Consider the following 115,343-nt stretch of genomic DNA (forward strand, 5'->3'; position numbering starts at 1 on the left):
ACCATGCTGATTTCACTGTTTCGAAAATGCATGATGGCAAAAAGCCAAATTAAGAGCATAAGTGTGGCGAAGCCATAAAAGACCCAAGTCAACAGAGCGGGTTGATCACTGGGTAGGAGTAAAAGTGAAGCCACAGTCCCGAGTGATGGCGGCGCTAAAAAAATAAACAGCGTGGGACGCATTTTAAAGGTGATCGGCTGAATAAAAATCAATCGATAAAAAAGGCTAAACACTAAGGTCAACCAGATAAAAATCGAGGCAGAAAAATAGAACCAGAGCCCCTCTTGCCAAGATTCCGGTAACAGCGTTAAACCAGAAATAACAGCAACAAAGTTGCCCGATAATAAAATAAACCAAGTGGGTTTTAAATGACTTAACTCAATGCGTGCATCGAAAAGCCAACGAGAAACCATCCTTAAAAAAAGGACAGTATGAGCCAATAATACACCCAGATACCCCCATAAATAAGCTTCTTTCCAGCAGTGAAGCTGCCATAAACTTAAAAAAAACAGCATAAAGGTTAAAGTGACTGCGGGGAATAGAGTGATTTGAAAAGGATCTTGCCACTCTTTTAGTAAGCGTGTCTGTTCAGTTGACCCAATCTTCTCCTTAATTAAATGATAAAAATAGGGAAGACTGACAATGGTCAATGCAAGATAGCCATAGAATAAAATGATCTCAGCCAGCAACGCATTGAATCCCAAAGCGCGAGCAAAATGTAAATCATTTAGCCCAAGCCCAATTAAGCCCATCGGCATGCCAAACAGAGAGACAGAAGGTTTAAATGTTAAGATTGATGATTTCATGCGCTAATTATAGCCTGTATTTAACAACATTCGTTATAATGAACGCATTCAATTTTTGTTAAAAGGAGTATCTATTATGAGCGAGACAACGGCAAGCGTTGAGCAGTCCTCTCCAGGTCGTCTGGCCTTTTTCCCAGTCAATCTTTTTGGTGCCACCATGGGATTATCGGGACTCACCATGGTCTTAATTACCATGCATCAAATTTTTGATATGGATGCACGAATTCCACTTTCATTGGTGGTCTTTACCACACTCGTCTTTTCACTGATTTCTTTAGCCTATCTCCTTAAAATCTTAAAGTATCCGCAAGCAGTGCTTAAAGAGTTTGGCCACCCTGTCGCCATGAACTTTTTTCCCGCCTTTAGCATCAGCTTAGTGCTATTAGGCGTGATTTATAGTTTTTATCAAATCCAACTAGGTCAAATACTCTGGACTCTAGGTGCTGGGGTTCAATTAATACTCACCATTATTATTATGAGCAACTGGATTCAGCATGAGAAATGGCAAGTCCACCATATGAATCCGGCTTGGTTTATCCCTGTCGTCGGGAATATGATCATTCCCTTGGGGACACCCCTTTATGCGCCGCTTGAGTTGGGGTGGTTCTTTTTCAGCATTGGCTTAGTGTTCTGGATTATTCTGCAAGCGATTGTCTTTTATCGTCTCTTTTTCCATCCCCCTATGATTAAAACTTTAGAGCCGCTTTTATTTATTCTCATTGCGCCGCCTGCGATTGGCTTCTTAGCCTATCTTCATCTAAACGGTAATCATCTGGATGCCTTTGCGCGTATTCTCTATTACACCGCCCTATTCTTTGCGATTTTATTGTTTGTTCAAACTCCTCGTTTCTTGAGCATTCCTTTCTCAGTCTCATGGTGGGCTTATACTTTCCCAGTGGCAGCCATTGCCCTTGCCTCTTTAAAAATGTTTGTTTTGATTCCATCTGCTATTTACAGCATTTTAATGGCACTCTTTACTGCGATCGTTTCCGCATTGATTTTACACCTAACCATTAAAACACTCAGTGCCATTCGACATAAAAAACTCTGTGTTCCACCCCCTGCTGCTTTACAAAATGTAGCAGTTCAACCTGAAAAACAAGGGGGAGAAGGTTAATGACGCAAATTCATTACACCTTAACCCCGGCAGATCCAAAAGGTCATCTCTATCACGTAACGTTAGTGATGCAGCGCCCCGATCCAGAAGGGCAAGTTTTGCGACTCCCTAACTGGATTCCTGGCAGCTACTTAATTCGAGATTTTGCTAAACATATTGTGGAAATCTCGGCGCAGACGCTAGAGGGAGAACCTTTAATGATTGCACCGATTGCAACCGACCAGTGGCAGTTAGAGCCGACCTCGCAAGCGGTGAAAATCTGTTATCAAGTCTATGCTTGGGATTTATCGGTTAGGGGCGCGCACTTTGATGAAACGCACGCCTTTTTTAATGGCACTTCGGTCTTTTTAGCCGTTGAAGGACAAACCGAAGCTGCAGTGAAAGTGACATTACAATCGGCACAATGGATGCCTGATCAGTGGCAAGTGGCGACTACCCTACCCACAGTTGCTGTCAATTCGCAAGGGTTTGGAGACTATCAAGCGGAAAACTATTGGGCCTTAATTGATGAACCCGTCGAAATCAGTGATTTCACGGTGATCACTTTTGAGGCCAAAGGAATCCCGCACAAAATGGTTCTCTCAGGTCAACATGATGCCGATACAGAGCGACTGGCGAAAGACTTAAAAACCATTTGTGAATTTGAATTGGATTTGTGGGGGCAGCCCTACCCAATTGATCAATATCTCTTTATTGTTCTGGTGACTGATCACCTCTATGGGGGACTAGAGCACAAAAATAATACCGTATTGATGTGCGCGCGTGAAGATCTGCCCTATAGCGGTATGGAGACGCTGTCAGAAGAGTATCAAAAGTTTTTAGAGCTGTGCAGCCATGAATACTTTCATCTTTGGAATGTGAAACGCATTCAACCTAAAGCTTATCAAGAAACCAATTTACAATCAAAAGCTTACACTGAACAACTCTGGTGGTTTGAAGGGGTGACCTCTTATTACGATAGTTACATACTCTATCGTTGTGGGTTAATCACTGCTGAACAGTACCTCAACCATCTGGCCAAAGAGATGACACGCGTCTATCGTATGCCGGGACGCTTTAAACAGTCGGTTGCCGATTCGAGTTTTTTGACTTGGACGAAATTTTACCAACAAGATGAAAATGCGCCCAATGCCATTATCAGCTATTACACCAAAGGCAGCTTAATTGCCTTGGCTTTAGACTTGATGATTCGTCAAGCGACAGGGGGAAAACAGAGCTTAGATGATGTGTTGCGTTATCTGTGGCAACATTATGGTCAAACCGGAAAAGGGTTAGAAGAGCGAGAGCTGGAACATCGCATTGCAGAAATTACTCAACTGCCTTTAGACGACTTTTTTGAGCGCCATCTATATGGCGTTGAGGACCTTCCATTACCACGCCTGCTATTAAATGAAGGCGTAGAGATGATTTTGCGTGCACCAGCTCATCATAAAGATTTAGGCGGTAATGAACTTAAGCAAAATCTATTGAATGCTGAAGACGCTCCGATCAATTTAGGGGTTAATTTAGCCAATACTGAACACCAAACCGTCAAAGTGACCCATGTTTTTCAGGGCAGCATCGCTTATCAAGCGGGACTTGCTGCCGAAGATGAAATCATCGCACTGGAAGGATTAAAAATGGCCAGTATTCAGCAACTAGAATCTTGGTTAAATCGAAAATCCATTGGCGCATCCATTCGTTGCCATTACTTCCGACAAGGGGTTTTAAAAGAGACCCTGCTCAAACTGACGCCCTCTGCATTTGACCGAGTCACTTTGCAACGGTCGCCTGAGCATCCAAGTGTGGGTAAATGGCTAGCCTATGACTAAATCGATTGAAACTATTGAAGATCGCGTCATGGAATTAGAAATGACCGTCGCTTATCAACAAGAAACTCTAGAAGCGCTGCAAACTAATCTGGCTAAGCAGTTCCAAGAGAATCAGCAGTTGCATTACAAATTACAACTGCTTTCTGACTATTTGAAATCACTCAATTTAGAAGCGCTAAAGAAGCCCAGCGAAGAAGTGCCTCCGCCGCATTATTAACGGCGGCGGTTACTGGGTCGATTGCGTTTCTTTTTCTTAGGCAGTTGTTTGGCCACCGGTTTTGAAGGTTCTGCGGTTTTCTTAAAAAAGAGGTCAGGTCTGGGCTCTTCGGGTAATCCCACACTTTTAAGCAGTTGATTAACCTGGCGCCAAGTTAAGGGTTCGCTCTTTCCTTGGCGTAAATTTCTAGGCAGTTGAAACGCGCCATAACGGGTGCGAATCAAGCGGCTCACCTGCACACCAACCGCTTCCCACATGCGTCTAACTTCTCGATTCCGGCCTTCCTTCAAGGTCACTTTATACCACTGATTGATAGATTCATCATCTTGTTGTGGGAGCTTAATAATGCGATCAAATTTCGCCCAGCCATCTTCAAGCTTCACCCCTTTTTTTAACTGCTTCAACGTCTCTTTACTCACTTCACCAAAAACGCGCACAGAGTATTCTCTTTCAACTTCATAGCTCGGATGCATTAGACGATTGGCCAACTCTCCATTATTGGTAAACATCAGGAGACCACTGGTATTGATATCCAATCGACCAATGGCCACCCAACGACTATTGATGATGCGTGGTAGATGTTGAAAAACAGTCTCACGCCCTTTTTCGTCTTTGCGAGAAGTGACCTGCCCTTCTGGTTTATTGTAAAGGATCACTTGCGTTGGCTGCTTAGCCAAACGTGTCTCTTTCACCAATTGGTCGCGAACTTTGATTTTATCTTCCGGTTGCGCACGATCACCCAATTTAGCGACCTGGTCATTCACCTTGACCAACCCTTCACTAATGAGTTTTTCCACTTCACGACGAGAACCAAATCCTGCTCTCGCAAGAATTTTTTGTAATTTTTCGCCGGCAACGGTTTTATGCTGTTGATGTTCCATTTAAATGCCCACCAATCCAAAAATAAGATGTTGTAATGCTTGATAAGGACCGGACAAAAGAGGGCCTAAAAGCCCTAAAAAGAGCATCCCTAATAAAATAAAAAAGCCATAAGGTTCAATCCGGTTATATTCATAGGCCCATTTGGGCGGTAAAAATGCCGACACCACTCGACTGCCATCTAAAGGCGGAATGGGGAGAAGGTTTAACACAAATAAAATGAGATTAATGCTGACCCCCGCTAAGCCACTGTATACTAAAAAATTGCCAATTTCAGGCAGGGAGCTTGTTAGGCCATACCCCACCTTAATTAAAATCGCCCAACCGGTTGCCATCAATAAGTTAGACATCGGTCCTGCAATGGCCACCCATGCCATATCTTTTGTCGGGTGTTTAAAATTTCTTGGATTAATGGGGACGGGTTTGGCCCAACCGAAAATCACGCCGCCTAATACCAGTAAAATTAAGGGCACGACAATGGTCCCAATGGGATCAATATGTTTGATCGGATTCAAGGTTAGGCGCCCTAGCATGCGGGCTGTATGGTCTCCCAGTTTATCAGCCACCCAGCCATGTGCCACCTCATGCACAGTGATTGCAAAAATGACCGGTAAGGTCCAGATCGCAATCTGTTGCAAGGTCGTCAGTTCATTCATTAAAGGCTCCTTGTCCCTGACGAACCAAAACCGGTACCTCTTCGGTGAAATCAATCACTGTCGTCGGTTCATAGCCACAAAAACCTCCATCCACAATGGCATCTAAAGCATGACCTAAGGTCTCTTTAATCTCCCAAGCATCCGTCATCGGCATCTCTTCACCTGACAGTAACAAGGTACTGGAGATCAAAGGTTGATCAAATCGACTTAATAATTCATTGGCAATTTTATTGGGTGAAACGCGGATACCAATGGTTTTCTTTTTCGGGTTCTGTAAACGGCGAGGCACTTCACGACTGGCCGGTAAAATAAAGGTATAGGGACCAGGCAGATGCGACTTTAAATAGCGAAACTGCATATTCCCCACTTTGGCATATTCTGAGATATTACTTAAATCTTTACACATTAACGTTAATTGGTGGCTTTCGGGCAGCTGACGAATGGCACGAATACGGTCAGCGCCGGCTTTATTATCCAACAAACAGCCTAATGCATACCCTGACTCTGTTGGGTACGCAATTAATCCGCCCTTCTCAATGACTTGGGCCACTTGATCAATCAAGCGAGACTGTGGATTTTCTGGGTGAATGGATAAAAATAGGCTCATCATCGGCTCCTTACACACAGCTTGTTGAGGATTTAATAGGTGCGTATTTGTTTAATTCAAGCCTGCTATTATACCGCTAACATACTTCTATAGAGACCTTTTAAAATGTCTCCAAACGGGATCACATTTTTCCGGCATAGGGGCTAACCAACCTAGGTTGCGATAACTCTGTTCCGGTTTGTGAAAATCGGATCCCATAGACGCCCACAAGCCATAACGTTCAGCACGGTCGGCCATACCGATCTGTTCAGAACAGACTCGAGGTTGATTGACCACTTCAATGGCCTGTCCGCCATAACTAATAAAATCTGCAATCATACGGTTCAGTTTACCACTGGTCATTTTGTAGATGTGTGGGTGGGCAATCACCGCAATACCGCCAGCGGCCAATATCCACTCAACCACCGTTTTCATCTCCGGCCAGACCTGTTTTGTATAAGCGGGACGGCCCTGCTTTAAATAGCGATCAAATGCTTGTTGAGTATCTTGAACAATCCCAGCCTGCTGCAAAAAATCTGCAAAATGTACTCGACCGACAATCTCCCCTGAAATGGCCTCTTTAACCGCCTCCAGTGCTCCTGAAATGCGTTTTTTTTCTAACTTTTCACTGATTCTTTGCGCCCGCTCCCAACGCATATCGCGAATGGTTTTTAAACCTTGCTGCAGAACCGCATTGTCGGGATCAAAATCTAAAGCCACCACATGAATGGTCATATTTTGCCACTCACAAGAGACTTCCACACCAGGTATCAAGCGAATACCTGCTGCTTCGGCATAAGGCTTTGCCTGCTCATATCCGCTTGTTGTATCATGATCTGTAATGGCCAACGCCTCTATCTGTTGGGATTTGGCTAACTCGATGAGCGCTTGTGGTGAAAGCGAGCCATCAGAGGCGGTGGTATGACAGTGAAAATCGACTTTCATTTGGGGTTTATTCTCGTTACAATCGTTGTTTTAACAAACATAAGCATACCATACTCTATGAAATTATTATTCGACCTCTTTCCAATCATCCTATTCTTTATTGCTTACAAAGCCTATGATATTTATGTTGCCACGGCAGTCATTATTGTGGCTTCAGCCTTACAAGTGGCCTTTGTCTATTTAAAGCATCGTCGCATTGAAAAAATGCATCTAATCACCTTAGGGTTGGTGGTGCTTTTAGGGGGGTTAACCCTGATTTTACATGATGAAGCTTTTATTAAGTGGAAACCGACTATTGTCAACTGGGGGTTTGCCTTGGTTTTCTTAGGCAGTCATTTTATCGGTCAAAAACCGATTATCCAGCGCATGATGGGGCAAGCGATTCAATTACCTTCAGCGATCTGGTTAAAACTGAGTGGGCTATGGATTGGTTTCTTTATCTTTTCCGGCCTTTTAAACCTTTATGTCGCCTATACTTTTGACACTGATACCTGGGTGAATTTCAAACTGTTTGGTTTAATGGGCTTAACCCTGGTCTTTATCATTTTACAAGGTCTCTATATCAGCCGCTATATGCAAGATGACTCTGCTATTAAAGAAACCTTAGAGGAAAGCACTGAACTGCTCGCGGAAGTGGAAATGGATGCCAATAGTCCTCAAGATCCCATGAAAAAGGTGATGGATAACCCAACCCAAAAGGAGAAATGACAGTGTATTATTCAATTTTTGCTTACGATGTTGAAAATAGCCTACCCTTGCGTGCCAAAGCGCGGACAGAACATATTGCGCGCTTAAATAAACTGAATGAAGAAGGCCGTTTGCTTTTAGCGGGTCCGAACCCCGCCATCGACAGCAATGACCCAGGTGAAGCTGGCTTTACTGGCAGCTTAATTGTCGCTGAATTTGACTCTTTAGACGCCGCCAAAGCGTGGGCTGAAGCAGATCCTTATTTAGCGGCAGGCGTGTATGAAAAAGTTGAAGTTAAACCCTTTAAAAAGGTGCTACCTTAGGAGCCCATCATGTCTCATGTGACTTATCTCATTCCCAAACGCAATCAAAAAACGCAGCTTCACCCTTCTGATCCTCTAGAACTCATGGATGTTAACTTTGTAGAAATTCCGCTTTTAGGCTGGACTTCCGCAGGGGATCCCATTCAAATGCAGCTGGACTATGATACTGTTAAGGTGCCTGAAAGCATGGTCAAAAAAGAAACCTTTGCTTTAAGAGTTAAAGGTAACTCAATGATTGATGAGAATATTGAGGATGGAGATATCGTCATTATTGAGCGTCGCAGCAGTGCTGAAAATGGAGAGTCCGTTGTCGTCCGCATCAACAATGAAGAGGTGACCATGAAAAAGCTCTATATCGAAAAAACGGGCATTCGCCTACAGCCTGCAAATCCAGAAATGGATCCCATTATGATCACCAATGAGCAAATTGAAATACTCGGCATTGTGACCGGCGTCTTACGTCAACCCAAATAGACAGCTATTTTGATGAACGTTCTACAGATTTTGGTCACGGGTGGCACACTCGATAAAGCCTATCATGAGTTAACGGGTGAGCTCTATTTTCCAGAAACGCACTTGCCTCAGATGCTTAAAGAAGCACGATTGACACCTGCGTTTGACCTAAAAGTGCTTATGCAAAAAGACAGCTTGGAAATGACCCTTGCCGATCGAGAAATGATTTTACAGGCTTGTATAAATTCCCCTTCAGAACAGATCCTAATCACCCATGGGACCGATACGATGGGGGAAACGGCAGATTTCTTATCTCAACATCGAGCCGCACTCACTGACAAAACGATCGTGTTGACCGGTGCCATGCGTCCTTATAGCTTTGGTCACTCAGATGCCCTATTTAACCTAGGCACCGCTTGTGGTTTTTTAGCGCAAGATAACCATACAAAAGGCATTTTTATTGCCATGAATGGTCAAATATTTGAGGCAGGTCAGGTGCAAAAGAATCGCCAAAAAGGTGTTTTTGAGCGCCCCTTACCATCCAGGACTGGGAATTCTGAACATTTTTCGCGGTGATCGTTAATCCGTGCAATGATCTTTCAAATATTTAAAGAGCATTTGCGTCGATTTAGCCGGCTTTTCTGCTTTGGCTTCATTTTGTGCATTGCGAATCCACTGGCGCAATTCACTCCGATCAGATTGGAGTTGTGGGTAAGCAGAAATGAGGTCATTTAGGGCGTCATCGCCTTCAGCAATTAAACGATCTCGCCATTTTTCCATCTGCTGCATTTGTATATTGCGTCGTTTAATTTTGAGCTCCTCAGCTTCAAAAAATTGTTTAATTTCGACAATTAAAGCTTCATTCTCCCGCAGATAACGTCCAATAAACTGTTTTTGTCGTTTCAGTGCGCTGCCTTTTATCTGTTTGCTCAACAAAATGGCTTCCAAAAGTTCTTTAGGCAGAGGCATACGATTAAGCGTTTGTTCAGGCAGTTCCGTGAGCTGCTCTCCTAAATCCGTCACCGCTTGCGCGGCACGTTTAATTTCGGAACGACTGGTAAACGTCTCTTGCTCCCAATCGGATTGAGGGGCGGTTCGTTTGGTTTTATTCACATTTCTAGCTCTAACCATTTTTGACTCATTTTTTAGGAAGCATGGATAAAAATTCTGTTTCATTTAAAACAGGGATACCCAATGCTTCAGCTTTCGTTAATTTAGATCCCGCTTTCTCACCTGCAATCACAAAATCCGTTTTCTTCGAGACACTGTTGGTGACTTTAGCCCCTAATTCCTCAAGAAAAGCTTTCGCTTCTTCTCGAGTACATTGATGCAATGTGCCGGTCAACACCACGACTTTACCGGTAAATGGGGAGGTTTTCTGTGGCGTCGGCGGTTCAATCTTAGGCCAATGCACGCCCGCTTCTAATAGGCCTTGAATCACTTCTTGATTATGGGGCTGTTTAAAGAAGGTCACGATATTTTGCGCAACCACATCCCCAATATCTGGAACCGCTTCAAGTTCCGATGCATCTGCCTGCATCAGCGCTTCTAGGGTTTGAAAATGATAGGCTAAGTTTTTCGCGGTTACCTCTCCTACTTCTGGAATGCCCAATGCATACAAAAAGCGCGGTAAAGTGGTATTTTTCGAAGCCTCAATGGCCTCAATAATTTTTTGTGCAGATTTTTGCCCCATCCGCGGTAAACTGGTCAACTGTTCAACCGTTAAATGATAAAGATCGTCCGGATGTTTGACCCAATTTTTTTCCACCAGCTGATCAATTAATTTATCCCCCAATCCTTTAATATCCATCGCCTTACGAGAAACAAAATGCTCAAGGGCGCGTTTACGTTGCGCAGGGCAAAATAATCCCCCACTGCAACGATAGATGGATTTATCCGGCTCTTTAATCACATCAGAACCACAGACTGGACATTTACTGGGCATCACAAACTTCTTAGCATCCGCAGGGCGTCGATCGATGACAGGGCCGACCACTTCAGGAATCACATCTCCGGCTCGGCGGACGATGACAATATCTCCGATTCGAATATCCTTGCGATCGATTTCATCTTGATTATGCAAGGTGGCTCGAGAGACCGTCACTCCTCCGACTTCCACTGGCTGTAAAATGGCAACAGGGGTTAAAGCGCCTGTGCGCCCGACTTGGACTTCAATATCTAACAGCTTGGTCCACACCTCTTGAGCCGGAAATTTGCGCGCGATCGCCCAGCGGGGCGCACGACTGGTAAAGCCTAATTTTTCTTGCAGGGCAATATCATTCACTTTGTAAACAATGCCATCAATTTCATAAGGCAAATCATTACGCTTTTTTTCCATCAGCTGATAGTAGCGAATCATCCCCGTATCATTCAGCGCTGTTTGACTTTCAGGGTTTTTAGGCAACCCCCATTGTGCAAACTGTTCAATAACCTCTGTGTACTTATTTGGCCACGTAAAATCCTGACTCACTTCCCCCCAGCCGTACATGAAAAAACTGAGTTTTCGCTGCGCCGTCACCCGTGGATCTAATTGACGCAGAGAGCCTGCTGCGGCATTACGTGGATTGGCAAAGGGCTTCTCTCCTTTTTCGATCTGTTGCTGGTTGAGGGCTTCAAAGGCGCGCTTAGGCATAAACACTTCGCCACGCACCTCTAAAATTTGTGGCCAACCTTCGCCGAAGAGTTTAAGTGGAATCACTTGAATGGTGCGAACATTCTGAGTCACATCCTCCCCTTCATAGCCATTGCCTCGAGTACTGGCGAGTACCAAACGACCGGCTTCATAGCGTAAATTGACAGCGAGCCCATCCATTTTCGGTTCGCAGGCATATTCGATATCCGTCAGACCTGGTAAACGTTCAAGAACACGTTGATGAAAGGCAGAGACTTCTTCGTCAGAAAAGACATCGTCTAATGAGAGCATGGGGACCGTATGACGGACGGTTTTAAAACTTTTAAGCGGTTCTCCACCAACTCTTTGCGTCGGCGAATCGGGGGTAATCAGCTCCGGATATTGTGCTTCAAGGTGCTGCAATTCTCGAAATAGTTGATCATACTCGGCATCGCTGACTAAGGGGTTATCCAGCACATAATAGGCATAATTATACTTTTCAATCAGTTGTCGCAGGGTTTCAACGCGTTTGATAACCGATTCGGGAATGAAACGACTCATTATTTTTCAATCCACATAAACAGATTAAGCAGGCGTGGATTCATAGGCAATGGCTGCATCACGCATGGCTTGTAAATCAGACTCTTTTAACAGTTGACGCTCTGCATTGTATAAACGCCCATTCAGTCTCTGAGAAATTTTTCGCGCCATCATAATCAGATCATGCATCGCTGCCGGTGCTTTAATGGTGGTCGGCAGTTGAAGAATTAACACAACCCCTGGAGTAGCAGAGTGCTCAAGATTTTCAGCTGGGAAAGTCCCTGGTTCAAGTAAGTTGGCAACTCTGATAATGGTATTGCCCATCGAGTCTTTTTTTAGATAAATCTGTTGCTCTTGCGAAAATTCGAGTCCGACGCCTAATAAAGCATGTTGTACAGATTTCATAGGAAACTCATTGCCTGTCCCCATGACGACGATCACAAACGCTTCAGGTTCTGTTTTTTCTACGGATCGCTCGATCTTTTCGGCTTGCTGAGTGGACGCATTTTCAGGACGGCCAAAACGGATAGGCGTGTCTTCAATCGGCACACCGACCTCCTCAATAGTGGCCATGTCTGGATCTTCAATCACAATATGCTTGGGCTTCTCTTCTTGGATAAGCTGATCATCCAAAGGCAATTTTTGCTGATTATCCGTATGCACTGCTTCATCGACAGGTGCTGAATGGGGGCTAGAGGATGGGGTCTCATTTTGGCGTGTTTTGACTTGGGTTTGATTGCGCTGTTTTTTACGCCGACTGATCAGGTACAGTGCGCCGACCACAATAATTGCGATTACCAGCAAAACTTGCTGTAATTCATTCATGCCTTAAGCCCTTCGTCGTTGGTAAGATGAGTAGATAAATTTTACTTGGTAAATGGTTTTTTTTCCACTTAAAATGGTGGTTTACTGACTTTGACTTGGGGTTCAAATGATTTTAGGGATAGATTTTGGCACATCAGGGGTTCGAGGCTGCATTCGCCAAGGAATGCACACTGATTTTTTTACCGTCGCCTATCCCCAGCTTGGATTAAATGCCCCTACCCATACCGTACAAGATCCTAACGCTTGGGTGTTGGCTTTAGAAGCCTTATTCGCGCAAATTCCCCTTAACTTACGCCAACAGATCCAGCAAATTATCCTAGATGCCACCTCTTCTACAGTGCTATTGGCAGAATCTAAAAATGGACAGGTTCGAGCTTGCACACAAGCGTTGATGTACAACCATCAAAGTGCAAAGAGAGAAGCCGCGGCAATCTCGGAGCATGTCCATCAGCGAATGTCTGACCCCATCCATGCGCCTGAAAGCACTTTATTAGGCCCTGCAAGCACCTTAGCCAAAGTTTTGTGGTTACAAAAACAGACAATGACAAACCGTCAGCGCCTAATGATTTGCCATCAAATTGACTGGATGAATGGCTATTTGACGGGACAGTACCAAATCACTGATGAAAACAGTGCCTTGAAACTGGGCTTCAACCCCATTACTCGAAGCTGGCCAGCTTGGATTTCTGAATGGATTGCCCCGCTTAAGCTTCCAAAGGTGCGTCCGGCTGGAACCTTTTTAGCCCCGATTAGATCTGAAGTGGCACAACAATTTTCTCTTCCCAAAACCTGCAAAATTTATTGTGGAACCACTGACAGTATCGCCGCTTTTTTAGCGACCGGCGCCCATCAGTTGGGAGACGGTGTCACCTCTTTGGGGTCAACATTAGCGATCAAACTGCTCACCAATGACCCAGTTTATCAGCCTGATGCAGGCGTTTATAGTCATCGATTAAAAGAGATGTGGTTAGTGGGAGGCGCCTCAAATACTGGGGGGGCAGTCTTGTTAAAACATTTTAAATTAGAGGAACTGGTCTCTAGACTCTCAAGACTCGAACAAAAACTTGCAGATGGCACCTATTCAATCCCAACAGGCTTGGATTATTACCCTTTAATCGAAAAAGGAGAACGATTTCCGATTTTTGATCCTAATTTAGCCCCCAAACTCACGCCTAAACCAAAGGATGATGATCTGTTTTTATTGGGATTAATTGAAGGACTCGTCAATATAGAAAAACTAGCCTACCAAAAACTGAATCTTGCAATGCAGGCTGATAATGTGGGGGTTAAACGCATTTACAGTGTCGGCGGTGGAATAAAAAACCAACTGTGGCAAAAGGTTAGAGAGGAAATTTTAACTCATGCGTTAAGTGTAATAAACCAAAAGCCACTGCAGACAGACGCGGCTTTTGGCGTGACCCAATTATTAGAGCCTCTTTAAATAATTAAGCTTTTTGGTGAAGCGCTTTGACCCAATCTAAATCGACAAACTTCTGATCTTTAGGTGCAACCCCATCCAAGACCTGATGCGGCTGATCTGCCTCTCCTAAATGGTCTAAAACAATGGCGGCATTCGCAAAATCATCTTCTTGGGTATAGTCATTTACCGTGACCAAAGTCTTCACCCCTGCAGCACTTGAGGATTGAATGCCATTATAAGAATCTTCAAACGCTATCGCCTCTTCAGGCGTGATATTCATCTGTTGCATGGCCCAGTGATAAATATCGGGGGCAGGTTTTTTGGCGGGTACGATGTCTCCAGCAGCAATCACCTCAAACCAAGATTCAGCCTCCGGTCCTAAAGTACTTTCAAGCAAGGCGGTGACATTCGCAGGGGTGGTCGTAGTGACAATGGCCATTCGCATCCCTGCGTCCTTGGCTTCATTAATTAAACGCTCAACGCCAGGACGCAGTGGAATCGCTCCCTTTGCCAGCAGCTGGGTATAAAATTCAGTTTTAGAGGCGTGAAGGGTTTTGATAAAATCCTCTAAGGAATCTGGTTTTTCAAATTCAGTGTTAAAGTGTTCTAAATAATAGCGAATGCGCTCTTTACCGCCGGTGACCGCTAATAACTCACCATAGAGCGCTTCATCCCAATACCAATCCAAACCCGCCTTTTCAAACGCTAGGTTAAATGCAACCCGATGCCCATCTTTTTCGGTATCGGCTAGCGTCCCATCTACATCAAACAAAAGGGCTTTTAATTCTGCCATTTCAATCTCCATATTTTACTGATTCAATCCATACTATAGTGGAATCTTACTATCATTACAATTTTATATAATTGATGATAAACATCATCTATAGACTATGGGAGACCTTTGCATGAGTGAGATGCGGCTGTAATTAGATTATCCCACCTTTCATATAAAGGTGATTTGAAAAGCGGACGGAAAGATGCTATAAAATGCAGTTACAAATTTTTCCGCAAGAAATATACGATTAGGAGTGATACGATGGAAATATCAAAACAATTTATTGAGGACTACCCTCCCTATGAACCCAAAGAGGGTGAGGAGTATATGAGTCCTGAGATGGTTGAACATTTTAGAAAAAAGCTCCTAGCCTGGAAGGAGCAACTGCTGGAAGAAGCTTCGCAAACAGTTGAGCATTTAAAAAATAATTCTGAAACCCCTGCTGACCCTAATGATCGTGCCAGCTTAGAAGAAGATTTTGCGCTTGAACTGCGTGCGCGTGATCGTGAACGTAAACTCATCGCTAAGATTGAAAGCTCTCTACGTGACATTGAAAATGGAGACTATGGTTATTGTAAAATCAGCGGTGAAGAGATCGGTTTAGCTCGTATGGAAGCGCGCCCAACTGCGACCCTATCCGTTGAAATGAAGCGCAAACAAGAGCTCAAAGAAAAGCAAGGCGTGGCATAACCCTTCCTAATGGCGTCTTCTTCCAATTCCCCCTCTTTTGAACACCTGGTTGAAGCGCTACTGAATCCTGACTTCTACCCTCACCCGGTTGAAGTCATTACCACCATTGAAACCCATATTTCGATCGTTTTCTTAACGGGTCGATACGCCTATAAACTGAAAAAGCCGGTTAATTTCGGCTTTTTAGATTTCTCGACCTTACAGAAGCGCCATCAATACTATCAACTTGAGTTTGAACTGAACCGACGCACCGCCCCTCAACTCTATTTAGACATTCTTCCCGTTTATCAACAAACCAAGAGTTATACGCTTAACCGTCCTCATTCAACGCAGACGCCAGTGGAATATTTATTAAAAATGCAGCAATTTGATCCGAATCAGGTATTGGGTCGATATCTGCAACATCATTCGCTCACCGCTACTCAGACCCAGCAGATTGCGCAACAAATTGCACAGCTACACCAGCAAGCTGAAAAAGCCCCTTTAGAAAGTCCCTGGGGCACACCTGAAGCGATTCTGCAACCCATGCTCGATAATTTCCCGCCCTTGCTTAAAGCCTTTTCAAACCCTGAAATTCAATATAAATTGCGTCAACTTCAAGCTTGGACAGACTTTCAAGCCCAGCAACTTCATGATGTCCTCAATGCGCGCAAAACTTCGGGGTATGTATGCGCCTGCCATGGTGATTTACATTTAGACAATATCACCCTCATTAATGAGCGACCTGTTTTATTTGATGGCATTGAGTTTAATGAAGCCTTCCGCTGGATTGACCGCATGAGCGACCTTGCCTTTTTATTAATTGACCTACAAGATCGCAAACAGCCTCTTTTAGCCAATCAAATCTTAAACCAATATCTACAACAAACGGGGGATTATTTAGGGTTACAACTCCTCCCCTTTTATCAGGTCTATCGAAATTTGGTACGCGCCAAAATTACGGCTTTGCGTGCGCAGCAACTTACCCAACAGATAGAGATTCAACAGACTTTAAAACGCGCTCATCACTTTATTCTACAAGCAGAAACCATCGCCTATCAGCTTCGACAGCCCCAGCTTATCTTAATGCAGGGCATTTCAGGCTCCGGCAAAAGTTATGTTGCAGAAAAAATTGCACCAACGGTTCAAGGCATTGTGATCAGTTCAGATATTGAACGTAAAAGACTGTTTGGCCTCTCGCCTCTACAGCGCCCGACGGAGTCTGAACGACCCACGCTCTATGGCCCTGAAATGAATCGAAATACCTATGAGAGATTACACCAATTAGCGCAAACGCTTTTACAGCTTCAATACACAGTGATTATCGATGCCACTAATCTCAAAAAAGTGCACCGCCAAGTTTTTTACGCATTGGCGCAACAACAGCACGCACAAGTTCGCATAATCAGTGTCCAAAAAGCGTTAACTGAAACCGCTGAACAGATCAAACAGCGACAACAGAGCAACAATAATCCCTCCGATGCCACAGTTGAAGTGATGCAGATGCAAAACCAATGGATAGAAGCCGTTGACCAAGCGGAATTAAATGCATTTCATTTTCCAAAGGAAACCCTTTATACCCTTAATCAAACGGATGATGCCGCGATAGAAGACCTTAAGAAATGGCTAAATACGCCGATAGATTAATCATAAAATATTGATTAAGGACTGAAAGAAATGAAACAGCCATTAAAACTTTTAACGCTTTTTCAGCTCATTATGTCCCTACTTCTGACAAACCTCTCCTCATCAAGTTTTGCGGCAGAAAAAAAAGAGACTAACCAAACACCTCCTAAGACCCCCTCGCTTGAAAATGTGACCTTTTTAGGGGCTAAACTGATTGAGCAAGATCTGAATAGTATCCGTAAACTATTATGGAATACCGGAGGCTTTGTACAAGCCGAATCGACCGTGCATCAAAAAAATATTGATAAATTCTATCCTTGGTCAAATTTAAGAGATAGCTATTATATTGAGTGTCGCTATACCCCTGAAGGCAAACTCTCCTCACTTTATCGCCTCTTTCGTTACCAAAGCATCAAATTTAATAATCGACTCACGCCCATTACCACCCAAGAAGTGGCACAACAGATTCAAAAACAGGTTAAACAAACGCCCAAAGTGATCACCAAAAGTTGGGGAGGCTCAGGCACCTATCGTGCCTACATCTGGGAAGATGATAAGATAAAAATTATCGTCGATCGCCAAGGCAGCGAACGCTGGGGAAAAGTGTTTGTCCTCTATCAAATTAAACCCATCCAGACCTATTTAGCCTATCAATAAGGTTTTAAAAAAGGGAGTTTTATCTAATGAATACCATAAACGGCTTACAACACAGTCTATCGGCCTATCAAACGGCCAGCCATCAATTGATTGAAGCCACGATCCCTTCTAAAGATAACTTAGAAAATTTGCAAACTGCACAATTTCCAAATACCCAGCTCAAACCGTCTCTAGAAAGTTCTGTTTTAGATTTAAAAGGCGCTGAAAGGATGAGTGAAGCGAATATTAAAGCGCTAAAAACGGAAGATCAATTGATCGGACGATTGTTAGATATTACTGTATAAAAGCGTATAAAGAATGGCGGAGCGGACGGGATTCGAACCCGCGACCCCCTGCGTGACAGGCAGGTATTCTAACCAGCTGAACTACCGCTCCGTGATTGGTGGGTGATACTGGGCTCGAACCAGTGACCCTCGCCTTGTAAGGGCGATGCTCTCCCAACTGAGCTAATCACCCAATCTTGGTGCAAAACTAAAATGTAAAATGGCGGAGCGGACGGGATTCGAACCCGCGACCCCCTGCGTGACAGGCAGGTATTCTAACCAGCTGAACTACCGCTCCGTGATTGGTGGGTGATACTGGGCTCGAACCAGTGACCCTCGCCTTGTAAGGGCGATGCTCTCCCAACTGAGCTAATCACCCAATCACATTAAATGATCTTTTAAGATGTCAACTTTATAAAAAAGCCCATCCGTTTAAAGATGGGCGTATTATAAAGGCTGTAGCGCTTTTGTCAATGGATTTTTACGACTTTTTTACAGTCTATTAACTTCTCATTCATTAAGGCTACTTTTGCCACAATTTTAGTTCACTGCCTCTTTCAGAGCCTTACCAGCTGTAAATTTAGGCACTTTAGCTGCTGGGATTTCCATAGTCGCACCCGTTTGTGGGTTACGGCCTGTGCGCGCAGCGCGCTCACCCACTTTAAAAGTTCCAAAACCGATAATTGCAACTTGATCACCATCGCTAAGCGCTTGCGTAATCACCTTAACCGTTGCATCTAAAGCTTTCGCAGCATCAGCCTTCGTGAGACCTGATTCTTCTGCAATGGCACTGACGAGTTCAGATTTATTCATTGTTGTTTCTCCATAAATTATTTTTATCCAAGTAGGGCCTTAAAAAGAGGCTGATAGCATTTATAGCAAGCTTTAACACGCCCTGTCAACACTAAAATGCCAACAAATAACAAAACGGCCTATTTTTTTAGAATTAATGGCTATTCACCCCTTTTTTTTCCGAATTAACCGCTGAGTCTTTGGTCTCAGTTGCTATAGGATGATTCGTTTTTTCTATTGGCTTAGCGGTGGATTCTGCCTCATTAGGGAGCCTTAAAAGTGCATGTTTAAAGACCTCATCGATCCATTCAACGGGCACAATTTCGATTTGCGAAGTGATCTCTTGTGAGATCTCTTTCAAATCCCGCACATTCTCATGCGGAATAAGCACTTTTTTAATGCCCCCTCTTAATGCCGCTAATAGCTTCTCTTTCAGTCCGCCGATTGGCAAAACAGCCCCTCTCAAGGTAATCTCCCCGGTCATAGCAACATCGGCTCTGACAGGAATCTCTGTAAACACAGAAGCAATGGCTGTACAGACCGCAATCCCTGCACTGGGACCATCTTTTTTGATGGCGCCTTCAGGGAAGTGCAAATGCAGGTCATATTTCTCATAAAAATCCTCTGCAAGCCCCAGTTGCTTAGATCGGCTGCGAATCACACTCATTGCGGTCTGGGTAGATTCTTGCATGACGCTGCCTAACTGACCTGTGGTGACGACTTTGCCCTTTCCTGGCATTTTGGTGGCTTCAATTCTTAATAAATCTCCGCCGACACGCGTCCAGGCCAAGCCAGAGACCTGTCCAATCTGATTTTGCTCATCAGCCAGACCAATGCGATAGCGAGCCACCCCAAGATATTCTTCAAGATTCTTCTCGTCGATACGTACAGGCGGCTGTTTTTCATTCAACACCAACTGCTTTACCACCTTACGACACAACTTGGCGATCTCTCGATCTAACAGCCGAACCCCAGCTTCACGGGTATAGAGTTGAATCATGCGCTGCAGCGCCTCATCCGTGACAGCAAGCTCACCGGTTTTCAAACCATGGGCTTCAAGTTGACGAGGTAAAAGATGTTTTTTCGCAATCTCCAACTTTTCCGCTTCGGTATAGCCGGCCAAATTGATCACTTCCATACGATCCAACAGAGGCTCTGGAATATCCATCGAGTTAGAGGTAGCCACAAACATCACATTTGAAAGATCATAGTCCACTTCTAGATAGTGATCATTAAAGCTCTTATTTTGCTCTGGATCGAGAACTTCCAATAAGGCACTGGCTGGATCTCCCCGAAAATCTTTGGCCATTTTGTCAATTTCATCCAATAAAAACAGCGGATTCACTGTGCCCGCATCTTTCATTTTCTGAATGATTTTACCGGGCATGGCGCCAATATAGGTGCGGCGATGTCCCCGAATTTCCGCCTCATCACGCACACCGCCTAATGACATGCGCACATACTTTCGGTGCGTCGCTTCTGCAATAGAGCGCGCCAAAGTGGTTTTTCCCACCCCTGGCGGTCCAACTAAGCATAAAATTGGCCCTTTTAATTTATTCACCCGCTTTTGCACCGCTAAATACTCGAGTATGCGTTCCTTAACTTTCTCTAGCCCTGCATGCTGGGCATCCAAAATCTGTTCCGCCTTTTCCAGATCTTTAGAGAGACGAGAACGCTTTTTCCATGGAATATTTAATAGCCAATCTAAATAATTGCGAACAATGGTTGCCTCTGGTGATTGCGGTGACATCATCTTCAGCTTTCTCAATTCCGAGTTAGCCTTCTCTTGCACAGCTTTTGGAAGCCCAACCGTTTCAATTTTTTCTTTTAGCTGTTTAAACTCATCGACGGTGTCTTCCTCTTCCCCCAGCTCTTTATGAATCGCTTTGATTTTTTCATGCAGATAAAAGTCTCTCTGCGTCTTATCCACTTGCTGTTTAACACGGGTATTAATCCGTCTTTCAGACTCTAAGATTTCAATTTCCGTCTCAAGATAGACCAATAATTTTTCAAGACGCTCAGTCTGATCCACCATCTCTAACAGCATCTGCTTTTTAGCCACATCCAAACTTAAGTTTGAGGAGACCAAATCGACCAAACGGTCTGCATCAAAAGTTTTAAGCACCGACTCTTTCACCTCTGTCGGCAATTTCTTTTTCAGTTCCGCATACACCTCAAATCGATCATGAATGGTTTGAACCAAAAGCATCAGTTCATCAGGATCAGGAATGGGAATTTTCAACCTTTGAATATCCCCCAATAAAACATCCTGCTCTTCTTTTAGCCCAATCAAATTGAAACGTTGCACACCTTCAATAAGCGCTTTAACTGTTCCATCAGGCAGTTTAAGGAGCTGTAAAATATTAGCCATGGTTCCCACCGGATAGAGATCCTCCAATTGAGGATGATCAATATCTGGGGTTTTCTGAGTGACCAAAAAAATCTGTTTGTCTTGTTGCATCGCCTCATTTAGAGCATTGACCGACTTCTCTCGACCAACAAAGAGTGGAATCACTGTGCCTGGAAACACGACCACATCTCTTAACGGGAGGACGAATACATTCATTTTCATTTCTATTTGATCTAAATCCATAGGTTTTTTTGTCTCTTAAAATAAAAATGGAGCCCTTGGACTCCATCTCATCGTTGTAAATTGAATAGGGCCTCAATTAACCACTGACTTTTTCAGTCTCTTCTTCTTTATAAACCAATAAAGGCGGATTTTTATTTTCGATCACCGCTTTATTGATAATGACTTTCTCAACATTTTTCATGCTGGGCAAGTCATACATGGTATCTAGCAAGATTTGCTCCATAATTGAGCGTAACCCCCGTGCCCCCGTTTTGCGTTCAATCGCCAATTTAGCAATCGCTTCTAATGCCTCAGTTTGAATTTGAAGCTCAACCCCTTCTAGTTCAAACATTTTCTGGAATTGTTTCACCAAAGCATTTTTAGGCTCTGTCAGGATTTGAATCAGGGCTTGCTCGTCCAACTCTTCAAGTGTGGCAATCACAGGTAAACGCCCAACAAATTCTGGAATTAAGCCAAACTTAATCAGATCTTCAGGTTCAATATCTTGAAGTTTTTTACGATTTTTTCGTTTATCTACTTCAGATTTGACCTCTGCAGCAAATCCAATGCCGGTGTTTTTTTCTGTGCGCTGTTCAATAATCTTATCTAAGCCTTCAAAAGCGCCCCCCACAATAAATAAAATCTTTGAAGTATCCACTTGGATCATGTCTTGATTAGGGTGCTTGCGTCCACCTTGAGGGGGAATATTGGCAATGGTTCCTTCCACCAATTTTAATAACGCTTGCTGAACACCTTCACCGGAAACATCGCGCGTAATCGAAGGGTTTTCAGATTTACGCGTAATTTTATCGATTTCATCAATATAGATAATGCCTCTTTCCGCTTTTTCAGGGTCATTATCACAACGCTGCAACAATTTAAGGACAATGCTCTCAACATCTTCCCCAACATAACCGGCTTCTGTCAAAGTGGTGGCATCCGCAATGGCAAAAGGCACATCTAAGAGTTTGGCTAGGGTTTGGGCCAAAAGCGTTTTTCCTGAACCTGTCGGACCAATCAGTAAGATATTACTTTTGGTCAATTCCACATCATCTTCTTTAAGGTTGGCATTTTGTAACCGTTTGTAATGGTTATAAACCGCCACAGCCAACACTTTCTTGGCTTGCTCTTGACCAATGACATACTCATCTAAAATTTGACTGATTTCATGAGGCGTTGGGAGATGTTCTAGCTCAAATTGGCTCATCGCCTCTTCGCCAAACTCTTCTCTCAAGATGTCATTACACAATTCGACACATTCATCACAAATATATACACTGGGACCCGCAATGAGCTTTTTCACCTCATCTTGGCTTTTTCCACAAAATGAACAATATAAATTTTTTTCACTCATCTATCTTTTCCTATAAAGTCGAGTCGATTATGCTCGACGGGTTAAGACCTGATCAATCAACCCATAATCCTTGGCTTCTTCAGCGCTCATAAAATTATCGCGATCAGTATCTTGTTCAATCCGTTCAATTGGCTGACCGGTATGCTCTGCCAGTAATCCATTTAATTTCTTTTTAATGGACAAAATTTCTTTTGCATGGATTTCAATATCACTTGCCTGACCTTGAAATCCACCTAAGGGTTGATGAATCATGACGCGCGCATTGGGCAGCGCATAACGCTTACCTTTCGCTCCCGCAGCTAACAAGAATGAACCCATACTGGCCGCTTGACCAATACACATGGTGGAAACATCCGGCTTAATAAATTGCATGGTATCATAAATGGCCATGCCGGCGGTCACACTGCCACCAGGCGAGTTGATATATAAGTGGATATCTTTATCCGGATTTTCAGATTCTAGGAAAAGCAACTGAGCGACAATCAAATTCGCCATATGATCCTCAACTTGCCCCACTAAAAATATGACACGCTCTTTTAATAACCGAGAGTAGATATCATAAGATCTTTCTCCTCTGCTGGTTTGTTCAATCACCATGGGTACTAAGGCATTTTGAATTGGATCCATCATAAAATTGTCTTTCCTAGAATTGTTGTCAATGAACTCATTAACCTGAATTAGGTATATAGAGACTATTTTCGTTTTTTTCAAGAAAAAAACCCTAATTGTAAGGCATCAACTCAGTCTCGCCCACAAAAAGGGTTTTTGAAAATGATTTATTGAGACCTTTGCATGAGTGGGATGCGAGCTAAAAATGAGAAAAAATTTTCCATATCTAGGCGGGAAACGCAGGCAGTAGCCAGCTATTGCCAAGTTTTCCAACAACGATTGGGGAAATTTTAGCCATTTTTAGCCGTAGAACCATCTCGTGCAAAGGTCTCTCTTATTAAGTATTAAGCCGCTGGATTAACGACTTCGTTAAAGCTTTTCTTCACTTCCTTCACTTTGGCTTGATCCAAAATCGCTTGGGCAACTTTATCTTCAGTCACCATCGCTTGAACTTCAGCTAAAGCTTGAGGATTTTGACGATACCAGTTGACCACTTCTTGGGGATCTTCATAAGCCGAAGCCTGCTCAGCAATATAGTTAGAGACCTCTTCGTCCGTCGCTTTAAAATCGCCATCCTTAATGGCTTGACCTAAAATCAAGCCTAATTTCACGCGTTTTTCCGCTTCATCTTTAAACTGATCTGCAGTTAAATTCACATCTTCAGCTTTAATGCCTTGCTGCTGAAGTTGCTGCACCGCACGGTTCATTAAACCTTCAACTTCTTGTTGAACCATTGATTGTGGCAGCTCCACTTCCACTTCAGTTTCTAAGGCATTGAAAACATTATTGCGATTTTGCTGTTTAACTGCATTCATCACTTCGCGTTCCATGTTGGTTTTGACTTCTTCACGCAAAGCTTCTTCAGTACCGGCTTCGATCCCTAAGGATTTCACAAATTCTTCATCAATTTCAGGCATCTCTTTCGTTTGTACCGAGTGAACGGTGACATCAAACTCAGCCTCTTTACCTTTCAGATTCTCCGCATGGTAATCTTCAGGGAAAGTCACTCTAATGGTTTTGGTTTCACCTTTTTTCATGCCGACCAACTGCTCTTCAAAGCCAGGAATCATTCGACCAGAGCCTAGGATAATCGGGACATCCTCTGCTTTTCCACCTTCGAACTCTTCACCATCCACGCGGCCAACAAAGCTGGCAATTACTTGGTCACCCTTTTTGGCTTTTTTGTTTGCATTGCAAGTACGCCAAGCCGCACGCTGTTCACGCAGCTTGTTTATCAATTCATCGACATCTTTATCTTCAATGTCCGCAACCACTTTTTCGACTTCTAATTCGCTGAATTCAGGCAATTGAATCTCTGGATAAGTTTCAAAATGGGCAATAAACTCGATTGTGCCATCTTCATCTTTCAGGTCATCAAACATTGGGTAACCTGCAACGCGTACCCCTTCTTTTTCTACGGCATCATAGAAAGCTTTTTGTAACGCTTCTCCTAAAAGCTCCTGACGCACAGAACCGCCATAACGTTTTTTCAAAACTTTTAAAGGCACTTTACCTGGACGGAAACCATCCATTTTGATTGTACGACGCATTTCATTTAAGCGCTGTTCGACTTTTTTATCCAACTCCTCAGAAGGGAAGCTGACCGTAATTTTATGTTTTAGACCTTGTTCTGGCTTTTCTAATTTGACTTGCATTATTCAATCTCGTTTAGTGGTTCTCGATAACGGCATTGAATGAAATCTGCCGCACCCTTAAAAATTTTAAATAAGCAATTATACTGCTTTTACACCCATTTTCAATGAAAGATCAATAAACGACTGATTTAGCTCAGTTGTCGGCGAAACTGCCGAAGTCCCAGGGCAAAAATCACACCGCCCAAAAGCATCAACCCGATCATAGAGTCGGCAATGGTTTTAAGCCCCGCGCCTTTTAACAAAACGGCATAACTCATCTCGGTGAAATAAGACAAAGGAGAGAGAAACATGGCATAGCGTAACACACTCGGCATGGCTTCAGGCGGCGTCCATGCACCGGATAAAAGAGAGATCGGTAAAATAAATAAGAGTGCCAACATCGCGACCTGTCCAAGATTACGACTAATGGAAGCGATAAAAAGACCGAAACCAGAAATCGCAAAAACATAGAGCGTGCTGACCAGATAAAAAAGACCAACATTTTGCAGCGGTACGTGAAATAGCGGCTGTATAATGCCATACAGACTTAGGGTGATAGCCAATAAAATCACCCCCCCCATGGCAATCACTTTGGGAAGAAGGATTTGCATCGGGGTCAGCGGAGAGACCATTAACTGTTCTATGGTCCCACGCTCTTTCTCACGCACCGCCGCCGCCGCAGTTAGAATCATGGTGATCATAGTGGTGACCGTGAGGAGTTCTGAAATACTCATAAACCAACTGTCTTCTTGGTTTGGGTTATAGCGTACTCGGTGCCGATCTTGAACAAAAGGAACATTTGCCATCTGTTGCGCATTCAGTCCCAGCCGTTGAAGGCTGTAATTTTGCGCAAATTGCCCGATCAGCTCTGCACTGTAGCCACTCATCAAAGAAGCAAGCGACATATTACTGGCATCCAACTGTAATTGCAGCGCCACCTGTTTTCCTTGCAGTAGATTTTGTTGAAATTGATTAGGAATATCCAAAATCGCCAGTGCTCGACTGTTATTCAAAACCGTTTCTGTTTGATGATCATCCTCTAATGCACCTTTATAAATCACATAAGGCGGTTGAAACGCATAAATCAATTCTCTAGAAATCTCACTATGATCATGATCACTTATCATTAAAGCCGCATTATTTAAAGTGATTTTTGCCCCTTTTCCGGCCAAATAGATCTCGGCAGTAAAAAAATAGGCAATAATAATCAACAACAAAGGGTCTCTTGAGAGCTGTTTAAGCTCCTTTAACACCATTATGGCCATACGTTGCCACCAGAGAATGATCTCTTTAATCTTCATTGTTTTGGCCTTTTATGAAAACTCAAATAAGCAATGCCGCCCAGCACAAGGGCATAAATTATCAAAGCCACTAGATTCCCCCACAACGCTTTCAAACCCAAGCCCTTTAAAAAAATACCCCAAGTCAGCTGAAGATAATACATCGCTGGAAACAGGTGCGCCTGAATCTGAGCGCTTTCCTCCATTGAAGAGAGCGGAATCAACAGCCCTGAATAGAGCATTGCCGGAATCATGGTTGAAACCAATGTTAACATCACTGCCGCGACTTGTGTTTTGACCAGAAATGAAATTAATAACCCAATCCCTGTGGTACACAAAACATAGACCATTGAAGCCAAAAGAAAAAACCCAGGACTGCCTTTAAAAGGCACATCAAATAGCCAGACAACCAACCCCCAAAGCAGCAACATATTAAAGAAAGAGATCAGGAAATAGGGCATCCACTTGCCTAAAATAAACTCTCCACGGCTAATCGTTGAAGTATAGATATTGTAAATAGAGCCATTCTCTTTTTCCCGCACGACCCCCAAGACACTGAGTAACGCTGGAGCGACCATCAACACCAACATCATAATACCGGTTGCGACAGACCAAATACTGCGCAGCGCTTGGTTAAATAAATAGCGTATCTGTAACTGAATGGGTTGCGTGAGCGCCTGTGCTTGCTGCTGAGTCACCCCCTGACGACGCATAATATATTCTGTCAAAAGGTGACTATTAAAGTGACCGATAATTGCCGACACATACCCTTTTGACACTTGCGCACGATAGGGAAAAGTGCCATCAATTAAACTCTGAACTTCCGCTGAGCGTCCTGATAGCAGACGCTCTTGAAATTTAGGCGGAATAATCAACGCAAAACGAATATCATTTCTAGCCAATAACTGATCCACCTCCGCTTCTCTCTGCACCTCTCCACGATAGTTAAAATAGCGGGAATCGATAAAACGATGAAGCAGATCTCGACTTAAAGCACTTTTATCTTGATCCAAAACCGCAAAAGGGATATTTTTGACATCAAAGGATAATCCCCATGCCAGCACCATCAACATCAACATGGGCAATAAAAACGCCATACTTAAAAACAGGCGATCACGTGTGATCTCACGCCACTCTTTATAAGCCACAGCCCAAATGCGCTGGCGATTCATCCGACTGACTCCTGCTTCTCTTGCCGACTGATTTGATAGACAAATACATCCTCTAAACTAGGAGAAATCTGCTTATAGTCCTGTAAAGTCAAACCCGATGCATCCAAGATCTGCTGGATAGATTGAATGGTTTTTTCCACATCATGCGTTAAAAGATGAATCTTATTGCCAAACAAGGCGGCCTGTTCAAAGCCTCCCTTCTGAATCCGTTGCAGTGCCTTGATCGGTTGATCTACCCGTAACGCTATTAAGCGACCCGCTTCTTGCTCCAAGGTGCTTTTCATCTTCAGCGGAGAATCATTCGCAATAACCCGACCCGCATACATTAAAGCAATTCGATCACAATGCTCTGCTTCCGTCATATAATGGGTCGTCACCAAAATCGCCACCCGTTCCTCCTTAGCCAAATGCAGTAACATCTGCCAAAATTGTCGTCTCCCCACCGGATCAACGCCAGAAGTCGGCTCATCTAAAAACAACACTTGCGGCCGGTGGACCAAAGCACAAATTAATGCCAGACGTTGACGCATCCCCATGGGCAACGATTTGACCAATGAATGGGTTCGCTTTTCAAGTCCCGCATAAGCAAGCAGCTCCGCAATGCGTATTTGACGCTTTTTACGCGCTACACCATAAATTTGTGCATACAGCTGCAGATTTTCGAGCACCGTCAGATCTTGATATAAAGAAAAAGCTTGCGACATGTAGCCTATGCGCTCTTTAATCGTTTGTGCCGCATTGTACATATTGGCACCGGCCACCCGGCCCTCTCCTGAGGTGGGCGGCAAAATCCCTGTGAGCATTCTAATCACGGTCGTTTTACCGGCACCATTTGCCCCCAGTAAGCCAAAAATCTCTCCTTGAGCAACCTGAAAACTAACATGATCAACCGCGCGAAAATCCCCAAAATCGCGCGTCAAATTCTCTGCAACAATGGCCATTTCTGTAGCCGATTCAACCGGCGCCGAAGAGACACTTGAAGTGATCCTATTGACCGAACTGCGCACTTCTTTTTGCTGTTTCAATAAAGCAATAAAGGTGTCTTCTAAAGTCGGTTCCTCTAACTCATAGGCGGTTAAGGTAAAATCGGGCACCTTTTGTCGAAAATAGGCAATCGCCTGCGCTTCAGAAACCCCCTCGAGGTAAACCCTAATGCGATTGCCCACCGCTTCCACTTGATCAAATGTCTCTATGAGCCTAGCAGTGACTGCCGCAGGATTGTCTGTTTCTATGGCTAAAATCGTGCCTGGATGCTCTTGCTGTATGCTTTCAGGTTCACCAGACGCTAAGATTCGACCTTGGTACATCATCGCCAAATGATGAAATCGGGTGGCTTCATCTAGATAGGCGGTCGATATCAGAGCGGTCATCCTCTGCGTTTGCAGCAATTCAGATAGAATGGACCAAAAATCTCTTCGCGAAACGGGGTCAACCCCCGTGGTGGGCTCATCTAGAATCAATAATTCAGGCTGATGAATCAAGGTGCATACCAAGCCCAGTTTCTGTTTCATTCCCCCAGATAGATGTTTCATCGGCCGATCACGGAATTTATGCAAACGGGTCATTTCTAGCAGTTTCTGTTTACGTTCTGCCAGGACATCTTCTGGAACAAGACGCAATTGCGCAAAAAAATCAATATTTTCCTCTACCGAAAGCTCGGCATAAAGGTTAGCGCCTAAACCCTGTGGCATAAACCCAATGCGTGCCTTAATCCGTTCCGCTGCGGCTTCAGAATCCAGCTTTTCATTAAAGACTTGTAATTCACCCTGTTCAAACGCTAAAACACCGGCCACAGCCTTCATAATACTGCTTTTACCCGCACCATCTGGACCAATCAAACCGTAGATTTCACCGCGTTGAATGGTTAAATCTAGGTTTTCAACGGCCACCCATTTTTTGTAACGCTTGTAAAAACCTTTTGCCCTCACAACCGTTTCTGTTTGCGGAACCTCTACCATTGAGGCGCAACCCATGGCGTTTTTTCATCCCAACGAATCATCGCGTCCGCAGGAAGACCCGGCGTATATCGATGTTGAGGATTTTGATCTAAATAGAGCTTAACGGCATACACCTGTTTCACCCGTTCATCGGGGGTTTGCACCTCTTTCGGGGTAAACTCTGCTTGAGAAGCAATGTAACGCACCGTTGCAGGCAGTGGCTGATTGGGGAAGGCATCGGTATAAATTCTAGCCGGTAAATTTAAACGCACTTTACCGATCTGTTTTTCAGGAATATAGACTTTTAAATAGAGCTGATCCAAATCCACAATATCGAACAAAGCTCTTCCCGCAGAGACCACCTCCCCTAAATTCGCCATACGTGTCGTGATCACGCCAGCTGCGGGAGCCTTAATGGTTAGATCATTTAAAGTGCTTTGCACTTCTAGCACGGCCGCATGCGCCTGTTTTAACTGAGCGGCCACAGCTTTGACTTTATCTTGTTGCGCTTTAATCTGTTCACGCCCCAATTCCGCCTCCGCCAATTGCTTTTGCGCTTGCACCAAGGCTGTTCGAGCGGTTTTTAAGTTGGCTAGCGCCACTTTCCATGCTAAGTCGGCCTGCTCACTCTGCAATTTTTTAATGGTGTTTTTTTGGAGCAGAACATGATACCGCTCAGCTTCTCTTTTTTTCTGACGCTCTGTCGCTTTCGCCGCTTCCAGTTGTGCTTGAGCATGTACGACACCCGCTTTTGCGGTGGCAATTTTTAAAGTCACACTTTGGGTAAACACATCCAGTTGCGTTTGCGCTAGGGTCAGTTGGGCTTGAATGGCCGCTTCTGCCGCTTGAGCCTGTTTAAGTTTGGCCTGGGTTTGTGCATCATCCAGCTGTATCAATGGCTGACCGGCCTGAACTTGGTCGCCTTCTCTCGCCAATAAGGCGATCACGCGACCCGGCCACTTACTGGCGACGGTATAGTGATCCCCCTCTATACGGCCATTGGCTTGAATTAAACCATCGGGAATAGCGGAATGGTATTGTTTGAACCACTCAAAAGCCCCCAAGGCAATCACCAGCCCCACTAATACCATAATGCCCAATTTACTCACTGTTTTCATCGCACACACCCTTTAAATTTAATGTCTTTACATTATAGTTTACTCTATCCAACACGCTCTTATATATGTTAAAATTTACAATAAATAGCATTTATTAATTAATCAAATATACAAATGGAGCTTTCATATGGTGATTGAACGCATTGTAATGATTGTTGCGGGCACAATGGTGTTGCTCGGTTTAGGGTTGGGACACTATGTGTCTGAAGCTTGGTATCTTTTAGATCTATTGGTAGGGGCAAGCTTAATTGTTTCTGGTTTAACTGGCTTCTGCCCAATGGTATTGATTTTGCGAAAACTTGGCTTTCAGCACGGTCCTGCCTTTAAATAAGTCCATCTACGCGCCTGCAAAGCAAAATGCGCAGGCGCTTTATTCTTCATTTTCTTCATATCTCTCGTAAATCTTCGCTTCCACGCTTTCCATTTCCGCTTCCAACTCCAGCCACTGCATCTCTAAATCTTCCATTTCCGCTTCTAACTCTGCTTGCTGTTTGAGGATAGATGTCAGGGTTTCCGAATCGGTCTGCTCATAAAAATCTGCCTGCTGCATTTGCTGGTGAATGGCAGTTAGCTGCTGTTGCGCTTTCGCTAGCTGCTGCTCAATCTTTTGTGACTGCTGCTTAAGGGGCTTAATGGCTGCTTGCACGGTTTTACGCAATTGCGCTTTTTGTTGTCGTTGTTGCTTTTTATTGCCCGCAGGACTGGGGATTTTGGCATTTTCTTGCGGCTTGTCATCGCTTTTTTGTTCAGCTTTCAATTGCGCGCTTTGTGCTTTCACCACTTCTAGTTGCGCTTGCAAATAAGACTCCAATCCCCCAATAAAAGGGACCACCTGTTTGTCATGCACCCACCAAAATTGATCCACAATCGAAGTGAGCAGATGGCGATCATGCGAGACGACAATAATGGCCCCCCTGAATTCCAATAGCGCCATCTCCAATGCATCTCGCGTTTCCATATCCAAGTGGTTGGTCGGCTCATCAAGAATAATCAGATTGGGTTTTTGCGACACAATCATCGCCAAAGAGAGTCGTGCCTTCTCGCCACCAGAAAACTGTTTGACCGGATCGAGCGCTTTTTCTCCCTTAAAGCCAAATTGTCCTAAAAAATCCCGCGCTTGCTGGTCGCTCATCTCTGTATTCAGTTTAAGTAAATGCTGCAAAGGATTCTGCTCTGGCGTCAAAGCTTCCAACTGATGTTGCGCAAAATACCCCACCTTCACCCCGCTACTGATGATCACCTTACCCGCTTGCGGCTTAAGCTCACCGATCAATACTTTCAAGAATGTCGATTTTCCGGAACCATTCACCCCTACCAAACCAATGCGATCACCTGCACGCAATACAATTTCCACGTCATGCAAAATGGGTGCTGTTTGCTCAGGATAACGGAAACTGACCTGTTCAACCTGAATCATCGGATCCGGCAGATGCTCTGGAGAAGCGAAGGTGAAGTGGAAAGGATTGGTTGCCTGCACCGCAGCGACCATCTCCATGCGTTCTAGCGCTTTGACGCGACTCTGTGCTTGTTTTGCTTTACTCGCTTTGGCTTTAAAGCGGCTGATAAAGGTTTGCAGATGTTGCATCTGCTGTTTCTGTTTATCATGCAGCGCCTGCTGCTGCATCAACTGCGCATGACGTTGACGCTCATAGGCGGCAAAGTTACCCGCATAATAATGCAGTTTGCGTTCGGCCAACAGCACTATGCCCTCAACCACTTGATCTAAAAAATATCGGTCATGAGAGATGACCATTAATGCCCCCTCATAGTGAGAGAGCCAGTTAGCCAGCCAGCTAACCGCTTCAATATCCAAATGGTTGGTCGGCTCATCCAATAACAGCAGATCTGCGCGCTGCATTAAGGCACGTGCCAATTTTAAACGCACCTGCCAGCCACCTGAAAAGTGGTGCAAAGGCTGATCAAATTCATGCGCTTTAAAGCCGAGCCCAAATAACAGCTGCTTTGCTTTCATTGGCACTTTGTAGCCTTGAATCAAATCCAGCTGATCATATAGTTGTACCAACTGCTCATGATTTTCAGCTTGCTCTGCTTGCTGTAATTGTTTTTGCAGCTCGCTATAGAGGGTATCCCCTTGCAGAACATATGCCATTGCGGTTAAGTCTGAAGCCGCCACTTCCTGTTCAACATACCCCACCTGCCAATTGGGCGGCATTTTTATGTCACCGCCATCCAAGTTTATTTGCCCAAGAATGGCTTTAAATAAGGTCGATTTTCCTGCGCCATTCTGACCAATTAGACCCACTTTCTGTCCTGGATGGAGCGTAAAACTGGCATCTTGTAAAAGGCAGAGACTGCCCGCATAGAGGGTGATATTTTGAATAGCAAGCATTGGTTAAATCAGTGCGGGTGGGGTAATCTGTGTCGGTTGCAGTCGACCTTCTGTTAACAGCATTTGACGATCTAATTTTGCGGCCAGTTTCAAATCATGGGTCACAATTAATAAAGCGGTGTTGAAATCTTGATTCAATCCCAGCATCAGCTCAAACACTTCATCCGCCGCCTTCTCATCTAAATTGCCTGTAGGTTCATCCGCTAAAATACAAGCGGGCTCTGTAATCAAAGCGCGAGCGATTGCCACCCGCTGCCGCTCTCCGCCCGACAGCTCACTCGGTTTATGGTGCAGACGATGCGCCAACCCTACTTTTTCCAACAGATATTCTGCTTTTTGCTGCGCTGTTTTCCAGGGGGTGCGACGAATGCGCAGCGGCATCATCACATTCTCTACCGCGGTTAATTCCGGCAATAGAAAATGAAATTGATAGACAAAGCCAATATAACGATTGCGCAACTGTCCTCTTTTAACCTCTGAAAGGTGAGAGAGCGGCTCGCCCATTAGAGTCACTTCACCCGCTGTCGGCTTATCTAAGCCGGCCAGCAGGTGTAACAGAGTGCTTTTTCCGGAGCCGGAGCTGCCGATAATGGCCAGTCGCTCTTGCGCTTGCAAACTGAGATTCAACGCTTTTAGCACAGGGGTGACCAAGTTACCTTCTTGATAAGTTTTAGCCAAATCTATCGCCTGCAGGACGGTTTTACTCATAACGCAATGCCTCCGCCGGTTGGACTCTGGAAGCGCGCCAAGCTGGGTAGAGTGTTGCCAATAGGGTTAAGATAAAGGCCAAAATGGTCACACTCCAAACATCGCTCCATTCAAGGTGGGAGGGGACTTCACTGATGTAATAGACATCTGGCGGGAAAAATTTAAAGCCAAAAGCCTTTTCAATCAAAGGCACAATCGTATGAATATTCAGACTTAAACTCACCCCGCCGAGTAACCCCAGCAGACCGCCAATCAACCCAATCACCAAACCTTGGGTCATAAAGATCCATTGAATGCTTAAAGGGGTTGCCCCTAGCGTGCGTAAGACCGCTATATCGCGCTGTTTATCGGTCACCACCATCACCATAGTGGACACTATATTAAAAGCGGCCACCATAATAATCAGTGCCAATACTATAAACATCATCTTTTTCTCCATATTGACCGCCCGGAAAAAATTTGCATGCTCTTGAGTCCAATCTTTCACGATATAGCCGACCCCCACCTTTTTTTCTATTGCTTGGCGCACCTGATGGACAAGGAAAAGGTCATCCAGTTTAAGCTGCAATCCGGTGACACGATCTTTTAATTTAAACAACTTTTGTGCATCGCGAAGATGCACCAGCACCAAGCCGCTGTCATACTCATACATCCCAGCATGAAAAACCCCGACCACTGTAAAGCGTTTTAAACGCGGTAAAAAGCCCATCGGGGAGGCATTCCCTTCAGGCGCAATCAAGGTAATCTTATCGCCTAGATTGACGCCCAATTTAGCGGCAGTTTCTGAACCCAAAATAATCCCATAGGGATGCAGTTCAAGATCGATTAACTGCCCAGCGATCAATTTACTTGCGATATCAGATACTTTCGGTTCTATGGTGGGCAAAATACCGCGTACCATCACTCCCTGCACAGCGCCTCCATGGGTCACCATCCCTTGCGCCATCACATTGGGCGCTGCACCCACCACATGCGGCACCCCTTCGATCTCTTTGTAAAGCTTTTCCCAATTGGAAAGCCGACGATCAAATTGGGTGATGGTCATATGCGAAGTCATACCCAAAATGCGAGAACGTAACTCTTCTTGAAAACCGTTCATAATACTCATCACGGTAATCAATGCGGTGACCCCTAAAGCAATGCCCAGCATGGATGAGAGTGAGATAAAAGAGATAAAGCCATTACGCCGTTTTGCACGGGTGTAACGCAATCCTAAAAACAGTTCAAAAGGGAGTTTAAACATCGGCACTAATCATGTGAAAGCGGTTGAAAAATAGGCAAGCGAATATCGCGACGAATCGCCCAATAGCGTAGCAGAAAAATGGTGATCACCGAGAGCGAAATCACCACATCTTCTGTCACCTGCCAGTGTGAGAGCAGTAAAAAAAGACTCGCCCCCACAAAAGAGGCGGTGGCATAAATCTCTTTTCGGAAAATGAGGGGCACTTCCCCCATCAAGACATCACGAATCACCCCACCCACAACACCGGTCATCATGCCGGTCATAATCGCTATGGCATCATCCAACCCTAGCAGCATCGCTTTTTGCGTACCAATAATGGTAAAAGCGGCTAAGCCTAGGGCATCCAAATAGACTAAAGGGGTGATCGGGATCGGTTTTAAACGCGCAAAGAAAAACAGAAAGAGGGCTGAAATCACCACTATATAAACATAGATAGGTTGCATGACCCAAAACACCGGCTGCCCTAACAATAGGTCTCTTAAGGTACCGCCACCAATCGCCGTCACCATCGCAATGACAATGGCGCCAAAAAGATCTAACGCCTTACGAGAGGCAGCCAGCAACCCGGTCATCGCAAAAACGACCGTACCGATTAAATCTAAATAGTGAAGGGTGGTATGAATCAACATGAGCGATATTATACACGCTGATTTATCGCCCATGTTGTTTTGAAGTCTACGCTGATTAACGTTTCAGAAACTCTAAAATATGCGGCCAAGCATCCTCTAAATGTTGAAAAGCGTGATCGCCTTGCTCATAAATCAAGCACTTGCAGCGATCTTGATAAAGCGCCATCGCATAATTTGGGTCAAGCACTTCATCCCCACGATCAATTAAGAGTAATGCCTCTTCCCACGCTTCAGGGGTGACGTCATAAGTCGCCAACTGTGCCAAATACTGCTCATTAATATTGATTTGCTCACGCGTTCGAGGGTGCTGGTGTTCGCCCATATGCTCTGACAGGGTGGTTACAGGGTCTAAAGCAGGATTAATCATAATGTAGGGCACGCCATATTGACGCGCAATATATTGCGCATAATAGCCACCCATTGAGGACCCCATCACGGCCCAGTCGATAGGCGTCTCTTCCGTTTGATCTGCAAGCATCTGATACTCAATATAGTTTTTAATATATCCGACACTGATATCTGGTAATGAGATGGGGTAAGTGATGCAGTGTACCTGCACATTGGGCATATCCTCTGCGAGTCGTTGCTTGACAAATTGCCCTTTCACACTGTTTTCATCACTCAAAAAACCGTGTAGGTAAAGTAAATGTTGTGTCTTCATCTGCTATAATCCCCTTATGATCAAAAAGCCCCAAATGATTGAACGACAAACGGCCAAACCCATCTATGAAGCAGCTAAACAACTGGGTTTGTCTGATCTACAAGCCAAACTGGTGGCCAACCGTTTAAACCCCGATACCGATCCAGACTGGCCGGAAACGCTTAAAAAAATTGTCTTTCCTAAATTAAAACACATTCAACCACCGACTGCATTGAAAAATGCACAAAAAGCCGCAGAACTGATTGCCGATGCCATTGAAGGCGAAGGGCAAATCGTATTAGCGACCGACTATGATACAGACGGTGTTACTTCCGCCTGGGTGGGTACCCGAGCCTTGATTGATTATTTTGACGTGCCGCCAGAGCGTATTACGCATGTGATTGGCGAACGTAAAACCGGCTATGGCATTACCGATGAAGTGGTTGAACGCATTTTAAACATTGAGCAACCCATTGAACTGGTGATTACCGCAGACCAAGGCTCCAGCGATGAGCCTAGGATTCAAAAATTAGCACAAGCGGGCATCAAAGTGTGTGTCACCGACCACCATCAAATGGCGATAGAAGGTCCGCCACCGAGCGCAGTCTGTACGGTCAACCCACAACAAGCAGGCTGTAACTATGATAAGACCGTCGCCGGCTGTTATGTCCTCTTTCTGGTGATGAGTCAAGTTCGACGTGTGCTGATTGAACGTGGAAAGATTTCCGCCGATACCCCAACACTCAAAAACTTAGCCCTGAATGTCGCTTTGGGAACGGTTGCCGACAGTGTCAGCTTAAAAAGTCCGAATAACCGCGCCATTGTGCTCGCCGGTCTTGCCCAAATTAATCAGTTTACCGTTCCTGCATGGCAAGCCATGCGTCAATTTCATGATAATCAAAACCAACCCTTTAATGCCGAATATCTCGGTTTTCAAGTGGCGACACGTATCAATGCAGCCAGTCGAGTCAGCAATGTCAACACCGCTTTTCAATTCCTCAATGCAAACTCTATTTCAGAAGCCTTATTGGCTTTACAGCAGCTGGATGAAGACAATGCCCAACGTAAACTGCAGCAGCAGGCCATGCTTGATCAAGCCAATGCTATCGCGCAGGCACTTTATCACCCTAATAAATATAGTCTCGCCATTAAAATGACGGGGAATGCGGGGATACAAGGGATTATTGCCTCCCGCATTGGTGAACGCTATGGCGTCCCCACTGTAGCGATGACCGACTTGGAGGACGGTTACCTGGCCGGTTCAGGTCGTGGCATTGTGCCCAGTGTGGACTTACGTGAAGCTTTTCAGTGGATGAGTGAGCAGGATTCAGAACTGTTTAAGTCGATGGGCGGCCACAAAGGCGCCGCAGGTTGTATGATTCCGATTGAAAAATATGAGGTCTTTGCCGACCTATTTGAACAGGCGATTCAACAACAGTTAGGCAAGGAAGCCCCCTGCCCGATCATTGAAACCGATGGCACCTTACCGGATCAATGGCTAACCCCCGCACTCATCGAAGAGCTCAACCAGCTAGAGCCCTATGGACGAGAGTGGCCGCAACCCGTTTTTTCAGGCACTTTTTTAATTGACCAGGTCAAAGCAGTGGGTCAAACCCAAACCCATCTCTCTTTTCGCCTAGTCAGCGAAAGTGGCCAACGTTTCAGCGCGATTTTCTTTAATGCGAAACAAGACGCCGACGAACCGACGACATGGGTGCCTGGCGAGAAGATCCTATGCGCCTATCAACCTGCATTAAATACCTTTTATGGGCGCACCTCATTGCAGCTAAGAATCCTAGCGATCGACTGAAAGCGCCTTAACCAGCTTTTTATTCCACCGCCAAAAGCGTTTTAAATCTTTAGGTTGAATGTGATATTGCACCCCATTACCCAGCACCAATAAAAGGGAGTGCACTTCACCCGCTTTAAGGGCTTGTAATAAAGCAGCAAACCAACGCGCTTCTAAATCCTGGAGCACCTCTATCCATTGCGTTTCCGTCAAGTTAGAAAGCTGTTCAGATAGCTGATCCATCACCAATAAGAGATGTCGGCCGCTGTTTTCTGACAACAGCTGACGGCAGGACTGGGAATTCTGTATCTTTTCAGGCGAAATATCTGATATTTCAGCCTGAATTAATTTGGCCAAGCCTTTTAAATAAGGGGATTGCGCAAAAATTTTTAAATCCGGCTTGCTCTGGATTTTTTCAACCTCTAACTGCCCTTCTCCCCACACCCAAATCCCATTGATTTCAGATAGGCCTTGTGCACGTCGCTTTTCATTTACGGGATGGGTATAAAACAACATCTGCGTTTCATTCATCAGCTTGAGCCAATAATTGGCCGCATTTCCTTGCGGTGAGCATGCCATTAAGGGCGTCATGGTGGCATCGGCTAAAGGTGTCGTCCGTAAGTCAATCGGCTGCGCGATAGATAGATACCAACGGTTAGGCGCGCCATAATAGAGTTGCAGCCCTTCTTCGGCAAAATGTTGATTAAAAGCGTGCAATAATGCTTGGGATTCGTCTTCGGTAATGCCGAGTTGATTTTGCGGCAACATTAACAGCGTATCGCGATCAGGTACAAAGTGAACGGGATCCACCTTCACCCAAAAATGCGCTTTTTGAGAGGCAAACGCCGATACCTCTGCCATCGCTGTAGTGGGCGCAATGGGGATTAAGTCAGGTTGATGAGCTAAATAACTGGCCGTGCGAAAAAATTGAGCGGACTGCTTCAATTTTTCAGGCAAAGGCAACCGCTGGCCTTTAGAAAGTAACGTTTGTAAGGCCGGCAGTTGCAGCTGAGGCAACTGCTCTGATTCAGCCAGTCTGCCCTTAGAGAAAACCCCCGGCAACCATAAGGTAACCGCACAGGAAGCGTTAGATTGAGAAGCGGCTAAAGACACGAATAACTTTCAAAATCCCCAATGCGAATGCGCATCACTTCACCGTCCACTTCAGGCAGTTGACTCAACTGAGCAATGGCTTTCTCCATCGCAGATTCAACCACCTGATCTGTCAACATCACAATCGTGGCATCTTCTGGCTGTTTTTGGCAAGGCTCTTGATGGAGTTTTTCGATGCTGATGCCTTCCTCCGCCAAAATCGTACTCACTTTAGCCAAAACCCCTGCATGATCTTTGGCAAAGAAACGCAAATAAAAGGCGGAAGCCACCGTTTGAATATCGACGACCTCAAGGGTTTCATCCAGCTGCTGATACCCTAAAGGCGCTACGGGTAGGTTCGCTTGCATGGCGCGAATACAGTCCACAATATCCGCGACCACCGCACTGGCCGTTGGCCCAGCCCCCGCACCTGGACCATAATAAAGAGTTTCTCCAACGGGTTCTCCATAAGTCATCACTGCATTCATGACCCCATTCACATTGGCAAGCAGTACGTTATTCGCGACCAGCGTTGGGTGCACTCTTAATGAGACACCTTTATCGGTTTTTGAGGCCACCCCTAAGTGCTTAATTTGATACCCCATCTGCTCTGCAAACTGAATGTCTTCTGCTGTGACTTGACTAATGCCTTCGGTATAGACTTTTTCAAAATGAAGCGGTATGCCAAAAGCGATTGAAGCCAAAATGGTCAATTTATGCGCCGCATCAATCCCTTCCACATCAAAAGTTGGATCGGCTTCCGCATACCCTAAATCCTGAGCCACTTTCAGCACTGAATCAAAGTCTGCGCCGGGTTTTTTCATTTCGCTCAAGATATAGTTACCCGTTCCATTAATAATCCCCGCAACCCATTGCATGCGGTTCGCCGCTAACCCTTCACGCAGTGCTTTAATGATCGGAATCCCACCGGCAACCGCCGCTTCATAAAAAATATGCACCTTATGGATCGCCGCTAAGGTAAACAGTTCATTCCCATGCTCTGCAATCAATGCCTTATTAGCGGTAACAATGTGCTTACCGTTTTGAATCGCTTGTTCAAGCAACTTTTTGGCGAGTCCCGTGCCCCCCATCAATTCAACAACAATATCCACTTCCGGATGGTTCACCACCTTTTCAGGCTCTGTGGTCAACTCGATCGATCCAGTCTCAACCGCACGCGGTTTATTTAGATCGCGTACAGCAATTATTTTGACCGCAATTTCCACCCCTAAACGACGGCGAATCTCAGCGATATTTTGTTGGAGAATCTGCAGGGTTCCGCCTCCGACGGTCCCAAAACCTAAAAGGCCAATTTGAATGGTTTTCACGGTGTTAATCCTTTTGCTCTTCTTTCTCTGCTTGTTGTGCAATAAAAACTTCATCCGGGATAAAGCCATCTTTTCGGAACATCTCGCGAATACCGCGAATGGCTTGCCGCGTACGATGTTCATTCTCAATCAAACTAAACCGGACATGATCATCCCCATATTCGCCAAAACCAATACCTGGTGAAACCGCTACTTTGGCTACTTGAAGCAGATGCTTAGAAAACTCTAAAGATCCCATCTCTTTATAGAATTCGGGGATTTTCGCCCAAACGAACATGGTAGCTGCAGGGGGTGTCACCGACCAACCGACACTGTTTAACCCGTGACAGAGCACATCACGACGCTGTTTATACATATCGCGAATCTCAGCTACACACTCTTGAGGTCCTTCCAATGCGGTAATGGCCGCCACTTGAATAGGGGTATACATGCCATAATCTAAATAGGATTTCATGCGTTTAAGCGCATGCACAAGGGTCGGATTGCCGACCATAAAGCCAACACGCCAACCTGGCATATTGTAACTTTTTGACAAGGTATAAAATTCCACCGCTATATCTTTTGCCCCTTCCACCTGCATAATCGAAGGCGCTTTATGACCATCAAACACAATATCTGCGTAGGCCAGATCGTGAATCACCCAAATATTATGCTTTTTAGCAATGGCGACCACTTTTTCAAAAAATTCCAAATCTACCATTTGCGTCGTCGGGTTTCCGGGAAAATTGAGCAGCAACATTTTAGGCTTGGGCCAAGTGTCTTTTATCGCCTTTTTCAGCTCTTCAAAAAAGTCCACCTCTTCGGTCATCGGCACATGCCGAATATCCGCACCCGCAATCACAAAACCATAAGGATGAATCGGATAAGCTGGATTGGGGACTAAGACTGTATCGCCCTGTTCAACAGTGGCTAAAGCCAAATGCGCCAATCCCTCTTTCGAACCAATCGTGACAATCGCTTCACTATCTGGATCGAGCTCCACGTCAAATTTATTTTGATACCAATTACAAATCGCTTTACGCAAACGTGGAATACCTTGAGAGACCGAATAACGGTGTACCCCTTCTCTTTGCGCCACCTCTACCAGCTTATCTACGATGTGTTTGGGGGTGTCTTGATCAGGATTGCCCATACCAAAGTCAATAATATCCTCCCCACGGCGACGCGCTTCCGCTTTTAATTCACCAACGATATTAAACACATAAGGAGGAAGTCGTTTGATTCTTTGAAATTCTTCGGTCACAGCAATTCCTTTACACAACATAATGGGTGAAATAGAAGCCGTACATTTTAGCACCTCATCTAATAAAATTCACAGTAAAATAGTTTGTCCACCTGCGATAACCAAAAGGAAACAGAAATGAAATTTACAGAACATCGAGACAGCAATATTTTAACGGTGAGGCGTTATCAACCAGGTAAGGTGACTGTCAATGATCAAGAGCTGACAGACAGTTGTTTTTTCAACCATCACACTTTAGTTGAACACTGGAATTGCCACCAACCTGATGAACTAAATGAAGAGACCTTAGCCCCTATTCTTGAACTTAAACCTGAAGTGATTATCTTAGGGACGGGAGAGACGCAGGTGTTTCCCAAGCCGGAACTCTTTTATCTCTGTGCGCAAAAAGGAATCGGTTTGGAAGTGATGGACAATCGCGCCGCATGTCGGACTTATAATGTGTTAACCACGGAAGACCGCGAGGTGATAATTGCTCTAATTTTTTCAGAGAATAAAGGATAAATGGAGACCCTGCGCCCTAAATAGCGCGCTTCAACATAAGGGGCTTTTTCAGAGTTTAAAGTCGGCACAACTACTCCCAATTTAGTGCTTGTGCTCACTTTTTGGCCTTTTTTAACAAAACTGGTTGCCAAACGGGTATAAACTGAGAGGTAGCCATCTGGGTGTTTGACAATCACCATCAGACCCTGAGTTGGGATACTTTTTCCCATATAAGCCACTGTTCCTGGCGCGACTGCATAAAGAAAAGTGGGCTTTTTAGGGTAGATAAATAGCCTTTTATTTTTGATTTTCAAACTTTCTATGGCGCTCTGTTGAGAAACAGGCAGCTGCCATAGGCGCTTTGGCCGACTGACTTTACGGTTAAATTGACGTTTTGCACCATACTCAGTTTTTGGAATCTTCAACTGCTGACCAATATGAAGAACAAAAGGCGGGAGGAGCGCATTTGCATCCACCAACGCTAAGGGATTAATCCCACATTTTTTGGCAATGCGGAAAACACTGTCCCCTTTTTTAACCCGGTAATGACCGCTTTTACAGCCACTATCACTAAAGCGCATTTTAGAAACTTGAGAAGAAGTGTCAGAGTGGGGGAACAGAGAACAGCCACTTAATCCCATCACCATTATGCCAATGATCAATCCGGGGGTTCTTAACCGCTTCCAAAGACTTTCCATTAAAGTCATTTTCCGCTCCTTTTTCTTTTAAAAATCAAAAACTGACGCCTTTTATTAATTAGCCATTTTTAGCCGTAGAGCCATCTCGTGCAAAGGTCTCATTTAATTAGCCAATAGAGCACACCTAAGGCTACCACACTCCAACCGATCCAATCCACTGAGGCGCGAATCTTTGCTTCATAACGCTCCCCACCTATTTTCATTAACCAAGCGACGAGAAAAAAGCGCAACCCTCTGCCTACCAATGCGGCAATCAAAAATGGGAATAATGCCATTTGCGCCGCACCTGCAGTAATCGTAAACAGCTTATAGGGGATAGGGCTAAAGCCGGCAATAAACACCACCCACACCTCGTACAGTTCAAAAAACTGTTGAACTTGCTCAATTTTCTGCGCATACCCCAACTCTATCAACCATGGATGAATTGCCTCAAAGCCCCAATAGCCAATCCCATAACCTAAAAGTCCACCTAAGGTCGAAAACAATGTGGCTATCCAGGCAAAATGCATCGCTTTCTGCGGCTGAGATAGGCTCATGGGCATCAATACCACATCTGGCGGAATCGGAAAAAATGATGCCTCGGCAAAACTCAATCCCGCCAAATACTTAGCTGCTTGCGGATGCTTTGACCATTGAATGGCTCTGTCATATAAAGGAGAGAATAACTTCATAGGCTCTCCCCTTCATCCACCACCCCAGTTAACATCGGCACAAAACGCACCTGTTCTAAAACGGTTGCTTCAATGCCTTGCGGCGTTTTCTCATAGCCCATTAACTGCTGCACTTGCGATTGTGAGCCCACTGGAATCACCATACGTCCACCGACCTTGAGCTGGTGAAACAAGGATTCCGGTACCTCTTCTGGGGCTGCCGCCGATAAAATCGCATCAAATTGTTTCGGAGCGGGTTGCGCATTTTTCGGCCATCCCCAATGCCCATCGCTTAAGGCAAAATGAACATTTGCAATCCCCAATTTTTGTAGCACTTGTTTAGCCTTGTGTGCCAAAGGACCAATACGCTCCACTGTATAAACTTCTGGAACCAATTGCGCCAAAATCGCCGTTTGATAACCTGAGCCAGTACCAATTTCCAATACATTTTGCGGTTTTGTCGCACCTGACAGGATAAACTCTGTCATTTTCGCGACCACCCAAGGCTGAGAAAGTGTCTGTCCATGCCCAATCGGTAACGCCGTGTCCTCATAAGAACGGCTCGCTAAAGCCTCATCTAAAAACAAATGTCTTGGCGTCACACGCATGACACTCAGCACGTCTGTATTCTGTATCCCCTTTTCCATTAACCTTTCGATGAGGCGATCACGCGTACGTTGAGAGTTCATCCCAACCCCTTGATACTTTTCAAAATATGGATTTGGATAATGGATTTTTCCAAGCGTTTGTAAGCTCATTTCTACGCCTCTCTTCTTTATTCTTTAGCCGCATCACGTAAAACTTTAAGTAAATCGTAGTTCGTTAAATCAATGTGTAAGGGCGTTAAAGAGGCATACTTATTTTCAACGGCATAAAAATCTGTCTCTTTTGAAGCATCTGCTGCATCACCTGCTGGCCCCACCCAAAAGATGGGAAGACCTCTCGGGTCCTTATCCGCCACAATCGGCTCTGAGGCGTGTCTTCTGCCCAAGCGCGTCACTTGCAACCCTTTAAGTTCTGACAATGGGATATCAGGCACATTTAAGTTAAAAATGGTACTTTCCGGCACAGGCACTTTAAAATAAACCTGCTGCATAAACTGCATAAAGGCCGCTACAGCGGTTTCAAAATGCTGATCACCACATAAAGAAATGGCCACAGAGGGCTTACCTAAGAACCGTCCTTCAGTTGCCGCTGCCACGGTACCCGAATAGAGCACATCATCGCCCATATTGGCGCCTGCATTAATGCCCGAAACCACTAAATCAAAGGTAAAAGGCAGGCCACCATTCATCCCTAAATGGACACAATCCGTCGGCGTGCCATTCACCGCATAGACGGGAAACGCATACTCATTTCGACGGGTCATGCGCAGCGGTTCCGTTAGCGTGAGTGAATTACTGGCCGCGCTGCGGTTACGATCAGGCGCCATAACGACGAATTCTTGGCAAAAATCACTTTCTAATAAAGCTTGTGCCAAAGCTTGTATGCCTGGCGCAAAAAAACCGTCATCATTCGATAATAAAATTTTCATTGGGTAAAATAGTCTTAATTAAGTTGAACTTGGAATTATATAGTGACTGCGCTAAGTGATGAAGATAAAAACTTGTTTCGTCAAGCCGTGGCGGATGCACGCCCTATAAAAAGTCAAACTTCTGAGCAAATCCAACAAGCGCAAAACCAGCAAAAGCGAAAATGGATGAGCCGAGGTCAACGCTTAAAACTGCGTCAACGGACTGCAAACACGGTAGAACACCCGGATGAATTCGCAAAGGACCTGCACTATGAGCCGCATCACACCGTTTCTGCTTTTGAGTCCATGCAATATGAGCGTCAAAAACTCAAACCTAAAGACTGGAAAAAGCTCAAAAAAGGAGATTTTAAAACTTATTGGCATCTAGACCTGCATGGAGAGACCATTGACAGTGCCGATCGCATTCTACTCAATTTCTTACAAGAAGCACACCAACAAAATGCACGCTATGTCATCATAGTGCATGGTAAAGGTTACCATTCCGACAGTGACACCCCTGCTTTAAAAAATCTGGTGAATAGTCGACTACGGCAACTGCCATTTGTCTTGGCATTCTGTAGTGCCCAACCGAAAGATGGTGGGACAGGCGCAGTTTATGTCTTTTTAAAAAATTAAGGTTTTGACGCAGGACTGGGAGAAGCTGACGTCTCCGAAGCATGGTGCTGTTCAGGCGCTTTAGGGGTTTCAATCACTTGGATAAAGATTTCATTCTCTCCAATCATCCCTAACTTTTGTCGCGCTAAAGTCTCAATCGCTTCTGGATTATGCTGCAAAGCATATACTTTTTGCTTAAGTTGTTGATTTAATTCAGCCTGCTGGTGATTTTTTGCCTTAAGCGCTTCAAGTTCTGCTGAGACTTTCCAATATTCTGCCAAGCCCCCCTCTGAAGAAAAAAGCTTAAGCAGTAATAAAAAAATGATCACAATCAGTAAAACAACAAACTTTTTATACATCATCCATCCAATGAAGCTGAATTGTTTCGAGACCTTTGCATGAGTGGGATGTAGAACCATCTCATGCATAGGTCTCGTTTCATTATACCGAAATAAAAACGGCTCAATGAATGCCATTGAGCCGTTTTTAAGCTAAAACCTGAAATTCAGGCAAATGTTTATTTTTTCAAATTGTAGAAGGCATCCATACCTGGATAGAGTGCTTCATCTCCCAATTTTTCAGCAATGCGCAGTAATTGGTTATATTTGGCAATACGATCAGTACGAGACATAGAACCTGTTTTAATTTGACCCGATCCAGTCGCCACTGCGATGTCAGCAATTGTGGTATCTTCGGTTTCACCTGAACGGTGAGAAACCACCGCGGTATAACCGGCTTCTTTCGCCATCTTAATCGCTTCAAAGGTTTCAGTCAGAGTACCAATCTGGTTAATCTTAATCAAGATTGAGTTAGCAATCCCTTTTTCAATCCCTTCTTTCAAAATTTTAGGATTGGTCACAAATAGGTCATCTCCTACAATCTGTAGTCGATCACCATATTTTTCCGTTTGCAGTTTAAAACCATCCCAATCGCTCTCATCCAAACCATCTTCAATAGAGATAATCGGATATTTCTCTACCCATTCACCCAATAGATCAACCATTTCGGCAGAAGTTAATTTACGATTCTCAGATTTTAAATGGTAAAGGCCATCACTTTCATCATATAGCTCAGAAGAGGCTGCATCCATCGCGATCATAATATCTTCACCCGCTTTATAGCCGGCTTTTTCAATCGCTTCTAAAATTACAGTAATCGCTTCTTCATTCGATTTCAAATCAGGCGCAAAACCGCCTTCATCCCCTACTGCAGTGTTATAACCTTTACTATGCAACACTTTTTTCAATGTATGAAAAATTTCTGAACCATAGCGAATGGCCTCCGCCATGGATGGGGCGCCTACTGGCATAATCATAAATTCTTGGAAATCAACACTGTTGTCTGCATGCTCTCCACCATTGATGATATTCATCATCGGTACAGGCATTTTATAAGTATCAGTTTTGAGATATTCAAATAACGCTTGACCTTGAGAAGTCGCAGCTGCACGAGCAGTGGCAATCGAAACCGCTAAAATTGCATTTGCACCTAGACGGCCTTTGTTCTCAGTGCCATCCAGATCAATCATCAGCTGGTCAATCGCCGCTTGTTCAGTCGCTTCTTTGCCAAGTAGGGCATCACGAATTTCGGTATTAATGTTATTAACAGCAGTTAAGACGCCTTTACCCATATAACGACTTTGATCACCATCGCGAAGTTCAATGGCTTCACGCGAACCTGTAGAAGCACCTGATGGAGAAATCCCGCGGCCCATTGAACCATCTTCTAAATACACTTCTGCTTCTACGGTTGGGTTGCCACGAGAGTCAATCACTTCTCTGGCCTTAATGTCTTTAATTAATGGCATAGTTTTTTCCTACTTATTTTTCTAAAATTGTCTTTACTTTATCATGCTTCAAGTGACGTCTTAATGACAAATGCGTTACTTCAGCAGTAAGTCATTCTCAATAAAGCCTTCTGCTTTGACTAAATCATCCAAGGCTTTCATGGTTTCCAATAAAGGCTTTAATTGCCCAAGCGGCCACATATTTGGACCATCACTCAACGCACATTCTGGATCAGGGTGGGTCTCCATAAACAGACCCGATACGCCGGCTGCAATCGCAGATCGTGCTAACACAGGTACAAATTCACGTTGGCCACCTGAAGTGGTGCCTTGCCCACCCGGTTGTTGCACAGAGTGAGTGGCATCAAACACCACTGGACAACCTGTGCTACGCATAGACGCTAAACCGCGCATATCTGAAATTAAGGTGTTATAACCAAACGAGGTGCCGCGATCGCACACCATAATTTGTTCATTGCCGACTTCACGCGCTTTTTCCACCACCTGATTCATATCCCAGGGCGCCTGAAACTGCCCTTTTTTGATATTCACCGGTTTTCCTTGACGGCAAACATTTTGAATAAAGTTGGTTTGACGGACCAAAAAAGCGGGGGTTTGCATCACATCGACCACGGAAGCCACTTCATCCAAAGGAGAGTCTTCATGAACATCGGTTAAAACCGGCACACCAACTTCATCCTTCACTTTTTGCAAGATTCTCAACCCTTCTTCAACCCCTAAGCCACGAAAGCTTTTAGTTGAAGAGCGGTTGGCCTTGTCATAAGAGGATTTATAGATAAAAGGAATACCGACCTCTTCCGTCATTTTTTTCAGGGTCTCGGCCGTTTCCATGGCCAAAGACTCAGATTCGATCACACAGGGCCCTGCGATTAAAAAGAGCGGTTGATCAATGCCAACTTCAAATCCACACAATTGCATACTTACTTTCCTTTAAATTGATTAGCAGCCTCGACAAAAGCTTTAAATAAGGGGTGACCATTCCGAGGCGTCGAGGTAAATTCTGGATGGAATTGACAGGCCACAAACCAAGGGTGTTCAGGAATTTCAATGGTTTCAACTAAGTCACCTTCTTCTGAACGCCCTGAAATCACCAGACCCGCATCTTCAAGTGCTTTCACATAACCATCATTGACTTCATAACGGTGACGATGACGTTCACGAATGGTGTCTGCTTGATAAATTTGATGTATTTGCGTGCCAGGCACTAAGCGACAGTTTTGCCCCCCTAAACGCATGGTGCCACCTAAATCCGAATTTTGATCTCGGTGAATCACTTCTCCCGCTTCGTTTACCCATTCCGTAATCAAAGCAACCACTGGATAAGGAGTTTCTGGATTGAGTTCTGTGCTGTGCGCACCCTCCATGCCAGCAACATGACGCGCATACTCGACAACCGCCATTTGCATGCCCAGACAAATCCCTAAATAAGGAATCTTATTTTCCCGCGCATATTGAATGGCTTTAATTTTACCTTCTACCCCACGCTCACCAAAACCGCCGGGGACCAAAATGGCGTCCATGTTTTCAAGGGCCGCAAGTCCATCTGTTTCTAGGTTTTCAGAATCGATATAATGAATATTGACATCTGTATGGGTATGGATACCGGCGTGAATCAACGCTTCAATCAATGACTTATAAGCTTCTGTTAAATCCACATATTTACCCACCATCGCAATATCCACACTGCGTTGTGGGTTCATTTGCGCTTTAACCACCGCATCCCAATCGCTTAAATCCAAGGGCTGACCTTCAATACCGAGGCGTTTAACCACCAAATCATCCAGCTTTTGTTCATGAAGCATACGGGGCACGGCATAGATGGTGTCAGCATCTAGGGAATTAATGACCGCTTGCTCTTCAACATTGGTAAAAAGGGCAATTTTTTTGCGTTCACTTTCAGAAAGCGGTAATTCGGAACGACAAACCAAGATATCCGGTTGAATCCCAATTGAGCGCAACTCTTTAACAGAATGTTGCGTAGGCTTGGTCTTGACTTCCCCAGCTACTGCAATATAAGGCAGGAGCGTCAAATGCATAAACAAGGCGTTGTCTCGCCCTTGTTCGACCCCCATTTGTCGAATGGCTTCTAAAAAGGGTAAAGATTCAATATCACCCACTGTTCCACCCACTTCAACAATAATGACATCAAATCCTTCAGCCGCTCGCAGAATGCGGCGTTTAATCTCATCGGTGATGTGGGGGATTACTTGAACGGTGCCACCTAGATAATCGCCTCTTCGCTCTTTACGAATGACACTTTCATAAACTTGTCCAGTGGAAAAACTGTTATGACGCGTAAAATGGCGTTGAACAAAACGCTCATAATGACCTAAATCCAGATCTGTTTCTGCCCCATCATCGGTGACAAAAACTTCCCCATGTTGAAGTGGACTCATGGTGCCAGGATCCACATTAATATAAGGATCCATTTTTAACATACTGACTTTTTGGCCACGTGCTTCTAGCAACGCACCTAAAGAAGCCGCAGCAATCCCCTTGCCCAGAGAAGAGACGACTCCACCGGTCACAAATATAAATTTTGTCATAACATTCTTCTAATTTTATGTTGAAATGGGGCAAATTCAGCCCAAAAGAATGGGAGAAAATTATAGCCTACCCCCCTATTTTTAGCAATGTAAAAGCATTAAGAGTTCAATTTAAATCCGTTCACAGATCCATTTGCTAAAGCTCACAGACGATAACGAACCCCTTTTAAGCCTGGCATACCTGCTAAAACAAACTGATTTTCCACCCAAGCCCCAGGCCAATTCTCTCTTTGCCACGGGGGAATTTGATGCGATTGAAACCATTTCTTAAAACGACCGCTGGTATGCCACTGTTTACTCTGCTTGGCTTGCTGTAAAGTTTGCCATTTCAGCTGCGAAAGGTATTCAAGCTCTGTTGAATTTATTTGAAAGCGCTTATCTTTACATAAAGCATCAAAAATAGATTCCAAGCTACTGAATTCATTTAAACTATTAACGAGATAGATTTTACCTTGAAAGCCTCTCACCCACCAGTGACCGACCTGAATTTTAGCTGAAGCTTGCGAATTGGAATTATGGACGATCTGCTGAAAGATCATTTTCAGCTGTTGGGCGCTGGGGGCCAATCCAGTCACTTTTGCCAACCAAGTTCGCAGTGCGTTTTTTTGCCTTTCACTGCTCAGTGTCTTAAGAGGCATCAATGCTATCCAATGGGTTGTAGACATAAAATGAGAAGCAGGCAAAGCGTGAAGACCACATGCGCTTAAGTCTTGCTCTGCCAGCTGAATAAGCAGTTGCTGCGCCTCTTGCATCCATTGAGCCGTTTCCGCCAATTTTGCTTCTGCCATAGGCCACTGTTGCTTAACCAGCGGTAACAGCTGATGGCGCACAAAATTACGGCGTAAAGTAATGTCTTGATTACTTGGATCTTCACACCACGACAAATAATGCGCCTGCGCATAATCCGACAAGGTTTGATAAGACAGCGATAAAAAGGGACGCCAATGTATCGCCTCCCCATTTTCGAGTGGAAATCTCTTCTGCAGCGGCATTCCCTGTAGCCCTGCTACCCCTGCCCCCCGAAAAAGATTCAGTAACAGGGTTTCTGCTTGATCTCGCTGATGGTGGGCAGTGAGCAGTTGATCCCCAGCCCGTAACTGATTGCGAAACGCTTGTTGTCGTGCCTGACGTGCCGCTTGCTCTAAGCCCTTTTGTTGAATGCAGGACTGGGGAATTTGGACTTTTATCCCTAAAAAATCAAATCCATACTTTTGCGCTTGTTGATGACAAAAGGCATACCACTCATCTGCGGCAGATTGCAAACCATGGTGCACATGCAAAACATAGGTGTTTTCTATCAGCTTTAATTGCTCTGAGGGTGAGAGCGATTGGATTGAGTGATACCAAGCATCTAGCAGGACCATTGAATCCATGCCACCACTGACAGCCAGGTAGAAATGCGGCAAAGAAAGATCAGAAATAAAAAACGGTTGCCAAATGGACTGAACCGTTTGCACAACCGTTTCAACAGAGGATTTCATCAAATCGAGTCTAGCGCTAGGCTTCTTCCCAATTGCCATAACGCATATAGCGCTGATACCGCTGATCGACTAATTCATCAAGCGGTTGCGCTTTTAATTGCGCCAACTGATGCGTCAACGCTTGCTTCACATTTTCTGCAGCCTGCTGATGATTACGATGTGCCCCACCGAGAGGCTCCGGAATAATCTCATCAATCAGCCCAAGTTCTTTTAACCGTGGCGCCGTAATCCCCAAAGCAGCCGCTGCATCTGCCACATTCGCTTGGTTTTTCCATAAAATTGAGGCGCAACCTTCAGGCGAAATCACAGAATAGGTCGAATATTGCAACATCATGGTCACATCACCGACGCCGATCGCTAAAGCCCCTCCAGATCCACCTTCACCGATGACTGTACAAATAATCGGTACTTTTAATTCTGCCATTTCCATTAAGTTACGGGCAATGGCTTCACTTTGAAAGCGCTCTTCAGCATCAATTCCGGGATAAGCCCCAGGGGTATCAATAAAGGTCAACACAGGCAAGCCGAAGCGTTCAGCCATTTTCATCAAACGCAACGCTTTTCGATAGCCTTCTGGTCGTGGCATCCCAAAATTACGCTCGACTTTTTCTTTAGTGGTTCGCCCTTTTTGCTGACCAATCACCATTACCGGCTCCCCCTCAATTCGAGCAAGTCCTCCGACAATGGCTTTATCATCCGCAAAAGCTCTATCCCCATGTAATTCTTTAAAATCTGTAAAAATATGCTGAATATAATCTAGCATATAGGGGCGCTGAGGATGGCGAGAGAGCTGGGCAATCTGTACATCGGTCAGATTTTTAAAAATAGACTCCGTTAAGCTCTTACTTTTCGCTTCCAAAGCAGAGATCTCTTGGACCAAATCCAGATCACTGTCCCCTTTTAAATGTCGAAGCTCATCAATTTTTGCCTCTAACTCTGCAATCGGCTGCTCAAAGTCTAAAAAGTCCAATTTCATAACGGCTCTCTCTTACCAATCTAATAATCTGTATATTTTAACAGAGACCCCTTAAGAAATCTCTGCTTGAATGGGGTGCACTTTAATTTCATTCGTTTGCTGATAGATTGCCAATAACTTTTGGTGGCTTTTGCTCTCTTTAAAAGCATTTTCACCCATAGGTAACCCACCAAAAAACAACTGACCTTCAATACACGCCATTGCCTTTTCAACTGTTTGCTGCCCAAACAGCGCATAAGCCGCATCAGGCAACAATTCAGAGGACAGCTGATAGGCTTTTGCATTTAAGATAAACAACAGACACTGATAAAACACTCTATCCGACGCATTTTCGACATAGTAGAGGCTATCTTCTAAGCAGTCCGCAGCCGTCTCATAATCCTTTATCGCCAAATACAACCACATTCTAAATTCAACCACCTTCAAAGTTTTCCACGGACTGTCATCATCTGCGGACAACCCAATTAAATTCGCCATGCCTTGATGGTCGCTCAAACCAAGCGATTCAAAAGCTTCTAGCGCCTCTAAAAAATGGATTTTTTCTTGAGCTGAATCGACTAAATCTTGGATCAAAGCGCGCACCTGTCGACCAACATTTTGATTCCTGTCTAACAGCTCATCCATCGGATAAATTTCTGATATACCGGGAACAATAATACGGCACGCTGGCACGCCGTAATGTTCATACTCTGCAATATAGGCTTGATAGCCCTCAGCTTCGAGGATTTCAATCAAAAATTGCCACTGCTCTGAAGTCTCGCCTTCAAAATCCCAAGGGACAAAATCAAAATCTGCCTTCTGCCCAATAAAGTGAACATGCCACAAGCCGCTGGAGTCGATAAAGTGGTTTTCAATATTTTCATCACTGGCTGCCAAATCCTCATCAAATACAGGCGTTTGAAAACCTTCCAAACGATCCAAGCTTCGACCTTGCAAAGACTCGGTTAAGGTGCGTTCCAATGCCACTTCAAAAATAGGGTGCGCACCAAAGGAGGCAAAACAGCGCCCCATAGCGGATTCAAATAAAATAATGCAGATAACCGGGTATTTCCCCCCTAATGAGGCATCTCGCACCGAAATTTCAATACCAGAAGCTTTGAGCTGATTGATCGCTTCCAACACAAAAGGGAACGATTCCAGGTGTTCAGGCGGCACTTCTGGCAAACAGAGGTTTTCAGTCAAAATCCGCTTTTTCACCCAGCGTTCAAAAACTTCCGACAGCCCTTGCACTTGAGCCTCAAACTGGGTATTCCCTGCAGCCAAGCCATTACTGGCATATAAATTACTCAGCATATTCATTGGAAAATAAACCGTCTCCGCGGTCACTTCTTCTTGCTTTTGGTCACTATAAACGGGCTGTAAAGGCAGACAACGAATCGAGTCGGTTTGATCATTAAAGCTTAACAGATCCTCTGCTTGAATCTGCTCCTCAGGATCATACAGTTGCCAAAGTTCAGGCGTTAAGCATTGCTTGTAATCCGATAAGGCAAATGCTTTTTCATCCGGATAGTAGAGCCATGACTGTTCCGAAAGGACTGGCTGTAGATAATAATCTGAGAAAAAATAATTGGTCTCAAGCCGCTCAAAAAATTCACCCAAGGCACTGGCCAAAGTGGCTTTTCGACTGGCGCCTTTACCATTGGTAAATAAAGCTGGATGACGGCGATCGCGAATATGAACAGAGTAGACATTAGGCACTGGATTCAGCCACGAAGCTTCTTCTATCGCAAAACCGCCTCGCTTTAACAGCGATTGCATTTTAAACAGTGAATGTTCTAGACACGCATCTTTCCCTTTTATATAGGTGGTTTCTGAAGTCTGGGGGGCGTAGCTTTTTTTATCAACCATATTAGGCATCTCTTATATTAGGCATAAATTATATAAAAATCTTTCAATTATAAAGACTTATCATAAATACATTTCATTATGAATCAACGCGATCCTGTGTAAAATGAAAATCGAAAAGATCTTTTTTGGCGCACAATTTTATCCATAAAAACAAAAACTGAGGGGCTCATGATGCAATATCATATCTATCACAAACAGGTGTTCAATTTTATTTTGCTTTTATTTATCAGTAGCGTAGGGACTCAAGCATTAGCTGAATCGAAACGCCTGCCAACTGGTCTAATGTTGGTCAATGAAGCCAATTGTATGCGGTGCCACTCAGAAAAAACCTTTCATTATGGTCCTTCTAAAATGGAAAATCTGAAGCACTTACATCAACAGGTCAAACGATGCGAAAGCAATCTGAAAATTGGCTGGTTTGAGGATGAAATGCATGATGTGACAGATTATCTCAACACAACCTTTTATCACTTTTCTAATCTTTTCTAATTAAGTCTAATTTCTTTTCAATTGGTCGAGCAAGGCATTGACCTCTGCTAACGCTTTAGGGTCGACTTGACTTTTATCCGCATCTTCCACTGTATAGCGTGCATCCTCAACAATTTTATCAATGGCGTCAAGTGTAAAATATAGATAGGTATCTTGGTTAATTTTTTTCCAATCCCGCTGTTTAGCAAACCACTGCTTTTTGAGTTCTGGGTGGGTTTTCAATTCATCCAATACCGCCTTTAACACCGCAGGCAACCGAATCACTGCTTCATGTGGCCAATAAGGGCGACCAAAATTGCCTTCATAATAGGCTTGACGGTCTTTCTTAGCCAACTCAAAAGCGGGAATCATCTCATCTAATCCGACTGAACGCGCTTCATTTTCCGCAATATTCAAACGATCCACACTCAGCATGGGGGCATGTGAACGCCAACGTTGATAATTGGTATACACATTATTTCGCGTAATAAATTTATGCTGCCCTTCCGCTAAAGGCATCACATGCTTGCCATCCACAATATACTCTAAGCCATTTTGCGTCAGTGATTTCTTATCCTCCCACATCTCCCAACCTTTATCGACCGATGCAGTTCCTTGATCATCCACCGCAATGGGGACACAAGAAATGCCATAATCATGCCCTTTAACATAATCCATTACCTTAATTTGATAGCGATCTTTAGGTAAAACATGGGTGACCAAACCAATAATAAAGGCATCATCCTTGATATTGGCAGCTGGGAAGCCAACAAAAATTGTCTCACCTACCTTAAAGGTTTTGCCAGCAGCCCACAGGCTTTGACTCACCAGCAGCAGCCCCATAAAAACCACTTTTAAAAACTGAATTCTTTTCATTCTCATGACTCATTGTTAGGTTTATAAACCGCCATCACATCACATTTTGCATGATGCATCACCGCATCAGTGGTTGAGCCCACCAATTTTTCTAAAAAAGAAAGACCGTGACGCCCCATCACAATAAGATCAGCCCCCACTTCTTCTGCTCGCTCCACAATATCGACTGAAGGTACCCCCACAACCACTTTACACTGCTCAGGCTTCAGACCATTTTCTTTGGCCAATTTATGTAAACGTTGTTCGGCGGCCTCAACAATCTCTTGGGTCAATTCTACATCCCAAATGCCTGGCGCACCGGTTACCGCGATATCCTCAAGAATTGGATAAGTCGGCACTTCAGTCACATGAAACAGCTCAATATCTGCTTCATACAGCATCGCCATATTGACCGCACGGCCAACGGCTTGCTCGCTGTGTTCTGAAAAATCGACCGGAACTAAAATCATTGTATAGTTGTGCATGGTATCGTCTCCTTATTTACTCACAACTTCTGTGGATAACCTTGTGTGCAGTTGATGATTATCCCCAAAAATTTCTTTAAAGTCTAAATCCTTTATAGCACTGATTAAAAATTAGACAGTTCTCATTCCAGCACTACGCCCTCATCGCTAACCCTTTGATTTTGGTTTTTCTGCCACATTGTTTCTTAAATAGACTGGTAAGGGGAGCGCCTCATTTAAAAGATGCATCGCGTCAGGCCTTTGACTGGCAATGGCCGCAATGGCGGAAGCTCTCGGATAAGCCTCTAACCAGAGAGTCTGCTCCCTATAAGACGCAACTTTTTCTGGATACTCCACTGCAATATCCCCTACGCCGGCAGCACCACCACTTGGCATATTCTCTAAGTTGATGAGTTCAGCTAGATTTGCGTGTAAACGGCCATCCTCAATATGACCGCTTTGAAAGTAGACCTCTTTCATCCGTGCATCGAGAAACGCATGCCAATGCGTTTGCCCAGTTTCCAAAAAGCCCTGCCACATCAACGCCTCTAAACTCGAAATGGCAATCACAGGTTTCGCCCACCCCAAGGCCAATCCTTGGACCACGCCAGCCGCGATGCGAATACCGGTAAAAGCCCCTGGTCCTTCACCAAAGGCCAACGCATCCACATCGCCCTTTGACAAACCCGCAGCTGAAAAACAGTGTTCAATTTGAGACAAAATTAAATTGGCGTGTTTTTGAGGGGCTATTTCAAATTGCTCCACAATTTCTCCATCCAACCATAAGGCGGCAGAGCACGCTTTTGTCGCCGTTTCAATCGCTAATATCTTCATGCTTCCAATTTCTTTTCTAAAAATGCAACCGCTTGCTGTGGGGTGTACACCCAAGGAAATGGCGGTAAACTGTTCATAATCTGACGCCCATAGCCTTTAGTCGACAGCCTTGGATCACATAAAACCAGAACCCCTTCATCATTGATATCACGAATCAGGCGTCCACACCCCTGCTTGAGCGCCATAATCGCTTCCGGCAGCTGAAAATGCACAAAGACATTTAATCCCTTCTCTTTTAAGTAGGTTTCACGTGCTTGCACCACCGGATCGTCTGGCGGAATAAAGGGAATGCGATCAATCATCACCACCTTAAGCGCTTCCCCTTTCACATCCACCCCTTCCCAAAAACTGCTGGTTCCCAGAAGAATCGCATGCTCTGTTTGCTTAAAGGCATCCAACAACGCATTTTTCGGCTGATCCCCCTGAATAAACAGGGTGCCCGGCCAATGTTGAGATAAAATCTCTGCGGCCTCTTTTAACGCTCTAAAGCTGGTAAACAGTAAAAAGGTGCGCCCTTCAGCAGCTTTTAACACCGGCCAGATCGCTCTTAAACAGATTTTAATATATTCAGGATCATTTGGGTTCGGTAAGCCAGTGGGATGGTAGATAACACCTTGCTGCTGATAATCAAAGGGACTGTGTAGCGCTAATTTTTCAGCTTCATTCAACCCTAAACGGTTTGCAAAGTAGTCAAACTGATGGTTCACGGTCAAGGTGGCCGAAGTAAAGATCCAAGCACCGCCTAAGGCTTCTCTTTGTCGTTGAAATGCACTGGCTACTGACAGCGGCGTTAAATTCAGCTTAAAACGCCCTAAACTACTCTCCGCCCAACGCACCTGTTTATCCGACTCCGGCGCGCGCCAGTAGTTAAGCTGATGCAACATCTCTGCAACTCTTGACTGCAAGGCCGCTAACAACTTACCGCGTTCTTTGACGGTTTTTAAGGTTTCATTTAACTGCTCTAAGTGATTACTCACCCGTTTTAATTGCGTCTCAAAAGGTGCTAAGCTTTCAAGCATCTGCCAAGTCCAACGCTTCTCCCACTTTCCAAACAACTCATTCAGTTTTTTCACCTCTTGATCCAGTGCATTGGCTTGATCCACCAACGCCTGCATCTCTTCAGCTTCCGCTTTTTGCGTTTTTTTAACCTCTCTTATCAACTCATCAAATTGTCCACGTGAAAGACTTAAACCTAAAAATTGTGCAGCAATATCCGGTAGTTGATGCGCTTCATCAAAGATATACACCTCTGCTTCGGGTAACAGCTCGCCTCTGTCTTGTTCACGCAAGGCCAAATCGGCACAAAACAGATGGTGATTCACCACTAAGATCTCTGCTTCTTGCGCCCGTTTTTTAATGGCTGGATAAAAACAGCCCTCTTCAGAGCTACACTCATTGGCTTGGCAAAACTCTAACTTCGCACACACTTTCTGCCAAATTAGATCATTTTCATCCAGTTCACTGCAGGTCGCTTTATCCCCGTCAACCGTTTTTTCCAACCAATGTTGAATCAGTGAGAGCTTCTGCCAGTCTGCACGACTATGTTGTTCAGAAGTTTGCACCATCTCAAAGCGTTGAGGACAAATATAATTCTCTCGTCCCTTCAAGATCTCAACTTTTGCTTGAATTTTTAAGGCCTTAAGTATTAAAGGTAAATCTTTTTCGACCAATTGCTGCTGAAGATTTTTGGTCGCCGTAGAAATCATCACCTTCTTCCCTGAAAGTAGCGCTGGTAACAGATAGGCAAAAGTTTTACCCGTTCCTGTTCCCGCTTCCACCAATAAAGTTTGCGATTTTTCAATGGTGTGCTCGACACATCTTGCCATCTCCAACTGCGCTTCACGAGGCTGATAACCTTGAATGGCGTTAGATAAAGTGCCGTCTACCCCTAAGATTTCTTCAATATTATTTTCTGATGGAGAAGTGGATTCGTTCGTTTGAGAGGCTAAAGTTGTCATTTAGGCTAAGGTGTCATTTAGATTAAGATAAATGGATTTTTGTCGTTTGCAATAGAGCGCCATTATAAGCGATCACCTTTTTGAGACTTAAAATATCTTCATACACATTTTACCCACAGGCTTATACACCCCCTTTAGTTGACAGAACATACAACAGCCCTTATAATATGCGTTTCAAATTTGAACCTGAGAGAAACACTCTCCTTAACTATTGGATATCTAATATGAAAGTATTATCTTCTTTAAAATCTGCAAAGAATCGTCACAAGGATTGTCAAATTGTTCGCCGACGCGGCAAGGTTTATGTGATCAACAAAACCAATCCTCGCTTTAAAGCACGTCAAAAATAATTGACAAAGCTTTAAACCTAAAAAAGCGCCCTGATCAGGCGCTTTTTTTATTTCTACTCTTATTGCACAGGCTGTTGTGCAATCTCTTTAGCCATCTCATCAAAACTCTGCTTAGCCTTAAACTGCTGCCATAAAGAAGATTGATTATTCATTGAGGTACGAACCGCCTGCTCAGCAATCTTGGCCACAGATTCCTTATCCAAACCTACCAACACATAAAGACGCCCATTTGGTCCCATGACACTTTTCAGCACCTTTGAACCGATTAATGTCTGGTCCGTAATCGTTTTTGTGGTAGAACTGGCAACCTTGTCGACCACTTCTGCTTTGGTGGTGCCTGTTGAACCTAGATAACGCTTCACCATCTTCTCTACACGCACCTTTAACTGCTCAGCCAGCCGACCTCTGGCATCCGCTGCAGCCATATCTTTCATAAAACTGATCCCAGCCTTTGAAGGCTCCGCAATGCCAACCGCACTGACAGCTACCCCTTCGACAGGCGCATCACACACCCAAGCGGGTGCAGCTTGATCACTGCCTGGAAAAACACACTCATAAACGGCTGCTTGCGAAGCTTCTTTTTTCGGCTCACTGCTACACCCACTCATCACCAAACTGCCCGCAATCAGTATCAACATTAAGTGACTTTTCATAAAAACTCCCCTATTATTTATAGTCATAACAAGGCCATTGTATATAATTTTTAACTTTGTCGATAGGAAAACACGTTTATGCCCGCTCATTCTCTACAGACGCTGTTAATCACCGGTTGCTCTAGTGGCATTGGTTATCATGCCGCGCACTACTTTCATCAACAAGGCTATCAGGTCATTGCCACCTGCCGAAAACCTCAGGATGTGAAGCGCCTGCAACAGGAGGGGCTGACCTGTTTTCAACTGGATTTAGCGGATCCTCAACAGACCGAATCCGCCTTTCAACAAATCCTTCAAGCCACCGATGGCAAAATTGAGGTGCTGTTTAATAATGCCGCTTTTGGTCTTCCTGGCGCAGTAGAAGATTTAAGCCGTGAAGCACTGCAGCACCAATTTGAAACCAATGTTTTTGGCACCCAACATCTCACCAATTTGGTTATTCCCATTATGAGGCAGCAAAGCGCTGGGAAAATTATCTATAATAGCTCGATACTTGGATTTGCAGCCATGGCCTATCGAGGCGCCTACAACGCCTCTAAATTTGCCATTGAAGGTTTAGCAGACACTTTACGTCTCGAACTTAAAAGAAGCGGCATAGAGATCATTTTAATTGAACCCGGCCCAATTCAAAGCCAATTCCGTCACAACGCTTTTCAACAATTTAAACGCTGGATAGATGCTGAAAACTCTGTTCATCAACCCGCCTATCAAGCAATGATGGAAAGACTTTCTGCAGAAAAAGGCCAGGCCCCCTTTACCTTAGGACCCGAAGCGGTCACAAAAGCAGTAGAGCATGCCATCACCCATCATCCAGCCAAAATTCGTTATCGTATTACCCTCCCCACGCAAGTTTTTGCACTTCTTAAACGACTTCTGCCTGCTCGTTGGCTCGATACTTTACTTCTTTATGCCGGTGGAAATGGAAAAAGGTAACAGAAAGTTAATACTTGGCACTTAAATTGCTTCAAATTTTTAACTAATTCTGAAATAAAATCATAAAGGAAAGCTTTATGCGGCAACAACCGATTCCAATTAATAAGGAATATCAGTTAGACGAAAACCACTTTATCGTCTCTAAAACGGACATAAATGGCACGATTACTTATGTAAATCAATACTTTATCGAAATCAGCGGTTATACAGAAGAGGAGCTAATTGGCCAACCTCACAATATGATTCGTCACCCTGATATGCCGAAAGTGGTATTTAAAATTCTGTGGGATCATCTCAAAGCCGAAGATGAGTTTTGGGGCTATATCAAAAATATGACGAAGGATGGCGGCTATTATTGGGTACTCGCCCATGTGACCCCTTCTCGCCATTTTGAAACGCAACAAATCATTGGCTATCACTCTGACCGTCGTGCGCCAGAAAGAGAGAAAGTTGAAAAAATTATCCCCCTCTATCAAGAGCTTCTCCAAATTGAACGCACACAATCCCTGCAGGCAGCAGAAGCCAACCTTAATCAAAAACTTAAAGAAAAGGAGATGAGTTATGAAGACTTTATCTTTTCTCTCTAATCGCTCCTCACTGGATAAAATTCAGATTGCCAATATCGCATCCATCATCTTATTTGCTCTCTCCTTGATCGGTGGCCTTCTAATTTATGGTTTTAATCCTGTAATGATCATCTCCTTACTCAACTTCGTTTTGGCATGGTGGATTTTTATTTTGGTGAGAAAAGTGCGCAGCAATGTCCGCGACATTACTTCTGTCATTAGAGAAGCCTCTAAAGGGGACTTAGAGGCTCGCATTATCCTTTTTAAAGATAAAGGCGTGCTTAAACAGTTAACAGATGATCTTAACTACTTTTTTGATCAAGTGGATGCCTATATGCGAGAAATTGAAGCGCCTATTGAAAAGGCCAGCCAAGGCATTTTTTACCGCCCAACGATTACTCGTGGTTTTCAAGGCGTTTTCAAAATAAATGCCGGCAAATTGAATGTCCCTCTTCAGGCCATGAAAAGAAATCAAGCCCTGCTCAACCGTATAAAAATCAATAGTGATCTTTCTCAAATGGGTGGGGGGATTGTTCGTGGTTTACAGATTATTGAAGAAGATCTCAATCAAACCAATCAAAAAGCACAAACCATTCGTGACGCCAGTGAAGAAACAACTAAAGTTTCACAAGAAAGTGTTGAGAATTTACAGAATATTATGCAACAGATTGATCACCTCACCCTAGAGATTGAACAATCAAACACAGTGATTACAGAACTAGAACATCAAGTCTCAAACATTAATAATGTCATCAATTTAATTAAAGAAATTGCTGAGCAGACCAATTTACTCGCTCTGAATGCCGCCATTGAAGCCGCACGTGCTGGAGAGTATGGTCGTGGCTTTGCTGTGGTCGCTGATGAAGTCCGTGCACTTTCGCAAAAGACACAAGAAGCCGCCAATGAAGTGACGCACTCTATTCAGAATTTGCAACAGAAAAGTCAAACTACTTTTGAACACTCCAGAAACATGACACAAACCGCGACTCAGGTTAAAAGCTTTATTGAAAGTTTTCAATCGATTCTACAAAAAGTCAATGAAAATGCAGAGTTTACCAATAAAACCGCTTTGGCCGTTTATACCTCAATTTTTATCTCTCTGGTAAAATTAAACCATATTCTGTTTAAAAATAGAGCCTATAGTAGCGTGTTTCATGGCACTAAAAATAAAAATTTGGTTGACCATAAGCATTGCTCATTTGGCCAATGGTATTACAATGCGCTTAATAAAGAAAATGCCTTCGAACACCTTCCCGCTTTTGCTGAAATTGAGCAGCCTCATAAGGCACTCCATCAACTATTACTTGAAGTGATGCAATTTTTGCCAGATGAAAGTGACTATGATGAAGAAAAAAACTTTGAGTTGGTTAAACACCGCAATGAAATCATTGAACACTTTAAACAGGCTGAAGATAGTTCCGCTACGTTCTTTAACCTGCTTAACCGTTTAGTAGTTGAGTATGAAAATCAACTTTTCAAAAACAGTTCTAAAGCGTCCTAAAAAAAGGGGGTAATGCCCCTTTTTGAATTCTGGGAATTCATCTATGATAACCTTTAATCTAACAGGACACTCTTAATGAATGCTCATGCCTATTTAGCTTTCAATCACAAATCACTTTCTCTATTGATTCTAGGCTTTTCTTTTCTCTTAATGCTTTCCGGTTGCAGCCATGCACCTGCAAAAGACGAGGCATGGCAACAAATTCAAATTTATAAGAAGCTCAATGCGCTGCGCAACGAATATAGCCATCAAAATCAGGCTACCTACGGCATAGGAACTGGCCAAACGCCAGAGGAAGCGATACAAAATGCCCGCATTGATCTCGCCAATCAAATTTTAACCTTGGTGCAAAAGAAAACCCATCAAAACCTTCAGGTGATGCAAAGTCAATCAGGAGAAACGGTGACCCAAGAATATCGTCGCCAACAAAACATACAATCTGCGACTTTTTCATCTGTTGAATTAGAAAATACCAAAGTGATTCAGCAACAACGGCTTTACCACACCTATTTTGCTGTTGTCGGTGCAGATGCTGACACCATTGCAAAAATCAAAGCGAAAGCGAAAAGAACTGCAGCCACTTTGGTGGCGATTAACCAATTTCAACAGGCGCAGACCATTGCTGAAAAAATCCAATGGCTCGAACAGGGCCTGCAAACCATGCATCAATTTCATATCGAAGATGAAACCCTTCTACTCAACGGAGTGCGTTACACTTTTGAAGCTTGGTTTCAGCAACAAATTCAAACCCTATTAAAGCAAATTCAAACCGCGACCACCAAAGACAATCAAGTTTACGCAATCTATTTTTTAGACGCCCACACCTTAGACCCAATCCCAGGCATTAAGGTTAAAGTGAATCAGAACACGGGCTATACAGACAAGCTAGGACGTATTGTAGTAGCCACGCTTTCGCAAAGCACACAAATCCAGCTACTTTTAAATGGTCAACCTTACTTGCTCAACACCTTTATTCAGGGCAGTCGTTATTCCACGCTTTATATCAATACTCAGCCGAAAGGCTTTGTGGCTGAACTGAAAGAAAACAACCAAACCATTGCCAGTATTACCACACCAGAAGCCATCCCACTTGAAGTCAACGCAGGGCATGTCTACACTTTGATTATTCATCGAAAAGGGCAATATCCAGGCCTACAAAAAACACTCTCATTAACACCTGGATTTGATGCTGTTTTCTATAAGGCATTTGAAAAATTGACTTTTGGTTCGGTGACTTTAACGCTTTCCAGTGATGATGACGAGCTAAAGGTGATTTCCCCAAAGGGGCAACGCCTCTATCAAGGTCATGAAAGCTACCATAACCCCAGATTACAAGTTGGCACCTATCAAGTCCAAGTGCAAAAAGCCAACCACGATCCAGAATATCAAATTATTGATGACCGTTTTGTACTCGCAAAAGATCAGTCTATTAAGCGACGCTATTTCTCTCCACAATATCGACAATTTTATCGTAAAGGGGATATTTGGAGTTTTGGGTTTATTGTCGGCGGTTCACCTAATAACAAAGCTGTGTATCAAACGAATGAAGGCAAAAAAAGCGGGCAAGCCCTTAACTACGATCCCACAACAGCTGGTTACAATATCACTTATCGCCATTTCAATACCTTTACCTTTTTTGGAGGTGGTGTCGGCATGGTCTCAACGAGTGATAATACCCATTCAATTTATGGCCAAACAGAGTTAACCGGCTTTCCCCTTTCTGCCATGGCAGGGGTTTATCATAGTTTTGATGGCAACCTTCTTCTATTGGAAGGGGGCTATCGAAGATTGAATCTAAGCCAAAGCAACAATTCCACTCAAAAGCTGGAAACAGATATCAGCTCTCCTTTTGTTGGCATGCATTATTTCTTTAGCGGTTTTCAACTCGGCGTGCGTTATTTTACAGAACAAAACAGTACGCTTGCTTTTTACATCAATTGGGGTGGCAATCGTTTAGAATCAGGATACAAATTGCCTTTACATGTTCAAGCCAAGCGTGGCGAGCACTACGAAGATATCAAATAAGCGCTTAAGCGCTATATAGCGGATCTTTACTTTTTCGTTGCTTTTTTTATACGTTGGTCAAACCCTAACTGTTCACATTCATGCTGCGGCATCCACCCCAAACAGCTTCTGACTTGCAGTGACTGATAATTTCGCCAAATAGGCATAATGGTTAAAATGCCCCATAGAATCTGCCACCAATGCCATCCAATCGCACTGGGTTGCTGCACCCACCAGCGATTATTGACGCCAAAATGCTTGGTTTTAAAAATCAGATGAATGGCTAACCGCCAATATTTCAAACCATAAGCGAATCGAATTTTCCACTGTTGCATTAACGACGCTCCAAACTCATTAAAGGGGTATTTTCTCGATACACTGTACTGCCTTGTGGGGCAAAAATCTTAATAATACGCCCATTAACCGGTGCCACGATATGATAATACTTCTGCCATGCTTGATGTGCCTTAACAGCGGCAGACGCTGCTTTAACTTTCTGCTTTTGAAGATCATAGGCCAACTGCGTTTTTTCCAGCTTTCTTTTCGCCGTTACCGTTCGATCATACAGATCTTTTTGTTTCTCTAACTCAATTTTCGCATCCGTCAGTTTCAACTCCTCTTGAGCCAATTGTGCTTGTAAGCGCTCTAACCTAGCATGATAAGCTTCACTGTCAATTTCAAGCAATTTCTGCCCCTTATCCACTACTTGTTGGGGTTTAACATATACTTTCACAACTTGACCACTCACTAATGCGCCTATCTGAACCGTCTGTGCCAGACTGGTCAAAGAAAACAGTAGTAACCCAATACCCAATCCAATCGACTGCTTCATCTCTGATCTCCTCTTCAAATTACCTGCTATTTTAACTAAAATGCTTTTTTTTAGGAAAAAACTGACCTTATAAATATGCCTCATCATCAGATTGACACCTTGATTCAACTGTTTAACCAAACCTTCTTAGAAACTGAAAATACAGAGCTGGTCTGTTGTGAAGCAGAACCCATTTATCGACCTGCGGATGAAAATTACCCTCATCATCGAATTATCTTTGCACATGGTTTTTTTGCCAGTGCTTTACATGAAGTGGCACACTGGTGCATAGCCGGTAAAGCAAGGCGCCAGCTGGAAGATTTCGGCTATTGGTATCAGCCGGATGGACGCAATGCTGAACAGCAGGCCGAATTTGAAAAGGTTGAAGTCAAACCACAAGCGTTAGAATGGATTTTTTCTGTCTGCGCGGACTTTCCATTTCATTTCAGTGCAGACAATCTCAACGGCGAAGTTGGCCTTTCAGAAACCTTTAAACAATCGGTGCTAAATCAAGTGCACACCTATCTTGTTGAGGGCATGCCGCGCAATGCTGAACAGTTTTCACAAGTACTCTGCCAACACTATGGAACCGCTTTAACGCCCCAAAAATTTTTATTATGAGACCTTTGCATGAGTGGGATGCGAGCTAAAAATGAGAAAAAATTTTCCATATCTAGGCGGGAAACGCAGGCAATAGCCCGCTATTGCCAAGTTTTCCAACAACGATAGGGGAAATTTTAGCCATTTTTAGCCGTAGAACCATCTCGTGCAAAGGTCTCATTGTAATAAAAACGAGCCTGTAAATTAAATTGTGTAAACGCTCATAGTTTACAATTTCCCAAAAAAAGGAAAAATCCTATGAGCAACATTGACCAAGAAAAACTCAAAGCCATGGCCGCTGAGCTGGCCAAGGATATTAAAACCCAGAGTGACTTGTCTGACCTCTCAGCCAGTCTGCTTAAAATGACCGTTGAAGCCGCCCTCGGTGCTGAAATGGAAGAGCATCTGGGCTATCCCAAGCACCACAGTTCCGACAGCGACAACAGCCGAAACGGCTACTCATACAAAACCCTCAAAGGCGACCATGGCGAAGTGGAAATCGCCATCCCTCGGGATCGCCAGAGTGAGTTTAACCCCACCATTATCAAAAAAGGCGAAACCCGCCTGACCAGCATGGATGACCAGATACTGGCGCTTTATGCCAAAGGCATGACCACCCGAGACATAGTGGCAACGTTCAAAGAGATGTATGGCGCTGATGTCTCGCCAACACTGATCTCCAAGGTCACCGAAGCGGTCATGGAAAAAGTCACCCTCTGGCGTTCTCGTCCGTTGGACGAAGTCTATCCGTTGCTGTATCTCGATGGCATAGTCATCAAGGTTCGCCAGGACAAACAGGTGGTGCGAAAAACCATGTATATAGCGCTTGGCGTCAATACCGATGGCCATAAAGAATATCTGGGCCTGTGGCTGTCTGAGACCGAGTCATCCAAGTTCTGGTTGAGCGTTTTAAACGACCTTGAAGCCCGAGGCATCAAGGACATACTGGTCGCCAGCGTTGATGGGCTGACAGGCTTCCCGGAGGCCATCAATACCGTCTTCCCTCAGGCAGACGTTCAGCTTTGCATAGTGCACATGGTGCGCAATTCCCTGCGTTATGTTGGTTACAAAGAGCGCAAACAGGTCGCCAACGACCTCAAACAGGTTTACCAGTCAGTAACCAAAGAAGAAGCCTTATTGGCGCTGGAGCAGTTCGAGAGTCGCTGGGATGACAAATTCCCCAATATCGGTCGTTCCTGGCGCAACAATTGGGACAATGTGGCCACGCTGTTCCAGTACCCTCAGGCGATCCGCAAGGTGATCTATACGACGAATGCAATTGAATCTTTGAACTCGGTGATCCGAAAAGCGACGAAAAACCGCAAGATCTTCAATCATGACAATTCAGCGTTCAAGATCATCTTTCTGGCCATTGAGTCGGCCTCAAAAAAATGGACCATGCCGATTCGAGACTGGAAAGCTGCCATGAATCAGTTTATGATTCTGCATGAGGAACGTTTGAAACCTTATGTTTGATCAACCGAGCGTTTACACAGAATTATTTACAGGCTCATAAAAAACCAGGCAATTGCCTGGTTTTTTAAATCTAACAACTTCTGGATCAATTAAGGCGCCGTTTTCTCTTCACCTTCTTCTGTTTCTTGATAAGTCATAGAAAGTTCACTTTGCATCTGCTGAGATTTTCGCCCTATTTCTTCAACAGCCTCATTAATCACACGATCTAAGATGACAAATAGCTCTCTACTTGCAGACTCAGCGGCATGGAAATCGGCCACTACACTCTCTTTATTTTCAACACAACGATGTGTTTCTACACACTGTAAAGCATGTAATATGTGGTCATGCACGCGCTTATGCGGTCCTTCAATTTGGCCATAAGAAGGAGCCTTACTGAGGTATTGATGCCCTTCGCCTTGATCATACCATTTCCCTAGACGACAACTGTGGTGATCACTAAATTGGGCTTGCAATTTTTCCCTAAAGATTGAAGCATAGGCATTGGTCTTAAAGAGCAAGTGATCCAATTTAGCCAAGTTGGTAAACATTTCATAAGAAATTTTACGATTATCCGAAGCGATCAGATTCGCATTCAACACTAAATCATTCAAAGTCTGACGGAAACCGTCTAATTTCTGAATTGATTCATTGGCATTTTCTGCATTGCGCTCACCTGTATTGACCATCTCTGAACTGTGTTCACGCAGCTGTTCAATATTCTGTTCAACTTCTTGCGCCGCTTTTTGGGTTCGATTCGCAAGATCACGCACCTCTTCAGCCACTACGGCAAAGCCACGTCCATATTCACCTGCACGCGCCGCTTCAATCGCCGCATTCAGTGCCAATAGATTGGTTTGCTCCGAAATATCCTTAATCAAATTAATGACATTGCCAATTTCATTCACTGAGGTATCTAACTCGGTTGCCTTTTGCTTACTTTGATCAGCTAGCTCACGCATTGTGTGTAATTTTCCGATAATCTCTTCAGTATTATCCGTGACCTCAGAGATCACCTCTCCCGTCTTCGCATTCAGTTGATTGACATCACGAATATTATCAATGGCGTGCGTCATGGACCCCTGAATATTACTCGTATTGTGTATACTGCCATCAATCATGCTATTGGAAAGGTCAACCAATAGCTCAGACTTTCTCATACTTTCTAATGCCCGCGCTTCAGAGCGCTTCGCCTCTTCCGCTTTGGCTTCAGCTTCTTTAGCCAAACCTTCAACTTTTTCAATAAATCGATTAAAGTTTCGTGAAGCCTCGCCAATTTCATCTTCAGAGTTAACAGGCAAGCGTTTGCCATATTGTACTTCTCCACTCGCCAACTCACCCGCCAGTTGATCTAACTCTTGAATGGGTTTTACAATAATGCGCTTAACAATCCATAGCAATATAAAGAGTACCAATAGATCGGCAATCACCATGGCAGCAATTTGCGTATAAAGCCCATAGGTTGAAACCTCTATCACTTTTTCTGCTTCTGCATTGGACTCCGCGACGACCAGATAACCAATCACATTTTTATTCACATCTCGAATTGGCTTGATCACCCCTAAAAAGTCTTTTAACTGAACTTCACCTGTTTTTAGCGCCTTCAACGCATTTAACGCGTCTTTAAATTGGGGAGCTTGCGAGCCTCCCACCCAGACAAACCCATTATCATAGGGTGCATTTTGAACCTTTGAAGCAATTGAAAGATATTTTTTATCCATCAAAATACCCACAACAAAATGTTGCTTTTGCGCATCTTGAATCAACTTATCAAATCCTACAATGGTTTCAATAGAGCCAATATAACTGCCTTGATCATAAATGGGAGCAAGACCTCTTAGCACCAAACCGACACGGCCAACGTTATAAGCGATCATTGGCTTTTGCACTTGCTTCAATTTCACTAAATCTAAACGAAAATCACTGAGGTCATCCCCAAACTTCTGAGGTGCCCATGAACGCACAAAACTGTGCAGATCTTTTGTGTGCACATGGTATTTAACGGTTTTAAAACCGGAATGCGTGCGAATATTTTGTTGCATCAACTGTAGCGCCTTGAGGACCATTTGTCGGTTGCCTGTTAACAGACCTTGCTTAATCGCTTCACTGTCAGACAAGTAGATCGAGCTGGTTTTAACAAAGATTTCACTTTCCTTCAGTGATTCCTCTACAAAGTGATTGATTTGCTGACCAATCTCTTCATACACCTCTTTTTTCACATCTTTCACTACACTATATGAGTAGATCAAAACAAGCAACAGCCCTATGACCATGGTCACAATCATAGGAATATGCACTTTAGTGCTTAACTTTGCATTCTTAAACATCTTTTCCCTCTTTGACATTTATTGAGGCATTGACTACCTAGTTAAATAGAACCGTTTTCTCTATAAATACAAGCACAAAACATGCCAACATAATAGACTAAGACATGTTAGAAATAAGTCATGTTTATTAAATTTATTTATCATTATAGAATATATCTTAATTGTTACCTATTTTTATAATAAAATATTAAAAACCAGAAATAAAAATTTTCAATAATATTCATAACAGAAGGTTGTATGCTTATGAAAGATCAACCAAAAGAACTGACTTGGCTCAATTTGCCTTGCCTTTCACTTCCTGTCAAAGCTTTGTTTACCGGCTATATTCTGGTCGTAGGGCTTGGCCTGTTAATGGCAGGCGCACAAATTCTACTCACCCACGGGATGGCCGACGGAAAATTCGGGATTTCGGTTGATGATATTGTTTACAGCTACTATGGCAACCGTCATGGTTCAACGATTGAGGCCAAACTCAATGGTTCTATGAAAGACAAAGCGCCCCCACAAGAAAGATTGACCATTATTAAATGGGCACGCAATGGCGCCGATCAAAAAACTTGGGAAACCACTATTCAACCCATCGTCAATAAACGCTGCGCTATGTGTCATGCGCATATGCCAACCCTTGCGGATATCACTCAGTATAAAGTTATCTCAAAATTGGCTGAAGTGGATAAAGGTGCCTCTATTTCTAGCTTGACACGCCTGTCACACATTCACCTATTTGGGATCTCATTTATTTTCTTCTTTATCGGTTTTATTTTCTCCATGGCGATTGGCTTTAATAAGTGGATCAAAGCGGGACTGATTCTCTTCCCCTTCCTCTTTTTAATCGTTGACATCTCTTCTTGGTGGCTCACTAAATTTAACCCCCAGTTTGCTTGGTTAGTGATTATTGGCGGGATTGGCTATAGCTTAGCCGCAACAGTAATGCTCTTTACATCTCTTTACCAGATGTGGATTTACCCACTGAAACATGGTTGCCCAAAAGTGAATACTTGGCGGGGTGAGGATTAATTTTCCCCCACTAAACCTTGCAAAAGCAGCTTAAGCTGGGCTTTTTATTTTGGCGACGAAAAAATCATCCAAATAACCCAAAGCACAATCAATGCTAAGACCGCTAATTCAATCATCCGTTAGGTGCTCTCTGTTCTTTTAGCGCCTGAACCATTTGCTGCTGTATCCCACCAAAGCTGCCATTGGACATAAAGACCACCACGTCATTCGGTTGCACCCTTTTCAAGAGCGCTGCAAGCAAATCCGCATAAGTTTCTGCCACCGTAACAGGCATAGGAAAAGCTTCTACCGGCAATTGCCACCCCCAAGTGGGATCAATAAAAGCCAACACTTCATCTGCCCCAGCAAATGCCGCCGGCAAAGCCTGCCGGTGAACCCCCATCCGCATCGTATTCGAACGCGGTTCAAACACCGCAATTAAACGCCCTTTCCGCGCACCAGGACTGGGAAAATTGGTTTTTTTTACCCCAGTTTCCAGCTTTTCTTCGGTTTGCTTGAGACTCTGTTTTAATCCTTGCAGAGTGGCGGCAATGGCGGTGGGATGATGAGCAAAATCATCATACAGGTAAACCCCTTGCGTCTGTTTTGGGTTTGCTAATAAGGTCAGTCGGCGTTTAACCCCCTTAAAACCACACAAAGCCTCAGCGGCCACTTCGATTGGCACGCCACAGTGCACAGCGGCGGCAATGGCATGGATACCGTTCTGCACATTATGCACTCCTCGCATCAACCAATTAACTTCTGTAACTCGCTCTCCTTGGAAATAGAGGGCAAATTGAGACCCATCCGCTTGGATAAGTTCAAACCACCAATCCCCCTTTGCACCACTTGTCTGCACCGGTGTCCAACACCCCTTTTGCATCACCCGTTGCAAAGCGCTATCGGATTCCGGCATGATAATCAGCCCATTGCCTGGCACAGTTCGCACCAGGTGGTGAAATTGGGTTTGAATGGCCGCCAAATCTGGAAAGATATCAGCATGATCAAACTCTAAATTATTCAATACACAGGTGCGAGGATGATAATGCACAAACTTAGATCGTTTATCAAAAAAAGCACTGTCATATTCATCCGCCTCAACCACAAAAAAGGGCGACGCGCCCAAACGTGCTGAAACCCCAAAATTCTCTGGCACTCCGCCAATTAAAAAGCCTGGATTCAGTCCTGCCGCCTCTAAAATCCAAGCAATCATAGAACTGGTGGTCGTTTTGCCATGGGTACCGGCCACTGCCACCACCCAACGGTTTTGCAATATATTTTCTGCCAACCATTGAGGGCCAGACGTATAAGGCTGTTGTGCATTTAACACCGCTTCAACGGCGACTTGTCCTCGGCTTAAAGCATTACCGATCACCACCTGATCCGGTTCGGCCTGCAAAAATGCGGTATTCTCTAAATCCATCACTTCAACCCCTGCTTGCGCCAATTGCTCACTCATCGGTGGATAGATGGCCCGATCGGATCCAGAGACCTCAAACCCTTTCGCTTTCGCCAGTTGGGCAATGCCCCCCATAAAAGTCCCCGCAATGCCGAGAATATGTATTTTCATTTGTCGTATTTTCCTTTACACTTGCCCTATGAAGATAAATTATATCGTTGATGAGAAAACCTTGGCAGATATCTGCCAACAAATGGCTCAATGTGACTGGATTGCCGTTGACACAGAGTTTCTGCGAACCAACACCTATTATCCAGAGCTCTGTTTGATTCAAATTCAAAGCTGCACGGATCAGACCTATTTAATTGATCCATTGGCGCTCTCCGAGGCGTCCTTGCAACCTCTTTGGCAACTTTTCTCTAACCCCAATGTCACCAAAGTTTTTCACAGTGCACGTCAAGATTTAGAAGTGCTCTATCTCGCCAGCAGCCAACTTCCTACACCCATTTTTGATACCCAAATTGCCGCGCTGTTTTTAGGTTATGGCGACAGTGTGGGTTTTGCAAAATTGGTCGAAAGTTTGCTGGGCAAATCTCTAGCCAAAACCCAAACGCGTACTGATTGGCGACAAAGACCCCTTAACTCAGAACAGCTGCAATATGCCGCGGAGGATGTCCTCTACCTTGCACCACTCTATCAAAAGCTGCGACAACAATTAACGACGGAACAACTTTCTGCCTTAGAAGAGGATTTTAAAGCCTTGCAAAACCCTGCGCTTTATCTCACTTCTCCAGAATCGGCTGCAGCCAAGTTACTTGAAAATCGGCACATGTCACCGAAACAGATGGCTATCGTCCACGCCTTAGCCGCTTGGCGTGAACAGCATGCACAAGCCCTGAATCAACCACGTAAATGGGTGCTCACAGATGAGTTGATCTATGATCTGGCAAAACGCCCCCCAAAAACCGTGCAAGCCTTGTATAAACTACCACAGCTCAAGTCTTCTGACATTCAGCAGTTTGGCGAAACTTGGATTGATTTAATCGATCAAGTCTTTGCCCACCCTGAATCTTGGCCTGAAAAACCGGCTAAACCGCCTAAACTGACAAGCCAACAACAAAAACTCTCTCTGTTGATTCAAGCTTGGATACAGCAAGTGGCTGAGGCATATCAAATACCAGTCAATCACCTCTTACATAAACCGCAGCTCACCCAATTAATTCTGACCTATTGCGACCCCTTAAAAGTAGAAAAGCATCAAAAGATTTTACAGGGTTGGCGACATCTTTTAATTGAAAAACCCATTCAAGCACTCTGCCAACAGAAAGCGTGCTTAAAAATTGAAAACGGAACCCTTAAATTGGAAGGTTACGAAAAATGAAGAAACAGAATCGAAATGTGCTTTATGCGCAAGCGGGAGGCGTTACCGCTGTCATTAATGCCAGTGCTGCGGGTGTGTTTGAAATGTGCAAACGCCATCCTGAAGTTTTTGATCGCATCTATGCCGCCAAAAATGGCATTGAAGGGGTATTAGAAGAAAATCTGATTGATCTCACTCATATCGATAACGACACCCTGGATAAATTGAAACACCTACCAGGCGCCGCTTTTGAAGCTTGTCGATTTGACTTAGATCCCTTAGATAAAAATCCAGCGCAATATGAGCGGGTTTTGCAAGTGTTTAAACATTATCAAATCGGTTACTTTTTCTATAATGGCGGTAATGGTTCCATGGTCACAGCGCAAAAAGTGGCCGACTACTGTACAGAACATGGCCATCCTGTGACCTGCATTGGTGTCGCCAAAACCATTGATAATGATTTGGCTTTATCGCACTGTTCACCTGGCTATGGCAGTGCCGCCAAATATATCGCCACCAGCGTTTTGGAGGCCACCTTAGATCTCTACGCCATGCACCGCACCTCCACCAAATTTTTTGCTCTTGAAGCCATGGGACGTAATGCCGGATGGCTCGCATTGGCCGGTGGCCTAATTAAAACGAAAATACCTGATGTGCCTCTCATCATTCTCCCCGCTGAACGCCCTTTTAATCAAACTCAATTTTTAAACAGAGTCAAAGAGCTCATTGCGCATAATGGGTATTGTGTCTGTGTGGTCTCTGAAGGGCTTCAGGATGAATCAGGTCAATATGTAGCGATTCAAAATATAGAACATACCGAATATAAAGACTACCCACAACTAGGCGGTGTGGCGCATACACTGGCCAATATGGTACGTTCAACCCTGCACTGCAAAACCCACAGCGCCGTGCCCGACTACTTACAGCGCTCCGCTTCTCATCTGGTTTCCGCCACTGACTGGGAGATGGCCTATCGCGCAGGCAAAGCGTCTGTTACCGCAGCCTTAGAAGGACATCATGGGGTCTTACCCGTTGTTGAAATGATTCACGCCACTCCCTTTGTCTGGCGATATAAAAATGTGAAGCTGATGGCAGTGGCCGATTTAGAAAAGCATGTACCTGATGAGTATTTAACGGCAGACGGCATGGATGTTACGCAAGCTGCAATCGATTATTTGACCCCTCTGGTAAAAGGCGAACGCCATCCGGTCTTTAAGCGGGGGCTACCGGATATCGCCCCTATCGCTTTTGAATTACTGCCTAAAGTGCTGCCGCCTTATGCGATCGATCGGTCTCGTGTTTCTGAAATTTAAACAAACCGCGCTTAAGAATGTTATGATTTCTATTAAAACTTAATCTATTAATTAATCTATTTACCTATTCTTTCTTATGATGACAACAGAAAAATTTCGTATTGAAAAAGACAGTATGGGAGAACTTGAAGTCCCCGCGGATGCCCTGTATGGTGCACAAACCCAAAGAGCCATTAATAACTTTCCCATCAGTGGCCGCCCTTTGCCCCCTCAATTCATTCAAGCTTTAGGCCAAGTGAAACGCGCCTGTGCACAGAGTAATGCTGAACTCGACTTATTGCCTAGTGAAAAGGCGCAAGCGATTGTTGAAGCAGCTGAAAAATTGATCGCCGGGGAATATAATGACCAATTCCCCATTGATATTTTTCAAACCGGCTCCGGAACCAGCACCAATATGAATGCCAATGAGGTCATTGCCTCACTGACGCAACAAGCTGGCGTAACCGTACACCCCAATGATGATGTGAATATGAGCCAGAGCTCAAATGATGTCATCCCCACCACAATTCATGTTGCCGCTTCCATTTCACTGCACACCCAACTTTTACCGGCCATGCACCATATGGTGGACGTGCTAGAACAGAAAATTGAAGAGGTGGGTCAAGTTGTCAAGACGGGTCGCACCCATTTAATGGATGCCATGCCGGTAACTTTAGGACAAACCCTATCCACCTGGCAACAGCAAATAAAAGACACGATTGAAAGAATTGAAGACTGTAGCAAACGGCTGCACCGCCTGCCTCAAGGCGGTACCGCTGTGGGCACTGGCGTTAACGCACATCCTCAATTTGGCTCATTAGTGTGTCAACATTTAACGCAAGCGACAGGCATTCCCTTTGAGCCCATGCCTAATCTATTTGTCGGCATAAGTACGCAAGATACTGCGGTTGAACTAAGTGGGCAACTCAATGTATTGGCTGTCGCCATGATGAAAATTGCCAATGATTTACGCTGGATGAACTCTGGCCCTCTAGCAGGACTGGGAGAAATCCAACTGCCTGCTTTGCAACCCGGAAGCTCGATTATGCCTGGCAAAGTTAACCCAGTTATACCGGAAGCGGTTGCAATGGTGTCTGCACAGATAATGGGTAATCACACCGCCATTACCATCGGCGGGCAATCAGGTAATTTTGAACTCAATGTCATGTTGCCGATGATTGCAGATAATTTGCTCCAAAGCATCGAAATCGCTACCAACGCCCTAAGACAACTTGCAGATCAGGCCATTTCTGGTTTTACCGTGAATGAAGAAAACCTGCAAAAAGCTTTGGCGGTCAATCCTATTTTGGTCACCGCACTCAATCCAATTGTGGGCTATGAAAAAGGCGCACAAATCGCCAAAACCGCTTATCAGACTGGACGCCCAGTTTTGGAAGTTGCCCTAGAAATGACCGATCTAGATGAAGAAACCCTAAAAACTTACTTAAACCCTAAACTTTTAACCACTAACCAAAAATAAGGAAACGATTATGAGTATCATAAATGTAACTAAAGACAACTTTGAAGAAGTCATTGAGAATAATGAAATGGTCATTTTTGACTTCTGGGCAGAATGGTGCGGCCCTTGCAAACAATTCGGTCCCATTTTTGAAAAAGTCGCTGAAAAGCATCCTGAGATTGCTTTTGCCAAAGTCGATGTGGAAGCTGAACAAGAGCTGGCGGCCATGTTTCAGGTCAGATCCATTCCAACTATTGTCTTAATGCGTGAAAAGATTGTGGTCTATGCCAACCCTGGCTTGATTCCAGAAGCGAATCTAGAAGAAGCGATTGAACAATTAAAAACGCTCGATATGGATCAAGTGCGTAAAGATCTAGAAGCGCAACAAAAAGAAGCTGAGTAGTTTTTTAAATTAGAGAAACTTTTGTGGAAGATTTTGATTGAATGGTTTGTCTGTCTAGCTTTGCAAAAACTGCATGCATTCAATCATTGTTTTCCTCAGCCCATTTTCAGATTGATCGAAAAGAGCGATAACCATTTTAATTTAAACATATAACTCAAGTGGCGGCGGCTCTGCCAGCCTCTCAATGAGATCACTGCGAGTGATCATCCCCTCCAACTCTCCCATCTCACTCATTACCGGCAGTGCGTGGACTTTATATTGGTGCATCACCATCGCCACCCGTCGTATTTCCGTTTGCGGTAAAGTGGTAATCACCTGCTTCTGCATACAGACCGTGACCGATTCATTGAGCAAGTCTTCAACCCGCGCATTGGGATGATTCAGGCAATAAAAAATCAATTCTGACTCTGTGATCAATCCCGTTAATAGCCCCTCCTTTAAAATAGGCAATGCATGGACATGACTTTTCTGCATCGTCTGCCAAGCTTGATTTAAATCTGCCGAAATATCCAACGTAATCACAGGTGATGACATGATCTCTCGGACAAAGACCAAAACCTGTTTTGCCGTCGTCTCTTTTACCGACTCATAAGCGGATATGGAAGGGTTTGAATGTGGATGAGGATGCGTTTGAGGGGACGACTTTTCCTCTTCGGGATTTTCACCAATAGCCCTAACTGGATGCACCCCATCCACTTTAAGTTCCGGCTTAGGCGGCGGCACGCCAATAAAACTTTGGCCTTCAGGACTATAGACAATAAACATAATTTCTCCGCAATTAAGGCTGTACGTATTGAGATTTTAAACGCTTTATCGACTGCTTACACCCATACTCAATAGAAAATCCCTATTTTTTCATTCAATCATCCCTATTGGAAAAAGATGATGACTTACACTATACTAACAAACTCTAAATTCTTATACCTGGAGGATAAAACTGATGTCTGTACTTGTGACCAAAACTGCGCCTGATTTTACTGCTGCGGCTGTCTTAGCCGACGGCACAATTGTTGAAGATTTTAATCTTAAAAGCCATATTTCGGGTAAATATGCCGTTGTCTTTTTCTATCCTTTGGACTTCACTTTTGTGTGTCCTTCAGAAATTTTGGCATTTGATCATCGTGTGGATAAATTCAAATCGCTCAATACTGAAGTTATCGGTATTTCAGTGGATTCTCAGTACACCCACAATGCATGGCGCAATACGCCAGTTGAAAAAGGCGGATTAGGTCCAGTTAAATTCCCACTGGTCGCTGACTTAGGCGGTGCCATTATGGATGCCTACGGTATCCGCCATCCTGGTAATGTCGCCCTTCGCGCCAGTTTCTTAATCGACAAAGAGGGCGTTGTGCGTCACCAAGTTGTAAATGACCTGCCACTTGGCCGTAATGTAGACGAAATGATTCGCATGGTTGAAGCTTTGCAATGCCATGAAGAAATGGGGGAAGTCTGCCCTGCGGGTTGGCAAAAAGGCCAAGAAACCATGAAAGATTCACCTGATGGTGTCGCTGAATACCTTGCCAAACATGCAGATGAACTCTAAGCTTTAGCCGCTTATTCATCTGAGCTCTTTTTCTGAGCACCTTCAAAGCCGTCTTTATGACGGCTTTTTCATATTTGCACTACAATACCCATTATGAAGCATTTACTGACTCCCTATCAAAATCGATTAGAAACCTTGCTGCATGAAACCTTAGCGCTTGTTGATGCGCCCAGCCCGCTTAAGGAAGCGCTTCATTACAGCACCCTGAATCAAGGCAAAAGAATTCGCCCCGCGATGGTCTTTGCTGTAGCTGAAGGCTTAAACCTTCCCTTAGCACAAGTGGATGCAGCTGCGGTCGCCATAGAGCTTATCCATTGCTACTCCCTTGTTCATGATGACCTGCCTGCGATGGATGACGATGAGCTGCGTCGCGGTCAGCCGACCTGTCATATTCAATTTGATGAAGCCACGGCGATTTTAGTTGGCGATGCGCTGCAAACACTGGCATTTGAAGTCTTAGCCTCAGCCCCCACCTCTCCACCGTTGAGCGTATTACAAATCCAACTTTTAGCCCAAGCATCAGGTGCTCAAGGCATGGTGGCCGGTCAAATCTTAGATATGCAATCTGAGCAAAAACGCATCACTCTTCCACAACTTGAACAGCTTCATCAGTGCAAAACGGGCGCCTTGATTCAGACTGCTTTGTTGTTAGGGGCAACCCCTTCTGAGCACTATGCCCGCCTCTCTCCTCAACTCTTTGAGCTGGGACGACTGATCGGTTTAGCCTTTCAAATTCAAGATGATATTCTGGATATTGAATCCGATACGGAAACACTGGGCAAACCGCAAGGCAGTGACCTTGCCGCCCAAAAATCCACTTTTCCTCTACTCATGGGCATGGAGCAGGCAAAAAATTATCGAGAGCAATTGATTCAACATGCGCATCAATTGCTGGAGCAGTTGCCGATTGAAAATCCATTTCTCCATCAACTGATTGATTATATTGCTGAAAGAGACCATTAAAATCGCTATAATAAACCGTCTATTCTAATCACTGGATCGACCATGGCTCAAAAATTTATTTTAAAAACTGTATTAGACTTTGCCTCTGCCCATAGCCTTCGCGGTTATGATGGGGACTGTGCCAGACTACATGGGCATAACTGGAAAATTGAAGTGCAAGTTGAAGGCCATGAGCTCAATGAAGTGGGCATGGTCATTGACTTTAAAGAAATAAAACGACAAACCAAATTGGTCATTGAGGAATTAGATCACACCTATCTCAATGATCACCCCTATTTTCAAACTGTTAATCCGACTGCGGAAAATATTGCGGTTTATCTCTATCAAGTCATCAATGCGCGCATTCAAACTGAACGAGTCCGCCTTCACAGCCTCACTGTCTGGGAAAATGATCGTAACTGCGTCACCTACTCTGAATAATGGCTTGTTAGATGTTCAGTGAACTGCACGCACTCTCGCCATTAGCGCTTGCGCTTGTCGGTACGGCTTTAGGTCTAATTGTCGGCAGTTTTATTTCCATGCTCAGCTACCGGCTGCCCAAGGTTGTCTTAGAAGAGGCTTCTGTCTCAGAACTGTTACTGAAAAAAGGGCGTTCTCATTGTCCACAATGTGATACCCCCCTGCCTTGGTATCGCCTGATTCCACTGCTCAGCTGGCTTGCCAGTGCGGGGAAATGTCATCAATGCAACACACCCATTTCAAAACGCTATCCGCTGATCGAACTTTTCAGTGCGCTCTCTACTGCCTATATTTTATGGCATTTTGGTTTCAGTGAAAAAGGGATGGCGGCGCTCATTTTTAATTGGTTTTTACTGACCATTAGTGTGATTGATATTGAACATCAATTAATTCTAGATGTGTTAAGCCTGCCTTTGCTCTGGATCGGATTGCTTATAAATACGCAAGGGCTGTTTACCTCACCTGAATCCGCCATCTGGGGAGCAGCAATGGGCTATTTAATTTTATGGCTCCTCTTTCAGAGCTTTAAGGCGCTCACGGGCAAGGAAGGTATGGGGTATGGCGATTTCAAACTCCTCGCAGCGCTGGGTGCTTGGTTTGGATTTGATGCCTTACCGCTCATTATTCTGATTGCGGCTTTAGGCACCATTGTGATTGGCCTACTCGGAGGCTTACTAAGAATTCGAAGCTTAAATGAACCGATGCCATTTGGTCCTTTTTTAGCGCTTGGTGGCTGGATCTTTCTGTTTTTCGGTAATATTTTAAACGTTTAAGTAGCTACGTTTAATTGGCGATTTAGGCACCTAAGCGCGCCTGATCAATATCGCATACATGACTCATTTTCAATTTGTTGGCTTTCACAAAGTCCAACACATATTGAAACATCTCTGGATCTTCATCTTTTAAACGCTCATCAATAATTAAACACTTTTGCCCATTATAGCGTTCAGGGTGAAGATAATCATGATAGACCAAACGATGAGAAGGTCCATAGGAAGCCTTCATCGATGCGATGCGGTCAATCCAGTCGCTGGGACGAAATTTCCTTCCATCTTCAGTAAACCCTTCAATAATATATCGACAATCCACCTTGCTTTTCCTTTTTTGTTAATCCATATTATTATAATTTTATCATAGCCCAATCAAAGATGGCGTGCTTCAAGAGCGTATTTCACGATAAATTTAAAAGAGACCTTTGCACGAGATGTCTCTACGGCTAAAAATGGCTAAAACAGCGCAAAATCACCTTAAAAATGGCATAATACGCCTTTTAATAGAGAGATTAAAAGGCCCTGGCATGACACAGTATCGTACTGATGATCTTCGAATTAAACAAATTACTGAAGTTCGTCCCCCTATTGACTTACACCAGCAATACCCCATTACGGAAACCGCTGCTAAAACCGTCTATGATACGCGCCAACAAATTCACAATATCTTAACTGGGCGTGATGATCGTCTTCTGGTGGTGATTGGTCCCTGTTCCATCCATGACACTGAAGCTGCCTTAGAGTATGCTGAAAAGCTCAAAACCCAGATGGATCAATTTGCTGAGGACCTTCTCATTGTGATGCGAGTCTATTTTGAAAAGCCTCGAACAACTGTAGGTTGGAAAGGTTTAATCAATGATCCCGACCTCAATGAATCATTTAAAATCAATAAAGGGCTGGAACTTGCTCGAAAACTGTTATTGGATATCAATAACTTATCGGTGCCTGCAGCCACCGAGTTTTTAGACTTAATCTCTCCTCAATATATTGCGGACTTAGTCTCATGGGGCGCAATTGGCGCGCGCACAACGGAAAGCCAAGGCCATCGCGAACTGGCCTCTGGACTCTCCTGCCCTGTTGGCTTTAAAAATGGCACCGATGGCAGTATCAAAGTGGCGGTCGATGCCATTCGTGCGGCCAACAACCCGCACATTTTCATGTCATTGACCAAAGAAGGGAAGTCGGCCATTTTCTCTACAACCGGCAACCCTGATTGTCATGTCATTCTGCGTGGCGGACATGAGGGTCCAAACTATGACAAACCGCATGTTGAAAAAGCCGTTGCAGAGTTACAAAAAGCGGGCGTACAAGATAAATTAATGATCGATTGTAGTCATGCGAACAGCAACAAACAGCATGAGCGACAAATCAATGTCGCGGAATCGATTCGTGACCAACTGTCTGAAGGTACGCCTTATATTATGGGCGCCATGGTTGAAAGTCACCTGGTTGCTGGCCGACAAGATATTGAACCTGGAAAACCCCTCACTTATGGACAGAGCATTACTGATGCTTGCCTAGGCTGGGAAGACAGCGAACAAGTGCTTGAATTACTGGCCGAAGGGGTGAGAAACCGTCGTAAAGTTCAATCATCCTAAGCGAACTTAACACCCGTAATAGGCGGGCTAAAAATGCTGGAAGCCCGACTTTAATAGATAATGGCTCGCTGGTTTCGGGGTCATAGGGCTCTGGTTTAGGTCTGGCACAATCCTAACCGGTTCGTTAGAGTCAGCGGGAATGATCTGACCTATGACCGTCACCTGCTCACCCAATGCTTGAGCAATGGTGTGTACTTCCTTCAATTTTTCTGGGGAAAAGGTAAAACAGAGCTCATAATCATCCCCTGCCGCGAGCGGTAATTGATAGCCCTGTTGCTCAACATAGGCTTTCACTGCTGGCGACATCGGGAGTTGCTGCAATCCGATCACAGCTGCACAGGCTGAAGCCTTACAAATATGGCCAATATCTGCCACCAAACCATCCGAAATATCTATCATGCTGTGTATCCAGCCTGCTTGCCGTAAAGCTTGTCCCAATGCCACTCTCGGTTGAGGACGATTGAGTTTTAATACCTCTTCAGAAGCCATTTGATCTTGCTGACTGGATAACACCCACTCTAAGCCTAAACCGCCGCTGCCTAATACCCCACTGACAGCAATTAGATCGCCAGTTTGTGCGCCATTTCTCAGAATTCCCAGTCCTGTGGGAACCTCTCCAAGTGCAGAAAGGGTTAAAACGGTTTGTGCACCTCGGGTGGTATCTCCGCCAATCAAAGGCAGATGAAACTCGCGTGCCAGAGCCTGTAATCCATCCGTAAAGCCTCGCAACCAAGACTCATCTACAGCAGGCAAGGTCACTGCAAGAGAATACCCCTTCGGTTGAGCCCCCATGGCGGCGAGATCACTTAAATTTACCGCTAATAATTTCCAACCAATATCAAAGGCGGACGTCTGCTCTGGATAGTGAACCCCAGAAACCATCGTATCCGTAACCACAACCAATTGACAATTGGCATGTTGATTCAGCAAGGCGCCATCATCCCCAATGCCAACTTCTCCTTGATCCAAAGGTTGGCTTAATGGCTTAAAGTACTGGTCGATAATGGAAAATTCATGAGGCATAAAGTGATTCCAGCCTAAAGAAAAAGCCCAGAATGGGCTTTTAGTGAATATAAGTTAAATTTCAATTAGGTGTTTTAAGTGTTTTGAAACTCTAAACTTCTTAATGACTTAGCAACCTTATCGAGCACGCCATTGATATATTTATGGCTCTCTTCAGCGCCAAAGCGTTTAGCGAGTTCTACCGACTCATTCAAAACCACACGATAAGGGATTTCTGGCTTATTTTTTAGCTCATAGACGCCCAGCCTTAAAATGCTTTTTTCCACAGGATTGATTAAAGTGACTGAACGATCCAAATAGGGTTCATACAAGGCATCTAGGGCATCTGACTGACGGGTCACTTGCGTGACCAGCTCATTAAACAAAGCCACATCCACCCCTTCTAGCCGATTCTCTAACTGGAATTGCTTAATGATCTCATAAGGGTCATCGACATTCATAAGCCATTGATAGAGGGCTTGCAACGCCGCCTGACGCGCAGCTGTTCGCGGAGAAAGCTTAATGGGCTTTTCCTTAACCTCTTCACCCATTCCTGGCTGGGCTTGTTGAATATTTTCTAAAGTATCTTTGTTCATTAGAGTTGCTTTAATACATTCACTGTTTCAATCGCGGCCAAGGTCGCTTCTGCGCCTTTATTTCCCGCTTTGGTGCCGGCACGCTCAATGGCCTGCTCAATAGTATCCACTGTCAAGACGCCAAATGAAACGGGCACCCCAGTTTGTAATTGAATCTGCCCCAAACCTTTAACGCACTCTCCAGCCACATAGTCAAAATGCGGCGTGCCGCCACGAATCACTGCGCCTAAGGCAACAATGGCGTCATACTCACCAGAAGCCGCCATTTTCTGTGCTGCTACGGGAATTTCAAACGCCCCTGGCACCATGACTTGGGTAATGTTGCTTTCTGATCCACCGTGACGCAAAATGGTATCAATTGCGCCACTCACTAAACTGTCCACGATATAACTATTAAACCGACCAACAACCAACCCAATTTTGAGTCCTTGAGCCAGTAAACTCCCTTCAATTTTCGTCATTATTTTTCCTTCATTCCTGATGTGATGCTTTAGGTGATTCTTTTGGAAGCGTCTCAACGACTTCTAAACCAAAACCGCTAAGCGCGCCCATTTTCATCGGCGATCCAATCACTTTCAGTTTTTTCAAACCTAAGTCATTTAAAATCTGCGCTCCTAAACCAAACGTTTTATGATCATCTTCTGTAATCAGTTCCGGCGATTGAATCCCTAAATCTTTTAATTGATACTGCTGAATTTTATCCAATAATTCAGTGCCTTCTTCATGTTTGCGTAAGACCACAATCACGCCCTTGCCCAATTTTACAATCTGCTGCATGGCAGCTGACAGCGGCCAACCACACTCTTCACGCTGAGAGGCAAATAGATCACACAAAGTATCCGCCATATGCACGCGAACGGGGACCGCCTCTTCCGATGAAATATCACCATAGACTAAAGCAAAGTGGGCACGATGTTCTAAAATATCTTCATAGCCCAATAGACGGAACTCTCCATAAGCTGTAGGCAATTTGCACTCGGTAACACGCTCAATGGTCTTTTCATGTTTCAATCGGTATTCAATGAGATCCGCAATAGTGCCAATTTTGAAACCATGTTGTTGTGCATACTTTTCCAGATCATCACGCCGTGCCATGGTGCCATCTTCATTCATAATCTCCACAATGACTGAAGCAGGTTCAAAGCCGGCCAGTTTAGCCAGATCGCACCCGGCTTCCGTATGGCCTGCACGCGTCAAAACGCCCCCTGGCTGAGCCATAAGTGGAAATACATGTCCAGGTGTCACAATATCTTCACTGGTCGCATTGGGAGCGACTGCAGTGCGAATGGTCGTTGCTCGATCCTGAGCCGAAATCCCGGTGGTCACACCTTCTGCCGCCTCAATAGAAACGGTAAAATTCGTCCCTTCAGGATCACTATTATCGGTGACCATCAAAGGCAGATGGAGTTGCTGGCAGCGTTCACGAGTTAAGGTTAAGCAGATTAATCCTCGCCCATAACGTGCCATAAAGTTAATATCTTCAGGCGTCACTGTCTCAGCAGGCACCATTAAGTCGCCTTCATTCTCACGATCCTCATCATCCATCAGGATGACCATTTTTCCTTGCTTATAATCTTCGATAAGCTCTTCAATGGTATTTAATGCCATGTAAAATCCTTATTTAAATCCATGCTCTGCTAAATATTGCTCAGTGATGGGTTTTCTTTCCACCTGTTCAGTTTCGGATGCTTGCGGAGCCGCCAGCAGACGCTCTAAATAACGCGCTAATAAATCGACTTCTAAATTAACAGGACTGCCCACTTGCAGGTATTTAATCGACGTTTCTTCCCGTGTATGCGGCACGATGTTGACACCAAAAGCATTGCCTTCCACTTCATTCACCGTCAAGCTAATGCCATTAATGCAAATAGAGCCTTTTGCAGCAATATATTTTGCCAATTCAGTGGGGGCCGAAAACCGATAACGCCAAGATCTGCCCTCAGGCGTTAAACTGATCACTTCTCCGACACCATCAACATGACCGCTGACTAAGTGTCCACCCAATCGATCTTGTAAACGTAAGGCTTTTTCTAAATTGACAGGGTCTCCGACCTTTAAATGACCGAGCGTAGTCACATTTAAGGTCTCATTTGAAACATCCGCCACATAGTCATTTGCCCCTAACTCAATTACTGTTAAGCAGACGCCATGGGTGGCAATACTGTCCCCCAGCTGGACATCACTCATGTCTAACTTGCCTGTATCCACCGTCAAACGCCAATCCCCATTACGGGGTTCAATCTTGCGAATGGTGCCAACGGCTTCAATAATTCCTGTAAACATCCTACTAGAGCCCTCTAAATTTCAGTACTCGGGGTTAAAACTGTGTAGAGGTCATCCCCGACTTTTTGCACAGATTGATAGGCGAGCTTAATTTTATCATCCATTGAATCTATTTGTGGCAAATGAAACATCGGGCGTGCTTCATCCCCTAATAGACTCGGTGCGGTAAAGAGATGATATTCATCTACCAATCCTTGCTGAACAAAATCCCCCGCTAAAATAGCACCGGTTTCCACCATCACTTCAAGCACCTGCTCCTGTGTCAGCAGATATTCCAGTACCGTTGGCAAATGAATGCGATCTTCTTCAGCTGAAACGGCGATGATTTCAGCCCCCTTTTCCATCAGCGCATCGGCAATTTCAGGGGAAAGCTCTGCCGCCTCATGAGTGGTCATAATCAAAGTGCGCCCAGGCAAGGTGAGCATTTTTGCCTCCAGTGGCATGCTCAAATGCGGATCCAATACCACGCGCAAAGGATGGGGAGCTTCTTCAAGAGATAAATCTTTTAAGACTGTTTCCGACAAGCGCACGGTTAAGCTCGGATCATCTACCAAGACGGTACCAATGCCGGTGATGATCGCTCCATGCAAGGCACGAAGTTTATGCACCTCTTGCCGTGCAAGCGCTCCGGTAATCCATTGACTCTCACCATTTTTCAACGCCGTACGGCCATCTACAGTTGCCGCCATCTTTAAACGCACAAAAGGCCTTTTATGCTTCATCGCACAAATAAACCCAGGGTTCAAATCTTCGGCTTGCGACTGCAAACAGCCCACCTCTGTCTCAATGCCTGCCTGCTGTAGCTTTTGTATGCCTTTCCCCGAGACTTTTGGATTGGGATCTTCCATCGCGGTGACTACGCGGCGAACCCCTGCTTCTATGAGTGCATCTGCACACGGTGGCGTTCGTCCATAGTGTGAGCATGGCTCCAGCGTAACATAAGCCGTTGCGCCCTCAGCTTGACTGCCCGCTTGCGCTAAGGCAATGCGTTCAGCGTGCGGCTCCCCCGCCTTTTGATGCCAGCCTTCACCGACCACCTGATGATCTTTAACTAAAACACACCCCACAGCGGGATTCGGTGCGGTGGTATAACGGCCTTTTTGCGCTAAGGCTAAAGCCCGTTGCATCCACTGCTCATCTTGCTGGGAAAAGTTGGGGGTATTCATCTTTAATCATCTCGGCTTCTTTGCGCGGTTGTCGCTTGCACCAGACGCTCGATTTCTTCACGGAAAGCATTCACATCCTGAAAAGAGCGATAAACCGATGCAAAACGCACATAAGCGACTTGATCTATCTCGCGTAAGGCTTCCATTAACCATTCACCGATCTGTGAAGAATGGATTTCACTTACCCCTTCAGACATTAAGCGCTTGGTGATCTGGCTCACCACTCGATCAATCTCTTCACTGGCAACAGGGCGTTTTTCCAACGCCTTAATTAATCCACGACGTATTTTCCCTTCATCGAAGCGCTCTCGATTGCCGTCGCTTTTAATGACTCTCGGCAGCGAAAGCTCAGCGGTTTCATAGGTGGTAAAACGCTCGCCGCAATTTGAACAGAGGCGGCGGCGTCGAACCTGACTTCCCTCCATTGCAAGACGAGAGTCTACCACCTTGGTATCAGGCGCATTACAAAAAGGACAATGCATAAAAAACTAGTGCTTACTCATCCGCATAAACGGGTTTAGAGGCACACAAAGCTTTCACTTTTTCGCGAACTTCACTAACGACCGCTTCATCCCAACTTTCTTCTCCTTGGTTACATGTGTCAATAATGTCACACATCCAATGCGCAAGTTGCGTAGAATCATTTTCATCGAAATCACGCGTGGTAATGGCTGCCGTCCCGATACGAATACCGCTGGTGACAAAAGGGGACATCGGATCATTAGGCACCGCATTTTTATTCACGGTAATGTGAGCCGCACCCAAAGCGGCATCGACTAACTTACCAGTTAAGCCCTGCTCAATAAAGCTCACCAAGAAAAGATGGTTTTCCGTGCCTTTTGAGACCACATCGTAGCCACGTTCCATAAACACTTGTGCCATCGCTTTCGCATTTTTAATCACATTTTTAGCATAGGTTTTAAATTCTGGTTCCATCGCTTCTTTAAAGGCGACCGCTTTGGCAGCAATCACATGCATTAATGGGCCCCCTTGGGCACCTGGGAAGATGGCTGAGTTCAGTTTCTTTTCAATTTCTGGATTAGATTTGGCTAAAATCAAGCCGGCACGCGGACCGCGTAAAGTTTTATGGGTAGTCGTTGTGGTGACATCTGCAATTTGTACAGGGCTGGGATATTCACCTGCTGCCACCAACCCCGCCACATGCGCCATATCGACCAGTAAATAAGCGCCCACTTCATCTGCAATATCACGGAATTTTTGCCAATCGACAATTTGTGAATAGGCTGAGAAACCGGCAATAATCATTTTAGGCTTATGCTCACGTGCTAAACGCGCCACTTCTTCGTAGTCAATTTCACCCGTTTCAGGATTTAAACCATACTGTACAGCATTGTAAATTTTGCCCGAAAAACTCACATGAGAACCATGGGTTAAGTGCCCACCATCTGCCAAACTCATACCTAGCACTGTATCACCGGGTTTCAATAGCGCCATATAAACAGGGCCATTGGCTTGAGATCCTGAATGAGGCTGAACATTGGCATAATCAGCACCAAACAGTTCTTTAGCACGATCAATCGCCAGCTGTTCAACCACATCTACATGCTCACACCCACCATAATAGCGTTTTCCTGGATACCCTTCTGCATATTTATTGGTTAAAACAGAGCCTTGCGCCTCCATAACTCGAGGGCTGGTGTAATTTTCAGAGGCGATCAATTCAATATGATCTTCCTGACGTTGGGCTTCTGCTTGAATCGCTTCCGCCAAAACCTCATCATATCCTTCAATTTTCATCGATTTCTTAAACATGCAGAGGATCTCCTAATTCAGCTAAAAAATAAATTTTACCCGATTTGTTGTAAAGATGGGCAGTTTTACTTTATAAAACACGCATTTTTAGGTAAAGTTTACCCTATCCATTTAAAGAGACAGGAAATTAAATAACCGATGGCACAATTTGTTTACACCATGAATCGCGTGGGGAAAGTGATCCCCCCTAATAAATATATTCTGAAAGACATCTCTCTCTCATTTTTTCCTGGCGCCAAAATTGGCGTACTCGGCCTCAATGGTGCGGGGAAATCAACACTGCTGAAAATTATGGCGGGGATCGATACGGAGATTGTGGGAGAAGCACGCCCACAACCTGGCATTAAAATTGGCTATCTGCCTCAAGAACCGCAGTTGAACCCTGAAAAAGATGTGCGCGGTAATATTGAAGAGGCAGTGGTTGAAATTAAAAATGCACTGGCTGAACTGGATCAAATCTATGCCGCCTATGCCGAACCTGATGCAGATTTTGATGAATTGGCTAAACGCCAAGCAGAAGTCGAAGACATTATTCAAGCCAAAGATGGCCACAATTTAGAACGCCGCTTAGAAATTGCTGCCGACGCCCTTCGACTGCCACCTTGGGATGCCGATGTGACGAAACTGTCTGGCGGAGAGCGTCGCCGCGTTGCACTGTGCAAGCTCTTACTGGAGCAGCCCGATATGCTGCTTTTGGATGAACCCACAAACCATTTAGATGCAGAATCAATCGCGTGGTTAGAAAGATTTTTACTGGAATTTCCCGGCACTGTTGTTGCCGTCACCCATGATCGCTATTTCCTAGACAATGCTGCAGAATGGATTCTAGAACTGGATCGTGGAGAAGGTATTCCTTTTAAAGGCAATTACAGTGCTTGGCTGGAACAAAAAGAGCAGCGCCTAGAGCAGGAATCGAAACAAGAAGCGGCACGCCTGAAAACCATTAAGCATGAGCTAGAATGGGTGAAAAGCAACCCTAAAGGTCGCCATGCCAAATCCAAAGCACGTTTGGCAAGATTTGAAGAATTGAGCTCACAAGAACAGCAAAAACGCAATGAAACCAAAGAGATCTTTATCCCTGTGGCCGAACGTTTAGGGGAAAAGGTGATCGAAGTTGAACATTTGAAAAAAGGGTTTGGAGATCGTCTCCTAATCGATGACCTCAGCTTTAAACTCCCTCAAGGTGGGATTGTCGGGATTATTGGACCAAATGGCGCTGGGAAATCGACCTTATTTAAAATGCTAACAGGTCAAGAACAACCAGACAGCGGTAAAATCGAATTTGGACCCACCGTTCAACTCTCTTATGTGGATCAAAGTCGTGATGCACTGGATGATCAAAAAACCGTCTATGAAGAGATTTCTGGCGGACAAGATATTATCACCATCGGTAATACGGAAATCCATGCGCGCGCCTACTGCGGTCGTTTTAACTTTAAAGGCTCTGACCAACAGAAACGCATTGGCGAGCTGTCAGGGGGAGAACGCAATCGTGTGCATCTCGCCAAAACACTCCGCAGTGGTGGGAATGTTTTATTACTGGATGAACCTACAAACGATTTAGATGTGGAAACCTTGCGTGCCTTAGAAGAAGCCCTACTTGATTTTGCCGGTTGCGCCGTGGTCATTTCTCATGATCGCTGGTTCTTGGATCGTATTGCCACCCATATGCTGGCTTTCGAAGGTGATTCACATGTGGAGTGGTTTGAAGGGAACTATAGCGAATATGAAGAAGACCTTAAACGGCGCAAAGGGGCTGAAGCGGCACAACCGCATCGAATCAAATACAAACCCATTCAATAATTGGAGTCCAATATGCCACAAACAAAACGCCAAGCTGCACACCTAGAGGCCATTGCCAATGCCATGCCTGACCCCATTTTTGTCATGGGCTATGATGGTACCTACCTGGATGTCATTGGAGGAAAAGAGCGTAGTCTCTATGCTGATGGTCACGCTCTAATTGGCAAAAATTATTTTGATATTCTGCCTGAACAGATGGCGCAGCGCTTTTTGAATGTCGTGCAAAAAGCGATAGATACGCAAAGACTGGTCGAAATTGAATATCAACTGGCCAATGAAGAGATTAATGGCATTGATAGCCAGAATGCACCTCAAGGCGGTCAATGGTATGAGGCTCGTATCTACCCGCTTGCGGAAGAGATTTATGACCAACCTGCGGCAATCTGGTTGGCCATTAATATCACCCAACGTAAACATATGGAAGAGCAGATCGAACACCTCTCTACGACCGACCCTTTAACTGGTCTCTATAACCGAGACTTTTTCTTACAAATTGTCGACGAAGAGCTGAAAAAATCTGAAATTAATCAAACCCCCATCTCTTTTGCCAAAATTGATCTAGACTGTTTTAAGCGTGTGACCGATTTATATGGCCTAGAAATTGGAGATAAAGCCATGGCGATGGCTGCCTTAGCCATTCAAAAAACGGTGGGAGATTTAGGCTATATCGGTCGTTTAAGCTGCGATCAATTTATGATTCTATTGCCGGATATGAGAGCCGTTGATGCATTTAGAGTTGTGGAATTGGCACAAAAAAATATTACCGCTCAAAAGATTCAACTGCCTGATGGTCAAACGACCTGCCTAACCAGTCATGCCGGCGTTACAGAAAAACGAAACGCTGAAGACAACAGCCAAACCTTGCTACAAAGAGCCAATCAAGCCATTCAACAGGTTTCTACCACAAGAGACATTACCAAAATTGCCTAAAGACAATTCCTAAAATAAAAAACCCGCCGAAGCGGGTTTTTTATTCACTGATTAGAAACCTTAAATTAGATCATTTTCCCTTGGTAATCTTCGATACCTGGGTTACCTTTCACCCCTTTCAGTGTTGGGGCATTAATCTTCTTAAGCTTCATATCGTTCTTATGACGGCGTAGGTAATCTGCAGTCACATCCCACATCAAGCGGCCTTCACCCACTTTATCTACCTGCGCCCAACCCGCAACTGTGTAGGTTTTATTAGGCTCAAGAGGCGTACCATCGTCTAAACGCATATCAGAGATACGGTTCCCAAAGTTTGCATTGGGTTCACAGGTATAGTCCATACCGCCTAAGCGCACCATATCTCCACCAGATTGTAAATAAGGATCTTTCTGGAAAAGGTTTTCACAGATCCCTTCTAAGATATCTTTCATTTGTGCACCGGTAACGGTTGACTTATAGGTTTCCCCGTAGGTCATAGAAGTTTCATCCATCACACGCTCCATGGTGATGGTTTCTCCTGCCAATACAGAGGTTCCCCAACGAACACCGGCTGACATGGCGATTTGAGTATCATGCTCTTCACGCAAGGCGTTTACAATGATCTGATCCCAAGTTCCCATAAAGTTACCACGGCGATACAAGGTATCTTCTGCCACCGCGAGCTCTTCATTTAGGATCTCACCATAGGTTTTACCTAAACGATCTTTATTGTAATAAAGCTCTTCACGACGAGATTCAACGATATTTTTATCATACTTGGTCGCATACAAACGATCTAGGAACGTATTCACCTCTTGATCCGCTGGCAAAACATTCGAGAAGACAGGCAATAGGTGATAATCAACACCGCGCAATTTACCGTTTTGGATATCCAAATCCATCACGCCGACAAATTTACCATTTGAACCCGCATTGGTCACATGGCACACACCCCCTTCAGGCGTTTTAACTGGAACGGTTTTGGCAACGCCGTCATGAGTGTGTCCACCAAAGATTGCATCAATACCGCTAATGCGAGAAGCCATCTTGATATCCACATCCATCCCGTTATGAGAGATCATAACAATTGCAGCCACTTTCTCTTGTTGACGGATTTTGTCCACAGTCTGTTGTAGAGCACTTTCGCGCAAACCAAAAGACCAATCAGGGAAATTGGCTTGTGGGTTCGCATTGGCCGTACGTGGGAAAGCTTGTCCAATCACAGCGATGCGCTCACCATTCACCACTTTAATGGTATAAGGTTTAAATGGACGGGCTTCATCTTCGTTATAGAGACCTACCCCATATTTATCAACCATTTCACGATATTCATCGCCAAACAGAGAGTCTTCTTTAACTCGGATATTTTGCGCTAGGAATTCACCTTTAAACTGTTTAATATTTCTTAAAACTTCAGGCTCTTTGTAGGTAAACTCCCAGTGACCTGTCATAATGTCAACACCCAAGATATTTGAGGCTTCCACCATATCTTGACCACGGGTCCAAAGAGCGGTACCAGAGCCATGCCATAAATCACCGCCATCCATCGTCAATGTATTTTCACGGCCACCGGCTTGCTCACGCAACTTATCTAAAAGTGTTTTAACATGCGCAAACCCTCCTACTTTTCCATACTGCTCTGCAGCATCTTGGAAATTTAAAAAGGTAAAGGCGTAAGATAAAGGCGTATTCTCTTTATAACCATACACTTCTAACAATTTGTGACCTACGATATGCGGCAGCTTGCCATAGGCAGGACCTATCCCCAAGTTTACATTTGGCTCACGGAAGTAGATAGGTTTTAACTGCGCATGCGTATCGGTAATATGTAACAGACGCACCTTACCTTTCATCGGCAAGTTATACATATCCATTGTGGCTGCGGTGCCTGTTTGCTTAGTGCCAGACATTGCGCTTGCTGTACCAGGAAGCATTCCTGCTGCTGCAGCCATTGACATGACATGTAAAAATTCACGGCGATTTAAAGACATAGGTCTCTCCACTTTAGTTATAAAAATTCTGCGATTGCAGAACCCAAAAAAATCAATCCCGAATTCGGGCTAGAACTTTTAAAATTTAAAATAAATTTTGCATCTCTCTAATAGAGTAAGTCTAATAAATAGAACAGATAAGTCAAATCAATTGACCTTATGCCTATATAAAATCTTTTATGAGTCGGACTTTAAAAATTAACCTACCCACTTACGTGCATTTCTGAACATGCGCATCCATGGCCCATCTTCCAACCAATCATCCGGATGCCAAGCGTTTTGAATGGCACGGAATACCCGCTCTGGATGCGGCATCATAATGGTCACACGACCATCAGGAGTGGTTAAGCCCGTCACACCTGATTCAGAACCATTCGGGTTAAGTGGATAGCGCTCTGTAGGATTACCAGCACTGTCCACATAACGCACCCCGATCAGCCCCTCAACTTGCTTCAGACTTTCCCCTTCTGCAAACTGAATCCGGCCTTCACCATGTGCCACAGCGACAGGCATGCGTGAACCTGCCATACCCTCCAATAAAACAGAGGGGCTCTGTTCAATTTGGACTAATGATAAGCGCGCTTCAAACTGCTCTGATTGGTTGCGCACAAACTTTGGCCAATGCTCTGCACCTGGGATGATCTCTTTTAAATTCGATAACATCTGACAACCATTGCACACACCCAAGGTAAAGCTGTCTTCACGTTGGAAAAATTGGCTAAATTGGGTTCTCGCTTGTTCATTAAACAGAATAGAGTTCGCCCAACCACGACCCGCGCCGAGGACATCTCCATAAGAGAAGCCGCCACAAGCCACCAAACCTTTAAATTCAGCAAAATCCACTTTCTGCTGAATCACATCAGACATATGCACATCTATCGCATCAAATCCAGCCTTAGTAAAGGCTGCTGCCATCTCTTGCTGGCCATTGACACCTTGTTCACGCAATATCGCCACCTTGGGTCGAACACCGGTTGCGATATAGGGGGCAGCAATATCTTCATTGGGATCAAACCCTAATTCCGCCGTCAAAGCACTATTTTCATCTTGCGCAATCAAGTCAAAAGCCTGTTTGGCACAGTCAGCATTGTCTCTCAACGCTTGCATCTGATAGCTGGTTTCTGACCACCATTGCTGCACTTGTTTACGAGGTTGATCCAGTAAAACTGTGCCCTCTTGAATCACGCGAATGTGATCCACTTCATTTGGTGCGCCAATCCAATGCGCCAAATTGATTAAATCAAAGGCTTCCAAGACTTTTTCAACCTCAGAACGATGACTGCGCTTAATTTGACAGACTGCCCCCAGCTCTTCATTAAATAGAATAGAGGCCGCATCTCCCGATAGGCTGCTGATATCTAAATCTACCCCACAATGTGCCGCAAACGCCATCTCTGCCACCGTGGTATAGAGCCCCCCATCTGAGCGGTCATGATAAGCCAGTAATAGCTCTTGTGCATTCATTGCTTGCACGGCGTTAAACAAGGCTTTTAATTTTTTAGGGCTTTCAACATCGGGCGCAACATCCCCAATTTGGTTATAAACTTGCGCTAAACAACTGCCCCCAATTCGGTTTTTGCCTTCCCCTAAGTCAATCAACAACAAAAGGGTTTCGCCTTGATCAGTTCTCAATTGAGGCGTCACCGTCTTACGCACATCTGAGACCGGTGCAAAAGCGGTAATATTTAAAGAAACAGGGGAAGTCACCGCCTTCTCATTTCCATCTTCTTGCCAGACTGTCTTCATGGACATAGAGTCTTTACCCACTGGAATGGCAATGTCTAAAGCAGGACACAGTTCCATACCAACTGCTTCAACCGCTTCATAAAGGGCGGCATCTTCACCTGGATGACCTGCTGCGGCCATCCAGTTAGCTGAGAGTTTAATATCCGAAATATGCTCGATTTTTGCTGCAGCAATATTTGTAATCGCTTCAGCAACGGCTAAACGCGCGGACGCTTTGGGATTGATCAAAGCAACTGGTGGCCGTTCCCCCATGGCCATCGCTTCCCCGTTATAGCCAAAATAATCACTACAGGTGACGCCAACATCTGCAACTGGCACCTGCCAAGGCCCCACCATCTGATCTCGAGTCACCATACCGGTAATAGAACGGTCGCCAATGGCGATTAAGAAAGTTTTATCTGCAATGGTTGGCAATTTCATCAAACGCTCAACCGTCTCATCCAACTCTAAAACAGCAGGTTCAAAGCCAGGTTGAGGCACAGGTCGACTCGCCACCTCTCTTTTCATTTTTGGCGGTTTGCCCAGTAACACATTCAACGGCATATCTACCGGATGATTATTAAATAGGCTATCGTGAACGACCAATCTCTGTTCTTCTGTCGCTTCTCCTACCACTGCATATAGACAGCGCTCTCGCTGACAGATCGCTTCAAATTCAGCTAATTTTTCCGGGTAAACAGCGAGCACATAACGCTCTTGAGATTCATTACACCAAATCTCCATCGGCGACATGCCAGGCTCATCATTTGGGATTTTGCGCAACTCAATATAACCGCCTCGACCACTGTCATTGACCAATTCTGGGAAAGCGTTAGACAGACCACCGGCGCCCACATCATGAATTGAGGCAATCGGGTTTTCACTCCCCAAATAGGTACAGCGATCAATCACCTCTTGCGCGCGCCGCTCCATTTCAGGGTTCTCTCGTTGCACAGATGCATAATCCAAATCTTCAGAACCACTGCCGGTATCCACACTGGAGGCTGCCCCGCCGCCTAGACCGATCAGCATTGCTGGCCCACCCAGCACAACCAATTTCGCACCGACAGGAATTTCACGCTTGTGCACATGCGCTTCACGAATATTCCCAAGTCCGCCTGCTAACATAATAGGTTTGTGATAACCGCGAATCTCCTCACCTTCATGTGTAATCAGAGGATTTTCATAGGTGCGAAAATAGCCATTAATCGCAGGCCGACCAAATTCATTATTATAGGCAGCAGCCCCTAAGGGTCCCTCAATCATAATCTCTAAAGCCGAAACAATACGATCTGGTTTACCATAATCCCGCTCCCAAGGCTGTTTAAAGCCTGGAATGTTAAGGTTAGAAACGGTAAAGCCCGTTAAACCTGCTTTTGGTTTTGAGCCCCGGCCCGTTGCCCCTTCATCACGGATTTCTCCTCCTGAACCGGTCGCCGCGCCAGGGAAAGGGGAAATCGCAGTGGGGTGATTATGGGTCTCCACTTTAATTTGAAAATGCACCGGCTCTTCAGACACTTGATACTGCCGACTTTCTACCAGAGGAAAAAATCGCGTCGCATTCGGCCCTTTTAACACTGCCGCATTATCACTATAAGCGGACAAGACGCCTTCAGAATAATTGTGATAAGTATTGCGAATCATCCCAAACAGCGTATGCGGTTTAGGTTGACCATCAATCACCCAATCGGCATTAAAAATCTTATGGCGACAATGTTCAGAATTCGCTTGCGCAAACATCATCAATTCGGCATCTACCGGATTGCGTCCCAGCTCTTTAAAAGCTGCCACTAAATATTCCATCTCATCTTCACTGAGCGCCAACCCTAAGTTTCGATTCGCTTCTTGCAGGGCTTCCAATCCACGCTCTAGCACCTCGATTTGCGTCATCGGCTTGGGAGACTGATGAGAAAACAGGGCTTCCGCCTCAGAAAGCTGCGTGATTACCTGTTCCATCATTCGGTCATGGATAAAAGGCAACACTGCATCAAGCGCTTCGACCCCTTCCATAAAATAAGCCACTCCGTGTTCAATTCGCTGCACATGTTCTATTCCACAAGTGTGCATAATATCTGTCGCTTTTGAGGACCACGGGGAAATGGTTCCAACACGGGGGGTAACAATACAGGTGGGCTGTTCATTGATCTCTATCGGTTGATCAACCCCATTTAACAAGCGATTCAAGTGCGCCTGTTCTTCAGCGGTTAATGGCTGGGCGGTTTCGATAAAATAGAGATGGCGAGAGACTAATTTACGAATGGGTGTCACCGATTGAATCTCTAAAAGCAGTTGATTCAAACGATATTCAGAATGCGCTGGATTTCCCCAGATGGTCTGCATAGTGATAATTCCTATTTCTTTATTGCGCTAAAAAACCTAAAACTTTAAAAATATAAGCTTGTTGTTGTGCAGTAATCCCTTGTGCTTCATCTTTCGGCTGATGAACCTCCAAAATCTGCACATCCTTAAGACCCTGTTCAGCCGTTTTTAAAGTAAAGACCAGCTGTTCAGGTAACACAGGCGTTTCCTGCTTAGAGAAAATTCGATCGAGCACCCCACCTTTTGCTTGCGTTAAAGATTTGGGGGGCTTCACCCAAAGCTGATGACGCGCTTCATCTACTTTAGTAATCTGCCAACCTGCTCGGTATAACAAAGCTTTGGTATAGGTCCAAGCCACAGAATAAGGCGCCTTAATCTGCACCCCTTTCATGATTTTTTCGTCTTTATCTTGGATTTCTGGCGTGACTATATGCTGAGTCACTTCAATTTGCTTAAAGGCTTGGTTGGAGGAGACCCCTAAAAAGATTAACCCTTGGTATAAGGTTAAGGCTTCCAGTTCTGGACTATAAGGACGAACATACCAGCGATCTATATCACCATCATTTTGACGATAAAGCACATGGTCATAAAAATAGAGACGGACAATCCCTTTTTGTAGATCCGATTCAACACGCGCCGTTAAGCGATCATAGACGCCTTCTGCTTTTTCCGGACGCCAACTGTTAAACAATCGGGTCAAAAGCCCCATTTCATACATCGGTGCAATTTCTGTACGTGCCTTATATTTTGTGCGCATCACCCCCAGGGTTTGGTCAATTTCATCCACCTCAAACCCTAAAGAGATTAAAAAGCTCTGCACATCTTGCCACACCTGTGCAAGCTGCTGCGCTTTCGCTTTTTCGGAGGCATTCGCAGAGATCGGAATCTCAAGCCAGCGTTCAGATAAATTGGTCTTAACCTGTATGTCATTGAACTTCCGAATTGGAATATCACGCGCCTCACCATTTTTCGTCATGGGGCGTAAAAGTTGCGCCACTTCCTGTGGCTTTTGTACTGGAGAGATCAAGTCAGGCGGTACTTCTAAAGAAGGTTTAAGGGAGGATTCGGATTTCCGATAATTATCCTCATCTCCGGCCAAGGCAGTTCTTACATTTTCACCAATACTAGAATGGGTCGTACTACACCCATTTAAAAGCGCCACACCGCTGGTGAACAATCCCAATTGAATCACCGTCTTCATCTTAAATTTTGAAAACATTATAAGGCCCCTGTTTGCTTCAAGGCAGTTTGAAGGGTTGGTCGATGAATTTCAGAAAGCTCGGTCAATGGCAAACGAATACCTTTACGAATTTTACCCATTTCATACAGTGCCCATTTCACCGGAATGGGATTGGATTCTAAAAACAGTGCTTGATGTAAACTCGCTATTTGGGCATCCAAAGCACGAGCCTGCTCAGCTTCTCCGTTTAAGGCGAGCGCATAAATCTCATGCAAGGTTTTGGGGACAACATTCGCCGTCACTGAAATACCGCCATGTCCACCTAATAGAATAAACTCGACTGCTGAGCCATCATCCCCAGTATAAAATTCAAAATCAGGATCATCGACTAACTTTTGAATCTGTTTAAATCGATCCAGATCCCCAGTCGCTTCTTTAATGCCAATAATATTTGGCAATTTGGCTAAACGCGCAACGGTTTCAGGCAGTAGATCACAAGCCGTACGTCCAGGAACATTATATAGAATCTGAGGAATATCAACAGTTTCTGCAATCTTTTTATAGTGCTGATACAACCCTTCTTGAGTCGGCTTATTGTAATAAGGGGTGACCAGTAAGCATGCATCTGCACCTGCAGCTTTTGCAAAATCGGTTAACTCAATGGCTTCGGTGGTCGAATTTGCACCTGTGCCAGCAATCACGGGAACTCTACCCGCGACCCGATTAACCGTAAACGCCACCACTTCACCATGCTCTTTAAAATCAAGCGTAGCCGATTCACCCGTTGTCCCCATGGACACAATGGCATCGGTTCCGGATTCTATGTGCCACTCAATTAATGCTTCAAGCGCTTCATAATCTACAGCACCCTCATCTAGCATCGGCGTCACTAACGCCACCATACTGCCTCTAAACACCTTTTCATACTCCAAACATAAACTGTAAAAAGTAATCTTAACCGTTCACCCTAATGACTTCAAGCGGTATAAACTCTTTGCAAAAATTTAACCTAAAAACTTCCCAAACCCTGTTAATTTCTTGCATACTATTTTAGAAAACTCACTCAACATAGGAGCTTCAAATGCACTTGCAAATCGGTGACACTCTGCCTGATTTTTCTCTGCCAGCAACCTCTGATCGTACTGTGACACCTGAGGACTTTAAAGGTCATTACACAGTTCTCTATTTTTATCCTAAAGACAATACCCCAGGATGCACAACAGAGGGGATTGAATTTTCAGAACTCTATCCACAATTTCAAGCACTCAATTGCGAAATTTTTGGCGTTTCCCGAGACTCCATTCGCAAACATGAAAATTTCAAAGCGAAATATCATTTTCCCTTTGACCTCATTTCAGATGAAGAAGAAGTCTTATGCAAACTATTTGATGTCATCAAACTGAAGAAAAACTATGGCAAAGAATATTATGGCATCGAACGCAGTACTTTTCTGTTAGACCCAGAAACTCAGATCGTATATGAGTGGCGAAAAGTTAAAGCTGCCGGTCATGCACAAACAGTGCTTGAAACTTTAAAATCTTTATCTGTAAGCGAGTAAAAACCGAATGAAGCCTAGCAAAAAAATCTATATTTTAGATACCAATGTGCTCATGCACGACCCGATGGCACTCTTTAATTTTGAAGAGAATGATATTTACTTGCCAATGACGGTCTTGGAAGAACTGGATGCCAATAAAAAAGGAATGAGTGAAGTCGCTCGTAATGCGCGAGAAGCCAATCGCCTCATCGATGAAATCATTGATAATGCCACTTTTGATGAAATCAGATCGGGTCTGCCTTTAGAACGCATTCACCCTAAAATGGAAAACGCCCCTCAGCGACTGGGCAAACTGTTCTTTGAAACCGAAACTTTAAAAGCCAAATTACCCACAGAACTCCCGAGTCATAAAGCAGATAATCACATTATCTTAACGGGATTAGCGCTGCAATCGAAGTACAAAAAACAATATAAAATCACTCTGGTCACCAAAGATATTAATATGCGCATTAAAGCCTCCACAGTAGGCTTACATTCAGAAGATTACTACAATGATCGAGTGGTAGAAGATGCCGATCTCCTTTATCCTGGCTGGGAAATCTTACCCGAAGACTTCTTCTCCCAACATGCCGATGAGATGAAATCTTGGCAAGACAAAAATGGTCGCACTTTTTATGAACTTAAAATTGATCCAAAAAAAACGCATTGGTATCCCAATGAATGCCTAATTAGCCAAAATGACTCTGGATTTAGTGCCATTGTTCGAAAAATCGAACATGACAAAGTGACTCTGGAGTATCTGCAAGACTATACGCAACATCCTGTCTGGGGCATTACCCCGCGTAACCAAGAACAGAATATGGCTTTTAACGTCTTGATGGATCCTGATATCGATTTTGTCTCTTTACTGGGCTCTGCGGGCACAGGAAAAACCCTTTTAACCCTCGCTGCCGGTCTTGAACAGACGCTCGATATGAATCGCTATGATGAGATTATTATGACCCGTGCAACCATTCCCATTGCAGAGGATATCGGTTTTCTTCCTGGTACTGAAGAGGAAAAGATGACACCTTGGATGGGTGCGTTGATGGATAATTTAGAGGTTTTAACCCAATCTGATTACAGCACCGACTGGGAAAAAAATTCTACTCAAGATTTGCTTTCTAAGCGCATTAAAATCAAATCGATGAACTTTATGCGCGGACGCACTTTCCTAAATAAATTCATCATTATTGATGAAGCGCAAAACCTGACACCTAAACAGATGAAAACACTCATTACCCGTGCCGGTCCGGGAACCAAAATGGTCTGTTTAGGGAATCTAGGACAGATTGATACCCCCTATCTAACAGAGACCACAACTGGGCTCACCTATATTGTCGATCGGTTCAAGTCATGGGAGCACAGCGCTCACATCACTCTGATCCAAGGCGAACGCTCACGCTTAGCGGAGTATGCCTCCCAAAATCTATAGAAATACACACTCTACAGAAATTAAAAAGCCGCAACACTGCGGCTTTTTAATTCATAAACGAATCATTTTAATAGTCAACATTATTCCCATATAATTTCTTCTGCTCTTGCGTTGGGACTTCAAAGCCGTCTTCTATCGCCTTTTGAGTACAGTACTCTACAGCAAAATCCAATAACTCGCCCACTGCACGATGGCGGAATTTTTGTTTTTGACGAACATGAGAGAACGGACGCTTAATAGGCGGATCTAATGGAATTCCTTTCAAAGTACCCAATTGAAGCTCTTTATTAATGGTGGTACGGGACACAATGGCCAATCCGACACCAGATTCGACCGCCATCTTGACAGATTCTGGACTGCCAAGCTCCAATACCAGGTTTAGATCACTGTATGACAAGCCCTGCTCACGAATATATTGATCGATAACGGAACGAGAGCCGGAACCTTCCTCACGGGAAATATAAGGATACTTACGAATTTCATCGATAGAAACTTTTTCACGCTTGGCTAAAGGATGGTCAGGCGGGCAAATTAACTGCATCTCATCTAAACGGCAGACATGCACCTCAAGATTTTTATTGAAGACTGGCGCTTCTACCACTGCTAAATCCACCATATTATTCTCCACCATAGAGACAATGGCATCGGTATTCCCCACCTGTAGGCGAATATTGACTTCAGAATACTCTTTTTTAAAGGCGCCTAATAAACTAGGCAACATATATTCTGCAATAGTAGTCGAAGCGCCAATCACTAGAGATCCTGACACTTCACCGGTTAACTCTCGAACCTCATTATTCATCCTCTCATAATATTCGAGAATTTTATCGGCATACTCATACACCACCCTTCCTGCTTCGGTGAGACTGATTTTATTATGCGTTCGGTCAAATAAGCGTGTATTAAAACTGTCCTCTAACTGTTTCACCTGAAAAGTCACAGCGGGTTGTGTCATATGCAAGGTTTCAGCCGCCTTAGTAAAGCTCATGACCTTTGAAACTGTGTGAAAAACTTGTAACCGTCTATCTGCCATACTGACTGCCTTTATTTCTTAAAATTCCCGCATTCTGCTAAGCTTCTAGCAAAGCGCAGAGCGATAAAAATTATTGATTAAATGAATATAAAACTTAGACTGATAAAAGTCAAAAAATATATGAGAATTTTATAATGTGCTAATAACGTTTTTCATTAAAGGTGCGCCACCTTTTTCTCAATTTTTTCTAGTCTCTCAATCACTTCTTTATTTTGGCTTTGTTCTAATCGATCAATTCTCTCTTCAAGTCGATAAAGCTCCATGAGCAATTTTTCATCCCTATTTTCTCTCGCGGTATGTAAAGTGGTTTCTAAACTTTTCAACCCCTCTTGAAATCTAATTTCGTCACTCTTTTTCATTCTTTCCGCTAATTCATCTACTTTTAAAGTGATATGCGACAAAATGCGTTCAATTTGTGCTTCATCTTCTTTTTCTTGAGCAAGCAATCGATTATGAACCTGCTTGACATAATTCAGAATGTCACGCTCCGTTTTTTCCTGCTCTTCACCGACCAAAAACGCTGAAATATTCGCCGTGACAATAGAAAAAAGGACCACCCCAAACAGAATCATCAACGCGCCAAACTCTCGGCCATTCTCTGTTTTCGGCACCACATCCCCATAGCCGACTGTGGTGATGGTCACCAAGGCATACCATAATGCATCACCAAAATTAACCTCTTCAATATAGGAAAAAATAACCGCTGAAACCAATAAAAAGGCGATAGAGACTAGAAGAAACGTCCCAAAACTATTTTTGGTGAGAACTTTAACCACGATATCAAAGAGGTTAAAAACGACCCGGATGACCAAGACCAATCTCATCGCACGTATAATCACAAGCCAATCATTGTCCCACTTAAAGATAGGGGCTGCCAAAAACACAATACTCAAGTTTAGCCAGTTATTACGGAGATAACGCCAACGCCTGTCCACTAAAAAGATACTTGTTAAGAACTCTGAAGCAAATACAAACCATACCCACTCATCAACCCACTGTAAATGCTGATCCAATCGTGGAAACATCCACATGGCAACCAACTGCAATAAGACGAGAAGCAGAGAAAAATCCACCAATAGGCTAAAAAACTTGCCGACCTTTCTGGCAAGCGCATTCTCACTCGGATGAACACCCTGTACCCCTAAAACCGCTTCTACTCGGCTTCTTAACTGTCTATTATTTGTCTTTTTTATCATTGTATTTTTGCTAATTTAGGTAAGGGTTTACGCCCATAGAGCGCTTCTCGAATTAACCACTGTTTGATGGGCTGCAAAAGATTCAATGCCGGCATCAACTGATGTCTCAATTGAGATCTTAACCCAGGCTGCTGGCGGAACAGGCCATCAAAAAATTCCATCGAACGCTGTACAATGACATTATCCCCTTTCCGCCAGCGTTCATATTTTCTTAAAGTGGCATAACTGGCAAAAGGACGCTGATGCCCTTTCGCATCCGTCACCACCTCAATCAGAGCCGCAGCATCCAGCAACCCTAAATTTACCCCCTGCCCCGCTTGAGGGTGAATGGTATGTGCCGCATCCCCCACCAAAGCTAAACCTGGTTGAATATAGTGCTGAGCATGACGACGCACCAATGGGAAGGCGGTGCGTTCAGCGACCTCAACCACCTGCCCCAAACGTCTTCCCGACGCCTCCGTCACCGCCTGCGCAAAGGCTTCATCGCTTAAACTTAACGCCCACTGCATTTTTTCCAAAGGCAGATACCAAGCAATGGAACTCACATTCTCATCCATCGCCAGAAACGCAAAAGGCCCCTCTGGGATATAACGCTGCCAACAAACATCTTGGTGAGAAGCTTCCGTTTTAACGCAGCCTACGACTGCACACTGCTGATAATCATGCGTATCCAGACCAATATGCGCCAAACTTCTCACCTGAGAAAAGGCGCCATCAGCGCCCACCAGCAAATGGGTGGTCAGCGTACCTTTCTGTTTCATATCTAAAGAGATAATCGGCTGGCAGGACTGGGAATTCTGGCATTTTTTTAAGGAATTTTCATTTAATTTCAATTCCTTAATTTCATCTCCTAATAAAAATTCTATATATTCATTTTTTTCACACGCTTCCCACAGAGCGGCTTGGATCACCACATTTTCCACCACATACCCTAAATTAGGCGCTCCGACCTCTGCTGCGGTGAGTTGGATCTCTTCCCCCCCTAAACTCTCCCAAATATGCATTGCCACAAAAGGATGATTCCGTCTGGCTTCAATCCCTTGCCATGCGCCTAAATTTCGTAAAATATTTTCCGACGCACGCGTCAAAGCGCTGACACGGGTTTGATATGGCATTGCGTGTGACCATTCGGTGAGCGGTGGTGCTTTTTCCAGCAGAAGCACTTTGAGTCCCTCTTGCGCAAGCCCCAAAGCTGTTGCCGCGCCAACCATACCGCCGCCTACGACGACCACTTCATAATCCACTTCTGCGGACGCTTTTGCTTTGTATTCTGCATTTTCCATCTTATTTTCCTAAAGCATGCACGCCGCGCATCGCAAAGCGAGCAAAGCGTTTTTTTAAGGGCGGCAAGGCTTGCACGGCCATTAACCCTAATCCTCGTAGGTGACCGGCAATGGGAGAGGGCGTTTGAAAAATTTGAATAAGCCCGTCGGTCATCCCCATCACTTTTTCATGGTCAGCTCGACGGTTGACCGCATACTGTTCCAAAATTTTGGGGTGACCAGGATCGGGTTCATCCGCCATCTGTTGCAAAAATTCCGCCACATCGCGAATGCCTAAATTCAACCCTTGCGCGGCCACCGGATGCTGTGTGTGAGAGGCATTGCCCATTAACACCGCTCGCCCTTGGGTCATCTGTGGCACGTAACTTTCTTTCAGAGGATAAGCCACTCGGGGGGAAATGGCCGTATATCGTCCCAACCGCTCCCCCATTTTTGCTGCAAACACCTGTATAAAGGCCGCATCGTCCATATCTAAATAGTGCGTGACATCAGATTCAGGGCACACTAAAACGGCTTTACTGGAAAAACCTCCCATCGGCAATAAAGCGACCGGACCCTCTGTGGTAAAGCGTTCAAAAGACCAACCCTCCGGTTTCCGCTCAGTCTCAACTTTGGCAATGATGCCATGTGCATGGTAGGACTTCTCCTCCATCGGCAACCCTAACACCTTACGCACTTGAGATTGGGTACCATCGGCGCCAACTAACAGTTTTGCCGTAACAGTCTCCACCTGATTAGAAGTCTCGATCTTCACTGTCACACGATCAGCCGCCATCTCAAAATCGACCACCTTCGCAGGACGTATTACCGTGATGTTAGGATGCGCTGTGACTGCCTGCCATAACACTCGTCCCAAGTTTTCGGCGGTAATGCTATAGCCTAAAGCCGGCACATTGAGTTCCGACGCATGGATTTTTGTTATGCCCAAGTATCCCTTTTGGGACACATGCACATGCAGAATCGGCTCAACAAAAGGCAACAGCGATGACCAAAGCCCTAAAGCGTGCAACGCCTCTTGTGACCCCAGCGTTAACGCCAGCACACGCCCATCAAAAGAGCTATTTTGCGCTGCTTGCTCCGCCAGCGCCTCGACCAAAGCCACCTGCTTGCCCTGCTCTGCGAGCCCCATAGCCAGCATTAAACCGACGGGGCCGCCTCCAGAAATGATCACCTCTTGATCCATTTATCGATGCGCTTCCATAAAATGCTCAATCTCCTCCACTGTTCTCGGCAGCCCCTGTGTTAACACTTCGCACCCTGATTCTGTAACCAATACATCATCCTCAATACGAATGCCGATGCCACGCCACTGTTCCGCCACAGCGGTTTGTTCAGGTGAAATATACAAGCCAGGCTCCACTGTCAGTACCATACCAGGCTCTAAAGTGCGCCACTCACCTTTTAATTTATAGGCCCCCACATCGTGCACATCCATGCCAAGCCAATGACCGGTGCCATGCATAAAATAAGGCTTATACGCCTCCTCTTTCAATAAGGTTTCCAAGTCTCCTTGTAAAATGCCTAACGCCATCAACCCTTGGGTCAACACTCGGCAACTGGTCTGATGCAGCGCATCATAGCGCACGCCAGGACGAATCTTTTCAATCACCGCTTGCTGTGCTTTGAGCACCCATTGATATAATGCGCTTTGTGCTGAGGAAAACTGACCTGATACCGGAAAAGTCGTAGTGATATCCCCGGCATAGCCTGCAAACTCTGCGCCGGCATCCACCAGAACCAATTCCCCCGCTTTTAACGTATCGGAATTTTCCGTATAGTGCAAAATGCAGGCATTCTCACCACAAGCTGCAATGGTGCTGAAAGCAACGCGGGGGGATTCTAAGTGTTTAAAAGTGTATTCTACTTCCGCTTGCAATTGACGCTCAGTTTTCAACTGTGCAATACTGCGCATAGCCGCTAAATGCCCTTGCACTGTGATCTGTGCGGCCTGCCGCATCAATGCAATCTCCTCCTCCGACTTGATCAATCGCTGCTCATGCAAAATCGCATCTAAATCTGACAATTGCGTCGGCACCGCCACCCCTTGGCGAATCAAAGGTTTTAATTCTGCCAACCACTCAGCAAAATGCTCGCTCCACTCTGCAAACTCGGAAAAGCTGACATAGACTTGCTCAACGCCCGCTAAAAATTCACGCGCTTTTTCATCAATAGCCGCGATCTCATAGGCTTGGTCAACGGCTAAGGTTTCGGGTGCGGCCTCTACGCCTAAACGACGTCCTTGCCAAGTCTCTTGTTCCGGATCCTTAGGGCGCAAAAATAACCAACTCTCTTCGCTCAACTGTTGGCCATTACGCACTTTTCGCAACACCAAAATCGATTCTGGCTCCTCAAAACCGGTGAGATACCAAAAGTCACTGCGTGGACGAAAATCATACTCCACATCCCGATTACGTATCTGCTCTTCCCCAGAGTAGACACAGACACAACTATTTTCAGGCAGAGAGTCTAAAAGACGAGCACGGCGTTGTTGATAAATTTTTAAACTTAACATGAATTTACTTTTTAATGGATGGTGGCATTTTTAGGAAGCGAGGGATCCATAATGGGCTGCCCTTTTTTCGGGTTGAGGACCTCATTCACTAGCAAGGTGCCCATACGAATAAACTCTAAAACCTCCATCAACGCATTCTCTGACTCAACGCCATCATCATCGGCCAAATCGGACACATCCAGTCGCGCAATTTCGGCTAAATCCTCTAGAAACTCTTTCACTTCAGGATTGACTTTAGACAGATCCTTTTCTGACAACCCGATGCCATATAAAAACCCTTCAGCCCATTGCGCTAATAGCGCAGCACGAAACATCATATCCTGATCGTCATCAGGTAGACACAATTCAAATTCAAAGCCAGAGCTGTTCAATCCACGCTCAGTCTCCACATACAGCTGATGCAACACTTTTAAAAGAGACTCTTTAATCTTTTTGACGCCAGCTTCTTGCAGCAGTTTTTTTATCCATGCCGATTCGCTGATTTCCCCGGTACCACTGATCAAACCCGCCAACATGCCTTGCAAAAAGCTAGGAGACTCCAGTTGTCCATAACCACTTAAAGTTTCATTTATCTCTTCAAAGTTCATCTTTATTTCATTTCGACCTTTTATTATTATCAAATATCATAAATAATAACATAAAAACCCATAACGATTGGATGACCCATGCTGACTTTAACCCTGATGAATCACACTTTTGAGATCCCATGCAAAGAAGAAGACAAACCAAGACTGATTGAAGCGGCCACCTTATTGGAAGAAAAGCTTGAACAAATGCCCCATTTAAGAGGCGAAAGTAAGGTTTTAATGGTGGCGCTCAACCTCTGCTATGACTATTTACAGATGAAAAATGAAACCCTTCAATACTGTCTGCATCTAGATCAGCAGATGGAAGAAACCTTGAATGCTTTACCTACAGAAGAAAAATCACTATAATAGAAATCAAGGTATGTGCGATGGGATAAACCCCCTGCCGATGCTAACAACCTTGGGGCCAGATCATATCGTGGTGAGAAGTTCATTAGGCGCAAGCCTAACCTGAAAATCCTAAGCGGTATGAGGAGGCTGCCACCTGAACTTCACGGTTCAGGGAGAATTCTCATCGCGCATATCGCCCTATTTATGAGCACTTTCTATGTCTCAATCCTTACGACAACAACTGCGTCAAATCCGACAATCCCTCTCTCCTCTTCAACAAATCCATCATGCAGAACAAGCGACGCTAAAGTTGTTAAGAAGCCCTTGGTTACAGCGCAGTAAACATATTGCCGTTTTTCTTTCCCAAAAAGGAGAACTGTCCACTGAACCCTTGATTCAAGCTTTGTGGCAAAGAGGCCATCACGTCTATCTTCCCGTCTTAAACACGCTTAGGGGTCGTCCGATGGCGTTTGCCCCTTTTACGCCTGAGAGCCAACTGCTTCCTGCCAAATTCGGCATTCCAGAACCGATGACTGTCGATCACCAACACCGTTTTGGCAATCAATTAGAAGTGGTCATCACCCCGCTGGTTGGCTTTGATGAACAAGGCCATCGCATCGGGATGGGAGGCGGCTTCTACGATCGAACTTTTGCATTCAAACGCCGACTCCATCTGGAACGCCCCAAACTGATCGGTTGGGCACATGAGTGCCAAAAAGTAGCGCATATTGATGCTCAACCTTGGGACGTTCCCCTCGATGCGATTGTCACAGAAAAACAGATTTATCGCCCTAAACGCAATGCCTAAAACCTAAAAACCCCAGTCCTGCGTTATGGCAGGACTGGGGTTTTTGACATTTTTAAAGCTGTTTAAGGCTTACTCAATGTCCATCTCTTCTTTAATTTGTTCCACCCATTGTGTCACACGCTCTTCGGTTAATTCAGGCTGCTGATCTTCATCAATGGCCAAGCCTACAAAGAACTCACCATCCGGCGTAACTGCTTTGGATTCATCAAATTCATAGCCCTCAGTAGGCCAATAACCGACAGGGGTCGCCCCGTTTTCGACCGCGACATCATGCATCATCCCCATCGCATCTAAGAAATACTCTGAATAATCCGCTTGATCGCCTAAACCAAAACAGGCCACGGTTTTCCCCGTGAAATCGATGGTCTTAAAAGTTTCCCAAAAATCATCCCAACTGGATTGAAGCTCGCCATAATACCAAGTGGGCTGACCTAAAATAATCTTGTCATATTTGGCAAAGTCTTCTGCAGAAGCGGTGGCCACATCATATACATCAACTTTATCCTCGCCAATCTTATCTTTAATCATGTCCGCGATGCGCTCAGTATTGCCAGTGTCAGTGCCATAAAAAAGACCAATTTTACTCATGTTTTTGATTCCTTATCTTTTTTTAATAAAATCGACTTTAAACCTTATAATTGATATTAGTTTTGCACAATCATAGCATAGCCGCCATAATATACACTGAAAAAAATTTATTTCTCATAATGAAAATTTCTTATGAAGACCAAGTCTCCAGAACCCATTGATTGTTTTCAATGCCGTCATTTTTATATCACTTGGGAAGCCAGTCAACCCCGAGGCTGCAAAGCTTTTGGCTTTAAAACCGCACAACTGCCCTCCGTCGTGGTATTTGAAGCTTCTGGGGAAGCGTGTCTTAAATTTTCACCGAAAAAACAGATTCAGAACAAGCCTCCAAAAACGACTAAAGGTTGGGTCGTATAAGCTCAAACAGCGTTATGGTGCATGAGCCGCTTTAGCGCCCCCCAATTAAACATCTCTCCTGGATCGGTTTTTCGTTCAGGAGCAATATCGCAATGCCCGACCACAGCACCTTGTTCAATCGGATAGGTTTGCTGCAACGCCTGAATCACCTCTGCCAACACCACATATTGCTCAGCCCGATAAGGCAGATGGTCCGCGCCTTCTAACTCAATGCCGATGGAAAAATCATTACAGCGTTCGCGTCCTTGCCAACGAGAAACCCCAGCATGCCAAGCGCGTTGATGGAAGGCCACAAATTGCACAACCTCGCCATCTCGACGAATAAAAAGGTGTGACGAAACCTTCAGATGCGCAATTTCTCGATAGTAAGGATGTGCATTAGGATCTAACCTATTGGTAAACAGTTGCTCGACGCCCTCACCTCCAAACTGATTGGGCGGCAAACTAATTCCATGCACCACAATTAAATTGGGTTCAACCCCTTCTGGTCGCGCATCATAATTCGGACTTTTTACCCATTTAGCAGGATAAATTCGCCCCTGTTCTTTGTCAATTTGATATGCCATAGCCGTTATAATAAGCGAACAATCCATCAAGACAAAAATCTTATGAAAAAAAATATCGACTACTTTGCTGATCTTACCGACAATGTCCGCTTGGCCCTCAAAGAAGATCTAGGAAATGCGGGCGACTTGACCGCTGAACTCATCGATCCACAAGTGCAAGCCACCGCAACCGTGATTGTGAAAGAGCCTGCCATTGTTTGCGGTCGACCTTGGTTTGATGCAGTGTTTCAACAACTCGATAACCAAATTCAGATCCAATGGCATTGCCAAGAGGGTGAATCCGTTCAACCCAATCAGTGCCTCTGTACATTACAAGGCAATGCCCGCGCTTTACTCAGCGGAGAACGCAGCGCCCTGAATTTCCTGCAAACCCTGTCTGGCACGGCCACCACCACGGCCCATTATGTGCAAAAACTTAAAAAAGTGGATTCACCCACCCAACTGCTTGATACGCGTAAAACCCTGCCCGGTTTAAGACTGGCGCAAAAATATGCGGTACAGTGTGGTGGTGGTCAAAATCATCGAATCGGTCTTTATGATGCCATTTTAATCAAAGAGAATCATATTATGGCCGCAGGCGGTATTCAGCAAGCGGTGACACAAGCCAAAAAACTGCACCCAGAAGTTCCTGTTGAAGTAGAGACAGAATCCCTTGACGAAGTGGCACAAGCTCTGGCCGCACAAGCCGACATTATTATGCTCGATAATTTTACCCTTACTGACATCCAACAAGCGGTGATGATGACCGTCAAAGGTCGCGCCAAATTAGAAGTCTCAGGGAATGTTGAAATCGATCGGCTGGCAGAGCTCGCAGCCACTGGCGTCGACTTTATCTCAACAGGTGCGCTCACCAAACACCTGCACGCCATTGATTACTCAATGCGATTTCAACTGGAGTCTTAAACATGGGCGATCATGCACTGTTACATTCAGTCATCTTATTAGCCACTGCCGTGGTCACCGTAGCGATTGCGCGTCGCCTCCATTTTCCGCCCATTCTCAGCTATATCCTAGTTGGGATTTTGGTTGGCCCTTACAGTTTTGGCTGGATTCAAGATGAAGAAAATATCCACTTTTTAGCCGAATTTGGCATTGTTTTTCTGCTTTTTGCCATCGGCTTAGAATTTTCCATTGCCCAAATGTGGGCCATGCGAAAACTGGTTTTTGGACTGGGCACTTTCCAAGTCGGCATCACGGCTATTGCCTTCTACTGGATCGCTATTTGGCTTGGACTAGAGGCTAAAGCGGCCATTGTGATTGGCAGTGCATTTGCCCTCTCTTCCACTGCAATTGTCATTAAGCAACTGGTCGAACAATCTGAACTGCAAACTCGACACGGTAAAGCGGCCGTCGGCATTCTCCTTTTTCAAGACTTAATGGCGATTCCTTTATTAATTTTAATCCCTTCATTAAGTGGCGCCTCAAATGATACAAAAATCCTACAAGATCTGCTTCATGCCTTTATCAATGGACTCATTGTCATCAGCATCCTGTTTATTGTAGGTCGCTATCTTTTACGCCCGCTGTTTCATGAAGTCGCCGCTGCCAAATCCGCAGAGCTTTTTACCTTAGCCGTTCTCACCGTTATTTTGGGCGCAGCGGCCTTCACCGAAGAGATGGGTATTTCCATGACGCTGGGCGCTTTTATCGCTGGCATTATGCTGGGGGAAACTGAATATCGCCATCAAATTGAAGCTGACATCCGTCCATTTCAAGATGTCCTATTGGGACTTTTCTTTGTCACTATCGGCATGTTAATCTCGCCTGAAATCATTTTTAATCACTTTATACAAATTCTCCTGCTCACTTTTTTGATTATCTCTGTCAAGATTGGACTCATTTTTCTCTTAATGAGGCTGTTTCAAAAACCCAGCGGAGTTTCATTACGAACAGCACTGTCTTTAGGCCAAGTCGGGGAATTTGGACTGGTGTTAATGAGCCTGGCCTTTAGCGATCAACTGCTTCCTCAACCCTTAGGTCAGGTGTTGTTAACGTCAGCTGTCCTCAGCATGATGATTGCACCTTTCCTAATCAAATACAATGGCAGAATCACAAAAGCCCTTTTTGGCCGCAGCTACTTAAAAAATTTCGAAGAGCAAGCAGCCGCTATTGAACACCAAACCCACTTCCTCAAAAATCATGTCGTCATTTTGGGCTTTGGTCGCGTCGGACAAACTGTGGCAAAATTTTTAGAAAAAAACAGTATCCCTTATGTCGCCTTAGACTTAGACATTCAGCGTGTGAAGGAGGCCCAAGAAGCTGGAGAACCCGCTTTTTTTGGAGATTCAGCCAACCCGGTCCTTTTAAAAGCGGCGCATATCCAAGATGCCAAAAACGCTGTTATCACCTTTGATGATTATCACACCGCCCTAAAAAGTTTACGCAGCATCAAACAAGTGGCGCCCAATCTACCCGTGTTGGTTCGGACCTCTGATGACACCCATTTGGAAGAGTTGCTCAAAGAAGGCGCCACCGAAGTCATTCCAGAAACTTTTGAATCCAGCATTATGCTGGCCTCTCATCTATTGATTATGCTGGGTGTCCCTCCCAGTAAAGTCCTTAGAGAAACACGTGAAGTACGCAAAAATCGTTATAACTTATTGGATGGCTTCTATCCAGGGGAAGGCGAAACAGCAGAAACCGAAAAACATCAGGTCATGAAAAACATCATCACCCCACTTAATATTGAAGCCGATAACCCCATGGTGGGACAAACTGTGGGGGACATCCCTTTTGAAGCGTATGACGTTCAACTCAAAGCGGTGAAACATCATGGCATCCGCGGTGAAAATCCTGATGCCAGCACTGAGATTCACGCCGATGATAAACTCATTCTTAAAGGCACGCCTAAAGATATCGCCCGACTGGAAAAAGCGATTCTAAAAGGAAAATTTACTTCTAAAAATAAAAAAAGCCCCAATTAAGGGGCTTTTACAAAGTTTATAAAAAGTTAAAGTTTATAAGCACACTTAAAACGTTTTTTCTGTCAATACCTCTTCGCCTTCTGAACGTGCGATCACCACCGCGCCTACAGAATCACTAAAAACATTCACGGTGGTGCGCATCATATCAAGCAAGCGATCCACCACCAGCAGTAATCCAATCGCTTCCGCCGGCAGACCCACCGCAACCAAAATAATGCTGATGGCGACCAAACTGGCTGAAGGAATCCCTGCCACGCCAATAGAAGTTGTCAGCGCAACAAAAACAATTAATAACTGCGTCGCTAAATCTAAATGCACCCCAAATAACTGAGCAATAAAAATAGCGGCCACACACTCATAAAGTGCGGTCCCGTCCATATTAACAGTTGCCCCCAAAGGCAGCACAAAACTCGAAATGCGATTGGACACCCCTGCACGCTCTTCCACACACTCAAGCGTCACTGGCAGCGTTGAGGCAGAAGAACTGGTCGAAAAGGCCGTCAATAAGGCTGGCAGCATCGCTTCATAATGCAGCCAAGGATTTTTCACACCGCCAATAAAACGTAAAATCAGAGGCATCACCACAAAAAAATGAATCGACAAAGCCAGCACCACCGTTAGGAAAAACAGCGCTAGATGACCAAATTGGTCAAATCCCGTTTTCGCAATGGAAGCTGCCACCAGGCCAAACACCCCCAAAGGCGCAAATTTCATAATCCAATCGGTAATTTTCATCATCACATCAAAGACCCCTTGCCAAAAATTTTGCAGGGTTTTGCGCGGTTCACCATGGATTTGTGTCAGAAAATAGCCAAACAGCAAACTAAAGAAAATCAGTCCTAACATCTGTCCATCAGCCGCCGCAGCCACGACATTGGTCGGAATCATGCGAATAAAAATTTCCGCAATATCGCTCATGCCTTTCCCAGCCACCGCTTCTTCGACGTGCGTATTTTGCTCAATGGTCGGCGGAGGGAGATCAGAAACACCTGGCTGAATCACATTGACCAGCACCAATCCGATCATAATGGCCATAAAGCTGGTAAAGAGATAATAAGCCAAGGTTTTTAGGCCAAGCCGTCCAAACCCACCTTGATCCCCAATGGCACCAATCCCGCTGATAATGGCAGAAACCACTAAGGGCACCACAATCATTTTTAATGCATTTAAAAACAGTGTACCAATAAACACATAGACCGGCATCCAGTGAATGCCAAACAGTGTGCCCTCTGTGCCGGTCACCGATCCCATAATAACCGCTAAAACCAGAGCGATCAGAATTTGCCAATGTAGCGCTATTTTATTGAGTTTCATGTTCCTTCCCTTTTTATTTCTAACCTACAAAAAAGCACCCTGAGATATACTCTAAGGGTGCTTTTTTATACATCATTTATTTTGTTTTCCTAAACATCAGGACACTGATACCAAGCTTGATAGGGCCCCATGTTA

General features: G+C 44.6%; 112 protein-coding genes, 4 tRNA genes and 1 pseudogene (2 of these 117 cut by a window edge). 43 read left to right on the plus strand and 74 right to left on the minus strand.

The window, feature by feature from the left end; genetic code table 11:
• On the minus strand, positions 1-806 hold the 5' portion of the coding sequence (locus ACYQ05_RS02775; RefSeq protein WP_459818118.1) for an SLAC1 family transporter. 181 nt of this gene lie to the left of the window's left edge; only the first 806 of its 987 coding nucleotides appear in the window; it begins with the start codon at positions 804-806; the stop codon falls past the left edge of the window.
• A 76-nt stretch (positions 807-882) separates the two neighbouring features.
• Between ACYQ05_RS02775 and ACYQ05_RS02780 the strand changes: the two genes are divergently transcribed.
• The 3 genes from ACYQ05_RS02780 to ACYQ05_RS02790 are packed head-to-tail and all read left to right on the plus strand — an operon-like array spanning position 883 to position 3,951.
• Positions 883-1,923, plus strand: a complete 1,041-nt coding sequence (locus ACYQ05_RS02780) for an SLAC1 anion channel family protein (protein ID WP_459818120.1) — start codon at positions 883-885, stop codon at positions 1,921-1,923.
• Positions 1,923-3,734 carry a M61 family metallopeptidase gene (locus ACYQ05_RS02785; protein ID WP_459818121.1) on the plus strand — a complete coding sequence of 604 codons (1,812 nt, stop codon included), beginning with the start codon at positions 1,923-1,925 and terminating at the stop codon, positions 3,732-3,734. Before ACYQ05_RS02780 ends, ACYQ05_RS02785 begins: the two co-directional genes overlap by 1 nt.
• Complete coding sequence (locus ACYQ05_RS02790) at positions 3,727-3,951, plus strand: SlyX family protein (protein WP_459818123.1); 225 nt, start codon at positions 3,727-3,729, stop codon at positions 3,949-3,951. Before ACYQ05_RS02785 ends, ACYQ05_RS02790 begins: the two co-directional genes overlap by 8 nt.
• On the opposite strand, the gene rluB is transcribed toward ACYQ05_RS02790, so the two are convergent.
• The 4 genes from rluB to ACYQ05_RS02810 all read right to left on the minus strand — a co-directional run bounded on the left by rluB (position 3,948) and on the right by ACYQ05_RS02810 (position 7,017).
• Positions 3,948-4,832: a 23S rRNA pseudouridine(2605) synthase RluB gene (gene rluB, locus ACYQ05_RS02795; RefSeq protein WP_459818125.1), complete on the minus strand. Its 885-nt coding sequence runs from the start codon at positions 4,830-4,832 to the stop codon at positions 3,948-3,950. The two genes, ACYQ05_RS02790 and rluB, sit on opposite strands and share 4 nt — an antisense overlap.
• Positions 4,833-5,486, minus strand: a complete 654-nt coding sequence (locus ACYQ05_RS02800; protein WP_459818126.1) for a site-2 protease family protein — start codon at positions 5,484-5,486, stop codon at positions 4,833-4,835.
• Entirely contained in the window at positions 5,479-6,093 is a 615-nt protein-coding gene (locus ACYQ05_RS02805; RefSeq protein WP_459818128.1) for an L-threonylcarbamoyladenylate synthase, read from the minus strand. The genes ACYQ05_RS02800 and ACYQ05_RS02805 overlap by 8 nt, the downstream gene beginning before the upstream one ends.
• A gap of 87 nt (positions 6,094-6,180) precedes the next feature.
• Positions 6,181-7,017, minus strand: coding sequence for a PHP domain-containing protein (locus ACYQ05_RS02810; RefSeq protein WP_459818130.1), 837 nt, complete (start codon positions 7,015-7,017; stop codon positions 6,181-6,183).
• A 57-nt stretch (positions 7,018-7,074) separates the two neighbouring features.
• On the opposite strand from ACYQ05_RS02810, the gene ACYQ05_RS02815 reads away from it, so the two are divergent.
• Genes ACYQ05_RS02815 through ACYQ05_RS02830 form a run of 4 tightly spaced genes read left to right on the plus strand, consistent with a single transcriptional unit; the run spans position 7,075 to position 9,056 of the window.
• Positions 7,075-7,725: a septation protein A gene (locus tag ACYQ05_RS02815; RefSeq protein WP_459818132.1), complete on the plus strand. Its 651-nt coding sequence runs from the start codon at positions 7,075-7,077 to the stop codon at positions 7,723-7,725.
• A gap of 2 nt (positions 7,726-7,727) precedes the next feature.
• Positions 7,728-8,027, plus strand: coding sequence for a YciI family protein (locus ACYQ05_RS02820; RefSeq protein WP_459818134.1), 300 nt, complete (start codon positions 7,728-7,730; stop codon positions 8,025-8,027).
• Between the two features lie 9 nt (positions 8,028-8,036).
• Positions 8,037-8,501: a transcriptional repressor LexA gene (lexA, locus tag ACYQ05_RS02825; protein ID WP_459818136.1), complete on the plus strand. Its 465-nt coding sequence runs from the start codon at positions 8,037-8,039 to the stop codon at positions 8,499-8,501.
• A gap of 12 nt (positions 8,502-8,513) precedes the next feature.
• Positions 8,514-9,056 carry an asparaginase domain-containing protein gene (locus tag ACYQ05_RS02830; protein WP_459818137.1) on the plus strand — a complete coding sequence of 181 codons (543 nt, stop codon included), beginning with the start codon at positions 8,514-8,516 and terminating at the stop codon, positions 9,054-9,056.
• A 3-nt stretch (positions 9,057-9,059) separates the two neighbouring features.
• Here ACYQ05_RS02830 and yjgA read toward each other — a convergent pair whose 3' ends face one another.
• From yjgA to ACYQ05_RS02845, 3 genes are read right to left on the minus strand one after another with little or no spacing between them, the layout of a single operon-like run.
• Positions 9,060-9,611, minus strand: a complete 552-nt coding sequence (gene yjgA, locus ACYQ05_RS02835) for a ribosome biogenesis factor YjgA (RefSeq protein WP_459818139.1) — start codon at positions 9,609-9,611, stop codon at positions 9,060-9,062.
• A 7-nt stretch (positions 9,612-9,618) separates the two neighbouring features.
• Entirely contained in the window at positions 9,619-11,652 is a 2,034-nt protein-coding gene (gene ligA, locus ACYQ05_RS02840) for an NAD-dependent DNA ligase LigA (protein WP_459818141.1), read from the minus strand.
• A gap of 24 nt (positions 11,653-11,676) precedes the next feature.
• On the minus strand, positions 11,677-12,456 hold the full coding sequence (locus tag ACYQ05_RS02845) for a cell division protein ZipA (RefSeq protein WP_459818143.1): 780 nt from the start codon (positions 12,454-12,456) through the stop codon (positions 11,677-11,679).
• Between the two features lie 106 nt (positions 12,457-12,562).
• Here ACYQ05_RS02845 and ACYQ05_RS02850 point away from each other — a divergent pair, with 106 nt between their 5' ends.
• Entirely contained in the window at positions 12,563-13,897 is a 1,335-nt protein-coding gene (locus ACYQ05_RS02850) for an FGGY-family carbohydrate kinase (protein ID WP_459818145.1), read from the plus strand.
• A 4-nt stretch (positions 13,898-13,901) separates the two neighbouring features.
• Here the strand turns inward: ACYQ05_RS02850 and ACYQ05_RS02855 are convergent, their stop codons facing one another.
• Positions 13,902-14,669 carry an HAD family hydrolase gene (locus ACYQ05_RS02855; protein ID WP_459818146.1) on the minus strand — a complete coding sequence of 256 codons (768 nt, stop codon included), beginning with the start codon at positions 14,667-14,669 and terminating at the stop codon, positions 13,902-13,904.
• Between the two features lie 243 nt (positions 14,670-14,912).
• Here ACYQ05_RS02855 and dksA point away from each other — a divergent pair, with 243 nt between their 5' ends.
• Genes dksA through ACYQ05_RS02875 form a run of 4 tightly spaced genes read left to right on the plus strand, consistent with a single transcriptional unit; the run spans position 14,913 to position 17,887 of the window.
• The gene (gene dksA / locus ACYQ05_RS02860; protein ID WP_459818148.1) at positions 14,913-15,341 is read left to right on the plus strand and encodes an RNA polymerase-binding protein DksA; all 429 of its coding nucleotides are present in this window, start codon (positions 14,913-14,915) and stop codon (positions 15,339-15,341) included.
• Positions 15,342-15,350: 9 nt separating this feature from the next.
• On the plus strand, positions 15,351-16,967 hold the full coding sequence (locus ACYQ05_RS02865; RefSeq protein ID WP_459818149.1) for a bifunctional aminoglycoside phosphotransferase/ATP-binding protein: 1,617 nt from the start codon (positions 15,351-15,353) through the stop codon (positions 16,965-16,967).
• Between the two features lie 30 nt (positions 16,968-16,997).
• Positions 16,998-17,603 carry a hypothetical protein gene (locus ACYQ05_RS02870; protein WP_459818151.1) on the plus strand — a complete coding sequence of 202 codons (606 nt, stop codon included), beginning with the start codon at positions 16,998-17,000 and terminating at the stop codon, positions 17,601-17,603.
• A gap of 26 nt (positions 17,604-17,629) precedes the next feature.
• A complete protein-coding gene (locus ACYQ05_RS02875) occupies positions 17,630-17,887 on the plus strand; it encodes a hypothetical protein (protein WP_459818153.1) in 258 nt (85 codons plus the stop codon).
• Between the two features lie 14 nt (positions 17,888-17,901).
• Here ACYQ05_RS02875 and ACYQ05_RS02880 read toward each other — a convergent pair.
• The 13 genes from ACYQ05_RS02880 to ACYQ05_RS02940 all read right to left on the minus strand — a co-directional run bounded on the left by ACYQ05_RS02880 (position 17,902) and on the right by ACYQ05_RS02940 (position 30,334).
• Positions 17,902-17,978, minus strand: a tRNA-Asp gene (locus ACYQ05_RS02880).
• Positions 17,979-17,983: 5 nt separating this feature from the next.
• A tRNA-Val gene (locus tag ACYQ05_RS02885) sits at positions 17,984-18,059 on the minus strand.
• A gap of 28 nt (positions 18,060-18,087) precedes the next feature.
• A tRNA-Asp gene (locus tag ACYQ05_RS02890) sits at positions 18,088-18,164 on the minus strand.
• A 5-nt stretch (positions 18,165-18,169) separates the two neighbouring features.
• A tRNA-Val gene (locus ACYQ05_RS02895) sits at positions 18,170-18,245 on the minus strand.
• A 161-nt stretch (positions 18,246-18,406) separates the two neighbouring features.
• Entirely contained in the window at positions 18,407-18,679 is a 273-nt protein-coding gene (locus tag ACYQ05_RS02900) for an HU family DNA-binding protein (RefSeq protein ID WP_459818155.1), read from the minus strand.
• A gap of 133 nt (positions 18,680-18,812) precedes the next feature.
• Positions 18,813-21,251 carry an endopeptidase La gene (gene lon / locus ACYQ05_RS02905; protein WP_459818157.1) on the minus strand — a complete coding sequence of 813 codons (2,439 nt, stop codon included), beginning with the start codon at positions 21,249-21,251 and terminating at the stop codon, positions 18,813-18,815.
• 76 nt (positions 21,252-21,327) lie between these two features.
• The gene (gene clpX / locus ACYQ05_RS02910; RefSeq protein ID WP_459818158.1) at positions 21,328-22,584 is read right to left on the minus strand and encodes an ATP-dependent Clp protease ATP-binding subunit ClpX; all 1,257 of its coding nucleotides are present in this window, start codon (positions 22,582-22,584) and stop codon (positions 21,328-21,330) included.
• 27 nt (positions 22,585-22,611) lie between these two features.
• Positions 22,612-23,214, minus strand: a complete 603-nt coding sequence (clpP, locus tag ACYQ05_RS02915) for an ATP-dependent Clp endopeptidase proteolytic subunit ClpP (RefSeq protein ID WP_459818160.1) — start codon at positions 23,212-23,214, stop codon at positions 22,612-22,614.
• A 323-nt stretch (positions 23,215-23,537) separates the two neighbouring features.
• Positions 23,538-24,848 carry a trigger factor gene (gene tig / locus ACYQ05_RS02920; RefSeq protein WP_459818162.1) on the minus strand — a complete coding sequence of 437 codons (1,311 nt, stop codon included), beginning with the start codon at positions 24,846-24,848 and terminating at the stop codon, positions 23,538-23,540.
• 128 nt (positions 24,849-24,976) lie between these two features.
• On the minus strand, positions 24,977-26,128 hold the full coding sequence (locus tag ACYQ05_RS02925) for an ABC transporter permease (protein WP_459818164.1): 1,152 nt from the start codon (positions 26,126-26,128) through the stop codon (positions 24,977-24,979).
• Entirely contained in the window at positions 26,125-27,279 is a 1,155-nt protein-coding gene (locus tag ACYQ05_RS02930) for an ABC transporter permease (RefSeq protein ID WP_459818166.1), read from the minus strand. Before ACYQ05_RS02930 ends, ACYQ05_RS02925 begins: the two co-directional genes overlap by 4 nt.
• Positions 27,276-29,252, minus strand: coding sequence for an ATP-binding cassette domain-containing protein (locus ACYQ05_RS02935; protein WP_459818168.1), 1,977 nt, complete (start codon positions 29,250-29,252; stop codon positions 27,276-27,278). Before ACYQ05_RS02935 ends, ACYQ05_RS02930 begins: the two co-directional genes overlap by 4 nt.
• Positions 29,231-30,334, minus strand: a complete 1,104-nt coding sequence (locus tag ACYQ05_RS02940; RefSeq protein ID WP_459818169.1) for an HlyD family secretion protein — start codon at positions 30,332-30,334, stop codon at positions 29,231-29,233. Before ACYQ05_RS02940 ends, ACYQ05_RS02935 begins: the two co-directional genes overlap by 22 nt.
• A 127-nt stretch (positions 30,335-30,461) precedes the next feature.
• Between ACYQ05_RS02940 and ACYQ05_RS02945 the strand changes: the two genes are divergently transcribed.
• Positions 30,462-30,665, plus strand: coding sequence for a YgaP family membrane protein (locus ACYQ05_RS02945; RefSeq protein ID WP_459818171.1), 204 nt, complete (start codon positions 30,462-30,464; stop codon positions 30,663-30,665).
• A 39-nt stretch (positions 30,666-30,704) separates the two neighbouring features.
• Here ACYQ05_RS02945 and ACYQ05_RS02950 read toward each other — a convergent pair whose 3' ends face one another.
• Genes ACYQ05_RS02950 through ACYQ05_RS02970 form a run of 5 tightly spaced genes read right to left on the minus strand, consistent with a single transcriptional unit; the run spans position 30,705 to position 35,925 of the window.
• Complete coding sequence (locus ACYQ05_RS02950) at positions 30,705-32,684, minus strand: ABC-F family ATP-binding cassette domain-containing protein (RefSeq protein WP_459818172.1); 1,980 nt, start codon at positions 32,682-32,684, stop codon at positions 30,705-30,707.
• Positions 32,685-32,687: 3 nt separating this feature from the next.
• A complete protein-coding gene (gene lolD / locus ACYQ05_RS02955; protein WP_459818174.1) occupies positions 32,688-33,392 on the minus strand; it encodes a lipoprotein-releasing ABC transporter ATP-binding protein LolD in 705 nt (234 codons plus the stop codon).
• Positions 33,385-34,635: a lipoprotein-releasing ABC transporter permease subunit gene (locus ACYQ05_RS02960; RefSeq protein WP_459818176.1), complete on the minus strand. Its 1,251-nt coding sequence runs from the start codon at positions 34,633-34,635 to the stop codon at positions 33,385-33,387. The genes lolD and ACYQ05_RS02960 overlap by 8 nt, the downstream gene beginning before the upstream one ends.
• A 5-nt stretch (positions 34,636-34,640) precedes the next feature.
• The gene (locus ACYQ05_RS02965) at positions 34,641-35,264 is read right to left on the minus strand and encodes a trimeric intracellular cation channel family protein (protein ID WP_459818178.1); all 624 of its coding nucleotides are present in this window, start codon (positions 35,262-35,264) and stop codon (positions 34,641-34,643) included.
• Positions 35,265-35,319: 55 nt separating this feature from the next.
• Positions 35,320-35,925 (minus strand): YqiA/YcfP family alpha/beta fold hydrolase, encoded by a 606-nt coding sequence (locus ACYQ05_RS02970; RefSeq protein ID WP_459818180.1) that lies wholly within the window; start codon positions 35,923-35,925, stop codon positions 35,320-35,322.
• A gap of 34 nt (positions 35,926-35,959) precedes the next feature.
• Here ACYQ05_RS02970 and ACYQ05_RS02975 point away from each other — a divergent pair, with 34 nt between their 5' ends.
• The gene (locus tag ACYQ05_RS02975) at positions 35,960-37,714 is read left to right on the plus strand and encodes a single-stranded-DNA-specific exonuclease RecJ (RefSeq protein ID WP_459818182.1); all 1,755 of its coding nucleotides are present in this window, start codon (positions 35,960-35,962) and stop codon (positions 37,712-37,714) included.
• Here the strand turns inward: ACYQ05_RS02975 and ACYQ05_RS02980 are convergent.
• From ACYQ05_RS02980 to alaC, 3 genes are read right to left on the minus strand one after another with little or no spacing between them, the layout of a single operon-like run.
• Positions 37,700-38,806 carry a hypothetical protein gene (locus tag ACYQ05_RS02980; RefSeq protein ID WP_459818184.1) on the minus strand — a complete coding sequence of 369 codons (1,107 nt, stop codon included), beginning with the start codon at positions 38,804-38,806 and terminating at the stop codon, positions 37,700-37,702. The two genes, ACYQ05_RS02975 and ACYQ05_RS02980, sit on opposite strands and share 15 nt — an antisense overlap.
• Positions 38,797-40,113, minus strand: a complete 1,317-nt coding sequence (locus ACYQ05_RS02985; protein ID WP_459818186.1) for a homoserine dehydrogenase — start codon at positions 40,111-40,113, stop codon at positions 38,797-38,799. Before ACYQ05_RS02985 ends, ACYQ05_RS02980 begins: the two co-directional genes overlap by 10 nt.
• 4 nt (positions 40,114-40,117) lie before the next feature.
• A complete protein-coding gene (gene alaC / locus ACYQ05_RS02990) occupies positions 40,118-41,356 on the minus strand; it encodes an alanine transaminase (RefSeq protein ID WP_459818188.1) in 1,239 nt (412 codons plus the stop codon).
• Between the two features lie 117 nt (positions 41,357-41,473).
• On the opposite strand from alaC, the gene ACYQ05_RS02995 reads away from it, so the two are divergent.
• Positions 41,474-41,857, plus strand: coding sequence for an Mth938-like domain-containing protein (locus tag ACYQ05_RS02995; RefSeq protein WP_459818190.1), 384 nt, complete (start codon positions 41,474-41,476; stop codon positions 41,855-41,857).
• On the opposite strand, the gene ACYQ05_RS03000 is transcribed toward ACYQ05_RS02995, so the two are convergent.
• The 4 genes from ACYQ05_RS03000 to surE all read right to left on the minus strand — a co-directional run bounded on the left by ACYQ05_RS03000 (position 41,788) and on the right by surE (position 44,718).
• Positions 41,788-42,543 (minus strand): LysM peptidoglycan-binding domain-containing protein, encoded by a 756-nt coding sequence (locus ACYQ05_RS03000; protein ID WP_459818192.1) that lies wholly within the window; start codon positions 42,541-42,543, stop codon positions 41,788-41,790. The genes ACYQ05_RS02995 and ACYQ05_RS03000 overlap by 70 nt on opposite strands.
• Positions 42,544-42,632: 89 nt before the next feature.
• Positions 42,633-43,205 carry a YqaA family protein gene (locus ACYQ05_RS03005; RefSeq protein ID WP_459818194.1) on the minus strand — a complete coding sequence of 191 codons (573 nt, stop codon included), beginning with the start codon at positions 43,203-43,205 and terminating at the stop codon, positions 42,633-42,635.
• Positions 43,202-43,942, minus strand: coding sequence for a protein-L-isoaspartate(D-aspartate) O-methyltransferase (locus ACYQ05_RS03010; protein ID WP_459818196.1), 741 nt, complete (start codon positions 43,940-43,942; stop codon positions 43,202-43,204). Before ACYQ05_RS03010 ends, ACYQ05_RS03005 begins: the two co-directional genes overlap by 4 nt.
• 17 nt (positions 43,943-43,959) lie before the next feature.
• Entirely contained in the window at positions 43,960-44,718 is a 759-nt protein-coding gene (surE, locus tag ACYQ05_RS03015; RefSeq protein WP_459818198.1) for a 5'/3'-nucleotidase SurE, read from the minus strand.
• A 42-nt stretch (positions 44,719-44,760) separates the two neighbouring features.
• On the opposite strand from surE, the gene ACYQ05_RS03020 reads away from it, so the two are divergent.
• On the plus strand, positions 44,761-45,333 hold the full coding sequence (locus tag ACYQ05_RS03020) for a Smr/MutS family protein (protein WP_459818199.1): 573 nt from the start codon (positions 44,761-44,763) through the stop codon (positions 45,331-45,333).
• Here the strand turns inward: ACYQ05_RS03020 and ACYQ05_RS03025 are convergent.
• The 7 genes from ACYQ05_RS03025 to ycaO form a co-directional block, all read right to left on the minus strand.
• Entirely contained in the window at positions 45,330-45,740 is a 411-nt protein-coding gene (locus ACYQ05_RS03025) for an FtsB family cell division protein (RefSeq protein ID WP_459818201.1), read from the minus strand. The genes ACYQ05_RS03020 and ACYQ05_RS03025 overlap by 4 nt on opposite strands.
• An 89-nt stretch (positions 45,741-45,829) precedes the next feature.
• Positions 45,830-47,119: a phosphopyruvate hydratase gene (gene eno / locus ACYQ05_RS03030; RefSeq protein ID WP_459818203.1), complete on the minus strand. Its 1,290-nt coding sequence runs from the start codon at positions 47,117-47,119 to the stop codon at positions 45,830-45,832.
• Positions 47,120-47,194: 75 nt separating this feature from the next.
• Positions 47,195-48,037, minus strand: coding sequence for a 3-deoxy-8-phosphooctulonate synthase (gene kdsA / locus ACYQ05_RS03035; protein WP_459818205.1), 843 nt, complete (start codon positions 48,035-48,037; stop codon positions 47,195-47,197).
• A 2-nt stretch (positions 48,038-48,039) separates the two neighbouring features.
• Positions 48,040-49,665, minus strand: a complete 1,626-nt coding sequence (gene pyrG / locus ACYQ05_RS03040; RefSeq protein WP_459818207.1) for a CTP synthase — start codon at positions 49,663-49,665, stop codon at positions 48,040-48,042.
• 143 nt (positions 49,666-49,808) lie between these two features.
• Positions 49,809-51,146 (minus strand): tRNA lysidine(34) synthetase TilS, encoded by a 1,338-nt coding sequence (gene tilS, locus ACYQ05_RS03045; protein ID WP_459818209.1) that lies wholly within the window; start codon positions 51,144-51,146, stop codon positions 49,809-49,811.
• A 16-nt stretch (positions 51,147-51,162) separates the two neighbouring features.
• Positions 51,163-52,122 (minus strand): acetyl-CoA carboxylase carboxyltransferase subunit alpha, encoded by a 960-nt coding sequence (locus tag ACYQ05_RS03050; RefSeq protein WP_459818211.1) that lies wholly within the window; start codon positions 52,120-52,122, stop codon positions 51,163-51,165.
• Between the two features lie 51 nt (positions 52,123-52,173).
• On the minus strand, positions 52,174-53,970 hold the full coding sequence (ycaO, locus tag ACYQ05_RS03055) for a 30S ribosomal protein S12 methylthiotransferase accessory factor YcaO (protein ID WP_459818213.1): 1,797 nt from the start codon (positions 53,968-53,970) through the stop codon (positions 52,174-52,176).
• A gap of 171 nt (positions 53,971-54,141) precedes the next feature.
• Here ycaO and ACYQ05_RS03060 point away from each other — a divergent pair, with 171 nt between their 5' ends.
• Positions 54,142-54,459 carry a hypothetical protein gene (locus ACYQ05_RS03060; RefSeq protein ID WP_459818215.1) on the plus strand — a complete coding sequence of 106 codons (318 nt, stop codon included), beginning with the start codon at positions 54,142-54,144 and terminating at the stop codon, positions 54,457-54,459.
• A gap of 6 nt (positions 54,460-54,465) precedes the next feature.
• Here the strand turns inward: ACYQ05_RS03060 and ACYQ05_RS03065 are convergent, their stop codons facing one another.
• From ACYQ05_RS03065 to yoaA, 4 genes are all read right to left on the minus strand, one after another.
• Complete coding sequence (locus ACYQ05_RS03065) at positions 54,466-55,314, minus strand: hypothetical protein (protein WP_459818217.1); 849 nt, start codon at positions 55,312-55,314, stop codon at positions 54,466-54,468.
• 2 nt (positions 55,315-55,316) lie between these two features.
• Positions 55,317-55,778 carry a universal stress protein gene (locus ACYQ05_RS03070; protein ID WP_459818219.1) on the minus strand — a complete coding sequence of 154 codons (462 nt, stop codon included), beginning with the start codon at positions 55,776-55,778 and terminating at the stop codon, positions 55,317-55,319.
• A gap of 147 nt (positions 55,779-55,925) precedes the next feature.
• Positions 55,926-56,591 (minus strand): tRNA (adenosine(37)-N6)-threonylcarbamoyltransferase complex dimerization subunit type 1 TsaB, encoded by a 666-nt coding sequence (tsaB, locus tag ACYQ05_RS03075; RefSeq protein WP_459818221.1) that lies wholly within the window; start codon positions 56,589-56,591, stop codon positions 55,926-55,928.
• Positions 56,588-58,549, minus strand: coding sequence for a DNA repair helicase YoaA (gene yoaA, locus ACYQ05_RS03080; RefSeq protein ID WP_459818223.1), 1,962 nt, complete (start codon positions 58,547-58,549; stop codon positions 56,588-56,590). The genes tsaB and yoaA overlap by 4 nt, the downstream gene beginning before the upstream one ends.
• Before the next feature lie 224 nt (positions 58,550-58,773).
• On the opposite strand from yoaA, the gene ykgO reads away from it, so the two are divergent.
• On the plus strand, positions 58,774-58,899 hold the full coding sequence (ykgO, locus tag ACYQ05_RS03085) for a type B 50S ribosomal protein L36 (protein WP_459818225.1): 126 nt from the start codon (positions 58,774-58,776) through the stop codon (positions 58,897-58,899).
• Positions 58,900-58,958: 59 nt separating this feature from the next.
• On the opposite strand, the gene ACYQ05_RS03090 is transcribed toward ykgO, so the two are convergent.
• Positions 58,959-59,552, minus strand: coding sequence for an LPP20 family lipoprotein (locus ACYQ05_RS03090; protein WP_459818227.1), 594 nt, complete (start codon positions 59,550-59,552; stop codon positions 58,959-58,961).
• 78 nt (positions 59,553-59,630) lie between these two features.
• Here ACYQ05_RS03090 and ACYQ05_RS03095 point away from each other — a divergent pair, with 78 nt between their 5' ends.
• The 4 genes and pseudogenes from ACYQ05_RS03095 to ACYQ05_RS03110 all read left to right on the plus strand — a co-directional run bounded on the left by ACYQ05_RS03095 (position 59,631) and on the right by ACYQ05_RS03110 (position 64,577).
• Complete coding sequence (locus ACYQ05_RS03095) at positions 59,631-60,485, plus strand: SDR family oxidoreductase (RefSeq protein WP_459818229.1); 855 nt, start codon at positions 59,631-59,633, stop codon at positions 60,483-60,485.
• Positions 60,486-60,562: 77 nt separating this feature from the next.
• Complete coding sequence (locus ACYQ05_RS03100; RefSeq protein ID WP_459818230.1) at positions 60,563-61,072, plus strand: PAS domain-containing protein; 510 nt, start codon at positions 60,563-60,565, stop codon at positions 61,070-61,072.
• Between the two features lie 643 nt (positions 61,073-61,715).
• Positions 61,716-62,351: pseudogene (locus ACYQ05_RS03105) on the plus strand (methyl-accepting chemotaxis protein); the annotation flags it as partial.
• Positions 62,352-62,627: 276 nt separating this feature from the next.
• Positions 62,628-64,577, plus strand: a complete 1,950-nt coding sequence (locus ACYQ05_RS03110; protein ID WP_459818232.1) for a hypothetical protein — start codon at positions 62,628-62,630, stop codon at positions 64,575-64,577.
• A 26-nt stretch (positions 64,578-64,603) separates the two neighbouring features.
• Here the strand turns inward: ACYQ05_RS03110 and ACYQ05_RS03115 are convergent, their stop codons facing one another.
• Positions 64,604-64,891 carry a hypothetical protein gene (locus ACYQ05_RS03115; RefSeq protein WP_459818234.1) on the minus strand — a complete coding sequence of 96 codons (288 nt, stop codon included), beginning with the start codon at positions 64,889-64,891 and terminating at the stop codon, positions 64,604-64,606.
• Entirely contained in the window at positions 64,891-65,388 is a 498-nt protein-coding gene (locus ACYQ05_RS03120) for an efflux RND transporter periplasmic adaptor subunit (protein ID WP_459818236.1), read from the minus strand. Before ACYQ05_RS03120 ends, ACYQ05_RS03115 begins: the two co-directional genes overlap by 1 nt.
• A gap of 75 nt (positions 65,389-65,463) precedes the next feature.
• Between ACYQ05_RS03120 and ACYQ05_RS03125 the strand changes: the two genes are divergently transcribed.
• The gene (locus ACYQ05_RS03125; RefSeq protein ID WP_459818238.1) at positions 65,464-65,988 is read left to right on the plus strand and encodes an elongation factor P hydroxylase; all 525 of its coding nucleotides are present in this window, start codon (positions 65,464-65,466) and stop codon (positions 65,986-65,988) included.
• Positions 65,989-66,234: 246 nt separating this feature from the next.
• Positions 66,235-67,443: an IS256 family transposase gene (locus ACYQ05_RS03130; RefSeq protein WP_459819032.1), complete on the plus strand. Its 1,209-nt coding sequence runs from the start codon at positions 66,235-66,237 to the stop codon at positions 67,441-67,443.
• Between the two features lie 89 nt (positions 67,444-67,532).
• On the opposite strand, the gene ACYQ05_RS03135 is transcribed toward ACYQ05_RS03130, so the two are convergent.
• On the minus strand, positions 67,533-69,749 hold the full coding sequence (locus ACYQ05_RS03135; protein ID WP_459818240.1) for a methyl-accepting chemotaxis protein: 2,217 nt from the start codon (positions 69,747-69,749) through the stop codon (positions 67,533-67,535).
• A gap of 243 nt (positions 69,750-69,992) precedes the next feature.
• Between ACYQ05_RS03135 and ACYQ05_RS03140 the strand changes: the two genes are divergently transcribed.
• Positions 69,993-70,766: an elongation factor-1 alpha gene (locus ACYQ05_RS03140; RefSeq protein ID WP_459818242.1), complete on the plus strand. Its 774-nt coding sequence runs from the start codon at positions 69,993-69,995 to the stop codon at positions 70,764-70,766.
• Between the two features lie 112 nt (positions 70,767-70,878).
• On the opposite strand, the gene mpl is transcribed toward ACYQ05_RS03140, so the two are convergent.
• Positions 70,879-72,315 (minus strand): UDP-N-acetylmuramate:L-alanyl-gamma-D-glutamyl-meso-diaminopimelate ligase, encoded by a 1,437-nt coding sequence (gene mpl, locus ACYQ05_RS03145; RefSeq protein WP_459818244.1) that lies wholly within the window; start codon positions 72,313-72,315, stop codon positions 70,879-70,881.
• A 28-nt stretch (positions 72,316-72,343) separates the two neighbouring features.
• Between mpl and rnd the strand changes: the two genes are divergently transcribed.
• From rnd to trxA, 4 genes are all read left to right on the plus strand, one after another.
• Positions 72,344-73,525: a ribonuclease D gene (rnd, locus tag ACYQ05_RS03150; RefSeq protein WP_459818246.1), complete on the plus strand. Its 1,182-nt coding sequence runs from the start codon at positions 72,344-72,346 to the stop codon at positions 73,523-73,525.
• Positions 73,522-74,817 (plus strand): 6-phosphofructokinase, encoded by a 1,296-nt coding sequence (locus ACYQ05_RS03155; RefSeq protein ID WP_459818248.1) that lies wholly within the window; start codon positions 73,522-73,524, stop codon positions 74,815-74,817. Before rnd ends, ACYQ05_RS03155 begins: the two co-directional genes overlap by 4 nt.
• A 76-nt stretch (positions 74,818-74,893) precedes the next feature.
• Positions 74,894-76,276 (plus strand): class II fumarate hydratase, encoded by a 1,383-nt coding sequence (locus tag ACYQ05_RS03160; RefSeq protein ID WP_459818250.1) that lies wholly within the window; start codon positions 74,894-74,896, stop codon positions 76,274-76,276.
• Between the two features lie 10 nt (positions 76,277-76,286).
• Positions 76,287-76,658: a thioredoxin gene (trxA, locus tag ACYQ05_RS03165; protein ID WP_459818252.1), complete on the plus strand. Its 372-nt coding sequence runs from the start codon at positions 76,287-76,289 to the stop codon at positions 76,656-76,658.
• A gap of 141 nt (positions 76,659-76,799) precedes the next feature.
• Here trxA and ACYQ05_RS03170 read toward each other — a convergent pair whose 3' ends face one another.
• Positions 76,800-77,423 (minus strand): CBS domain-containing protein, encoded by a 624-nt coding sequence (locus ACYQ05_RS03170; protein ID WP_459818254.1) that lies wholly within the window; start codon positions 77,421-77,423, stop codon positions 76,800-76,802.
• A gap of 175 nt (positions 77,424-77,598) precedes the next feature.
• Here ACYQ05_RS03170 and ACYQ05_RS03175 point away from each other — a divergent pair, with 175 nt between their 5' ends.
• The 4 genes from ACYQ05_RS03175 to ACYQ05_RS03190 all read left to right on the plus strand — a co-directional run bounded on the left by ACYQ05_RS03175 (position 77,599) and on the right by ACYQ05_RS03190 (position 80,396).
• Entirely contained in the window at positions 77,599-78,201 is a 603-nt protein-coding gene (locus tag ACYQ05_RS03175; protein WP_459818256.1) for a peroxiredoxin, read from the plus strand.
• Positions 78,202-78,294: 93 nt separating this feature from the next.
• Positions 78,295-79,164, plus strand: coding sequence for a polyprenyl synthetase family protein (locus ACYQ05_RS03180; protein WP_459818258.1), 870 nt, complete (start codon positions 78,295-78,297; stop codon positions 79,162-79,164).
• Positions 79,165-79,206: 42 nt separating this feature from the next.
• Complete coding sequence (gene queD / locus ACYQ05_RS03185; protein ID WP_459818260.1) at positions 79,207-79,584, plus strand: 6-carboxytetrahydropterin synthase QueD; 378 nt, start codon at positions 79,207-79,209, stop codon at positions 79,582-79,584.
• A gap of 11 nt (positions 79,585-79,595) precedes the next feature.
• Positions 79,596-80,396: a prepilin peptidase gene (locus tag ACYQ05_RS03190; RefSeq protein WP_459818261.1), complete on the plus strand. Its 801-nt coding sequence runs from the start codon at positions 79,596-79,598 to the stop codon at positions 80,394-80,396.
• Positions 80,397-80,418: 22 nt separating this feature from the next.
• Here ACYQ05_RS03190 and ACYQ05_RS03195 read toward each other — a convergent pair whose 3' ends face one another.
• Positions 80,419-80,712: a DUF3579 domain-containing protein gene (locus ACYQ05_RS03195; protein WP_459818263.1), complete on the minus strand. Its 294-nt coding sequence runs from the start codon at positions 80,710-80,712 to the stop codon at positions 80,419-80,421.
• A 208-nt stretch (positions 80,713-80,920) separates the two neighbouring features.
• On the opposite strand from ACYQ05_RS03195, the gene aroG reads away from it, so the two are divergent.
• Positions 80,921-81,991, plus strand: a complete 1,071-nt coding sequence (gene aroG, locus ACYQ05_RS03200) for a 3-deoxy-7-phosphoheptulonate synthase AroG (RefSeq protein ID WP_459819034.1) — start codon at positions 80,921-80,923, stop codon at positions 81,989-81,991.
• 27 nt (positions 81,992-82,018) lie between these two features.
• On the opposite strand, the gene thiL is transcribed toward aroG, so the two are convergent.
• From thiL to glyA, 8 genes are all read right to left on the minus strand, one after another.
• On the minus strand, positions 82,019-83,014 hold the full coding sequence (thiL, locus tag ACYQ05_RS03205; RefSeq protein WP_459818265.1) for a thiamine-phosphate kinase: 996 nt from the start codon (positions 83,012-83,014) through the stop codon (positions 82,019-82,021).
• 74 nt (positions 83,015-83,088) lie between these two features.
• Positions 83,089-83,589, minus strand: a complete 501-nt coding sequence (gene nusB / locus ACYQ05_RS03210; protein WP_459818267.1) for a transcription antitermination factor NusB — start codon at positions 83,587-83,589, stop codon at positions 83,089-83,091.
• A complete protein-coding gene (ribH, locus tag ACYQ05_RS03215; RefSeq protein ID WP_459818269.1) occupies positions 83,589-84,050 on the minus strand; it encodes a 6,7-dimethyl-8-ribityllumazine synthase in 462 nt (153 codons plus the stop codon). The genes nusB and ribH overlap by 1 nt, the downstream gene beginning before the upstream one ends.
• Before the next feature lie 10 nt (positions 84,051-84,060).
• The gene (gene ribBA / locus ACYQ05_RS03220; protein ID WP_459818270.1) at positions 84,061-85,197 is read right to left on the minus strand and encodes a bifunctional 3,4-dihydroxy-2-butanone-4-phosphate synthase/GTP cyclohydrolase II; all 1,137 of its coding nucleotides are present in this window, start codon (positions 85,195-85,197) and stop codon (positions 84,061-84,063) included.
• Positions 85,198-85,206: 9 nt separating this feature from the next.
• The gene (locus ACYQ05_RS03225) at positions 85,207-85,872 is read right to left on the minus strand and encodes a riboflavin synthase (RefSeq protein WP_459818272.1); all 666 of its coding nucleotides are present in this window, start codon (positions 85,870-85,872) and stop codon (positions 85,207-85,209) included.
• A 14-nt stretch (positions 85,873-85,886) separates the two neighbouring features.
• Complete coding sequence (gene ribD / locus ACYQ05_RS03230) at positions 85,887-87,038, minus strand: bifunctional diaminohydroxyphosphoribosylaminopyrimidine deaminase/5-amino-6-(5-phosphoribosylamino)uracil reductase RibD (protein ID WP_459818274.1); 1,152 nt, start codon at positions 87,036-87,038, stop codon at positions 85,887-85,889.
• Positions 87,039-87,040: 2 nt separating this feature from the next.
• Entirely contained in the window at positions 87,041-87,520 is a 480-nt protein-coding gene (gene nrdR, locus ACYQ05_RS03235) for a transcriptional regulator NrdR (RefSeq protein ID WP_459818276.1), read from the minus strand.
• 13 nt (positions 87,521-87,533) lie between these two features.
• Positions 87,534-88,811, minus strand: coding sequence for a serine hydroxymethyltransferase (gene glyA / locus ACYQ05_RS03240; RefSeq protein ID WP_459818278.1), 1,278 nt, complete (start codon positions 88,809-88,811; stop codon positions 87,534-87,536).
• A gap of 138 nt (positions 88,812-88,949) precedes the next feature.
• Between glyA and ettA the strand changes: the two genes are divergently transcribed.
• Both ettA and ACYQ05_RS03250 read left to right on the plus strand, forming a co-directional pair.
• Entirely contained in the window at positions 88,950-90,614 is a 1,665-nt protein-coding gene (ettA, locus tag ACYQ05_RS03245; RefSeq protein WP_459818280.1) for an energy-dependent translational throttle protein EttA, read from the plus strand.
• A 12-nt stretch (positions 90,615-90,626) separates the two neighbouring features.
• On the plus strand, positions 90,627-91,544 hold the full coding sequence (locus ACYQ05_RS03250; RefSeq protein ID WP_459818282.1) for a GGDEF domain-containing protein: 918 nt from the start codon (positions 90,627-90,629) through the stop codon (positions 91,542-91,544).
• Positions 91,545-91,609: 65 nt separating this feature from the next.
• Here the strand turns inward: ACYQ05_RS03250 and ACYQ05_RS03255 are convergent, their stop codons facing one another.
• From ACYQ05_RS03255 to dapA, 4 genes are all read right to left on the minus strand, one after another.
• Entirely contained in the window at positions 91,610-93,514 is a 1,905-nt protein-coding gene (locus tag ACYQ05_RS03255; RefSeq protein WP_459818284.1) for a 5'-nucleotidase C-terminal domain-containing protein, read from the minus strand.
• A gap of 198 nt (positions 93,515-93,712) precedes the next feature.
• Positions 93,713-97,579 carry a phosphoribosylformylglycinamidine synthase gene (purL, locus tag ACYQ05_RS03260; protein ID WP_459818286.1) on the minus strand — a complete coding sequence of 1,289 codons (3,867 nt, stop codon included), beginning with the start codon at positions 97,577-97,579 and terminating at the stop codon, positions 93,713-93,715.
• A gap of 19 nt (positions 97,580-97,598) precedes the next feature.
• Positions 97,599-98,777 carry a hypothetical protein gene (locus ACYQ05_RS03265; protein ID WP_459818288.1) on the minus strand — a complete coding sequence of 393 codons (1,179 nt, stop codon included), beginning with the start codon at positions 98,775-98,777 and terminating at the stop codon, positions 97,599-97,601.
• Complete coding sequence (dapA, locus tag ACYQ05_RS03270; RefSeq protein WP_459818290.1) at positions 98,777-99,640, minus strand: 4-hydroxy-tetrahydrodipicolinate synthase; 864 nt, start codon at positions 99,638-99,640, stop codon at positions 98,777-98,779. Before dapA ends, ACYQ05_RS03265 begins: the two co-directional genes overlap by 1 nt.
• A 179-nt stretch (positions 99,641-99,819) precedes the next feature.
• Here dapA and ACYQ05_RS03275 point away from each other — a divergent pair, with 179 nt between their 5' ends.
• Complete coding sequence (locus ACYQ05_RS03275) at positions 99,820-100,296, plus strand: peroxiredoxin (protein WP_459818292.1); 477 nt, start codon at positions 99,820-99,822, stop codon at positions 100,294-100,296.
• 7 nt (positions 100,297-100,303) lie between these two features.
• Positions 100,304-101,710, plus strand: a complete 1,407-nt coding sequence (locus tag ACYQ05_RS03280; protein WP_459818293.1) for a PhoH family protein — start codon at positions 100,304-100,306, stop codon at positions 101,708-101,710.
• Between the two features lie 67 nt (positions 101,711-101,777).
• Here the strand turns inward: ACYQ05_RS03280 and ACYQ05_RS03285 are convergent, their stop codons facing one another.
• From ACYQ05_RS03285 to ACYQ05_RS03310, 6 genes are all read right to left on the minus strand, one after another.
• A complete protein-coding gene (locus tag ACYQ05_RS03285) occupies positions 101,778-102,743 on the minus strand; it encodes a LysR family transcriptional regulator (protein ID WP_459818295.1) in 966 nt (321 codons plus the stop codon).
• Positions 102,744-102,898: 155 nt separating this feature from the next.
• Positions 102,899-103,939, minus strand: a complete 1,041-nt coding sequence (locus tag ACYQ05_RS03290; protein WP_459818297.1) for a potassium channel family protein — start codon at positions 103,937-103,939, stop codon at positions 102,899-102,901.
• Complete coding sequence (locus ACYQ05_RS03295) at positions 103,936-105,222, minus strand: FAD-dependent oxidoreductase (protein WP_459818299.1); 1,287 nt, start codon at positions 105,220-105,222, stop codon at positions 103,936-103,938. The genes ACYQ05_RS03290 and ACYQ05_RS03295 overlap by 4 nt, the downstream gene beginning before the upstream one ends.
• A 1-nt stretch (position 105,223) precedes the next feature.
• Positions 105,224-106,405 carry a UbiH/UbiF/VisC/COQ6 family ubiquinone biosynthesis hydroxylase gene (locus ACYQ05_RS03300; RefSeq protein WP_459818302.1) on the minus strand — a complete coding sequence of 394 codons (1,182 nt, stop codon included), beginning with the start codon at positions 106,403-106,405 and terminating at the stop codon, positions 105,224-105,226.
• Positions 106,406-107,734: an aminopeptidase P N-terminal domain-containing protein gene (locus tag ACYQ05_RS03305; protein WP_459818305.1), complete on the minus strand. Its 1,329-nt coding sequence runs from the start codon at positions 107,732-107,734 to the stop codon at positions 106,406-106,408.
• A gap of 11 nt (positions 107,735-107,745) precedes the next feature.
• Complete coding sequence (locus ACYQ05_RS03310; RefSeq protein ID WP_459818306.1) at positions 107,746-108,321, minus strand: UPF0149 family protein; 576 nt, start codon at positions 108,319-108,321, stop codon at positions 107,746-107,748.
• A gap of 78 nt (positions 108,322-108,399) precedes the next feature.
• Between ACYQ05_RS03310 and ACYQ05_RS03315 the strand changes: the two genes are divergently transcribed.
• Together ACYQ05_RS03315 and ACYQ05_RS03320 are read left to right on the plus strand one after the other, a co-directional pair.
• Positions 108,400-108,669 (plus strand): cell division protein ZapA, encoded by a 270-nt coding sequence (locus ACYQ05_RS03315; RefSeq protein WP_459818309.1) that lies wholly within the window; start codon positions 108,400-108,402, stop codon positions 108,667-108,669.
• A 199-nt stretch (positions 108,670-108,868) separates the two neighbouring features.
• Complete coding sequence (locus ACYQ05_RS03320) at positions 108,869-109,459, plus strand: 5-formyltetrahydrofolate cyclo-ligase (RefSeq protein ID WP_459818311.1); 591 nt, start codon at positions 108,869-108,871, stop codon at positions 109,457-109,459.
• 69 nt (positions 109,460-109,528) lie between these two features.
• On the opposite strand, the gene fldA is transcribed toward ACYQ05_RS03320, so the two are convergent.
• Positions 109,529-110,047 carry a flavodoxin FldA gene (gene fldA / locus ACYQ05_RS03325; protein ID WP_459818313.1) on the minus strand — a complete coding sequence of 173 codons (519 nt, stop codon included), beginning with the start codon at positions 110,045-110,047 and terminating at the stop codon, positions 109,529-109,531.
• A 132-nt stretch (positions 110,048-110,179) separates the two neighbouring features.
• Here fldA and ACYQ05_RS03330 point away from each other — a divergent pair, with 132 nt between their 5' ends.
• Positions 110,180-110,404 (plus strand): uracil-DNA glycosylase, encoded by a 225-nt coding sequence (locus ACYQ05_RS03330; protein WP_459818315.1) that lies wholly within the window; start codon positions 110,180-110,182, stop codon positions 110,402-110,404.
• A 2-nt stretch (positions 110,405-110,406) separates the two neighbouring features.
• Here the strand turns inward: ACYQ05_RS03330 and ampD are convergent, their stop codons facing one another.
• A complete protein-coding gene (gene ampD / locus ACYQ05_RS03335) occupies positions 110,407-110,970 on the minus strand; it encodes a 1,6-anhydro-N-acetylmuramyl-L-alanine amidase AmpD (RefSeq protein WP_459818317.1) in 564 nt (187 codons plus the stop codon).
• A gap of 42 nt (positions 110,971-111,012) precedes the next feature.
• On the opposite strand from ampD, the gene nadC reads away from it, so the two are divergent.
• Together nadC and ACYQ05_RS03345 are read left to right on the plus strand one after the other, a co-directional pair.
• Entirely contained in the window at positions 111,013-111,873 is an 861-nt protein-coding gene (nadC, locus tag ACYQ05_RS03340) for a carboxylating nicotinate-nucleotide diphosphorylase (protein ID WP_459818318.1), read from the plus strand.
• A 2-nt stretch (positions 111,874-111,875) separates the two neighbouring features.
• Entirely contained in the window at positions 111,876-113,894 is a 2,019-nt protein-coding gene (locus ACYQ05_RS03345; RefSeq protein WP_459818320.1) for a cation:proton antiporter, read from the plus strand.
• 45 nt (positions 113,895-113,939) lie between these two features.
• Here ACYQ05_RS03345 and ACYQ05_RS03350 read toward each other — a convergent pair whose 3' ends face one another.
• The gene (locus ACYQ05_RS03350; protein ID WP_459818322.1) at positions 113,940-115,208 is read right to left on the minus strand and encodes a dicarboxylate/amino acid:cation symporter; all 1,269 of its coding nucleotides are present in this window, start codon (positions 115,206-115,208) and stop codon (positions 113,940-113,942) included.
• An 89-nt stretch (positions 115,209-115,297) separates the two neighbouring features.
• Positions 115,298-115,343: the end of a rhodanese-like domain-containing protein gene (locus ACYQ05_RS03355; RefSeq protein ID WP_459818324.1), read on the minus strand. It continues 251 nt past the right edge of the window; the window shows 46 of its 297 coding nt (coding positions 252-297); its start codon lies off the right edge, out of view — the gene reads right to left on this strand; its stop codon occupies positions 115,298-115,300.

It is taken from the genome of Galenea microaerophila, from assembly GCF_054657255.1.

Bases quoted from the DNA above. Each gene is read 5' to 3' on its own strand.
- ACYQ05_RS02780 (WP_459818120.1), top strand. From the start codon at position 883: ATGAGCGAGACAACGGCAAGCGTTGAGCAGTCCTCTCCAGGTCGTCTG.
- ACYQ05_RS02785 (WP_459818121.1), top strand. From the start codon at position 1,923: ATGACGCAAATTCATTACACCTTAACCCCGGCAGATCCAAAAGGTCAT.
- ACYQ05_RS02790 (WP_459818123.1), top strand. From the start codon at position 3,727: ATGACTAAATCGATTGAAACTATTGAAGATCGCGTCATGGAATTAGAA.
- rluB (WP_459818125.1), bottom strand. From the start codon at position 4,832: ATGGAACATCAACAGCATAAAACCGTTGCCGGCGAAAAATTACAAAAA.
- ACYQ05_RS02800 (WP_459818126.1), bottom strand. From the start codon at position 5,486: ATGAATGAACTGACGACCTTGCAACAGATTGCGATCTGGACCTTACCG.
- ACYQ05_RS02805 (WP_459818128.1), bottom strand. From the start codon at position 6,093: ATGAGCCTATTTTTATCCATTCACCCAGAAAATCCACAGTCTCGCTTG.
- ACYQ05_RS02810 (WP_459818130.1), bottom strand. From the start codon at position 7,017: ATGAAAGTCGATTTTCACTGTCATACCACCGCCTCTGATGGCTCGCTT.
- ACYQ05_RS02815 (WP_459818132.1), top strand. From the start codon at position 7,075: ATGAAATTATTATTCGACCTCTTTCCAATCATCCTATTCTTTATTGCT.
- lexA (WP_459818136.1), top strand. From the start codon at position 8,037: ATGTCTCATGTGACTTATCTCATTCCCAAACGCAATCAAAAAACGCAG.
- ACYQ05_RS02830 (WP_459818137.1), top strand. From the start codon at position 8,514: ATGAACGTTCTACAGATTTTGGTCACGGGTGGCACACTCGATAAAGCC.
- yjgA (WP_459818139.1), bottom strand. From the start codon at position 9,611: ATGGTTAGAGCTAGAAATGTGAATAAAACCAAACGAACCGCCCCTCAA.
- ligA (WP_459818141.1), bottom strand. From the start codon at position 11,652: ATGAGTCGTTTCATTCCCGAATCGGTTATCAAACGCGTTGAAACCCTG.
- ACYQ05_RS02845 (WP_459818143.1), bottom strand. From the start codon at position 12,456: ATGAATGAATTACAGCAAGTTTTGCTGGTAATCGCAATTATTGTGGTC.
- ACYQ05_RS02850 (WP_459818145.1), top strand. From the start codon at position 12,563: ATGATTTTAGGGATAGATTTTGGCACATCAGGGGTTCGAGGCTGCATT.
- ACYQ05_RS02855 (WP_459818146.1), bottom strand. From the start codon at position 14,669: ATGGCAGAATTAAAAGCCCTTTTGTTTGATGTAGATGGGACGCTAGCC.
- dksA (WP_459818148.1), top strand. From the start codon at position 14,913: ATGGAAATATCAAAACAATTTATTGAGGACTACCCTCCCTATGAACCC.
- ACYQ05_RS02865 (WP_459818149.1), top strand. From the start codon at position 15,351: ATGGCGTCTTCTTCCAATTCCCCCTCTTTTGAACACCTGGTTGAAGCG.
- ACYQ05_RS02870 (WP_459818151.1), top strand. From the start codon at position 16,998: ATGAAACAGCCATTAAAACTTTTAACGCTTTTTCAGCTCATTATGTCC.
- ACYQ05_RS02875 (WP_459818153.1), top strand. From the start codon at position 17,630: ATGAATACCATAAACGGCTTACAACACAGTCTATCGGCCTATCAAACG.
- ACYQ05_RS02900 (WP_459818155.1), bottom strand. From the start codon at position 18,679: ATGAATAAATCTGAACTCGTCAGTGCCATTGCAGAAGAATCAGGTCTC.
- lon (WP_459818157.1), bottom strand. From the start codon at position 21,251: ATGGATTTAGATCAAATAGAAATGAAAATGAATGTATTCGTCCTCCCG.
- clpX (WP_459818158.1), bottom strand. From the start codon at position 22,584: ATGAGTGAAAAAAATTTATATTGTTCATTTTGTGGAAAAAGCCAAGAT.
- clpP (WP_459818160.1), bottom strand. From the start codon at position 23,214: ATGATGGATCCAATTCAAAATGCCTTAGTACCCATGGTGATTGAACAA.
- tig (WP_459818162.1), bottom strand. From the start codon at position 24,848: ATGCAAGTCAAATTAGAAAAGCCAGAACAAGGTCTAAAACATAAAATT.
- ACYQ05_RS02925 (WP_459818164.1), bottom strand. From the start codon at position 26,128: ATGAAGATTAAAGAGATCATTCTCTGGTGGCAACGTATGGCCATAATG.
- ACYQ05_RS02930 (WP_459818166.1), bottom strand. From the start codon at position 27,279: ATGAATCGCCAGCGCATTTGGGCTGTGGCTTATAAAGAGTGGCGTGAG.
- ACYQ05_RS02935 (WP_459818168.1), bottom strand. From the start codon at position 29,252: ATGGGTTGCGCCTCAATGGTAGAGGTTCCGCAAACAGAAACGGTTGTG.
- ACYQ05_RS02940 (WP_459818169.1), bottom strand. From the start codon at position 30,334: ATGAAAACAGTGAGTAAATTGGGCATTATGGTATTAGTGGGGCTGGTG.
- ACYQ05_RS02945 (WP_459818171.1), top strand. From the start codon at position 30,462: ATGGTGATTGAACGCATTGTAATGATTGTTGCGGGCACAATGGTGTTG.
- ACYQ05_RS02950 (WP_459818172.1), bottom strand. From the start codon at position 32,684: ATGCTTGCTATTCAAAATATCACCCTCTATGCGGGCAGTCTCTGCCTT.
- lolD (WP_459818174.1), bottom strand. From the start codon at position 33,392: ATGAGTAAAACCGTCCTGCAGGCGATAGATTTGGCTAAAACTTATCAA.
- ACYQ05_RS02960 (WP_459818176.1), bottom strand. From the start codon at position 34,635: ATGTTTAAACTCCCTTTTGAACTGTTTTTAGGATTGCGTTACACCCGT.
- ACYQ05_RS02965 (WP_459818178.1), bottom strand. From the start codon at position 35,264: ATGTTGATTCATACCACCCTTCACTATTTAGATTTAATCGGTACGGTC.
- ACYQ05_RS02970 (WP_459818180.1), bottom strand. From the start codon at position 35,925: ATGAAGACACAACATTTACTTTACCTACACGGTTTTTTGAGTGATGAA.
- ACYQ05_RS02975 (WP_459818182.1), top strand. From the start codon at position 35,960: ATGATTGAACGACAAACGGCCAAACCCATCTATGAAGCAGCTAAACAA.
- ACYQ05_RS02995 (WP_459818190.1), top strand. From the start codon at position 41,474: ATGAAATTTACAGAACATCGAGACAGCAATATTTTAACGGTGAGGCGT.
- ACYQ05_RS03000 (WP_459818192.1), bottom strand. From the start codon at position 42,543: ATGACTTTAATGGAAAGTCTTTGGAAGCGGTTAAGAACCCCCGGATTG.
- ACYQ05_RS03005 (WP_459818194.1), bottom strand. From the start codon at position 43,205: ATGAAGTTATTCTCTCCTTTATATGACAGAGCCATTCAATGGTCAAAG.
- ACYQ05_RS03010 (WP_459818196.1), bottom strand. From the start codon at position 43,942: ATGAGCTTACAAACGCTTGGAAAAATCCATTATCCAAATCCATATTTT.
- surE (WP_459818198.1), bottom strand. From the start codon at position 44,718: ATGAAAATTTTATTATCGAATGATGACGGTTTTTTTGCGCCAGGCATA.
- ACYQ05_RS03025 (WP_459818201.1), bottom strand. From the start codon at position 45,740: ATGCATGAGATGGTTCTACATCCCACTCATGCAAAGGTCTCGAAACAA.
- eno (WP_459818203.1), bottom strand. From the start codon at position 47,119: ATGCCATTAATTAAAGACATTAAGGCCAGAGAAGTGATTGACTCTCGT.
- kdsA (WP_459818205.1), bottom strand. From the start codon at position 48,037: ATGCAATTGTGTGGATTTGAAGTTGGCATTGATCAACCGCTCTTTTTA.
- pyrG (WP_459818207.1), bottom strand. From the start codon at position 49,665: ATGACAAAATTTATATTTGTGACCGGTGGAGTCGTCTCTTCTCTGGGC.
- tilS (WP_459818209.1), bottom strand. From the start codon at position 51,146: ATGAAATCCTCTGTTGAAACGGTTGTGCAAACGGTTCAGTCCATTTGG.
- ACYQ05_RS03050 (WP_459818211.1), bottom strand. From the start codon at position 52,122: ATGAAATTGGACTTTTTAGACTTTGAGCAGCCGATTGCAGAGTTAGAG.
- ycaO (WP_459818213.1), bottom strand. From the start codon at position 53,970: ATGGTTGATAAAAAAAGCTACGCCCCCCAGACTTCAGAAACCACCTAT.
- ACYQ05_RS03060 (WP_459818215.1), top strand. From the start codon at position 54,142: ATGCAATATCATATCTATCACAAACAGGTGTTCAATTTTATTTTGCTT.
- ACYQ05_RS03065 (WP_459818217.1), bottom strand. From the start codon at position 55,314: ATGAAAAGAATTCAGTTTTTAAAAGTGGTTTTTATGGGGCTGCTGCTG.
- ACYQ05_RS03070 (WP_459818219.1), bottom strand. From the start codon at position 55,778: ATGCACAACTATACAATGATTTTAGTTCCGGTCGATTTTTCAGAACAC.
- tsaB (WP_459818221.1), bottom strand. From the start codon at position 56,591: ATGAAGATATTAGCGATTGAAACGGCGACAAAAGCGTGCTCTGCCGCC.
- yoaA (WP_459818223.1), bottom strand. From the start codon at position 58,549: ATGACAACTTTAGCCTCTCAAACGAACGAATCCACTTCTCCATCAGAA.
- ykgO (WP_459818225.1), top strand. From the start codon at position 58,774: ATGAAAGTATTATCTTCTTTAAAATCTGCAAAGAATCGTCACAAGGAT.
- ACYQ05_RS03090 (WP_459818227.1), bottom strand. From the start codon at position 59,552: ATGAAAAGTCACTTAATGTTGATACTGATTGCGGGCAGTTTGGTGATG.
- ACYQ05_RS03095 (WP_459818229.1), top strand. From the start codon at position 59,631: ATGCCCGCTCATTCTCTACAGACGCTGTTAATCACCGGTTGCTCTAGT.
- ACYQ05_RS03100 (WP_459818230.1), top strand. From the start codon at position 60,563: ATGCGGCAACAACCGATTCCAATTAATAAGGAATATCAGTTAGACGAA.
- ACYQ05_RS03110 (WP_459818232.1), top strand. From the start codon at position 62,628: ATGAATGCTCATGCCTATTTAGCTTTCAATCACAAATCACTTTCTCTA.
- ACYQ05_RS03115 (WP_459818234.1), bottom strand. From the start codon at position 64,891: ATGCAACAGTGGAAAATTCGATTCGCTTATGGTTTGAAATATTGGCGG.
- ACYQ05_RS03120 (WP_459818236.1), bottom strand. From the start codon at position 65,388: ATGAAGCAGTCGATTGGATTGGGTATTGGGTTACTACTGTTTTCTTTG.
- ACYQ05_RS03125 (WP_459818238.1), top strand. From the start codon at position 65,464: ATGCCTCATCATCAGATTGACACCTTGATTCAACTGTTTAACCAAACC.
- ACYQ05_RS03135 (WP_459818240.1), bottom strand. From the start codon at position 69,749: ATGTTTAAGAATGCAAAGTTAAGCACTAAAGTGCATATTCCTATGATT.
- ACYQ05_RS03140 (WP_459818242.1), top strand. From the start codon at position 69,993: ATGAAAGATCAACCAAAAGAACTGACTTGGCTCAATTTGCCTTGCCTT.
- mpl (WP_459818244.1), bottom strand. From the start codon at position 72,315: ATGAAAATACATATTCTCGGCATTGCGGGGACTTTTATGGGGGGCATT.
- rnd (WP_459818246.1), top strand. From the start codon at position 72,344: ATGAAGATAAATTATATCGTTGATGAGAAAACCTTGGCAGATATCTGC.
- ACYQ05_RS03155 (WP_459818248.1), top strand. From the start codon at position 73,522: ATGAAGAAACAGAATCGAAATGTGCTTTATGCGCAAGCGGGAGGCGTT.
- ACYQ05_RS03160 (WP_459818250.1), top strand. From the start codon at position 74,894: ATGATGACAACAGAAAAATTTCGTATTGAAAAAGACAGTATGGGAGAA.
- trxA (WP_459818252.1), top strand. From the start codon at position 76,287: ATGAGTATCATAAATGTAACTAAAGACAACTTTGAAGAAGTCATTGAG.
- ACYQ05_RS03170 (WP_459818254.1), bottom strand. From the start codon at position 77,423: ATGTTTATTGTCTATAGTCCTGAAGGCCAAAGTTTTATTGGCGTGCCG.
- ACYQ05_RS03175 (WP_459818256.1), top strand. From the start codon at position 77,599: ATGTCTGTACTTGTGACCAAAACTGCGCCTGATTTTACTGCTGCGGCT.
- ACYQ05_RS03180 (WP_459818258.1), top strand. From the start codon at position 78,295: ATGAAGCATTTACTGACTCCCTATCAAAATCGATTAGAAACCTTGCTG.
- queD (WP_459818260.1), top strand. From the start codon at position 79,207: ATGGCTCAAAAATTTATTTTAAAAACTGTATTAGACTTTGCCTCTGCC.
- ACYQ05_RS03190 (WP_459818261.1), top strand. From the start codon at position 79,596: ATGTTCAGTGAACTGCACGCACTCTCGCCATTAGCGCTTGCGCTTGTC.
- aroG (WP_459819034.1), top strand. From the start codon at position 80,921: ATGACACAGTATCGTACTGATGATCTTCGAATTAAACAAATTACTGAA.
- thiL (WP_459818265.1), bottom strand. From the start codon at position 83,014: ATGCCTCATGAATTTTCCATTATCGACCAGTACTTTAAGCCATTAAGC.
- nusB (WP_459818267.1), bottom strand. From the start codon at position 83,589: ATGAACAAAGATACTTTAGAAAATATTCAACAAGCCCAGCCAGGAATG.
- ribH (WP_459818269.1), bottom strand. From the start codon at position 84,050: ATGACGAAAATTGAAGGGAGTTTACTGGCTCAAGGACTCAAAATTGGG.
- ribBA (WP_459818270.1), bottom strand. From the start codon at position 85,197: ATGGCATTAAATACCATTGAAGAGCTTATCGAAGATTATAAGCAAGGA.
- ACYQ05_RS03225 (WP_459818272.1), bottom strand. From the start codon at position 85,872: ATGTTTACAGGAATTATTGAAGCCGTTGGCACCATTCGCAAGATTGAA.
- ribD (WP_459818274.1), bottom strand. From the start codon at position 87,038: ATGAATACCCCCAACTTTTCCCAGCAAGATGAGCAGTGGATGCAACGG.
- nrdR (WP_459818276.1), bottom strand. From the start codon at position 87,520: ATGCATTGTCCTTTTTGTAATGCGCCTGATACCAAGGTGGTAGACTCT.
- glyA (WP_459818278.1), bottom strand. From the start codon at position 88,811: ATGTTTAAGAAATCGATGAAAATTGAAGGATATGATGAGGTTTTGGCG.
- ettA (WP_459818280.1), top strand. From the start codon at position 88,950: ATGGCACAATTTGTTTACACCATGAATCGCGTGGGGAAAGTGATCCCC.
- ACYQ05_RS03250 (WP_459818282.1), top strand. From the start codon at position 90,627: ATGCCACAAACAAAACGCCAAGCTGCACACCTAGAGGCCATTGCCAAT.
- ACYQ05_RS03255 (WP_459818284.1), bottom strand. From the start codon at position 93,514: ATGTCTTTAAATCGCCGTGAATTTTTACATGTCATGTCAATGGCTGCA.
- purL (WP_459818286.1), bottom strand. From the start codon at position 97,579: ATGCAGACCATCTGGGGAAATCCAGCGCATTCTGAATATCGTTTGAAT.
- ACYQ05_RS03265 (WP_459818288.1), bottom strand. From the start codon at position 98,777: ATGTTTTCAAAATTTAAGATGAAGACGGTGATTCAATTGGGATTGTTC.
- dapA (WP_459818290.1), bottom strand. From the start codon at position 99,640: ATGGTGGCGTTAGTGACGCCGATGCTAGATGAGGGTGCTGTAGATTAT.
- ACYQ05_RS03275 (WP_459818292.1), top strand. From the start codon at position 99,820: ATGCACTTGCAAATCGGTGACACTCTGCCTGATTTTTCTCTGCCAGCA.
- ACYQ05_RS03280 (WP_459818293.1), top strand. From the start codon at position 100,304: ATGAAGCCTAGCAAAAAAATCTATATTTTAGATACCAATGTGCTCATG.
- ACYQ05_RS03285 (WP_459818295.1), bottom strand. From the start codon at position 102,743: ATGGCAGATAGACGGTTACAAGTTTTTCACACAGTTTCAAAGGTCATG.
- ACYQ05_RS03290 (WP_459818297.1), bottom strand. From the start codon at position 103,939: ATGATAAAAAAGACAAATAATAGACAGTTAAGAAGCCGAGTAGAAGCG.
- ACYQ05_RS03295 (WP_459818299.1), bottom strand. From the start codon at position 105,222: ATGGAAAATGCAGAATACAAAGCAAAAGCGTCCGCAGAAGTGGATTAT.
- ACYQ05_RS03300 (WP_459818302.1), bottom strand. From the start codon at position 106,405: ATGGATCAAGAGGTGATCATTTCTGGAGGCGGCCCCGTCGGTTTAATG.
- ACYQ05_RS03305 (WP_459818305.1), bottom strand. From the start codon at position 107,734: ATGTTAAGTTTAAAAATTTATCAACAACGCCGTGCTCGTCTTTTAGAC.
- ACYQ05_RS03310 (WP_459818306.1), bottom strand. From the start codon at position 108,321: ATGAACTTTGAAGAGATAAATGAAACTTTAAGTGGTTATGGACAACTG.
- ACYQ05_RS03315 (WP_459818309.1), top strand. From the start codon at position 108,400: ATGCTGACTTTAACCCTGATGAATCACACTTTTGAGATCCCATGCAAA.
- ACYQ05_RS03320 (WP_459818311.1), top strand. From the start codon at position 108,869: ATGTCTCAATCCTTACGACAACAACTGCGTCAAATCCGACAATCCCTC.
- fldA (WP_459818313.1), bottom strand. From the start codon at position 110,047: ATGAGTAAAATTGGTCTTTTTTATGGCACTGACACTGGCAATACTGAG.
- ACYQ05_RS03330 (WP_459818315.1), top strand. From the start codon at position 110,180: ATGAAGACCAAGTCTCCAGAACCCATTGATTGTTTTCAATGCCGTCAT.
- ampD (WP_459818317.1), bottom strand. From the start codon at position 110,970: ATGGCATATCAAATTGACAAAGAACAGGGGCGAATTTATCCTGCTAAA.
- nadC (WP_459818318.1), top strand. From the start codon at position 111,013: ATGAAAAAAAATATCGACTACTTTGCTGATCTTACCGACAATGTCCGC.
- ACYQ05_RS03345 (WP_459818320.1), top strand. From the start codon at position 111,876: ATGGGCGATCATGCACTGTTACATTCAGTCATCTTATTAGCCACTGCC.
- ACYQ05_RS03350 (WP_459818322.1), bottom strand. From the start codon at position 115,208: ATGAAACTCAATAAAATAGCGCTACATTGGCAAATTCTGATCGCTCTG.